General features: G+C 62.5%; 81 protein-coding genes, 1 tRNA gene and 1 riboswitch. Of the genes, 25 read left to right on the top strand and 57 right to left on the bottom strand.

The window, feature by feature from the left end; translation table 11 throughout:
- Positions 1-124: 124 nt before the first annotated feature.
- The 12 genes from CKO11_RS10435 to CKO11_RS10380 all read right to left on the bottom strand — a co-directional run bounded on the left by CKO11_RS10435 (position 125) and on the right by CKO11_RS10380 (position 24,724).
- Complete coding sequence (locus CKO11_RS10435; protein ID WP_223637918.1) at positions 125-340, bottom strand: hypothetical protein; 216 nt, start codon at positions 338-340, stop codon at positions 125-127.
- Positions 337-543 (bottom strand): hypothetical protein, encoded by a 207-nt coding sequence (locus CKO11_RS10430; protein WP_223637915.1) that lies wholly within the window; start codon positions 541-543, stop codon positions 337-339. Before CKO11_RS10430 ends, CKO11_RS10435 begins: the two co-directional genes overlap by 4 nt.
- A gap of 315 nt (positions 544-858) precedes the next feature.
- Entirely contained in the window at positions 859-1,386 is a 528-nt protein-coding gene (locus CKO11_RS10425; RefSeq protein WP_223637912.1) for a hypothetical protein, read from the bottom strand.
- 191 nt (positions 1,387-1,577) lie between these two features.
- A complete protein-coding gene (brxL, locus tag CKO11_RS10420) occupies positions 1,578-3,641 on the bottom strand; it encodes a BREX system Lon protease-like protein BrxL (RefSeq protein ID WP_223637909.1) in 2,064 nt (687 codons plus the stop codon).
- A 9-nt stretch (positions 3,642-3,650) separates the two neighbouring features.
- Positions 3,651-6,152, bottom strand: a complete 2,502-nt coding sequence (pglZ, locus tag CKO11_RS10415) for a BREX-1 system phosphatase PglZ type A (RefSeq protein ID WP_223637906.1) — start codon at positions 6,150-6,152, stop codon at positions 3,651-3,653.
- On the bottom strand, positions 6,145-9,612 hold the full coding sequence (gene pglX / locus CKO11_RS10410; RefSeq protein WP_223637903.1) for a BREX-1 system adenine-specific DNA-methyltransferase PglX: 3,468 nt from the start codon (positions 9,610-9,612) through the stop codon (positions 6,145-6,147). The genes pglZ and pglX overlap by 8 nt, the downstream gene beginning before the upstream one ends.
- On the bottom strand, positions 9,612-13,139 hold the full coding sequence (gene brxC / locus CKO11_RS10405) for a BREX system P-loop protein BrxC (protein WP_223637900.1): 3,528 nt from the start codon (positions 13,137-13,139) through the stop codon (positions 9,612-9,614). The genes pglX and brxC overlap by 1 nt, the downstream gene beginning before the upstream one ends.
- 4 nt (positions 13,140-13,143) lie before the next feature.
- A complete protein-coding gene (locus tag CKO11_RS10400) occupies positions 13,144-13,734 on the bottom strand; it encodes a DUF1788 domain-containing protein (RefSeq protein WP_411742010.1) in 591 nt (196 codons plus the stop codon).
- A gap of 13 nt (positions 13,735-13,747) precedes the next feature.
- Positions 13,748-14,356, bottom strand: a complete 609-nt coding sequence (locus CKO11_RS10395; protein ID WP_223637880.1) for a DUF1819 family protein — start codon at positions 14,354-14,356, stop codon at positions 13,748-13,750.
- A 63-nt stretch (positions 14,357-14,419) separates the two neighbouring features.
- Positions 14,420-20,458 carry a DEAD/DEAH box helicase gene (locus CKO11_RS10390; RefSeq protein ID WP_223637877.1) on the bottom strand — a complete coding sequence of 2,013 codons (6,039 nt, stop codon included), beginning with the start codon at positions 20,456-20,458 and terminating at the stop codon, positions 14,420-14,422.
- A complete protein-coding gene (locus CKO11_RS10385) occupies positions 20,455-23,226 on the bottom strand; it encodes a hypothetical protein (RefSeq protein ID WP_223637874.1) in 2,772 nt (923 codons plus the stop codon). The genes CKO11_RS10390 and CKO11_RS10385 overlap by 4 nt, the downstream gene beginning before the upstream one ends.
- 1,135 nt (positions 23,227-24,361) lie before the next feature.
- The gene (locus CKO11_RS10380) at positions 24,362-24,724 is read right to left on the bottom strand and encodes a hypothetical protein (RefSeq protein ID WP_223637871.1); all 363 of its coding nucleotides are present in this window, start codon (positions 24,722-24,724) and stop codon (positions 24,362-24,364) included.
- A 205-nt stretch (positions 24,725-24,929) separates the two neighbouring features.
- Between CKO11_RS10380 and tig the strand changes: the two genes are divergently transcribed.
- Complete coding sequence (gene tig, locus CKO11_RS10375; protein WP_223637936.1) at positions 24,930-26,264, top strand: trigger factor; 1,335 nt, start codon at positions 24,930-24,932, stop codon at positions 26,262-26,264.
- A gap of 101 nt (positions 26,265-26,365) precedes the next feature.
- Here tig and CKO11_RS10370 read toward each other — a convergent pair whose 3' ends face one another.
- The 7 genes from CKO11_RS10370 to CKO11_RS10340 form a co-directional block, all read right to left on the bottom strand.
- Positions 26,366-27,061 (bottom strand): SGNH/GDSL hydrolase family protein, encoded by a 696-nt coding sequence (locus CKO11_RS10370; protein ID WP_223637869.1) that lies wholly within the window; start codon positions 27,059-27,061, stop codon positions 26,366-26,368.
- A gap of 164 nt (positions 27,062-27,225) precedes the next feature.
- Positions 27,226-28,731: a ribosome biogenesis GTPase Der gene (der, locus tag CKO11_RS10365; RefSeq protein WP_223637867.1), complete on the bottom strand. Its 1,506-nt coding sequence runs from the start codon at positions 28,729-28,731 to the stop codon at positions 27,226-27,228.
- Positions 28,732-28,792: 61 nt separating this feature from the next.
- Entirely contained in the window at positions 28,793-30,112 is a 1,320-nt protein-coding gene (locus CKO11_RS10360) for a PQQ-binding-like beta-propeller repeat protein (protein ID WP_411742009.1), read from the bottom strand.
- Between the two features lie 46 nt (positions 30,113-30,158).
- Entirely contained in the window at positions 30,159-30,803 is a 645-nt protein-coding gene (locus tag CKO11_RS10355) for a hypothetical protein (RefSeq protein ID WP_223637865.1), read from the bottom strand.
- Positions 30,804-30,946: 143 nt separating this feature from the next.
- Entirely contained in the window at positions 30,947-31,630 is a 684-nt protein-coding gene (locus tag CKO11_RS10350; protein ID WP_223637863.1) for a GntR family transcriptional regulator, read from the bottom strand.
- On the bottom strand, positions 31,611-32,783 hold the full coding sequence (gene argE / locus CKO11_RS10345; RefSeq protein ID WP_223637861.1) for an acetylornithine deacetylase: 1,173 nt from the start codon (positions 32,781-32,783) through the stop codon (positions 31,611-31,613). The genes CKO11_RS10350 and argE overlap by 20 nt, the downstream gene beginning before the upstream one ends.
- Before the next feature lie 3 nt (positions 32,784-32,786).
- Positions 32,787-33,971, bottom strand: coding sequence for a M24 family metallopeptidase (locus tag CKO11_RS10340; RefSeq protein WP_223637859.1), 1,185 nt, complete (start codon positions 33,969-33,971; stop codon positions 32,787-32,789).
- A 244-nt stretch (positions 33,972-34,215) separates the two neighbouring features.
- On the opposite strand from CKO11_RS10340, the gene eutB reads away from it, so the two are divergent.
- The 5 genes from eutB (at position 34,216) to CKO11_RS10315 (ending at position 39,706) form a co-directional block, all read left to right on the top strand.
- A complete protein-coding gene (gene eutB / locus CKO11_RS10335) occupies positions 34,216-35,214 on the top strand; it encodes a hydroxyectoine utilization dehydratase EutB (RefSeq protein ID WP_223637857.1) in 999 nt (332 codons plus the stop codon).
- Entirely contained in the window at positions 35,207-36,196 is a 990-nt protein-coding gene (locus tag CKO11_RS10330) for a cyclodeaminase (RefSeq protein WP_223637854.1), read from the top strand. The genes eutB and CKO11_RS10330 overlap by 8 nt, the downstream gene beginning before the upstream one ends.
- Positions 36,197-36,208: 12 nt before the next feature.
- Positions 36,209-36,691: an Lrp/AsnC family transcriptional regulator gene (locus CKO11_RS10325; RefSeq protein WP_223637929.1), complete on the top strand. Its 483-nt coding sequence runs from the start codon at positions 36,209-36,211 to the stop codon at positions 36,689-36,691.
- A gap of 112 nt (positions 36,692-36,803) precedes the next feature.
- The gene (locus CKO11_RS10320; RefSeq protein WP_223637851.1) at positions 36,804-38,279 is read left to right on the top strand and encodes an NAD-dependent succinate-semialdehyde dehydrogenase; all 1,476 of its coding nucleotides are present in this window, start codon (positions 36,804-36,806) and stop codon (positions 38,277-38,279) included.
- A gap of 56 nt (positions 38,280-38,335) precedes the next feature.
- Entirely contained in the window at positions 38,336-39,706 is a 1,371-nt protein-coding gene (locus tag CKO11_RS10315; RefSeq protein ID WP_223637848.1) for an aspartate aminotransferase family protein, read from the top strand.
- A 93-nt stretch (positions 39,707-39,799) separates the two neighbouring features.
- On the opposite strand, the gene CKO11_RS10310 is transcribed toward CKO11_RS10315, so the two are convergent.
- The gene (locus CKO11_RS10310; protein ID WP_223637846.1) at positions 39,800-41,644 is read right to left on the bottom strand and encodes an ABCB family ABC transporter ATP-binding protein/permease; all 1,845 of its coding nucleotides are present in this window, start codon (positions 41,642-41,644) and stop codon (positions 39,800-39,802) included.
- A gap of 159 nt (positions 41,645-41,803) precedes the next feature.
- On the bottom strand, positions 41,804-43,297 hold the full coding sequence (locus tag CKO11_RS10305; protein WP_223637844.1) for a LysM peptidoglycan-binding domain-containing protein: 1,494 nt from the start codon (positions 43,295-43,297) through the stop codon (positions 41,804-41,806).
- A 117-nt stretch (positions 43,298-43,414) separates the two neighbouring features.
- On the opposite strand from CKO11_RS10305, the gene CKO11_RS10300 reads away from it, so the two are divergent.
- Positions 43,415-43,990 carry a TIGR00730 family Rossman fold protein gene (locus CKO11_RS10300; RefSeq protein WP_223637843.1) on the top strand — a complete coding sequence of 192 codons (576 nt, stop codon included), beginning with the start codon at positions 43,415-43,417 and terminating at the stop codon, positions 43,988-43,990.
- Positions 43,991-44,031: 41 nt separating this feature from the next.
- On the opposite strand, the gene rarD is transcribed toward CKO11_RS10300, so the two are convergent.
- Complete coding sequence (gene rarD, locus CKO11_RS10295; RefSeq protein ID WP_223637841.1) at positions 44,032-44,916, bottom strand: EamA family transporter RarD; 885 nt, start codon at positions 44,914-44,916, stop codon at positions 44,032-44,034.
- 209 nt (positions 44,917-45,125) lie between these two features.
- Here rarD and CKO11_RS10290 point away from each other — a divergent pair, with 209 nt between their 5' ends.
- Positions 45,126-46,490: a tryptophanase gene (locus CKO11_RS10290; protein WP_223637840.1), complete on the top strand. Its 1,365-nt coding sequence runs from the start codon at positions 45,126-45,128 to the stop codon at positions 46,488-46,490.
- Between the two features lie 94 nt (positions 46,491-46,584).
- Here the strand turns inward: CKO11_RS10290 and CKO11_RS10285 are convergent, their stop codons facing one another.
- The 6 genes from CKO11_RS10285 to CKO11_RS10260 all read right to left on the bottom strand — a co-directional run bounded on the left by CKO11_RS10285 (position 46,585) and on the right by CKO11_RS10260 (position 52,798).
- On the bottom strand, positions 46,585-47,184 hold the full coding sequence (locus CKO11_RS10285; RefSeq protein WP_223637838.1) for a superoxide dismutase: 600 nt from the start codon (positions 47,182-47,184) through the stop codon (positions 46,585-46,587).
- Positions 47,185-47,295: 111 nt separating this feature from the next.
- On the bottom strand, positions 47,296-47,475 hold the full coding sequence (locus CKO11_RS10280; protein ID WP_223637836.1) for a hypothetical protein: 180 nt from the start codon (positions 47,473-47,475) through the stop codon (positions 47,296-47,298).
- 181 nt (positions 47,476-47,656) lie between these two features.
- Complete coding sequence (locus tag CKO11_RS10275; protein WP_223637834.1) at positions 47,657-48,208, bottom strand: sarcosine oxidase subunit gamma; 552 nt, start codon at positions 48,206-48,208, stop codon at positions 47,657-47,659.
- Positions 48,201-51,155 (bottom strand): sarcosine oxidase subunit alpha family protein, encoded by a 2,955-nt coding sequence (locus tag CKO11_RS10270; protein WP_223637830.1) that lies wholly within the window; start codon positions 51,153-51,155, stop codon positions 48,201-48,203. The genes CKO11_RS10275 and CKO11_RS10270 overlap by 8 nt, the downstream gene beginning before the upstream one ends.
- Positions 51,152-51,475, bottom strand: a complete 324-nt coding sequence (locus CKO11_RS10265; protein WP_223637827.1) for a sarcosine oxidase subunit delta — start codon at positions 51,473-51,475, stop codon at positions 51,152-51,154. The genes CKO11_RS10270 and CKO11_RS10265 overlap by 4 nt, the downstream gene beginning before the upstream one ends.
- Before the next feature lie 78 nt (positions 51,476-51,553).
- Positions 51,554-52,798: a sarcosine oxidase subunit beta family protein gene (locus tag CKO11_RS10260; protein ID WP_223637824.1), complete on the bottom strand. Its 1,245-nt coding sequence runs from the start codon at positions 52,796-52,798 to the stop codon at positions 51,554-51,556.
- A 214-nt stretch (positions 52,799-53,012) separates the two neighbouring features.
- Here CKO11_RS10260 and ccmI point away from each other — a divergent pair, with 214 nt between their 5' ends.
- From ccmI to CKO11_RS10245, 3 genes are read left to right on the top strand one after another with little or no spacing between them, the layout of a single operon-like run.
- Positions 53,013-54,557, top strand: a complete 1,545-nt coding sequence (gene ccmI / locus CKO11_RS10255) for a c-type cytochrome biogenesis protein CcmI (RefSeq protein ID WP_223637821.1) — start codon at positions 53,013-53,015, stop codon at positions 54,555-54,557.
- A complete protein-coding gene (gene ruvX / locus CKO11_RS10250; protein ID WP_223637818.1) occupies positions 54,554-55,039 on the top strand; it encodes a Holliday junction resolvase RuvX in 486 nt (161 codons plus the stop codon). The genes ccmI and ruvX overlap by 4 nt, the downstream gene beginning before the upstream one ends.
- Complete coding sequence (locus CKO11_RS10245) at positions 55,029-55,259, top strand: DUF1289 domain-containing protein (RefSeq protein ID WP_223637815.1); 231 nt, start codon at positions 55,029-55,031, stop codon at positions 55,257-55,259. Before ruvX ends, CKO11_RS10245 begins: the two co-directional genes overlap by 11 nt.
- 6 nt (positions 55,260-55,265) lie before the next feature.
- Here CKO11_RS10245 and CKO11_RS10240 read toward each other — a convergent pair whose 3' ends face one another.
- Both CKO11_RS10240 and CKO11_RS10235 read right to left on the bottom strand, forming a co-directional pair.
- Positions 55,266-56,789, bottom strand: a complete 1,524-nt coding sequence (locus CKO11_RS10240; RefSeq protein WP_223637812.1) for a hypothetical protein — start codon at positions 56,787-56,789, stop codon at positions 55,266-55,268.
- A gap of 140 nt (positions 56,790-56,929) precedes the next feature.
- Entirely contained in the window at positions 56,930-57,709 is a 780-nt protein-coding gene (locus CKO11_RS10235) for an SDR family oxidoreductase (RefSeq protein WP_223637801.1), read from the bottom strand.
- Between the two features lie 161 nt (positions 57,710-57,870).
- On the opposite strand from CKO11_RS10235, the gene CKO11_RS10230 reads away from it, so the two are divergent.
- Positions 57,871-58,866, top strand: a complete 996-nt coding sequence (locus CKO11_RS10230; protein ID WP_223637798.1) for a Hint domain-containing protein — start codon at positions 57,871-57,873, stop codon at positions 58,864-58,866.
- A 304-nt stretch (positions 58,867-59,170) separates the two neighbouring features.
- On the opposite strand, the gene CKO11_RS10225 is transcribed toward CKO11_RS10230, so the two are convergent.
- Positions 59,171-60,481 (bottom strand): hypothetical protein, encoded by a 1,311-nt coding sequence (locus CKO11_RS10225; RefSeq protein ID WP_223637795.1) that lies wholly within the window; start codon positions 60,479-60,481, stop codon positions 59,171-59,173.
- A 63-nt stretch (positions 60,482-60,544) separates the two neighbouring features.
- On the bottom strand, positions 60,545-60,886 hold the full coding sequence (locus CKO11_RS10220) for a HesB/IscA family protein (protein WP_223637792.1): 342 nt from the start codon (positions 60,884-60,886) through the stop codon (positions 60,545-60,547).
- 72 nt (positions 60,887-60,958) lie between these two features.
- Between CKO11_RS10220 and CKO11_RS10215 the strand changes: the two genes are divergently transcribed.
- Complete coding sequence (locus tag CKO11_RS10215; RefSeq protein ID WP_223637789.1) at positions 60,959-62,119, top strand: deoxyguanosinetriphosphate triphosphohydrolase; 1,161 nt, start codon at positions 60,959-60,961, stop codon at positions 62,117-62,119.
- A 3-nt stretch (positions 62,120-62,122) separates the two neighbouring features.
- On the opposite strand, the gene CKO11_RS10210 is transcribed toward CKO11_RS10215, so the two are convergent.
- Both CKO11_RS10210 and CKO11_RS10205 read right to left on the bottom strand, forming a co-directional pair.
- Entirely contained in the window at positions 62,123-62,752 is a 630-nt protein-coding gene (locus CKO11_RS10210) for an NYN domain-containing protein (protein ID WP_223637786.1), read from the bottom strand.
- A 129-nt stretch (positions 62,753-62,881) separates the two neighbouring features.
- Complete coding sequence (locus CKO11_RS10205; protein WP_223637780.1) at positions 62,882-64,477, bottom strand: peptide chain release factor 3; 1,596 nt, start codon at positions 64,475-64,477, stop codon at positions 62,882-62,884.
- Positions 64,478-64,725: 248 nt separating this feature from the next.
- Here CKO11_RS10205 and CKO11_RS10200 point away from each other — a divergent pair, with 248 nt between their 5' ends.
- Complete coding sequence (locus tag CKO11_RS10200; protein WP_223637778.1) at positions 64,726-64,965, top strand: hypothetical protein; 240 nt, start codon at positions 64,726-64,728, stop codon at positions 64,963-64,965.
- A gap of 60 nt (positions 64,966-65,025) precedes the next feature.
- Entirely contained in the window at positions 65,026-65,805 is a 780-nt protein-coding gene (gene xth, locus CKO11_RS10195) for an exodeoxyribonuclease III (RefSeq protein WP_223637776.1), read from the top strand.
- Here xth and CKO11_RS10190 read toward each other — a convergent pair whose 3' ends face one another.
- Genes CKO11_RS10190 through thiM form a run of 6 tightly spaced genes read right to left on the bottom strand, consistent with a single transcriptional unit; the run spans position 65,806 to position 70,344 of the window.
- Complete coding sequence (locus CKO11_RS10190) at positions 65,806-66,522, bottom strand: ABC transporter permease (RefSeq protein WP_223637775.1); 717 nt, start codon at positions 66,520-66,522, stop codon at positions 65,806-65,808.
- A complete protein-coding gene (locus CKO11_RS10185; protein ID WP_223637773.1) occupies positions 66,519-67,217 on the bottom strand; it encodes an ATP-binding cassette domain-containing protein in 699 nt (232 codons plus the stop codon). The genes CKO11_RS10190 and CKO11_RS10185 overlap by 4 nt, the downstream gene beginning before the upstream one ends.
- Positions 67,214-68,137 carry an ABC transporter substrate-binding protein gene (locus tag CKO11_RS10180; RefSeq protein WP_223637771.1) on the bottom strand — a complete coding sequence of 308 codons (924 nt, stop codon included), beginning with the start codon at positions 68,135-68,137 and terminating at the stop codon, positions 67,214-67,216. Before CKO11_RS10180 ends, CKO11_RS10185 begins: the two co-directional genes overlap by 4 nt.
- A 1-nt stretch (position 68,138) precedes the next feature.
- Positions 68,139-68,936, bottom strand: a complete 798-nt coding sequence (gene thiD / locus CKO11_RS10175) for a bifunctional hydroxymethylpyrimidine kinase/phosphomethylpyrimidine kinase (protein WP_223637769.1) — start codon at positions 68,934-68,936, stop codon at positions 68,139-68,141.
- The gene (gene thiE, locus CKO11_RS10170; protein ID WP_223637766.1) at positions 68,933-69,544 is read right to left on the bottom strand and encodes a thiamine phosphate synthase; all 612 of its coding nucleotides are present in this window, start codon (positions 69,542-69,544) and stop codon (positions 68,933-68,935) included. The genes thiD and thiE overlap by 4 nt, the downstream gene beginning before the upstream one ends.
- Complete coding sequence (thiM, locus tag CKO11_RS10165) at positions 69,541-70,344, bottom strand: hydroxyethylthiazole kinase (protein ID WP_223637762.1); 804 nt, start codon at positions 70,342-70,344, stop codon at positions 69,541-69,543. The genes thiE and thiM overlap by 4 nt, the downstream gene beginning before the upstream one ends.
- Before the next feature lie 54 nt (positions 70,345-70,398).
- Positions 70,399-70,493: riboswitch (TPP riboswitch) on the bottom strand.
- Positions 70,494-70,571: 78 nt separating this feature from the next.
- Between thiM and CKO11_RS10160 the strand changes: the two genes are divergently transcribed.
- Positions 70,572-71,807: an Hsp70 family protein gene (locus CKO11_RS10160; protein WP_223637759.1), complete on the top strand. Its 1,236-nt coding sequence runs from the start codon at positions 70,572-70,574 to the stop codon at positions 71,805-71,807.
- Between the two features lie 27 nt (positions 71,808-71,834).
- Here the strand turns inward: CKO11_RS10160 and CKO11_RS10155 are convergent, their stop codons facing one another.
- Positions 71,835-73,022 carry an FAD-dependent monooxygenase gene (locus CKO11_RS10155; protein ID WP_223637750.1) on the bottom strand — a complete coding sequence of 396 codons (1,188 nt, stop codon included), beginning with the start codon at positions 73,020-73,022 and terminating at the stop codon, positions 71,835-71,837.
- Between the two features lie 89 nt (positions 73,023-73,111).
- Complete coding sequence (dksA, locus tag CKO11_RS10150; RefSeq protein WP_223637926.1) at positions 73,112-73,534, bottom strand: RNA polymerase-binding protein DksA; 423 nt, start codon at positions 73,532-73,534, stop codon at positions 73,112-73,114.
- Positions 73,535-73,774: 240 nt separating this feature from the next.
- On the opposite strand from dksA, the gene CKO11_RS10145 reads away from it, so the two are divergent.
- The 5 genes from CKO11_RS10145 (at position 73,775) to CKO11_RS10125 (ending at position 78,785) form a co-directional block, all read left to right on the top strand.
- Entirely contained in the window at positions 73,775-74,617 is an 843-nt protein-coding gene (locus tag CKO11_RS10145; protein ID WP_223637923.1) for an AAA family ATPase, read from the top strand.
- Between the two features lie 170 nt (positions 74,618-74,787).
- A complete protein-coding gene (locus CKO11_RS10140) occupies positions 74,788-76,812 on the top strand; it encodes an ASKHA domain-containing protein (RefSeq protein ID WP_223637748.1) in 2,025 nt (674 codons plus the stop codon).
- A gap of 51 nt (positions 76,813-76,863) precedes the next feature.
- Positions 76,864-76,937: transfer RNA gene (locus CKO11_RS10135), tRNA-Gly, on the top strand.
- A gap of 764 nt (positions 76,938-77,701) precedes the next feature.
- Positions 77,702-78,220, top strand: a complete 519-nt coding sequence (locus tag CKO11_RS10130; RefSeq protein WP_223637745.1) for a hypothetical protein — start codon at positions 77,702-77,704, stop codon at positions 78,218-78,220.
- Between the two features lie 157 nt (positions 78,221-78,377).
- Positions 78,378-78,785 carry a hypothetical protein gene (locus tag CKO11_RS10125; protein ID WP_223637737.1) on the top strand — a complete coding sequence of 136 codons (408 nt, stop codon included), beginning with the start codon at positions 78,378-78,380 and terminating at the stop codon, positions 78,783-78,785.
- Here CKO11_RS10125 and CKO11_RS10120 read toward each other — a convergent pair.
- The 4 genes from CKO11_RS10120 to pepN all read right to left on the bottom strand — a co-directional run bounded on the left by CKO11_RS10120 (position 78,769) and on the right by pepN (position 84,543).
- On the bottom strand, positions 78,769-79,278 hold the full coding sequence (locus CKO11_RS10120; RefSeq protein WP_223637734.1) for a YdcF family protein: 510 nt from the start codon (positions 79,276-79,278) through the stop codon (positions 78,769-78,771). The genes CKO11_RS10125 and CKO11_RS10120 overlap by 17 nt on opposite strands.
- Positions 79,275-80,258, bottom strand: coding sequence for a DUF808 domain-containing protein (locus CKO11_RS10115; RefSeq protein WP_223637731.1), 984 nt, complete (start codon positions 80,256-80,258; stop codon positions 79,275-79,277). The genes CKO11_RS10120 and CKO11_RS10115 overlap by 4 nt, the downstream gene beginning before the upstream one ends.
- A 114-nt stretch (positions 80,259-80,372) precedes the next feature.
- On the bottom strand, positions 80,373-81,890 hold the full coding sequence (gatB, locus tag CKO11_RS10110) for an Asp-tRNA(Asn)/Glu-tRNA(Gln) amidotransferase subunit GatB (protein ID WP_223637728.1): 1,518 nt from the start codon (positions 81,888-81,890) through the stop codon (positions 80,373-80,375).
- A gap of 106 nt (positions 81,891-81,996) precedes the next feature.
- Positions 81,997-84,543, bottom strand: coding sequence for an aminopeptidase N (pepN, locus tag CKO11_RS10105; protein WP_223637724.1), 2,547 nt, complete (start codon positions 84,541-84,543; stop codon positions 81,997-81,999).
- 160 nt (positions 84,544-84,703) lie between these two features.
- Between pepN and CKO11_RS10100 the strand changes: the two genes are divergently transcribed.
- Complete coding sequence (locus tag CKO11_RS10100) at positions 84,704-86,875, top strand: malate synthase G (RefSeq protein WP_223637721.1); 2,172 nt, start codon at positions 84,704-84,706, stop codon at positions 86,873-86,875.
- Between the two features lie 143 nt (positions 86,876-87,018).
- On the opposite strand, the gene CKO11_RS10095 is transcribed toward CKO11_RS10100, so the two are convergent.
- The 6 genes from CKO11_RS10095 to CKO11_RS10070 all read right to left on the bottom strand — a co-directional run bounded on the left by CKO11_RS10095 (position 87,019) and on the right by CKO11_RS10070 (position 93,132).
- Positions 87,019-87,639: a J domain-containing protein gene (locus tag CKO11_RS10095; protein WP_223637718.1), complete on the bottom strand. Its 621-nt coding sequence runs from the start codon at positions 87,637-87,639 to the stop codon at positions 87,019-87,021.
- A gap of 357 nt (positions 87,640-87,996) precedes the next feature.
- Complete coding sequence (locus CKO11_RS10090) at positions 87,997-88,506, bottom strand: CarD family transcriptional regulator (RefSeq protein ID WP_223637716.1); 510 nt, start codon at positions 88,504-88,506, stop codon at positions 87,997-87,999.
- A gap of 362 nt (positions 88,507-88,868) precedes the next feature.
- Positions 88,869-89,207, bottom strand: coding sequence for a ferredoxin FdxA (gene fdxA / locus CKO11_RS10085; protein ID WP_223637713.1), 339 nt, complete (start codon positions 89,205-89,207; stop codon positions 88,869-88,871).
- 136 nt (positions 89,208-89,343) lie between these two features.
- Positions 89,344-89,640 (bottom strand): RNA-binding S4 domain-containing protein, encoded by a 297-nt coding sequence (locus tag CKO11_RS10080; protein ID WP_223637702.1) that lies wholly within the window; start codon positions 89,638-89,640, stop codon positions 89,344-89,346.
- A 4-nt stretch (positions 89,641-89,644) separates the two neighbouring features.
- A complete protein-coding gene (locus CKO11_RS10075; RefSeq protein WP_223637699.1) occupies positions 89,645-92,497 on the bottom strand; it encodes a helicase-related protein in 2,853 nt (950 codons plus the stop codon).
- Positions 92,498-92,529: 32 nt separating this feature from the next.
- Positions 92,530-93,132 (bottom strand): tetratricopeptide repeat protein, encoded by a 603-nt coding sequence (locus CKO11_RS10070; protein ID WP_223637696.1) that lies wholly within the window; start codon positions 93,130-93,132, stop codon positions 92,530-92,532.
- A gap of 20 nt (positions 93,133-93,152) precedes the next feature.
- Between CKO11_RS10070 and CKO11_RS10065 the strand changes: the two genes are divergently transcribed.
- Both CKO11_RS10065 and CKO11_RS10060 read left to right on the top strand, forming a co-directional pair.
- A complete protein-coding gene (locus CKO11_RS10065) occupies positions 93,153-93,440 on the top strand; it encodes an SCP2 sterol-binding domain-containing protein (protein WP_223637692.1) in 288 nt (95 codons plus the stop codon).
- A complete protein-coding gene (locus tag CKO11_RS10060) occupies positions 93,437-94,396 on the top strand; it encodes an alpha/beta fold hydrolase (RefSeq protein WP_223637690.1) in 960 nt (319 codons plus the stop codon). Before CKO11_RS10065 ends, CKO11_RS10060 begins: the two co-directional genes overlap by 4 nt.
- A 117-nt stretch (positions 94,397-94,513) precedes the next feature.
- Here the strand turns inward: CKO11_RS10060 and CKO11_RS10055 are convergent, their stop codons facing one another.
- The 5 genes from CKO11_RS10055 to CKO11_RS10035 all read right to left on the bottom strand — a co-directional run bounded on the left by CKO11_RS10055 (position 94,514) and on the right by CKO11_RS10035 (position 99,092).
- Positions 94,514-95,239, bottom strand: coding sequence for a peptidase (locus tag CKO11_RS10055; protein WP_223637686.1), 726 nt, complete (start codon positions 95,237-95,239; stop codon positions 94,514-94,516).
- A 39-nt stretch (positions 95,240-95,278) separates the two neighbouring features.
- Positions 95,279-96,091 carry a transglutaminase domain-containing protein gene (locus CKO11_RS10050; protein WP_223637683.1) on the bottom strand — a complete coding sequence of 271 codons (813 nt, stop codon included), beginning with the start codon at positions 96,089-96,091 and terminating at the stop codon, positions 95,279-95,281.
- Positions 96,088-97,041, bottom strand: coding sequence for an alpha-E domain-containing protein (locus CKO11_RS10045; protein WP_223637680.1), 954 nt, complete (start codon positions 97,039-97,041; stop codon positions 96,088-96,090). The genes CKO11_RS10050 and CKO11_RS10045 overlap by 4 nt, the downstream gene beginning before the upstream one ends.
- A gap of 4 nt (positions 97,042-97,045) precedes the next feature.
- On the bottom strand, positions 97,046-98,458 hold the full coding sequence (locus CKO11_RS10040) for a circularly permuted type 2 ATP-grasp protein (RefSeq protein ID WP_223637677.1): 1,413 nt from the start codon (positions 98,456-98,458) through the stop codon (positions 97,046-97,048).
- 133 nt (positions 98,459-98,591) lie between these two features.
- Positions 98,592-99,092, bottom strand: coding sequence for a MarR family winged helix-turn-helix transcriptional regulator (locus CKO11_RS10035; RefSeq protein ID WP_317851805.1), 501 nt, complete (start codon positions 99,090-99,092; stop codon positions 98,592-98,594).
- Between the two features lie 27 nt (positions 99,093-99,119).
- Here CKO11_RS10035 and CKO11_RS10030 point away from each other — a divergent pair, with 27 nt between their 5' ends.
- Positions 99,120-99,575: a hypothetical protein gene (locus CKO11_RS10030; RefSeq protein WP_223637674.1), complete on the top strand. Its 456-nt coding sequence runs from the start codon at positions 99,120-99,122 to the stop codon at positions 99,573-99,575.
- Positions 99,576-99,618 lie beyond the last annotated feature (43 nt).

The raw sequence follows: 99,618 nt of genomic DNA, 5'->3' as shown, positions 1-99,618 counted from the left end.
CAGAAGCGCGCCGAGCGCTTGAGCAATCTGAGGGCTCCGCGCTCGGCGCGCTTGCCCAACCTGAACCCGACCACTATCAACCCCAAGGACTCTCGTTATGACTGAGGGACGACCGGGGGGCAGGTCACGAACTCTGATAGTAACTGGCAATCAGACCATCCCAAGTCGTCTTCGAGACGGCAGAAGGCTGCCCACGGCGCAAATGCCAGTATTCTTTCAGAAAGGCTTCACTACCGGGTGCCGCCTTGAGACGCACCCTAGTCTTCCCCTTACGGAAGTAGTGGTAGGTACGCCCCTTCACGGTGATGGTGTCTAGGTACGGCAATTCAAGCTTCTTCATGTTTCGAAGCCTTCCTCAGGAACGGCGCCGGTCAGAATGGCTTCTAGGTCAGATACCCGCCACCGCAGCACCTGCCCAGCGAGTTCGATCGGCTGCGGCAGAGCGCCGAGCTGGACAAGGCGCCTGAACTCGTTCGTGCGCATATCCAGCATCCGCGCCGCGGTCGCTTCTTTGACGGCGAGGAAGGGTGTGCGTCTGGACATGTGTTCCCTCCCTTTCCGGCGGTTGTACTGCGTGAAATCGTCTTGGAAATTTAGCGGGAAGAAGGGTCTAGCGGGATAGGTCAGGCCCGGAGAATGTCTGGAAACATGTGGATTACGCTTTGGAATTACGGAGAATTCCTTCGCTACAGCGGTAAGTGGTAGATCCTGGGTCGACCTTTGCTGGCCGCTGACGTCTGGCAAAGATTTTCCTATGGAGAGTATTCCGTGAATACGTGGACCTTCGCTATGATTGGTGCATGCGGGCGCCCAAGATCTCGCCAACCTAGGCTGTCATACCGTATCCTCCAGCGGATACTACGCGAGGTCGGACGGCGTTCTGCCAAGCCATCGCGAAAGGACTTTGGCGTTCATTTCGCGCCGCTGCATCAGATCGTTCGACACATTCAGAAGAATGCCCTTATTGGATCCAAGAAGCGCGTAAGCCCTACGTTCGGCCTGCTCCAATTTTGCACGCACCCTCTGCTTCTCCTCTTCTGTCAGCCTGTGCATGTCGGTCGGCCCAAGCCAGGCATCGCCATTGCGGCCGAGACCGAGTTCGCGGTCCATCCGCAAGATCAAGCCGGTTGCCAAGGCAAGATCGCTCTCCCTATCTCCACCGGCGCCGCCAGAGATATTGCCCAGCGCCAGCCTCTCGGCGGCACGACCGCTCATGAGGATCAGCAGTTCGGTCTCGATTTCTTCGACCGTAAGTTCGGCGAACGCCGAACGGCGCTCGGTTAAGCCGTTGCTATCGGAGAGGCTGAGCTTGACGACAGATCCCGGCACCAGCAGCTCGGCGGCAAGCGCGTGACCGGCTTCGTGAACGGCGATACGGTGGAGCACCGCTTACCGCTTAGCCGGTGAACAAATCACCCTCCGGTAAACCTGGGGCGGTTCACTTGTCGTCTGTGATGCGCAAGTATCCGTTTATCCGTGATCCGCAGCGACCGCTTGCTAACCACTGGGACGGGCTGCAAACCTTCATGAACGACGGTCGCGTCGAGATCGGCTCTATCCCTGCAATCTTCCGTCGCTCACAGTCTGACGTAGGTAACGTAGAAGCCCTTCGCCATTCGGTGCTCTTGCAATCTATCGCCGAGGTTAAATCCCTCGCGCCGCATGGGTGGCTGGAAGATGTCGAGGCCGCGATCGAGCACGATTTTCCAGCCGGTATCGGTAACGATATCGCGGGCATGGGCGGAGCCTGAGGTGTCGAAGGCCCAGGTGAACTCGACCCCGGTGCCGATGATCGCGCCAGAGATGCTTTCCAGTAGTTCTCTCTGCAACTGGACCTCGCCCTCGTTGGGAGCGGTTACCAGATGCACTGCAACTTGATCCTCCGGCGCCTTGCGCTGGATGACCATTTCGACCAACTCCATCATGTTACGGATCTGATAGGGTTTCCGGATATAAGGATCGGTGACGATGATCCGGCGCGCGCCATCAAGGTAAGGGCCGAAGAGCTTGTTGTAGCTCACGCCCTTGCGGTTTTCGGCAAAGACATGGTGGCCTTCTTCCAATGCGAGTTTCTCGGGCGTTGCTTGAGGGGCGGGCACAGCGGCTGCTTCGCGCTCTAAGACATCGCCATCATCAGCCGGTGCTTCCTGATCCTTGGGGTCTTGCGCTGGCCTGCGGTGATAGAATTGCGGGAATTCTTGCTCCTCTACCGTCTGCACGCGCCGCTTTTGACCATCGCTGCCGAGGTAATGGAAATCGACCTCAGGATAGGTCGCATCGATGCGGAACAACTGATCCTTGACCCGTTTGCGGCTTTCCAGTGCCAGTTGAAGAAGTTCTTCGACATCCGCGGCGCTTTCGCCGCTCGCAGGGAAGATGATCTTGAGCAGGCCCGACATGGTCTTGTAGATCGCGTCGCGGTCGCGGGTGGAGATCTTCTCGCTGATCTTGAAGTGCTGGTCGGGTCTGTTCGAAAAATCCTCCTGACGCAAATGGCGCAGGATCTCGGCCAGATAGTCGACGATGAAGCCATAGCCGCGGGTGAACATCTCACCGCGGATCACATCGACTTCCCAACCAGGTAGATAGGCGTGCAGGCGGTCGATGAAGGCGCTGTCGTGGAATTGCGGGGGGAGGGCCTCGAAGAGGTCCGAATTCTTCAGCATGTAGGGCACGTTGTGGTCGGTATTCCCGACGAAGGCAAAGCTCGCCTCGGCGCCCATCGGATTGACCCCACGCGAGAAGGTCTTGTTAGCCATGTAGTTCTTCATGATGTCGACGAGCGCCTTGTTGGCGGTCTTCTCGCGCCCGGCGAATTCATCAAAGGCCACCACATCCCAGTATCCGACCAAACCGATACGGCCGTTGGAGTTGTTCACGAAGAGCTTCGGGATCGTGACCTCGCCGCCTGAGATCAACTGGCCATGGGGCGAAAACTCCGAATAGATATGCGATTTGCCAGTGCCTTTGGGGCCCAGCTCGATGATGTTGTAATTGCGTTCGACAAAGGGGATCAGGCGCATTAACTGCAACAGCTTGCTGCGGCGACCGAAAGCCTCCGGGTTGAAGCCGATCGACTGCATCAGCAGGTCGATCCACTCATCCTTGGTGAATTGCCCGCGCGCCTCTTTGTAGCCTTCGTAATCGACCCGCGCGATCTGGATTGGCTTGATCGTCTCCAGCATCCAAGGCGAGGTGCGGACATCCTCCGAGAATTCGTATTGAACATCCGCGATACACCAGACGCCTGTGACCAACAGCTTGGGATGGGCCTTGATCGTGCCGCTATCGACCGCGACTTTCTTGATCCCGAGGTTGTCGAAGGTCGCCTCGTAGCTGTCGGTCTTTTCGTTCAGCGAAACCGAGATCTGGTCAATGACCTTGTAGCGACCCTTTTCCTTGATCGTGGATTGGATCAGGCCCGCCTCGCTCCGGTGGACATAGTGCTTGCGCAGGATTTCCTTGACCGTCTCAATGCCAGTTTGGATCGAAGCCTCGTCATCGGTCGCGCAATACTGTCCGAGCAAGTATTCCAGCACATAGGTCGGCACGATGGCATTGCCTTTGACCGCCTTTACCAGATCCTTTCGGACGACGAAGCCTGCGAAGTGTTCGTTGATCTTGTCATCGAGGGTGGTCATGGCCTGTCCTTAAAAGTCGAAATCCGTCGCGATCCCGCGGCGAAGCTGGAAGCGATGGCTGGTGTAATCATCGAAATGGCTGGTCTTTCCGCGCTGCTCTTGCAGCTTGAGAAAGACATCCTGATTGTTGAAGTTATCTGCCGCTCGGGACAACAGGAACTTTATCGGCATCTCGCGTTCGCGGGGGTTTTCTGAAGTGTAGTCAAAGGTTAGCATATGCTCGTCGGAGATCAGCGTGCCGTCTTCCGCGTATATGCCCGCTCTTAGCACACGCTGCTGCTGCTTTTCCGAAACCGGTTGAGCTTGATAGAGCGTGACCGCCGTCTGACCGGATGAGATCAGGCTGCGACCGGAGACAACAATCTGCACCTCGACCTTACCGACATCTTCCTCTCGTCGCTTGCCGACGCGCAAGACCGGGATCACCACCTCCTGCAAGGTCGCGCCGCCATGCACAAAGCGGCTGCCGGCACCCTTCACGCGAAGGCGGTTGATCGAATTCGGGATAAGGATGTCGAGATGGCCCGAAAGACCAAGCGCTTCGGGGGCAAACTTCTTCATCCCGGCAGTTTCGTTCAGGCCGCGCCCGATCACGAAACGGCGATTACGGAACAGGATCTCGTCGCCGGTTGGGTCAGCCACCGAAAAATCAGTCTCGTGCAACTCGCGGTGTTGATAAAGGAAGCCGTGATCTGCGGTGATCAGGATGTTTGAGAAATTCGCGCTGGTCAGCTTGCGTACCAGCTTGGTCAGATCCTCGATGGCATCCTCGGCAGCCTCGAAAACCCGCTCCTCGGTGGCCAGCTTGTCGCCCACGACATCGATGCGGTTGTGATAGAGGTAGAGAACATCGTGGTCGCGGAACAGCGCTTTGCCTTCATCGGCGCGCAGATCCATGAACTCACTGGCCTTCATCGCCTTCACGCGATCGCCGGGGCGCCCCAGTCCCAGCACCTTTTCGCGGTTCACGGTGCCTTGGGTCGGCATGCCGAAGGACGTTACGCTGCCGTCGCCCGCAATGGTCAGATCCTTGTTCGGCAGCAGTGCCGCCATCCCGAGTTGGGTATAGCTCGGCAGGGCAGAAATCATCGGCGTCAGCTCGGCGTCGAAACGGTTGAGCTTGCGAATTTCACGCAGGCATTCCTCGGCCACCTCGTAGCGCAGTGCGTCCGATACGATCACGACGACTTTCTGCGGGGTCTTCAGGCGCCGGAACTCGGCGGCCTGATCGAGGTAGAAGTCGCGTTGCTGCGCATGGCCGAGAATATTCCAACTATCGAGCTTGGCGATCTGATCCTGCCAAGCATCGTTCACGGCCAGCAGGAAGCTGGTCGTATAGCGGTTCTCGATGCTCTCAAACAGCGCCCCCAGCAGCGAGGCCTGACCGCTGCGCTGCATGTGGTGGATGAACTTGCGGTACGCTTGGTCGATCTTGAACCACGTCGTCACATAGCGTTTCACCCCGTCGACGGGTGAGGACATCGTCAGATTGGCTTCGGCCAGCGATTGCTGGAACTCGGCGGCATGGGCGATGGCGAGGTAGATATCCTTGTAAGTCGCGTACCAATGGCTCTGGCGCCGTTCGCGAGTGATCTTGACCACCTCCGAGGCCGACACCGTCTGGCTGGCCATCGCATCGACCAGCAGGCGGATGATCTGGCGGTCGGTGGCCTCGAAATGATCGACCGGGCGCAAGGACTTCAGACTGCGGCCCTTCACATCGGCCTCGATCTTCAGCAGGTCCTGATATTCCGCGCTCAACGCGCCAAAGGCTTCGGCGCCAAGGCGGTTGTTCTTCCAACGCTGGAATATCAGCCGCGCTTCGCCGTTCAGTGCGCCGTCTTCGCCCATTGCCATCAGATAACTGGACTGGAACAGCGTGATCGCGAAGTCCTCGAAGTCCGGCGTGTCCGAGGTATAACCATAGGCGTTCTTGATCTGGGTCCAGAAGAACTCGCTCAGGTTCGCCCGTTCGATCAGCTTCAGCCCGTCTTCGCGCCCCGCAGCCAGTTGTCCCAGTAGCTCCTCAACCACCGTATCCAGTTCGCCCTCGGCCCCCACGCACACGGCCAACATCCGGCGCAGCACGTCGGATTTCTGGTCAGCGGGGCGGATCAGGCGCTTCAGGGCCTCGATGCGGGCCGAAGAGCGGTAGAACTCCATATGGTCGCGCACCACGGTTTCGAACTGCGCGGGCAGCCCCAACTCCGCCAGCCAGATCGCCGCTTGGTCGGCCTTAAATACGGCTGTCGCTAGCTGCACGTCCAAAAGCCAGTTGTCCGCCATCGCAGGTTCGGGGCCGTCTTTGAACAGCAAAAACTTCTGCTTCGGTTCCTGCCGCAGCATCCGGTATTTCAGGCCGAACTCGTTATTCGCAATTTCGACCTTCGCGACGCCCGCCAGATCTACGGTCTCGAATTCAGTCCGCATGTCGCCCGCCGCGTCATACCAGAAGACGATCCGGTGCTCCTCGAACAGCCGCTCCAGCCCGGCGTGGATGCGTTCACTCATCCTTGGCCTCCAGCCCCGGGATCTTCTTCAGCGCGGTGCCGAACTTCGGATAATTTGCCTTCACCCCGTCATCGAGGTCGATCTCGATTTTCTGCTGCGCCAATGGGAAGATCACCTCGCGCTCCCAGTCGTTCAGCTCGTCGATCTGTTTCGCCACCGTGGCCGCATCTTTTAGCGCCTTCGTCCGTTGGCCTTGTGTCGCCGTTGGATCGTCGGCGAGCTTTTCGAGCCGCGTACGCTCCCCTTCCAGCTTGGAGATGAACTCGCGCAGGTAGTCGTTGAGCAGCACCGACACCGTGTCGGCGCGGTAGCGGTGCATGTAGATCAGGGCGTTGAACGTCCCCTTGGGGCTGGAGAACATCCAGTAGATCGGGCGCTTCTTGTACCGCTTCACGTGGTCGGCGTAGAAATCCTTGGTGAAATACTTGCGGATGTCCTTGCCGAGGGCGTCTTCGACGTAGCGCAGGTTCTCGCGGAAATGCGCCTCGCCGAAGGTCACGCGCAGGAACAGGCGGAAGCGTTCGGTGATGTCATCGGCGAACCAGTCGCCGTCGAGCACGGGGATCACGTTGTCCGCATCCGGCATGAAGGTCGGTTCCGGGATGCGAGCGAGGTAATCCTCCAGCCGCTCGCCCTGGTTGGCGAGGATCAGGCCCGGCGCGTCGAGGCTGTAGCGCCCGAACATGCAGCCCACGGCATAGCTGAGGAACTCGGCCATGGTGTCGGCGCGCAGGCGGGTTTCGCGGTCCTCCTCGGAGTTCTTCACGCCATAGCGATAGGCGGGGTTGCAGGTGAGGGTGATCTCTTCCAGCGGCACCTCGGGGGTCAGCTCGTCTTGCAGACCATAGGCGTCGATGAAGATGCGGTTGTTCTCTTCCTCGAGGGCCTTCATCTCGTCCGTCATGGACTGCCAATGGGCGCGCAGCGCGGCATAGCTCTCCGCCAGCGTCTCGCCACGATGACCCTCTGAGAGCAGCGGGAGCGTGGTGAAATCCCAGGAGGTTTCGTAGGCGTCCCAGTCGGAGCGGGTAATCGCGATTGCTCTACTTGCCGAAGTGGTTATTGCACCCGCTTCTGGGAGAAAAGGAAGCTTTTTGACGTCGCCACATTTGTAGTCGAGTGTCGGCATGATCGTCTTGGCCAAACTCTGAAAAAGCTTGGTGTTGAACTGGCCAATAATTGGTAGGAATTTCTCTCCCACTGCCACCTGGCCTTTGCTGTCGAACAGATGTCCAGTCGGATAGTATCGAATTCCAAAATAGCCGCTGGTTAGTGCGCTCCAGGTTCCACCCTCTTTGAAATACAAGCCTTTACTCGGTCGGACGTGACCTGACAGTTTTTCCATTGCGTGACGGCTAAAGGAGTCCCAAGCTATAACAAGGTCGTTGTTACCATACCATTTTCTATAGGAACCACCCTTGTTGTAAGGGACCCATTTCCCACGCTCGTCAACGTCTTGATCTGAAGTTGCTCCCAAAACGAATTTTTCGGCGCTGGACTCAAACCAAATTCGCAAGAAACGGTCATTATCACCGGTATGGATACCTTCACGCAAATCTACGACATCATCGGAGGACTGGCCTTTGAATAGTTCAGCGATTTTGTCAGACACCCAATATGCGATGGGTTCGCCCGGCAAGCGTTTGAAGGTTGCGGAGTTGGCCAAGTAGTGTTCGTTGGCAGCCAATTTTTCTCGGAAGACTCTGTGCTTGTCCGCAGACTGAGGCGCGTCATTGAGGTTTACAAATTCGCCGGTTCTATCGTCGCGAGCTGCGCCAAGCACAAACGCCGAGGCCTGAACGACTTTTGAGTTTAGCTCAGGGAAGCTGTTATACCCAATCTGGACCAAATTTCCGAAATAGCACTCGTCCAATATCGCAGAGCGCAATGCCTCAAAAGACGACAGGAACATCCAGTTCTGGATGGTTACCATTCCGATGAAAGACCTGCGAGATGCAAGAGGAATACACCGTTGCATAAACGCTGCGAAGAGATCGTGCTTCCCGGTGACGTGGTTCTTTTCCACCCACGATTTTAGTCCCTTATTCATATTCGAGCGGGTCATATACGGCGGGTTGGTCACCACCACGTGATACTTCGGTGACAGCGCCTCGGCCATGCGCAGCACGGCCACGACGCGCGCCTGCACGTCCTTCAGCAGCAGGTCAGCGCCGAAATCCCGCGCCTCGACCACGCGCAGGGTCTCTGCCGGATCGCGCAGTTTCGGCACGATCAGCGAGCCGAAGTTCTTGGCTTGCTCGAACTGGCCCAGGGTTTCGCGCAACTCATCGGTGAACAGATCCTTGCCCACCACGGCGGCCACGTCCTGCATCTCGGCAGGGGTAAAGCTCACATCCTGCAAGACGCAAATGTCGGGTTTCGCTTCCATGCGCAAGAACCGCCGCCGCCCGAGCTTTGCCGCTGCCTTCATCATCAGCGCAAAGGCCGCCAGGGCGCCTGCGCGGTCGTCGATCTCCACCCCGGTCAGGTTGTGCGTCAGGATCAGCGCGGGGATCTCGGTCGCGTCATAGCCCTCTTCCTCGTAGATGGCGTGGAGCAGGTCGAAGGCATAGGTCAGCATGTGCCCCGAGCCCGCCGCCGGATCGCAGATGCGGATCTCTTCGGGGCGGGTGATCTTCAGGAAATCCGTCTCGGGCTCTTCGGGCGCGATGTAATAGTCCATCCGTTCGGCCAGACGGCTGTCCGGGCGGTTCAGCAGCCAGAGCCGCCCCAGCGAGTTCTCCACCAGGTAGCGGACGATCCAGTGCGGAGTGAAGAGCTGCGTCGCGGCGGGGATGTTCTCGGCGGTGATCTTGACGTTCTTCTTGAGGCCCGCGAAGACCTGGTCCTTCTTCTCCGAGATATAGAACTGGTAGAGCCAGCCGATGATCTCGACATCGCGGCAGGCGTCCTCGGTCATGACCTCGCGCAGGCGGGCGAGGATGGAGGTCTGCGACAGCAGATCCTCGGGCATCAGCAGTTCGGTGTAGTCGTCCAGCTCCTCGAAGAGGAAGGGCATGGGTTTGTGCCAGGTGTTGCAGGCATGGACGAGCAGCAGGCGATAGGCCTCGGATTGTGGATCATGGCTGGGCGTGCGGCCATCGAGAAGGGCGGCGATCTCGGTGGGCGCACCGTCGGGCAGGTTGCCAGCGACGGCCTCGGACAGGATCTCGGGCCGCGTCGCACCCTCAGCAGGCGAGACCACGCGCACTTGGGTGTAGCCGTTCGCATCCATGAAGCGCAGCGCGGTGAAGCGGTTGAACCAGGTGTAGGCGACCTGTTCGATGACCTGTTTGCGGCTGTCGCGCGCAATGGCGTTTTCGAGGTCCTTGACCGCTTTGGGGTGTTCACGCCGCGCAGATGCGCCCTCGGCCAAGACGAGGTCAAGCTTGGCGCTGACCTGATCAATCAGCAGCGTGCGCGCGGATGCTGCGAATTTCTTGAGCGCGTTGGTATCCATCAGACGATCACTTTCTTGCCTGCCTGGATCTCGGCCAGCAGGGTCTTCTTCAATTCGGTTAGGTACTGGTCGACATCGGCCTCATCCGACAGGATCGGCTTGGGTTTATTGACCTTGAGGGTTGACGCTACGACGGTCGCGGGCGGCTGGATGGGCGGCGCGGCCGGTTCATCGAAATCGCCACGCGGTATCGCGGAAGCCGGTTGCGGTTTGGGCTGGGCCAGACGGCTGACCTCGGTCACCAGTTCCGGCAAAAGCTGCGCGCGGGCAGTATGGGCCTTGTCCCGCAGCGATGGGATCAGGGTGACGGTGTCGAGCCCCGCCCGATGCCGGTCGATCCGCGCGCTGATTTGCGCCTTTTGGTCTGCTTCCAGCCCTTGGAATTCCGGCAACTGCGCGATGGTTTCTGTGACGCTGTCGAGTTCGGCCAACACGGCCTTGCGCTCGGCGATGACCTTGAGATCGACCTTGTCCTTGAGCTGATAGAGGCTCGTTTTAAGATCCTGGATCGCCGTGCCCTTGAAACAGTCGGGGTCATCGAGCACCCCGCGCAGACGGCGCAGGGCATCGGGGTCGACATAGTCGATATTGGCACCGTCGCGCATAAGAGTGTCGCGTGCCTCGTCATAGATGCCGCGCTGTGTGCCCCCCATAAAGCTGCGGATCTTGTCGAGCAGATCTTCCTTCGCGTCGAGCAGGTCATCCTCATGCGCGGGGACATCGGAGATATACCAGTTGGCCGGCTTGCCTTTCATCGACCGCAGAAGGGTCTGGAAGGACGCAAGTCGTGCGACGAAGGGATAGGCATGGGCTTGCCGGGTGAGGCTGTCTACCTCGGCTTCCAATGCGTCGATGCTCGCCGCCCATTCGGTGCCAAGGCTACGGGCATCGGTGCCCGCAGCGGGCTGCGAAAACAGTTCTTGATAAAGATCCTTGGCCTTGCGGATCTGACTTGCGGTAAATTCCAGCTGAGGCGTCAACAGGATATTGGCGATAGCTTGGCTGTTGTTCAGCGCCTTGGCGAGCGGCAGGCCTTCAAGCAGCGCGCTGTCCATCCGCGCCTCGATCTTGCCTTTTGCCACAAGCGCACCGGTAATGCAGAGTGCTGCCGTGGCGGGCCAGCCATAGGGCTTTGAGGTCAAGCGTTCGGTCAAATACTTGACCGTCACCTTCATGCCGTTTCGGGCCTGAGCATTGATAATGTTGAGAACCTCGAGTTCGGCCTCTCCAAGGCCTGCGCCCTCCGTGCCGAACAGACCGCTGTCGCCCTGCACCGCTTTCGGAATGTCGGCCTCAGAATAACTTACCCCGCGCAGCATAGATAGGTTCTTGTAAACGCGATCGACAAGAGGCTGGAAGGCCTTGATGATGCGCTCCTGTGGGTCTTCGCCGCCGATTTCCAACTCATCACCTTGCACGAACAGCCGCGCCTCGCTGATCAGCTTGCGCAGGCGCATTTCAAGATCCTTGAGACGCCGGGAATTTTGCTCACCCTTTTCGGATAAAATTCGATCACGGCCCGGCTGTGGCGATCCGGTACGTGATTGCTGCAAGAATTTTTTGGTTTGCTTGTAGAGGAGCAGATCCCGGTAGAAGGCAGTGTTGCCACCGGTGGCAATCGCCAGTTCTTCGCGTGCCATGGTTGCCATACGCACGGCACTGAACTCATCTGCATCGACGTTGAGGGGAGAAATCAGGTTGATCGCCAGTTCATATTCGCGGCCATGCGCGTGGTCATCAAGCTTAGCTGTGAAGGGATACTCGCAGCTGGTGCCTAGATGTTTGACCTTACGCTGTCGCAGGATGGCGCCGAAGGCGAGTGAGCTCAGCTCGTCTGACAGTTCGGCAGGATCAATTTTTAAGCTCTTGATCTCGTCCTCGACATCCTTTTCCTCGTTGGTGAGGAACTCGTAGATCTCGCCGTTGCGCTGAATCAACGTATTGCGTTCCAGCGTCGATAGCGCTTCCTCAATCTGGCGACGCTGCTTCGTCTGGTCGGCGTCAAAATGCGACAGCAGCAGGATACTGATATTACGCACGGATGGCTTGAATTCCTTCACATATTTGACAAGGAACAGCGCCTTCAAGACCCGCACGGCGAAGGGATCGTCGAGGTTTTTCTCTGCGATCTGGATGCTCTGCTGGACTGCGGATTTCAGCGCGGTGCGGATGCCTTCAAACATCAGATCGAAGGTGGCAAGACCGCCGACCTCCTGATCCTTCAGCTTCTTCGAGACTTCCTGAAACACCCCAAGCATCGAACGTTCGCCCACAGAGCTATGCTTGCCCTCAAACGCGTTGTGCTGCGACAGCGACGTGATCGCCATCTGGAACAGGTCATACTGGTAGGGCGGGAAGGGGTAACTAGCGATAAACTGGTCGCGGTCACGATAGTTTTTCAACTTGATCGAGCCATCTGCGAAATCGAACAGGGTCTTAAGGTTGTTCTCCTCCCGATCATGCAAATTGCCAAGCATCGCGCGGCCTTCTTCCGTTTTCGCCAGCAGACGTCGCTGGATGACTTCGGCTACGTCCGCCGAATTCAGCGGCATCCGGTTTGCGAAACGCGCCTGAATCTTGGAAAAGTCATTCTCCTGCTGCTGGGTCATGTCACCGATTACCGATGCCATGTCCTGCTGCGCGGTAACGATGATCCATGCCTGGCCTTTGCATTTGGTGTTCAGGCTCTCAGCGATGGTTTGCAGGTTGGTCATCAGCTTGACGTTGTCGGCGATATATTGGCCGACCTCGTCAACGAAGAAATTCAGCCGGAAGCCTTTCGGCTGCCCTTCGAGCCAGGTCTTCACCGTGGTCGCGAAGTCCTCGATCGAGACTCGGGTGTCCTTGCGATACTGGCTCAGAATGTCCTTGGCAGCTGCTGCATCGCCACCCGTCGCCGCAGCAAAGGCAGCCGCGATGGCCTTGCCCTCAAGCAGCGCCTGTTCGCGACCACGCTCCCAATCCTTGCCAGAGGCTGCCTTGAAGACGTCCTTGAACTCCTCCAGTTGACCGCGTCCTTGCAGGTCGCGCTCGAATTGCGCGATATGGGCCTGCTTGCCGTAGAAGCCGCAGGCTTCGTCGAAGACCTTCTGAAAGACCGACAGAAGCGCGTCGACATCCGTCTTCGAGATGACATCGGCCTTCTGATCGATATTGAACAGGATCGATTTTGAGGGGATCGAGACAGCCTTGTTCAGCGCACCGGCCAGCATCGGTTCGCCCTTGAGTTTCTCGGCAAAGATCTCGTACGCCGTGCGTCCGTCAACATCGCGGTTCTCCAGCAGCAGCGCGAGCATCTTCAACAGGTGCGACTTGCCCGAGCCGAAGAATCCCGAAATCCAGACCCCGTTCGAAGTATCGTAGTTGTTGTAGGCGTCGAGGAACTGTTCCAGCCGCTGGCCGATTTCGCCGGTGATGACATATTCGTCCAGTTCGACCCGAAGGCTGGCCTCGTCATCGGCCTTGATCACCCCGTCGATCGCGCGGTCGATCGGCTTTTCGAAAATATCCTTTAGCAGCAGGGCCATCAGGTCAGACCTCGTAATTCAGAATGTTGAAGGCGCGATAATATTTGTCGTCATGCAGCTCGCCGAACAGGTCGAGCGACGCACCTGTTGCCAAAGCGTGGGTATAGTTGCCGGGAAAAAATAACACGGTCGGCGCATCCTTCGCGGTGCTCTGAAGATTGTTCAAGACATTGTGCGACCGGATATATGGGTAGACCTCGCCGACGCCGGACAGGAAGATCACATCATGATCGGTCGCGACAATGGCCTCGCCGATCTTCGGGATCAGATGCGCCTCCGGATCGAGAACACCTTGCAGCAATTCCTTGATCTCAGCCTTCTCGCTGTCGGCTTCGACCTCGAGGATCTGTTGGAGAATGTCCCGTTCCTTTAGGATCGCGAGTGACAGATCGTAGAGGCTTAGGTCCAGGACCTTGACGCCAGCGTGCGAAATCCTCTCGATCAGATCGCGGCGATCATCGTGCATGCTTAACCCGTCGCGGGCCGGATAGGGGCAGATGAAGAAAGGTACCTCGTTACCTAGACCCTGTTTCGTCAGGAAACGGTCACTGGTGACGACCTTGTACAGGTGATCGGCCCGCTCCCTGCGGTTCATGTCAGGTTTCACATCAACCTCCATTGAACGGGATGCCCGGGAACAGTGCGAGTTCGGACGGGTTCTGGTCTGTTATCATTGCCTTCAGGCGGCCCGAGAGGATCGCGGTCTGGATGCGGTTCGTATCGGAAAGAATACCAGCCTCGCGCATGATCCTGAATGCGACCTGCTGCAATTTCGCGCGCGTGCTTACCTTGATCGCGGCCAGATCTTCGTGCCATTCAGCCTTGGCCTCGAAAAGCTGATCGAAGCTCTCTCGGGGAAGGTCCAACTGGTACGACAGATAGCGCTCCCGCAAGACCTCAAGCGCGAATTCGCGCATGAAACGGTAGGCGCGGCAGGTTGCGAGCCAAAGCAGCGCCTGTTGATCGGCCCGATTTGCGGTCTCGATCAGGAAGTCACGCTCATCCTCTGAAAGCATTCGCAATCTGTTAGTGATTTCGCGGACTGTGCGTTGGTTTGATGCAGCCTTCGGCAAGGTGGTCGCGCCTTCCCTCCGCGCGCGCAGAATGGCCTCGTCCCAACTCCCGCTTTCTGCGTAAAGCCGCGTGATTTCGAGGCTTTCGTTGAGGAACAGCCCGCCCGTCGAGAAGGACATCTTGTAATCTTTGCCCTTGCTCATCTCATGCTGCCTTACCACTCATCTGATGCATCGAAGCGATCCACTCTATCTCCAACCTTACCGTCAACCGACGTTCTCAAGGATCACCGGCTCGTCACCACCAAAAACCTTGATATCCAACTTTTGCAACCTAGCCGCCTGCAACTCCGGCGGAGCACGGAAATCGTGGCGCAGGTCACGGCCCTCGGCGCGCATGCCCCCAAAGCCTTGATCGAAGAGCAACCGATAGCGCCGTCCATCGCCAAGCGCAAATGCCAGTTCCCGGCGATGCGGCAGATCGCTCTTGCGCGCAGCCATCCGCAACCTTGCCTTGGGCAACAGCGCCGCCAAAGTCTGCTGCCGGGTCAGATCATCGTCGTAACTCTCGAAGATCTTGGGGAAATCCCGCAAGCTTCGGCGATCGCCATTCGGGGCAAGATCGATGTGAACCGTCGTGGTTCCCAAACCGGGCATCGCCTTGATCGTCTCGGCCAAAAGGCTGAGCGTGATCGGTGTCAACAGATAGCGATCGGAATAACTGACCTCGGTCACCCCGACGGTTTTCATCGCGCTCACTTCCAGCAGCGCCGTCTTGCCGATCCAGTTCCAGAACCTGCGCCCGAAGCCTGCGACCGGGCCGTCAAGATCGCCCTCGGGGGTGAGCACCCGACCATTGCCGGTGCCGAATTCGAAGAGTTTTTCGATCGAGAGCGAGGACAGCAGCGCCGGCGGCTCCATTGGCCCGATCAGGACTGTTCCCTGCCCGCCCATCGCCCAGCACTCATTCGTCTGCGCCTCTTCGGCGGCCTGAACCGCGACGCCGCGCCAGCCCCCGGCAGCATCGGCCAGCATCGAAACGACCGGCAGCCCCCCGAGATGCGGTGCGGTCTCGACCGCAGATATCCGCACATGTTGCGCGATCCGGTGCAGCGCCAGCTTGATCGAAAGATCGAACCCCGCATGGGTCAATGCGCCGCTCGGCAACCGCAACTCGACAGCAATTCCGGCCGAGGCCAGCATTGCCAGCGATGCCCGCATCGGCCAGCCCTGAAAATCCCATGTGTCGGGCATCCCATGCAGGCAGAAAACGACCTTTGCCAGAGTGCCGCCACGACGAAGTCGATCGATCGCGGGAACCAGCGCACCGCCAAGCGATCGGGTCTGCGGGCCGAACACCCGCAACGCCTCGGGTATCTGCAGCCGCAAGACGAGCGCCTCAGCAAGCCTGCGCGCGCCGCGCCGGTCCAGCCGGATGTCGCGCAGGCTCAGATCGGGTTGCAAGATGCACGAGGGGCAGCCATGCGCACACTCCTCGGGGCAAGCCAGACGTTGCTCCGCCTCCGCCAGCACCGATGAGAACAGATCCACCTCCTGCAGACGCGCCACGAGACCAGCACCACCGGCCGCGCGATCGATGAGCCAGGCCGAGACCTGTCGCGTCGCATCGGCTCCGACCGAGGGACCGCTGGTCAGACCGATCTCGGGGATCTCGACCCCCAGCCGCGCGCAAAGCACCTCGCGCAGCGCAGCCGCAAGCGCCAGCGCCTGCGCCTCGGTCGCGGGGGGCGGAAGTTGCAATTCGAACACATCGGTATGGCTGGTCTGCGCCAGATGCACGTGCTTTTGTAGCCGGTTCGGCAGGGTATATCCGCCGGGGCAATGACCATCAGAGGTCAATCTGGTCGACCGGCTGCGCGCCAACGGGAAATGCCGCCCAATACTCTCGGGCAAAGGGGCAGCAACCCCTTGCACATCTTCCTCCATCGGCGCCGCACGACCGCACTCAAGGCAGATCGCGAAGCCTCCGCCCAGACGACCGCTCGAGCGCGTCACCACCAGCCCGGCGGCGTCATGCCGATAGCGCCCTGCTGCCGGATCGGGCAGAGCGACCCAATCGCCGCCCTGCGCCGAAACACGTGGCGCGACATAGGGGCTGAAGACGAGGGTTTCATATCCGGTGTGGGGCGCCTTTGCAGTGAGGAAGCCGGCAGGGCGCAGGATCTTGCGCGCGGTGATCGCGATCGAACCGCAATCGGGGCAGGTCTCGGGCCGCCCCAGCGCCGAAACGCCGAAAGCATGGCAGGTGCCGCAGTCCCACATCTCCTGAAAATCTTCGAGTTTCGAGCTGTCCTGCTCGCCCCCCCACGCGGGTCTCACCCCCTCGCTTTGATAGACGAGACCATCGATCACCACCTCTGACCCCGGGGCATATTCGCGGATCGCCTGATGCAATTCGCGCGAGGCACCGCCGCGGGCATTGAAACTGATCTCGGTATCGACATCGGAGCGACCAGAAACCAGCGGATCGAAACTGACGACATCGGTGGCAAAGCCATAGGCCGGAGTGAAACCACGCCGCGCAAGATCGCCCAGCAGGAATTCACCGGCCATGCGCCGCGCACGGAATTCGAAAGCTTTGGCGGTGTCTTCATCGGCACCAAGGCTGCGATCGAGAAGAGCGGCATATTCCTGGCGCCAACTCACCGTCAGGCGCTCCATCGCGGCGGCGGTCTGTGCCACCAGCGTGGCGGGCGTCACCGCTTCGAGCGCGGTTCCTCGCACCAGATCGCGCAGAGCCGCTGCAAGCGCCGCTCCCCTGCCCCACTCTCCGGCAAGAGCGCGCAAGAACTGATCGACGGGTGCCTCTGTGGGCGTCGCGTTCTCGATGGAGCCCGGCAGGCCGAGGAACGACCCGGTGTTGGCCTTGATCTTCATCCCGCCATCTTCGGCCAGCCACCGCCCGATCAGCGCGGCATTGACATGGCGCTGCACGAGCGGCGCGCTGTCAAACCAGACCTTCGGCGCTGCGATCTTGCGGGTCAGGAAGGCGGCCGGCTTCAGAAAGGCCTGGCGATCGAGCGGCAGATCGCGACAGAAGGTCAATCCAAAGGCCCAAGGCTCGCGCCGCCGGCCAGCGCGCCCGACGCGCTGGCGATAGTTCGAGAGCGCGGGCGGCACGTTGGCATTGACCACCAGCTGCACCGCTGCCAGATCGACGCCCATTTCCATCGTCGTCGAGCAATTCAGCAGGTTGATTTCACCGGCATTGAACCGGTCTTCATAGGTTTTCAGAACAGGTCGTTCAATCTGCGCCGAATGCTCCTGCGCGCGCAGAAACGCCGGATAGGCGGCAACGCGGTCGGTCATATCGCTCCAAAGCCCGCGGCGACGCAATTCAGCCACCTCCGGGTCGGTCTCGCACCAATGCGACAGGGCTAGCCGCTCGTCGGTCGTCACCCCGACCGCCCGGGCCACAGGCAGACGCGGAAAGATCACCTTGTCCATCTTGCGCTTGCAGTCGAACGGGCTTCGCCCGGCCACCGAATAGCCGAAGGGGCGCCGCGTCACCGGGCAAAGCCAGGCCGCGTCGAGGCGCGTGACGGCGGCTTTCGCAAAATCAAGCTGGTAGACCCCGGGCCCGGCACTTACCAGAACCGTGCGCTTGAGCAAGTTCCACAGTTTTTCAAGCACCTCTCCCGCGAGATCTTGATGTTGCGGATTGGCGGGGTCACCAGCGATCAGGTTATAGACCATCGATTGCAGCCGCATCGGACGGCTCTTCCAGACCGGGCCAGGCCAGCCACGGGTGTTGTTCGGGCGGTCCTCGAAGCGCAACTCGGGCGCGGCGATCATGTTGAGCTTGCCAAAGCGCGGCGAGACGATAGGCACCATCCATTCGGGAATATGCGAAGCGAGATTATCCCGAAACACGAAGTCGATCGCGGCGCGGGCAAGCCCTAGCCACCCCGCAGCGTCGACACCGGCGCACGCAAGTGCCCCCGGCACCGGATCATTCAGCGCCGCGGCATCGAGCTCGGGAAACACGAGTTGCACAAGGCCCATCGTCTCGGGGTTGTTTTGCACCTTCGGGCGGCGGAACAGTTCGCGCAGCAAGAACATCTGCGCCAGATCCGCAGAGTTATCGCCCATCCGCCCGCCAAGCTTGCGCCGACGCCAGACCTCTCCGGCGAAATTGCACAGCTCGTGATGCGCGGCAAAGCGGGCGACCAGATCGGCCCAACGCACCACCGCCCCGGCATCGCCCGTCATCTCGGCGCGCTTGCCTTCGGCATCGGCGATCTCGCGTGCGAACATCTCGGCATCGACAGCTTTCAGCTTGGCGATCTTCGCATCAAGTTCGGCCAGTTGGTGCGGATCGGCCGCGGCCCCACCCTCTTGCACCGCATGATAAAGGAAGGCGCGCGTCAGGCTGCGCTCGGCCTCCTGCTGCAGTTTCGCCGCCAACCGTGCCACACCCTGACGGCTGTCGGAAAAGCTGATCGCGCGCCGACCGCCCGAAGGCAGACCCGAACGATCCTCCGGCGCGGCCAGGTCCTCAAGTGCCTGCGGCAAGGCATTGCCCATGAAAAACGCCGGCCCGAAGCGCATTTCTTGCAGACGCGCTTCGTCAGCCTGATCGCAACATGCGCGTGTTGCAGGTTCTTCGACCAGCGTCACCGGCCATGACATCGTGCCTTCAGGCGGCGCGTTGTCGAAGATGAGCCCGGTGGTCTTTTCCAGATGGACGCATCGCCCCTTGCCCTGCGGACCAGCCAGAAGCACCATAGATGACGCGCCCTCGGCCGCATCTTCTTCGGGTTCGGCATCAAGCGCGAAGTCATCTCCCTCGACCGGATCGGGGGTTTCGAGGCGGGCTTGAGCGCCAGAGATGAGCCGCGCCTGCAGATGCATCGCGCCGCAGCCACCACAAGCTACCACCTCGAAAACAGGCGCTCCGCAGCGACACAGCGGCCGCGGAGCGGTGTAAACCGCGCCGAAGCTCCAGCCGCTTTCGGGGGCGATCAGTTCTGCATCGCGATGCGGGCAGGCCGGATCGACACAGGCATAAACGCCGCCTTGCGCGCGATGGAACAGATGCGCCCGCCACGCCAAGAGCGCGCGACCGTTGCCCTCGGCCCGCGCCACGGCATCAAGCACCTGTTGTGCCGCTTCAGTGCGACCCGGATCGGCAAAGAGCACCCCCGCAATCTGTATCAAGCTGCACGGACCGGCGTTCAACGCCCGATGCAGCGCCTGAATCCGCGGATGCGGTGAAAGCGCGGACCAAAGCTCTGACGGCGTCATCGCGGCAAGGGCAGCGGGGTCAAGCGGCCCATCCGGACCCGGCATCGGCAATTGCGGGTCTTCTTCGACCCCCTCGATCACGGCGACCCGGTCGCGGCCAACCCCGGCCAGAGCCGCAGTGAAATCGGTCAGCTTTTCAAGCGCGTTCTCCTCACCCCCGATCGTCGCCGAGGTGGCCATCAACCGCACATCCTCTGGCGCGACGCCGAAAGCCGCCCGGACCCGGCGCAACAGCAGCGCCATCTCGGCGGCCTGCGAGCCGACATAGGAATGCGCCTCGTCCAGGACGATCCAGCGCAAGGCCCCCTGCGAGGCCTCGAGGATCGCCCGATCCTGCGCGCGCAACAGCAGGTATTCCAGCATCGTGATGTTGGTCACCAGAATGTCGGGCGGATTTTCCCGGATGTCCTTGCGGTTTTTCAGTTCGACGCGCGTCGAGGGGTGTCCTGCCTTGAAGGCCGTCTCGGGCGTGTCGCCATTGTAAAGGGCGAATTTAACCCGCCCGCCCAGACCCTCGGCCCAGTCCGAGAGTCGCTCGCGCTGACTCTCGATCAGCGCGTTGAGCGGATAGAGCAGGATCGCCTGCACCCCGGCCCCCACCCGAACGCGCTTGAGAATGTCGTTGAGCAAAGGGATCAGGAAGCATTCGGTTTTGCCCGAACCAGTCCCCGAAGTCACCAGAACGGATTTCTGCGCCTCGAGTGCCGCGCGCCAGGCTTCCAACTGATGGAAATAGGGCGGACGTTCCTTCGGCAGGAGATATTTCTGCCCTGCACTCAAAGCCTCGACCAACTGCGGCTCGAGCAAGGTGCCCGAAAGCTCGCCCAGGGTCTTGTCGCCCGGTTTCCAGGCTTTTGCCGCCTCGAATACCGGCGCCGCGAGAAGCGCCTCGGGGTGCCCGGGCGCCATTGCGAGGCGACGCAACAGCACCGAATTCAGCGCCGTATTCGACATGCGGGCCCTGGCGACGACGGCGGAGGCAGAGCGACGGGCCATGCGCGACAGGGCGTGGTCGAGATTGGAGTTGGTCAGGGTCATTTCCGCTGTCCCGGATTTGAGAGCGCAATCTGAATCGCCAACGGCAATGCGGTGTCGAACCAGTCCGGATCGACGAGGCGCAGCGCCAGAAGTTCGAGAATGTCGGCAGGCACCGGGTGCTTCGCAAGCCCGGCGGCCACCTCTGCGACGATCAGCGGCGCTTCGAGCGCCGGCGCCACGTCGGGGCAAAAACCCTCTGGTGCCACCAGGTGTTCTGGATGCAACCCGCCGCTGCCTTGCGGCATCATCGGAGAGCGGGCGACCAATTCCGCAGCACTCAGCTTCAAAAGCGCGGGCGTATTCATCACCCGAAGCGAAATCACGTTGCCATCAGGCCCGATCACCTCGGGCGCCAGTCCCAGCCCGCCAAGCGCCTGCGCCACGTGCCCGCTCAATTCCCGCCGCAGCGAGACGACGTGGCCCAGTTGCTGCCGCAGGCGGGTCAGAAACATTTCTTTCGCCTCGGCGGCCGAAAATCCTGCGGCCTCAAGCTTGGGCATGAGCAGATCGCGCAGATGCAACACCGCCCATCTCCAGGCAGAAACGGGTGTGAGGGGCCACCACAGCGGCGCTTCGGTTTCCAGATCGAGGATTTCTGCCGGGGTATTTGTGCGCAACAGCAGCGCAACGGCGCATTCGGGCACCGCTCCCAGCGCCTGGACCTGATCGAGCGCGCCACAATCTCCCCCCGCGCGGCCAAGCCGGATCAGCGCCTCGATCTCCCCCCAGCCCGGATCTGTCGGCCGGCGCATGAGACCCTGAATTTGCGCCACATAGGTTTCGATGCGGGCCTCGCGGGTCGATCGCGGCAAGGGATCGCTCGACCAGGGGAATGGCCGCATCACCCCGCGCGCGGATTGCCCCTGCACAAACCAGATCCCGGGCACATCCGACAACCAACCCGAGAGATCAAGCGGCCCCTCCACCTCTTTCACCCGCAATTCATGGGGCGGCGCAACCGTGAGCGCCGTAAGACGACACGGCTCGGCGCCAAGGTCCGGCGCATCGCCGCGCGGCAATTCCCAGTCATAGCGCCCGATTTCGAGCCGGTTGGTTTCCACCCCGGCAACAAGCCGCAAATTGACCTTGCCATCGGCCCCGGTCATCGCCAGGGCCTGACCCAGCAACGCGCCGTAGCTGGCCAGACGGATCTGCCCCGCTTCAGCGAAGCCGATCGCGTGCGCGGCCTTCGCGATACGCAGTTGCACCGCCGCCCCTTGCTCGGGCAGCACCCCACGCCAACCATGGATCGATCGCAGCGCCAAAACCCGGTTCGACCGCAACCGCTCCCCATCGGGCGAAATCAGCAGTGGCGCACGCGAGGGCCAGGCGCGAACCAGATCGAGCGAAAGGCCGGAGGCGGGGTCATGCAGGGTCAGCACGATATCACCGGGATCGCGCGCGCCGACGTCAAGCCGAGCCTCGGCTCCGAACGGCGTTTGCACGCCCGCTGCGGCAAGGCTCATCCGCCACCCGACCGGCAACCCCTTGGCCCGCGCCTCAACCACCCCAGGGGCAACTTCCCGAGCCTCAATGTGCAGATCGGACGGAAGAACGACACAGCGCAATGCAGCGCACAAGTCTCCCCCGAGATGCCATTGCACGATCCGCCCGCCAAGCACGCGCCGCATCGGGGTTTCGCGGATCTGCCCCTGAAGATCGCGCAAAGGAAGCCCCAGATCCGCCCCAAGGTAACGCATCCGACCTTGATAGACCGGCAGTCTGTCTAAAGCCCGCCACCCCCGGAAAATCTCGCCAAAAGGCAGGATCTGCAACGACTGCGCATCGGTTTCGGCACCGGTTGCGATGCTCGTTCTGATATCCCCGAACCCGATCTGACCAACGCCTGAAAGCTCCCACAACCGCCCATCGGGCGCCACCGCAGACCCTAGGATCGTCACGCCGGCGTCCGGCTCGCACGTCACCCCCTCAGGCGCCAAGACCCAGATCCGATCCGAGCGTGTTCGCGGCTGTGCCGCGGGCTTCAGGCCGCCCTCCTCGCCCGAAACCCAATAGCTGAGGATCTCTTCGGGCTCGGGCAGACCAGACTCAAGCACGACATCGCACAGCGCCCTTCCGTCAAGGTTGACGGTGAAGATTGCCGGTTCGACAAGCGGCATCACTGTGAAGTTGCGACCGACCGGATCCAGTCGCCAGCCGCTAGGTTCGGGATGCGCGCGCAGGATCAACCCCTGTTCCGAGGTCAAGCGCAGGATCTGCCCCCGAGCCGCAGCGGGTATCAGCGCCTCTGGCAGGAAACCTCCGGTGGCCTTGATGATCCCGAGCCAGCCCGCACCATCGGCGCGGGGCCGCAGAGCCCTCAGCAGCGGCGGCCCAATGCTTTCGGAACGCGTGCTTTCGCACCGCAATGCCGGACGCAAGATCGCCGCCCGCGCGGCGTCCGACAATCGGATCGGGAAACGATCAGCCCAGCCTGGCACGGCGCGATCAAGCCAAGGCTCGATCGCGCCCTCGTCGATTTCGGACGGCAGGGCGCGGCGCAACTCGACGATTGCCAAGGCAAGTTCAGCCAGAAGCAAGCTCGAGTCAGTGTGACCGAAGACCTCCGGCAGCCGGTTCAAGGTGCGATCAGCGATGCGCCGAGCCGTTTCAAGATCGGCATCGCCGTGGCGTTCCAATTCCTCCACCGCCGCCAAAACCGCCTTTTGATAGCCGCTTTCGCGGCTCAGGAGCGCGTCGGGAAGCCCTCCCTCTGCCAAGAGCGATTGCAGGTAAAGCGCTGCATTGTCCGATAGACGGCGACGCAACGGCCTCCCCCAGGCTTTCAGGCCCAGCCGCGTGAGGTTGTGTGCCAGCTTCATGTCGACCGACACCCCAAGCCCTCCGAAAACGAGCTCCCAGGAAAGCACGCCTCTAGCGTAGGTTCGGTTGATGTGCTCGGCGGCCCAGAGCACAAACCATTTTGCCGTGCTTTCGAGAACCTGCCCGGAAGCGACCCGCACGAAGAGATTTCGCCTCAGTTCGGCCTTTTCTACGTCGGAGATCCGCCAACCGTGTAGCGGGCGGCCATCGGCTCCCTCCACTCCACGTGACGCAAAGAAACGTTCATCATATGTCATGTTCGCCCCGATGACCAAAGGGAAACAAAAGAAATTCTCAGGTATGGGACAAGTCTGCCCATTCTCTGGAAACAAGCTTTAAGCCCATAAGAAAAAAGGATTCTGCCGAGCAAAGTTTGTACATGCCGGGACGCAGGCGTCAAGGTCGCCGCCCGCACCGTCACCCCCTCCTGAAAGGTCTCGAGCACCGTACCCGATCCCTCTGGATGGACACCAAGATAAGTCGGAGGCATCGAACACGGCACCGCCGCATATGTCGCCGACTTTTCCACCGCCGGTGTCATTGAGTGCAGCAAATACGCGCCATTGCATTTACAGCGCGCGACGTATTGCCCGGTCAGAGGGCCAGTTCGTAGACCATCCGAAAACCGATGCGCATACCTTCGTGCGCCGCCCGTTCAACCTGCGTTTTCTTGAAAGAGGGCCGTGGAGATGTGGGACAACTCCGACGCTCCGGACCGGTTCTGAACCGTTCGGTAATCCCATTGATATGGAGCACCGCGATACTCGCTTTGAAGTAATATTCTCAAGGCGACTCCCCCACCTAATCCAGCCATTTATAGCGGCCCACTTGGGCGATCCCGAGCTGCCTACATGCCGGAGAAGCCAAGGGATGTTCCTAGAAACTAGGTTAGCAGTTTCACTATTCGTTTTTGATATGTTCTGCCAAACCTTTAGGGCATCAACATTGTTTTCATTGGATAATCACCAGATTTAGGTTCTGGCGCCTTTGGCGTGGGGGTTCGAGTCCCTTCACCCGCACCAGCCCCCAAGCGGCCCCAACCGGGGTGCAAAGGGGGGCTTGGCGCCGCGTAGGGCCGGGTCAGGCCCCGCCGCAGTTGCGCGCCAGATACTTCCGCACCCGTTCCAGCTTTTTAAGCTGCATATGCACCCCACCCAGGCCAAGCCCTGCGGCCTTGGATTCGGTGCCAAAGCCGGTATCGGCCGAAACGAACCGCGCTCGCGCGCTGGGCGCGGCTTTCTCGGCGGCCTGTGCCGCCAGATCGGTCACCCGCTTCATTTCGCGGTCAAAAGCAACCGCCACCTGCTTGCATTCGACCGGGTTCGGCTGTTTCGGCAAATCGGCGAAATCGACCTGTTTCGGGCGCCAATCCTGCCCGCCCAGCACCACCGTGGCGCCAATCAAAACCAAAGCGCCGGCAATCATCGAAATTCCTTTATACACACCCGTGCTCCAATAGATCCGCTCAATGTCGCGGATTGTGGCGCGAAGGATGGCAAGAGAATGGCCGTAAAGCGGAAAGAATCGCGCGACAGCGCCCGTTTTCCGCCCCGTTTCGCCTTGCCAGCCAAGCGCCGAATGCCTAGAAGGGCCCCTGAAATTTTTGCCACGCGCGCACATCCGGCGCGCCGGAACCAGAGGAATGTCCATGCAGGTCACCCAGACCCTCAACGAAGGCCTCAAGCGCGGCTACACCTTCACCCTGACGGGCGAGGAGCTCGAGGCGAAAGTCACCGCGAAATTGGCCGAGGCGCAGCCCGAAGTCGAGATCAAGGGCTTCCGCAAGGGCAAGGTGCCGATGCCGATCCTGCGCAAGCAATTCGGCGATCGTCTGCTGGGCGATGTGCTCAATGAAAGCGTCGATGCCGCGCTGAAAGAAATTCTGTCCAGCTCGGGCGACCGTCCGGCGATGGAGCCGAAAATCGAGATGGACAACGGCGAAGCGTGGAAACCGGGCACCGATGCCACGTTCAACGTGTCCTACGAAGCGCTGCCGGAAATTCCGAGCTTTGACCGGGGCGAACTGGAGCTGGAACGCCTTGTCGTGAAAGCCGAAGACGCCGCCGTGACCGAGGCGCTCGAAAACCTCGCCAAATCGGCGCAAAACTTTGAAGACCGCCGCAAAGGCTCGAAAGCGAAAGACGGCGACCAAGTCGTGATCGATTTCGAAGGCTTCTTGGGCGACGAACCGTTCGAAGGCGGCAAAGGCGAAGAATATCCGCTGGTGCTGGGCTCGAACTCCTTCATCCCGGGCTTCGAAGAACAACTCGTCGGCGCGAAAGCGGGCGAAGATGTCGAAGTCAAAGTGACCTTCCCGGCCGAGTATGGCGCGGAACATCTGGCGGGCAAAGAAGCCACCTTCAAATGCCACGTCCATGCGGTCAAAGCCCCGAAAGCGGCGGAAATCGATGACGAGCTGGCCAAGAAATTCGGCGCCGACGATCTGGAAGCGCTGAAAGCCCAAGTGCGCGAGCGTCTGGAATCGGAATATCAAGGCGCGGCGCGCGCGGTGCTCAAGCGTGGTCTGCTCGACGCGCTGGACGGCAAGATGGATTTCGAACTGCCGCCCTCGCTGGTGGAAGCCGAAGCCAACCAGATCGCGCACCAGCTTTGGCACGAAGAAAACCCCGATCACCACGGCCATGACCACGGCGAGATCGAGGCGACCGACGAGCATAAGGCGCTGGCCACCCGCCGCGTCCGGCTTGGCCTCGTGCTGGCCGAAATGGGCCGGGTCGAGAAAATCGAAGTGACCGATGCGGAAATGACCCAAGCGGTGATGAACGCGGCGCGTCAATACCCGGGCCAAGAGCGCGCCTTCTTCGAATTCGTGCAGAAAAACCCGCAGATGCAGCAGCAACTGCGCGCCCCGATCTTCGAAGACAAAGTGATCGACTTCATCGTTTCGGGTGCGAAAGTGACCGAAAAAGAAGTCACCAAAGAAGAGCTTGAAAAAGCGATCGAAGCGCTGGACGAACTCTGATCCAGCCGGTCACCGGACAGTGACGCGAAAGGCCGCCTTCGGGCGGCCTTTTTCATGGTTTGGGGGTCGCCGGTCCGCGCTTGATGCACGCATTGGCCCGCTTAATCGGCCCCGGACCCTGCTCCGGCGGCGGCAAGCACCCCGGCAATGCGCGCGGCAATGGCACGCGAGCCCTTGGGCGAAGGATGGATGCGGTCTTGGGCATAAAAGCTCGTGTCGCCCTTGGGCACCAGATCGGCCAGCGACACGAAGACCACGCCGACATCGGCCTTGGCCATGCGCGCCAGACGGCGGTCCATCTCGTCGCCGGTGCGGCCACATTTCTCGACCGGGCTGTTAAACCCGTTCGAGCGCAAATAACCGACAAACAGCACCCGCGCCCCGGTGGCGCGCAATTGCGCGACCTGATCCGCAATCGCGCCGCCGCGCCCGTCGCGGGTGATCAGCTTGTCCAGAAAACGCGCACAGCGGCCGCAGCCGCAATTCCACAGCACGTCATTGCCGCCGCCGTTGAGCACGACCCAATCCCAATCGCCCTGGCGGTATTGCTTCGGGATCGACATCCCCAACGCCCCGGTGACTGGCAAGGGATAAAGGTAGCTTGCCCCCATTTTGGAGCGGTCGCGCACCACCTCGCCGGGCAGCAGGCGGCGCAACTCCTTGGCGACCGAGCGGCCCTGCAAACCGTTCACCGCAAATAGGGAATCGCCCATCACCAAAATATCGGCGCACAACGCTCCGGGCGCCGCGACGGCGATCATGGTGCCCAAGATCAACGCCCCGAATTTGCGCTGCATGCGCCGCCCCACTCTTTACGCCGTCTGCCGTGCATACCACAGCCAAGGCCGCGCGAAAACGCCCGGTCCAAAACCGGGCCTGTCGGTGGCAAACGATCTGAGGGGGGCCGAGGGGCAACGCCCCCGGCGGATCGCTTCGGCCCCGCGGAAGCGAAAGACCCGGCCTAGCCCTTTGGCTTGGAGGGCAGGCCCTTATCCTTGCGCGCAGTGTGCTTTTTCTTTTCGACGTGTTTCGTCAGCCGCGACGGGATCGATTTCTTACGATCCTTATAGGGGTTCGCACTGCCCTGATCGCGGAAGTAAATCCGGATCGGCGTGCCGGGCATGTCAAAATCGGCGCGCAACCCATTGACCAGATACCGCCCATAGCTTTCGGGGATCTGGTCGGTATGGGTAGATTTGATCACGAACCCCGGCGGGCGGGTTTTGGCTTGGGTGATATAGCGCAGCTTGATGCGGCGCCCGCCCGGCGCGGGCGGCGGATGCGCCTCGGTCATCGCGGTGAGCCATTGGTTCAGCTTCGCGGTCGAAACGCGGCGGTTCCACACCTCATAGGCTTTCAAAATCGCATTGTGCAGCCGGTCCAGCCCCTTGCCGGTTTTCGCCGAAACGGTCACCAAAGGCGCGCCCTTGAGTTGCGGCAAAAGCCGCTCGAAACTGTCGCGCAGCTCTTTCAGCTTTTCGGGCTTGTCTTCCTCAAGATCCCATTTGTTCGCGGCCACCACCACCGCGCGGCCCTCGGTCTCGGCAAAATCCGCAATCCGCAGATCTTGCACCTCGAACGGGATGTTCACATCCAGCAACACCACGACCACCTCGGCAAAGCGCACGGCGCGCAAACCATCGGCCACAGACAGCTTTTCCAGCTTGCCAGAGACCTTGGCCTTTTTGCGCATGCCCGCGGTGTCCCAAATCCGCATCGGCGTGCCCATGAAATCGGCGGTGATCGAGATCGCATCGCGGGTGATGCCTGCCTCTGGCCCGGTCAGCAGCCGGTCTTCGCCCAGAATTTTGTTGATCAGCGTCGATTTACCGGCATTCGGGCGGCCAATCACCGCCAATTGCAGCGGGCGCGACGCCGTGGGCATCCGCAGCGCGCTCTCGTCTTCTGCGGCCTCTTCCTCAGACAGCGTCACATCCACTTCGGGCATTTGCGCGACGTTCTTTTCGGCAAAATCATCGGCCAAGGGGCGCAGCATGTCGTAAAGGTCATCCAGACCCTCGCCATGTTCGGCGGAAATGCGCACGGGCTCGCCAAGGCCAAGGCTCCAAGCCTCCAAAGCGCCGGCATCGCCCGCCGCGCCCTCGGCCTTGTTCGCGGCCAAGATCACATGGGCGTTTTTCTTGCGCAGGATATCGGCAAAAATCTCATCGGCGGGCGTCACGCCCGCCCGCGCGTCGATCAAAAACAGGCAGATATCGGCCTCTTCCACCGCGCGTTCGGTCAGCCGCCGCATGCGGCCTTGCAGGCTGTCATCCTCGGCCAGTTCCAGCCCCGCCGAATCGATCACCACAAACCGCAGATCACCCAGCCGCGCATCGCCTTCGCGCAGATCACGGGTGACGCCGGGCGTATCATCGACCAGCGCCAGCCGCTTGCCGACCAAGCGGTTGAACAGCGTCGATTTTCCCACATTGGGCCGGCCAACGATGGCGAGGGTAAAGCTCATGTCATGCTCCTGTCGCGGCCATAAGCCGCGCGTGAAGCCGCCCGCTTACACGGATTTTGCCTCAACGGAAAGCGTGCAATTGCCCGTTGCGCGAAACGACATAAAGGGTGGACCCGGCAACAATCGCATCGGTCGCCGCCCCACCGGGGATTTCGGCCTGCCCGATCAGGCTGCCAGTGGCGGGATCAAAGCTGCGCAACAGCCCGTCAGAGGAAACAACAAAAAGCTTGCCGCCCGCCAAGACCGGACCAAGGTTCACGTGAATCTCGTTTTGGCGCTTGATCTTGTCTTTGACGAAATAGGGCAGATCTTCGGCCCAGATCGTTTCGCCCGTGCCCGCGTCCAAACGCATCAGCTTGTTTTGATCCGAAATCAAAAAGACAGAGCCGCCCGCCACTTGCACCGGGCTGACCGCGCCCTCATCGGCGCCCCAAAGCCGCTGGCCCGTGGTCGCATCAAAGGCCCCCAGCTTGCCTGCGGACGAGCCCGCATAGACGGTCTTGCCGACCACGACCGGATCGCCGGTGAGGTCAGACACAATGGTATAGCCGCGCCCGGTGCGCCCGCCCACAACCCGCGCCCGCCAGACCGGGGTGCCGGTTGCCCGGTCAACCGCGACCATCTCGCCCGTGGCAAAGGGGAAGATCACCAGCTTGCCCGCAATCGCCGGGGCCGATACGCCCGACATGCCCGCCTTGCCCGGCACGCCGCCCATTTGCCATTGCACCTTGCCATCGGCTGCATCGATGGCCCAAGCCGAGCCATCGCGCGCCAGCACATAGACGGTGCCATCGGCCACCGTCGGCGCGCCGCCGATGCCGGTGTCGAAAGATTGCCGCCAGATGACCTTGCCCGTGGCGGCCTCAAGCGCGACCAGTTCGGCAAAGCCCGTGGTCGCATAGACCCGCCCGCCCGCAACCGCCAAACCGGAGCCCGTCGCGTCATCGGCACGGTCACCCGGCGCGGCGATATCGCTCGCCCAAAGCGTCGCCCCACCGGTCGAGGTGGCGGTCAGTTGGGCCCGGCTGTCGAGGGTGAAAATCTTGCCGCCTGCGGCCACCGGCGCGGCGGCGATCCGGTAGCGCCGCGATTGGCCCTGCCCGATCGGCGCGGACCAAACCGGTGTCAGCCCCTGCCCGATCGCTGCATTCACCAGCCCATGGCTTGCCCCGCCGCCGCGTTGCGGCCAATCGGCATTGGCCACCGCGGAGGGCAGCGTGATCGGACGCGCCGCGGTCAGCGCGGTGGCCGGGTCCGCCCCGCCGCCATCGCCCAAAACCGCGCGCGGATCAAGCCGCTCGCCTTCCAGACGCACCTCACGCTCGCAAGCCGAAAGCGCCATGGCCGCGCCCAGAATGGCAATTCCTGCAATCCGCTTCACGGCACTCTCCCCGCTTTTGTTCTTGCCCGGTCTGCGGCGCATCGGCTCAGGCCGCCGCCGGGTCACCGCCCAGCGCCACAATCAACTCTGTCGCGCGCTGTTGCAAGCCCGAGGTGGCGCCCTCGGCCGCAAGGATTTCGCGCGCCTTGGCAATGGCCGCCGCCGTATCGCCCGCCGCAACCGCCGCCAAAGCCTGTTGCTCCATCGCCAAAAGCCGGAACGGCGCGCCCGGATTGGCCAATTCATCCAACTCGGCGGTGCGTTCCTCGGGGCTCATCAGATCGCCCGCAACCAAAACCGCCTTGAGCCGGGCCAATTGGCGCAGGCTGTCGGGCAGGCTGGCATCCGCCCCCACGGCGCGCAGATCGGCCAGCGCAGCCGCGCGCTTGCCATCTTCGGCGGCCTGCGCGGCGGTCAGCAGCTTCACCAAAGCCTCTTGCGGGCCTGCGGCGGGGATCGCTTGCAGCGCTTCGGCGGGGTTTTCGGTCTGCAGCGCGGCCAAAACGGCATCGCCAAAGGCTTCGGCCTCGGCCTTGGCAGAGGCCTTTTGCCATTCGACATAGGCCGAGCCGCCGACCAGCGCCAAGATCGCGACAACGCCGATCCAGCCATATTTGCGAAACAGCCCCCACAGCCGGTCGCGCCGCACTTCTTCGGTGACTTCGTCGATGAAACTGTCGCTGTCGTGCACGCTTAAGGCTCCCTGATCTTTGCCCTATCTATACGCAAGGGCACGCCATTGCCAAGGGCGGCGGTGGGCTTTGACGCGGGTCGATTTGGGCGGCGCCAGACGGCCCCTGCCCCATCGAACATCCGACCATCATCCGGGCCGGATCATTTTTCCAGCCGCGCGAAGCTGAGCGAAATATGCCCGCGCCGCAGATGCCCGACCGCATCCAGATCGCCCAGCCGTAGCGCCGCCAAAATATCGGCCACCTCGCGGACATAAATTTCGATTTCCTGCATCAGATCGATGCGCGAGGCGGTGACCTGTTGCAGCCAGATCCGCGCGGTGCGGAAATAAAGCCGTTCCGACATTTGCTGCAGCGGTGCATTCGCGGTGGTGTCCAGAAGCGTTAAAAACATATCGCGATCAAGCAACATGAATTCGCGTGCAGAGGGGGCGGATTTCAGCGCCTGCGCGCGCAGGCCCAAGGCCGTGACGCGGGCGACCAACTCGGATGTCGGCGCGACCGGATCAAGGGCGACCTGCAACAGCGCCAAGTCCTTGCGCAGCCGGTAAACCTGCGCCAGTTCCGCCAGATCAAGATCGGTCACCAGCGTGCCAACGCCTTGGACCGCGCGCACCAGCCCCTCATCCTCCAGCCGCGCAAGCACCCGGCGCAACGGCGTGCGCGACACCCCGAATTCGGCGGCGAGCGCGGTTTCCGACAGCTTCAGGCCGGGCGGATAATCCAACAGGCAAATTCGGCTGCGCAGCGTGTCATGCAACCGCGCAAGCCGCTGGCGCGCAGCCGGCACCGCCTCGGCGGGGGGATCACTCAGCGTTGCGGGCACCGTAAATCTCTCCCAGCCGGTCCAGCATCGCCATCGACTGGCGCAACTGGTCCAGCTCGATATATTCATCGGGCTTATGCGCCATCTCGATCGAGCCGGGGCCGCAAATCACCGCCTGCATGCCGATCCCCTGAAACAGCCCCGCTTCGGTGCCAAAGGGCACCAGATCGGCGCGATTGGCCCCGGTCAGCCGAAACACCAGATCACGCGCGGCATTTTCCGCCATCGGCTCCAGCCCCGCCACTTCGCCGATCACCTCGGTCGAGATATCGGCCTGCGCCGCCACCTGCCGCATCTCGGGCAAAAGCACATCGCCCACATAGGCGGCGATCTCGTCTTTGACGAAGGCCAGATCTTCGGCGACCACGGGGCGCATTTCCCATTCCAGCACCGCCTTGCCCGCGATCACGTTATGCGCATGCCCGCCGGTCAGCCCCCCGATATTGAGCGTGGTATAGGGCGGATCGAAGCGCGACCCTGCGGGGCAGCGCGCGATCAGCGCCTGACGCAATTCCAAAAGCCGCCCGATGTAGCGCGCGGCATATTCCACCGCATTCACGCCCTTTTCGGGGGCCGATCCATGCCCCTCGGCCCCGGTGAAGGTCACGGTATATTCGCAGCAGCCCTTGTGCCCTTCGATCACCTGCATCTGCGTGGGCTCTCCAATCAGCGCCATGGCGGGGCGGCACGCGCGATCGCGCAGCACCTCGACCAAAGCGCGCGCGCCCAGACAGCCCACCTCTTCGTCATGGGTGAAGGCGAAATGGATCGGGCGATGGCGCGCCGCAGCCTTGAGCCCGTCGAGTTTGACCAGACAGGTGGCGATGAAACCTTTCATGTCGCAACTGCCACGTCCGTAAAGCCGCCCGTCGCGTTCGACCATGGTGAACGGGTCGCTGCTCCAGGGTTGATCGGCCACCGGCACCACATCGGTATGGCCCGACAACACCAGCCCGCCCGCGCGTTCGGGCCCCAATGTCGCGAAAAGATTGGCCTTTTGCCCGCCCGGATCAGTCATCACCTCGACCCGCGCCCCGGCCGTTTCAAGCCGCTCTGCGATATAGGCGATGGCCGACAGGTTGCTGTAGGCCGAAATCGTCGGAAAGGCGATCAGATCGCCCAGCACATCGCGGCACTGCGCCAGATCGGACATGGATCAGTCTTTCACGAACAGCTTGCGCGGCACATTGCACAGCGGTTCGGCCGGGCCATCTTCGCGGATCAAGATCGTCTCGGTCGTTTCCATGCCCCAGCCATCCATCCACAGCCCCGGCATGAAATGGAAGGTCATGCCCGGTTCCAGCACCGTTTCATCGAAGGCGCGCAGCGATACGGTATGTTCGCCCCAATCGGGCGGATAGGACAGCCCCACCGCATAGCCGCAGCGGTTTTGCCGCTCGATCCCGACCTTGAGCATTTCAGCATCCAACGCGCGGGCAATATCGCAAGCCCGGTTGCCGGGCCGCGCCACCTCGATCCCGGCATTCAGCCCCTCGGTCAGCGCCTCGGCGGCGTCGATCATGAAGCCCGGCGGTTTGCCCAAAAAGATCGTGCGGCACAGCGGCGCGTGATAGCGCCGATAACAGCCCGATTGTTCGACAAAGGTCGCCTCGCCCTTTTTCAGCGCCTCGCCATTCCATGTCAGATGCGGCGCAGAGGCATCTTCGCCCGAGGGCAACAGCGGCACGATGGCCGGGTAATCGCCCCAACTGTCATCTTCGCCCTGCACCGAGGTCTTGAACAATTCCCCCACCAGATCGTGCTTGCGCATCCCCGGCTCGGCCAATTCCATCGCGCGTTCGATCACCAATTCGGAAATTCGCGCCGCGCGACGCATGAAGGCCAATTCTTCCGAAGATTTAATCAACCGGTTCCAGTTCACCAGCGTGCTGGCATCGACCAGTTCCGCCTCGGGCAGCCCCTCGGCCAGCTTCGCATAGGCGCGCGCGGTGAAATAATAGGTTTCCATCTCGACGCCGATGCGCTTGTGCCCATAGCCCATGATGCGCAGATGCGAGGCCAGATCCTCCATCGGGTGAATATCGGGGGCCTGAATGTAGCGATCCGCGTAATAGATGATCTGCTCATGCTCCATCCAAACGGTGCGCTTGGCGCCATTGGCGTCTTGCATCCGCCCCCACCAGATCGGATCGCCCTCCATCGTCAAGATCACGCCTTGGTGCACGTAAAAGGACCAGCCGTCATAGCCGGTCAGCCAATTCTGGTTCGACGGATTGGTGACAAACAGCACATCGATCCCGGCCTCGGCCATCGCGTCACGGGTCAAACGAATGCGCCGATCATATTCGGCATGGGTGAAGGGGGCGTTTTCGATCGGCATGGTCTCTCTCGCGTCTTGTGCACAACCTGCGCTGCTACCAGCGGAACACTGTCCAATAACGCCTTTAAAGGGGGAGTTAATTTCGGTGACCGCCTTGACACCGAAGTGAGTCACTTGGTGTTGTATACATCAGTTGGGCGTCGCGCGCACAACGTCAACCGAAATCAACCGGAGGCCCCGTGCAAGCCGATCTGCCCCCCCGCGCTGCTGCGAACTTCATCACCGCGCCGTGCAAGGCGCGCAGATGAGTGTCGCGCTGACCGATATTTTCGCGGCGGCACAGGTGCTGCGCGGGCAGGCCGATGCGACGCCGCTGATCCCCTCGGCGCTGGCGCCTCGCCTGGGCGGGGCGCTGTGGCTCAAGCTGGAAACCTGCCAGCCAATCGGCGCCTTCAAGCTGCGCGGGGCGATGAGTGCGCTTGCCACTCTGCCCAAAACCACGCCCGGCGTCGTTTGTTGTTCCACCGGCAATCACGGGCGCGGGGTCGCCTATGCGGCAGCCGCGCGCGGGCTGCGGGCGGTGATCTGCATGTCGGAGCTTGTGCCGCAGGCGAAAGTCGATGGCATTCGCGCGCTTGGGGCCGAGGTGCGGATCGCGGGCCGCTCGCAAGATGCGGCGCAGCGCGCCGCGCAGGCCCTTGCCGCGACCGAGGGCTTGGTGGAAATTTCGCCCTTCGACGATCCGCAGGTGATCGCCGGGCAAGGCACCATCGCGCTGGAAATGCTGGCCGCGCGGCCCGCTCTGGACACGCTGTTGATCCCGCTTTCGGGCGGCGGGTTGGCGGCGGGCATGGCGGTGGCCGCGCGCGCGATTTCCCCCAACATTCGGCTGATTGGTGTCAGCATGGATCGCGGCGCGGCGATGCAGGCCTCTTTGCAGGCGGGCCACCCGGTCGAGGTGACCGAAGTGGAAAGCCTTGCCGATAGTCTGGGCGGCGGCATCGGGCTGCAAAACCGGCTGTCCTTTCCGCTGTGCCGCGATTTGCTGGATGCGGTGGTTCTGGTCACCGAGGCCGAAATTTATGCCGCGATGCAGGCCCTTTATCACGAAGACCGGCTGATTGCCGAGGGCGCCTCGGTCGTGGGGATCGCGGCGCTTATGGCGGGCAAGGTCGCGCCCAGCGCGCAGATGGGCACCGTCATCACCGGGCGCAATATGGATATGGCGCAATTCACCAAGGTGATTTCGGGCCAAGACATCGCCTTGGGCGAGATCACCGTGAAAGGGCAGCGCTATGGCTGATATCCGCATCCTGACAGAGGCCGAGTTGCGCCGCCTGATCGCGCTGGACCCTGACACCGTCGATGTGATCGAGGCCGGCTTTCGCGCGCTGGCCGAGGGCGGCGTGGTGATGCCGCCGGTCTTGTCGATGGCGATAGAAGCCCATCACGGCGAGGTGGATGTGAAAACCGCCTATGTGCCGGGGTTCGCGGGCTTCGCGCTAAAGGTTTCGCCCGGTTTTTTCGACAATCCCAAGATCGGGCTGCCCTCGCTGAATGGGTTGATGATCTTGCTCTCGGCGCAAACCGGGCTGGTGCAGGCGGTGTTCTTGGACAATGGCTATCTGACCGATCTGCGCACCGCTGCGGCGGGCGCGGTCGCGGCGCGCCATCTGGCCCCGGCCACGGTCGAAACGGCGGGGGTGATCGGCACCGGGGTGCAGGCGCGGCTGCAACTGCAAGCGGCGCATCTGGTGCGCCCGTTTCAACGCGCGTTGGTCTGGGGGCGCGATGCGCAAAAAGCCGCGGCCTGCGCAAAAGACATTGCCGCAGCGACCGGGGCCGATGTCACCGTGGCGCCGGATATTGCCACGCTGATGGCGCAAAGCCAGTTGGTCGTGACCACCACCCCCGCCACGACGCCATTGATCACCGCAGAGATGCTGCATCCGAGGCTGCATATCACCGCCATGGGCGCCGATCAGGCGGGCAAAACCGAAATCACCCCACACGCGCTTCAGGCCGCCGGGCTTTATGTTTGCGACCGGGTCAGCCAATGCGCGCTTATGGGCGAATTACGCGGCGCGCATGCGCTGGGGCTGATGGCAGACACGCCGCCCGAATTGGGCCAGATCATCGCCGGACAGCTGCCGGGGCGGCACGAGCCCGCCCAGATCACGATCTGCGATCTGACCGGGACCGGCGTGCAAGACACCGCGATCGCCTGCCATGTGGCGCAAAAGCTGGCCCAATCGGGGGATGCAGGCACGGTCATTTCCGCGTAAGCCTAGGGGATGATCAAACTCGATGCCCGCGATTTCGATATTTTGCGCGTTTTGGCGCAAGAGGGGCGGATTTCCAAATCCGCCTTGGCCGAGAAAATCGGCCTGTCGCCCACCCCGGCTTGGGAGCGGCTGAAAAAGCTGGAAGCCGCCGGGCTGATCGAGGGCTATCGCGCCGAGATCAACCTGCGCAAGCTGGGCCCCTCGGTCACCGTGTTCGTGGCGGCGGAACTGGCCGATCACACGCAAGCCTCGTTTCGCACCTTCGAAGCCTCGCTGCAGGCGCATGACGAAATCACCGGCTGCTGGGCCTTGGGGGGCGGCTTCGACTATCTGTTGCAGATCGTCACCCGCGATATCGACGCCTATCAACGGCTGATCGACACGCTTTTGGATGCGCGGATCGGGATCGCGCGGTATTTCACCTATATCGTGACGAAGCAGGTCAAGGGCGGCGGCCCGCCGCCGCTGGGCCTGTTTGCGGAGATGATCGACTAGTCCGATCGGACTGCGCAGGCGGAAATTATGGTCCGCTTTGCCGCCCTGCCCCGCTCCTTTGGTCTCTCTTTCTGCGCAGGCTTGGCATCCTGATGGGGAAAGGAGGCCCGTCATGCTTGATACTGCCATCTCTGCCCGCCCCGAGATCGAGGACAAGCGCCTGTTGCGCGGCTTTGCCTATATCAACGGCCGATGGACCTCTGGGGAAAATGGCGAAAGCTTCGCCGTCACCGATCCGGCAACCGGCGCGCATCTGGGCGATGTCGCCGCGCTAAGCGCCGCACAGGCGCAAAACAGCGTGACCGCGGCGCAGGCGGCCTTTCCCTCTTGGGCGGCGCTGTTGCCGCAAGACCGCGCTGCGCTGTTGCGCCGCTGGTGCACGCTGGTGATGGAGGCGAAAGAAGATCTGGCCCGGATCATGGTGCTGGAACAGGGCAAGCCGCTGTCTGAGGCGCGCGGGGAAATCGATTATGCCGCCTCGTTTCTGGATTTTTATGCCGAAGAGGCGAAACGCCCCAATATCGAGGGCGTCACCTCGCATCTGCCGGATGCGGAAATGGAATTGTGGTATGAGCCAATGGGGGTGGTCGCGCTGATCACGCCATGGAATTTCCCCGCCGCAATGCTGACACGCAAGGCAGCGGCGGCTTTGGCGGCGGGCTGCACGGTGGTGGCCCATCCGGCACAGGAAACGCCCTATTCGGCGCTGGCCTTGGCGGAATTGGCTGAACGCGCGGGCCTGCCGGCGGGGGTGTTCAATGTGGTAACGGGCCATGCGCCCACCATTGTCAAACCCTGGACCGAAGATGCCCGGGTGCGCGCACTGTCTTTCACCGGCTCAACCGAAATCGGGCGGCTGCTTTACGGCCAATGCGCGGGCACGGTGAAAAAGCTGGTGCTGGAACTGGGCGGCCATGCGCCGGTGATCGTCTTCAAGGGCGCCGATCTGGACCGCGCCGTGGCGGAAACGATGAAGGCGAAATTTGCCACCTCCGGGCAAGATTGTCTGGGCGCGAACCGGATTTACATTGAACGCCCGGTCTACAGTGCCTTTTGCGAGAAATTCATCGCCGCCACACAGGCGCTGACGCTGGGCGCGGGGATGAAAGACCCCGATATCGGTCCGCTGATGAATGCGGCCGCCATCGCCAAGCAAGAGGCCCATGTGGCCGACGCGCTGCACAAGGGGGCGACGCTGGCCTGTGGCGGCGCCGTGTCGCCGCTGGGGCCGCTCTTTTACCAGCCCACGGTGCTGACCGATGTGCCCGATAGCGCGCAAATCATGCACGAAGAAACTTTTGGCCCGGTCGCGCCGCTGACCCCCTTTGACACCGAAGACGAGGTCGTGGCGCGCGCGAATGCCTCTGAGTACGGCCTTGTCGCCTATGTCCATTCGCAAGATCCGCGCCGCATCTACCGGCTGTCGCGCGCGCTGCAATATGGGATGGTCGCGGTGAACCGTACCAAGGTCACCGGCGCGCCGATCCCCTTTGGCGGGGTCAAGCAATCGGGCCTTGGCCGCGAGGGCGCCCGGATGGGCATGCAGGAATTCATGGAGGTGAAATACATCTGCCGTGACTGGGCCTAAGGCCCGCCCGAACCGATACAAACGAAAATCCGACATAAGCCGCAAAGGAAAAGATGATGCTGACCAATGACCAGCTTTCGCAATGGGACCGCGAAAATTTCTTTCACCCCTCCACCCATCTGGCCCAGCATGCCCGGGGCGAGGCGCCCGGCCGGGTGATCAAGACCGCGCATCGGGTGCATATCGTGGACCGGGACGGCACCGAATTGCTGGATGCTTTTGCCGGGCTTTACTGTGTGAACGTGGGCTATGGGCGCCATGAAATTGCCGATGCGATTGCCGAACAGGCACGCGAATTGGCCTATTACCATGCCTATGTCGGGCATGGCAGCGAGGCTGCGATCACCTTGGCCAAAATGGTGCTGGACCGCGCGCCCGATCACATGTCCAAGGTCTATTTCGGCCTGTCGGGGTCTGATGCGAATGAAACCAACATCAAGCTGATCTGGTATTACAACAATATTCTGGGCCGCCCCGAGAAGAAGAAGATCATCTCGCGCTGGCGCGGCTATCACGGCTCGGGGTTGATGACGGGCTCGCTGACCGGGCTGGAACTGTTTCACAAGAAGTTCGACCTGCCGCTGGCGCAGGTGGTGCATACCGAAGCGCCCTATTATTTCCGCCGGCCCGATCTGGACATGTCCGAAGAAGCATTTGTCGACCATTGCGTCGCCAAGCTCGAAGAGCTGATCGAACGCGAAGGCGCCGACACGATCGCCGCCTTTATCGGCGAGCCGGTTCTGGGCACCGGCGGGCTGGTGCCGCCGCCTGCGGGCTATTGGGCGGCGATCCAGAAGGTTCTCGACAAGCACGATATCTTGCTGATCGCCGATGAGGTGGTGACCGGCTTTGGCCGTCTGGGCACGATGTTCGGCTCTGAACACTACGGGATGAAGCCCGATCTGATCACCATCGCCAAGGGGCTGACCTCGGCCTATGCCCCGCTTTCGGGCTCTATCGTGTCGGACAAGATGTGGAAGGTGCTGGAACAGGGCACCGATGAAAACGGCCCGATCGGGCATGGCTGGACCTATTCCGCCCATCCGATTGGCGCGGCGGCCGGTGTGGCGAACCTGAAACTGCTTGATGAACTGGCGCTGATCCAGAATGCGGGCACGGTCGGGGCCTATTTCAAATCCGCGATGCAGGCGGCCTTGGGCGATCACCCCCATGTCGGCGACATTCGCGGCGAGGGGATGCTATGCGCGGTGGAATTCGTCAAAGACCGCGACAGCCGCACCTTCTTCGACCCCAGTGACAAGATCGGCTATGGCCTCGCCGGGGCGCTTTTGTCCAATGGGGTGATCGGGCGGGCGATGCCGCAAGGCGATATCTTGGGCTTTGCGCCGCCCTTCTGCCTGACCCAACAGGATGCCGATGTGGTGGTGGACGCCACGGTAAAAGCGGTGAAAGCGGTGCTGGGCTAAGTCCCGCCGCGAAGCCCCCGCGCGAGGCCCCCTGAAACGACAACGGCGCGCCTTTTGGCGCGCCGCATCATTTGGGCCAAACGCGCCCGGATATTATTCGGCGGCTTCCGCCTCGGCCTCTTCTTCGGCCTTTTGCACCGCCCACATGCCCGCATAGCGCCCGCCGCGCGAAAGCAGCTCTTCATGCGTGCCCTCTTCGACGATCACGCCTTTTTCCAGCACCACAATCCGGTCGGCATCGACAATGGTGGAAAGCCGGTGCGCAATCACAATCACCGTGCGGCCCCGCTCCATCGCATCAAGGCTTTCTTGGATGTCGCGTTCGGTCTGGGTATCCAGCGCCGAGGTCGCCTCGTCCAGAAGCAAGATCGGCGGGTCTTTGAGCAGCGTCCGCGCAATGCCCACGCGCTGCTTTTCCCCGCCCGACAGCTTCAAGCCGCGCTCGCCCACTTGGGTGTCATAGCCCTCGGGCAGGCTCATCACAAAATCATGGATCTTGGCCTTTTTCGCGGCGGCCTCGATCTCGTCTTGCGTGGCCTCGGCCTTCCCATAGGCGATGTTGTAGCGGATCGTATCGTTGAACAGCACCGTGTCTTGCGGCACCACGCCAATCGCCTCATGCAGGCTTTCTTGGGTGACCGCGCGCAGATCCTGCCCGTCAATCGTGATCGCCCCGCCCGTCACCTCATAAAAGCGAAACATCAGCCGCCCGATGGTGGATTTGCCCGAGCCCGAGGGGCCAACCAGCGCCACCTTTTGCCCCGCGCCGACCGGCAGCGTCACCCCTTTGAGGATCGGACGATCCGGGTAATAGGCGAAATCAACATTGTCGAAACGGATTTCCCCGCCTGTCACCTGAAGCGGCTTCGCATCCGGCGCGTCTTGAATTTCGGCGGGTTGATGTAGCAGATCGAACATCTCGCCCATATCCACCAGAGCTTGGCGAATTTCACGATACACCGTGCCCAAGAACCCAAGCGGCATGGTGATCTGGATCATATAGGCCTGCACCATGACGAAATCGCCCACGGTGAGCGTGCCCGCCTGCACCTCCAGCCCCGCCATCACCATCACCGCCACAAGGCCCGTGGTGATGATCAGCGCTTGACCCGCGTTGAGCGCGGCAAGGCTTTGGCCGGTTTTCACCGCCGCCTGTTCGTAATGGTGCATCGAGGCGTCATAGCGCGCGGCCTCGCGCTTTTCGGCCCCGAAATACTTCACCGTTTCAAAGTTCAACAGGCTGTCGATCGCCTTTTGGTTGGCGTCGCTATCAGCCTCGTTCATCTTTTTGCGGATCGCCACGCGCCATTCGGTGATCCGGAACGTGTAGGTGACATAGGTCCAGATCGTGCCGACCACGACCAGCGCATAGCGCCAATCAAACAAGAAGGCGAAGATCAGCGTAACCAGCGTCAGTTCCAAAATCAGGGGCCCGACGGAAAACAGCATGAAGCGCAACAGAAAATCGACGCCCTTCACCCCGCGTTCGACAATGCGCGACAGCCCCCCGGTTTTGCGGGTGATGTGGTAGCGCAGCGACAGCGCATGGATGTGCTGAAAGGTTTCGAGCGCCAATTGCCGCAACGCACGCTGCGCCACGCGCACAAAGACCGCATCGCGCAATTCGCCAAAACCGACCGACATCAGCCGCGCCACGCCATAGGCAACCGTCAGCGCAATCGCGCCCAGCGGCAGCAGCCACGCGTCACTAGTGGCCTCGCCCGCCAGCACATCGACGGCAGCCTTGTAAAGAAACGGCGTGCCCACCGCGACCAGCTTGGCCAAGATCAAAAAGCCCATTGCAATCAGAACGCGCTTTTTCACCCAGTCATGTTCGGCGGGCCACAGATAGGGCGCGACAGAGCGGATCGTGCGCCAACCGCGCGCGCGCTCGGATTTGTCCATCTTGCCAGCCTGCGTGATTTGAGAGGGCGGCATCTGCCCCTCCTTCCGAAACAGCTTTAAGGGAGTCGGGGCATGCGGCCCCTTTGCCGGGCAACCTAAAAGCCGTGGCGGGATTGTCCAGTGCCAAGTAGGCGCGCGCAGCCCCGGCACGCTGTTTGCCGGGTGCCGCGTCGCGCGTGCCGCAAGGCGCGGTTAGCGCGGCAGGGCAAAGACCTGACCGGGGTAAATGCGGTCCGGGTCGCGGATCTGATCGCGGTTCGCCTCAAAGATGCGCACATAAAGGAAGGGGTCACCGTAAGTCTCGCGGGCAATTGCCCAAAGCGTGTTGCCCGGTGCAATCGTGACCGCACGGGTGCGCGGCACGGTCCCCGCGTTCGGGGGGGCCGCCCCCCCCGGCGCCGCCTGCGCTGCAACATCGGGCGCGACCGTTTCCGCCGCGGGGGCGGGTTGGTTCGGCCCCTGCGGCGCGGCGGTGTCCTGCTTGGCACGTTCCGCTTCGGCGGCGGCACGCGCGGCGGCCTGCAAATCCGGCGCGGCCACGCCTTCAAACCCCTGTTCGGCGCGCGCCAGCACCTTGCCCGCCGCATCCAGCGCATCGACCCGCAACAGATGGTGGCCCGGCCCCACGGCGGGCAGCCGCATCGACCAATCGCCATGATCGCCCGCCTGTATCAGCCCGGCCTCGGCCGTATCGAGATAGGCACGCAAAAGCGCCCCTTTGGGCGCGCCGCGCCCCGACAGCGTGATTGTGCCATCGGGCGCAAAGGCAAGCGTATCGATTACCAGCCTGCCCGCCTGCCCGGCCAAAACCCGTGCCGCGCCGGTGCCCGCCTCCATCACCAAGGGCTTTTCGGCCAGCACCTGCGCCGCCTCGACCGCATCGGCCACGGTTTCCGGGGCCGCCCCTTGCGCGGTGGCGGCTTGCGCCAGCGCCAACGGGCTGGGCGCCACGGTCAAGCTTTCCTTGGCCAAACGGGCCGTGCCATCGGCCCCGGTGACGCGCAATTGCAGCCCGCGCGGCGCGGCAGAGGGCGCAATATCGGCCAGCGCGGCAAAAGCCCCCTGCGCATTGGCCGTGACCTGCGCGATCACCGCGCCGTCCAGCAGCAGGTCCACCGTGGCCCCGGGCGCAACCTGCCCCGCCAAGGTCAGCGCCCCCTCGGGGGTGACGCGCAAGGCATCATAGCGCACGACGGGCGCGGTCGTTGCAGGCGCGCTTCTGTCCGGTGCCTTGGTTTCAGGCGCGGTTGTTTCGGGGGCGGGCGTTTCAGACACCGTGGGTTCGGCCGCCTTGGCTTCTTTTGCCGTGGTCTCTGGGGCGGTCGTTTCCGGCGCAGCGGCAACTGGTGCCTTGGGGTCGGGGCCCGTCATCGCCGGGGCGGTGCCTTCGGATGCCGAATTTTCTCGGCCAACCGCGCGCGGGGCGGGTTCGGGCGTCACGGCGGGGCGCGCCGCCTCGGGGCGATCCCCCTGTGACGCTGGCTTTGGCACCGCAACCGGGGCCGGCTCACCCTGTGGCACTGGTGCCGTCATGCCTTCAGCGGGGGCTTCCGGCTTCGGCGCCGCGTCCGGCACGGGGGCGGGCGGCGCTGACCACAGCGCCCACCACGCATAGCCCGCCACTGCCAGCGCCAAGGCGGCCCCGCCGCCCAGCACCACCGCGCCCCGATTTCCGCCTTCGGCCATCTTGTTTATCCTTGCCTTGCCCAGCCGGTCCGCGCCGCTTGAGTGCGCCCATCTGACCCGGTATCAAGGGCGAAAGCAACTCCCGCCAAACCCAATTTCCGCCAGAAGGACCGACCGATGAGCGCTTCGAGCCCCGCCGCCCCCCCTGCCCGTTCGGTCTGCGTTTTCTGCGGCTCGCGCCATGGTGCCCGGCCCGCCTATGCCGAGGATGCACGCGCCATCGGGCAGATGCTGGCGGCGCGCAACTGGCGGCTGGTTTACGGCGCGGGCGATGTGGGCCTGATGGGCGAGGTCGCGCGCGCCGCGCAAGAAGCGGGGGCTGAAACCTTTGGCGTGATCCCCGAACATCTGTTTCGCCTCGAAGTGGGCAAGCGCGATCTGAACACCTTTATCGTCACCGAAAACATGCATGAACGCAAAAAGGTCATGCATATGAATTCCGATGCGGTGGTGGTGATGCCGGGCGGCGCGGGCAGTCTGGATGAATTTTACGAGGTGCTGACCTGGCGCCAGATCGGGCTGCATGAAAAGCCGATCTTTTTGTTGAACACCGCAGGCTATTGGGACCCTCTGATCGCGCTGAATGCCCATGTGGTGACCGAGGGTTTTGCCAGCGCCAGCCTTTTGGACATGGTGCAGGTGATCGATACGGTCGCGGAACTGGAAACCGCGCTCGACACGGCCTTTAGCTAAGCGCGTCTTGCAAAGGGTGTGTGGGGCTGCGGCCCCGGCTCTTACCCTTTGCGGCGCAGGCTGGCGGCGGAATAAAGCGCCAAGGCCCCCCAGATCAGCGGGAAGGCAACCGCATGGGCGGCGGTGAACGGCTCGGCAAAAAGCGCCACCGCGACGACAAATTGCAGCGTCGGGTTGAGATATTGCACCAGCCCCAGCGTCGCCATCCGCACACGCCGCGCCGCATAGGAAAACAGCATCAAAGGCCCACCCGTCATTACCCCCGAAAAGGCCAGCATCGCGGAATGGGCCAGATCGCGGCCAAAGGCGCCCGAGCCGGGCATCTGCCCAAACCAGCCGTAATGTTTGGCGGCAAGCCAGGCAATCGCCAAGGGCGCCAAGATCACCACCTCGGCCAAAACCGACACGACCGGGGCTACATCGAGCCGCTTCTTGACCAACCCGTAAAGACCAAAGGTCGTGGCCAGCAAAAGCGCGATCCAAGGGGCCGCGCCCAAGGCCCATGTCAAATAGCCCACCGCCGCTGCGGCCAGCGCCACGGCAAAGCCCTGCGCGCGCCCCATCCGTTCGCCAAAGACCGCCATGCCCAAGGCCACCGCGACCAGCGGGAAGATGTAATAGCCAAGGCTCGCCTCGACCGCATGGCCGTTTTGCACCGACCAAATAAAGCCAAACCAGTTGATGGAAATGACCGTGGCGGAAAGCGCCAGAAAGTGCAGGTTGCGCCCGCGCAGCGCCGCCAACAGCACCGCGCCACGGCCCTGCACCGCGACCACCGCACCTAAAAAGAGGGCCGACCACAAGGTGCGATGCGCCAAAACCTCGGCGGGGGGCACTTCGGAAAGCGCCTTGTAATAGATGCCCGACAGCCCCCAGACCACGCAGGCCGCGACAATCGCCCAAAAGCCTTTCGTGGTCTCTTGCATCTTTTTCTCCTGCGTCCAACGCTTAAGACCTTGCCCGCGCGGCGCCGTCAAGCGCGACTTGACCAAAGCCGCGCCGGGTGGCATTTTCCGCCCCGCAACCCCTTTGGGCGCTGAGCGCGGTCCGGCTATATCCGGGCAACCGCGGCGCTTCGGCCCCATCGTGCGACGGTTGCCACGAATCTGACGGGGTCGATTTCAGGAGCCCCGTGATGAAAACGATCATCGAACCTTTCCGCATCAAATCGGTTGAGCCGATCCGCCTGACCTCGCGCCCCGAACGCGAACGCAAGCTTGCCGAGGTTGGCTATAACCTGTTTGGTCTGCCCTCTGACGATGTGCTGATTGACCTGCTGACCGATTCCGGCACGGGGGCCATGTCTTCGCATCAATGGGCGGCGGTGATGCGCGGCGATGAAAGCTATGCCGGCTCGCCCAGTTTTACCCGCTTTGAGGCGGCGGTTAAGAATCTGATGCCGTTCAAACATGTGATCCCCACCCACCAAGGCCGTGCGGCGGAAGCGATCTTGTTTTCGATCTTTGGGGGCGCGGGCAAATGCATCCCGTCGAACACCCATTTCGACACCACGCGCGGCAATATCGAGGCGTCGGGCGCGCAGGGCGATGACCTTGTGATTGCCGAGGGCAAAGACCCGCAAAGCCTGCACCCGTTCAAAGGCAATATGGATCTGGCAAAGCTCGAAGCTTACCTGCAAGAGCATGGCGATGCCGTGCCGGTGGTGATGCTGACGATCACCAATAATGCGGGGGGCGGCCAACCGGTCAGCCTTGAAAACATTCGCGGCGTGGCGGCGCTGGCGCATCGCTTTGGCAAGCCCTTCGTGATTGATGGCTGCCGTTTTGCCGAAAACGCGTGGTTCATCAAAGAGCGCGAAGAAGGCCAGCAAGAGCGCACCATCCCCGAGATCGTGCGCGATTGCTTTGCCGTGGCCGATGGCATGACGATGTCGGCCAAGAAAGACGCGTTTGGCAATATCGGCGGCTGGCTGGCGCTGAATGACGACGATTTGGCCGAGCAGGCGCGCGGGCATCTGATCCGCACCGAAGGGTTTCCGACCTATGGCGGTCTGGCCGGGCGCGATTTGGATGCACTGGCGCAGGGTCTGAGCGAGATCGTCGAAGAAGATTATCTGCGCTACCGCATCCGCACGAACGAATACATCGTGGAACGGCTCGATGCGATGGGCATTCCGGTGGTGAAACCGGCGGGCGGGCATGCGGTCTTTATCGATGCGCGCGCCTGGCTGAGCCATATCCCGCCGCTGGAATACCCCGGTCAGGCTTTGGCCGTGGCGCTTTATGAAATCGCGGGCATCCGGTCGTGCGAGATTGGCACCGCGATGTTTGGCCGCCAGCCCGACGGGTCGGAAAAGCCCGCCGCGATGGATTTGGTGCGCCTTGCCTTTCCGCGCCGCACCTATACGCAAAGCCATGCCGATTACATCGTCGAAGCCTTTGAAGAGGTGGCAGCCGCGAAAGACAGCCTGCGCGGCTATAAGATCGTGAAAGAGCCGAAGCTGATGCGCCACTTCACCTGCCGGTTCGCAAAGCTTTGAGCGCGGTAACCGGGCCAAGGTTAACATCGCTACACAAAATAAAACCGGCCCCGCTTGGGGCCGGTTTCGTCTTTCCGGAGGGTATTCAAAGGCCTCAGAGACGCGAGGCGACGTTTTCCCAGTTCACCAGCTTGTCGAGGAAGTTCGACAGATACGCCGGGCGCTTGTTGCGGAAGTCGATGTAGTAGCTGTGTTCCCACACATCGCAGCCAAGCAAAGCGGTTTGGCCAAAGCACAGCGGGTTCACGCCGTTTTCGGTTTTGGTGACTTTCAGTGCGCCATCGGTGTCTTTCACCAGCCACGCCCAGCCCGAGCCGAATTGCGCGGCACCGGCGGCGGCGAATTCTTCCTTGAATTTGTCAACCGAGCCGAAGCTTTCGACCAGCGCCTTTTCCAGCTCGCTCGGCATCACCTTGCCGCCCGGCCCCATCATTTCCCAAAACTGGGCGTGGTTCCAATGCTGCGAGGCGTTGTTGAAGATGCCCGATTGCGCCACGGCGCCCGAGACATAGGTGCCTTTGACGATCTCTTCGACCGATTTGCCTTCCCATTCGGTGCCCGCGATCAGCTTGTTGCCATTGTCGACATAGGCCTTGTGGTGCAGGTCGTGGTGGTATTCGAGCGTTTCCGCCGACATGCCAAGACCGGCCAGAGCATCATGGGCATAGGGAAGATCGGGAAGTTCAAAAGCCATTGGTTTCATCCTTTTTTCGTGTCTGTTGCGACTAAAAGAAGCACCAAAAGCGCCGAGGTCAAGGGTATGCGGCGGATAAATTGTGCACAGTCCTTTGACCTTAGGCGCACATCAACCGATCGTGTCGTCTGTGGTCTTGCGCGCGGCCGCGGCGGCCTTCATGCGGGCCAAAAGATCGGCCTTGTCCGCGCCCTTGCCAAAGGGGTTCTTGGCAGACCCTTTGGCATTATGCTCGGCGTGACGCGGCGCATTTTGGCCCGGCTTCACACCGCCCGATTTCGAATAATCCATGAAGCGGCCCTTTCCCGCAGGCGTGATCTTTGCCCTTTCTATCACAGAGGCGGCGGCAAAGAAAAAGGGGGATGGCCAGAATTAAAAAGGCGCCAAGGGGGCCCTTCTCGGTCCAACGCCCGCCCCCTGCTGGGGCCGGGCGTCCAACAAGCGGACGGGGGGCCCGCGCCCCCTGCCCGGGTTAGTAAATCTCGCCGCCTTTGCGCGAAGAGACTTCCAGCAAGCCCATCATATACCCGGCGACCGAACGGAAGCAGATCACGCTCAGTTCTTGCGGACCCGAGCGCCAGACGGCAGCCGCCACTTGCGCCGCGCGCGAGCGGCGCATCTCGCCCGCTTCAAGGGTTTCAAAGTCGATGGGGCAAAGCTTCATCAGCACTTCATCGCCTTTGGCGCCTGAAACGGTGAACATCGCGCGGGCATCCGACACATTGGTGACCAGCGCATGGTCCTTGGCCAGAGCTTTTTCCAGATCGGCGGTGACCTGTGCGGCCTCTTCATAGCCGCACAGAACCAACAGCTCGTCCGGGCTCATCCACGCCACCGAGCGGGCGCCTTCGGTCACGATGGCGCGTTGCGCGGGCACCGTCAGGCCAAGCGCCTTGAGTGCCTTGGCCAAGGCCTTGGAGCTCAGATCGGCGCGCAGCGAAACCATGCCCTTCAGCCCCGCCTCGGTGACAGTGGCAAAGCCGGTGTGGGATTGCCCGTTCAGTGCAGAAACGGCCTTAGACATCGGCTTTCTCCCCTGCTTTGTCGTAGAATACCGGATCGACGATCCGCGCTTGCAGCACCACGCCATTGTCGGCGGGGAAATCAAGCACCTCGCCCATCCGCTCCGGCCCGTGTTTCACCAGACCCATCGCAATGCCCTTTTTCAAGGTGGGCGAGTAATAGGTCGAGGTCACGCGGCCTTGCACGTTGCGCTGGTTGTTCTCGTTCACGCCTTCATCGACGGCATAGACCCCATCGGGCAGCACCGTGCCATCAAGCGTTTCCAGCCCCACCAGTTTCCAGCGATCCGGATCGGCCATATGGGTGCGCATTTGCGCGCGCTTGCCAAGGAAGTCTTCCTTCTTCTTGGAAATCGCCCAGCCAAGGTTGAGGTCTTGCGGGATCACCGTGCCATCGGTTTCGTCGCCGATCATGATGAAGCCCTTTTCGGCCCGCATCACGTGCAAAGCTTCGGTGCCATAGGGCATCACGCCGAATTCCGCGCCCGCTTCGTGCAGTTTTTCCCAAAGCGCCAGCCCCATATTCGCGGGGACCGCGATTTCATAGGACAACTCGCCCGAGAACGAGATGCGATAGACACGCACCGGGAAGCCCGCCAGCTCGCCGTCCTTGAAGGTCATGAAGGGCATGCCCTCTTTCGAGACATCCATGCCGCCCAGCTTTTCAAGCAGCTTGCGCGCCTTGGGGCCGACCACGGCGATTTGGGCATATTGCTCGGTCAGGTTGGCGGTATAGACCTTCCAATCCCACCATTCGCATTGCAGCCAATCTTCCATATGGCCGTGAATGTGATCGGCACCGCCCGAGGTGGTGTGGCACAGCCAAGTGTCTTCGGCCAAACGCACGACAACACCATCGTCGATCAGGAAGCCGTTGTCCGAGCACATCAGACCGTAGCGGCATTTGCCCACCGGCAGGGTCGACATCATGTTGGTATACATCATGTCGAGGAACTTGCCGGCATCGGGGCCCTTGACCACGATCTTACCCAGCGTCGAGGCATCAAGCAGACCCACATTGGTGCGGGTGTTGACGATCTCGCGGTTGACGCTGTCGCGGTGCCCTTCGCCCTTGCGGGGATAGGTATAGGGGCGACGCCACAGGCCGACCGGTTCCCAATGCACGCCATGGGCTTCGTGCCAGCCATGCATCGGCGTTTTGCGCAACGGCTGGAAGATGTCACCGCGCGCCTCGCCCGTCACCGCGCCGAAGGAAATCGGCGTATAGGGCGGGCGGAAGGTGGTGGTGCCGGTTTGCGGAATGGCTTGGCCCAACGCATCCGACAAGATCGCCAGACCGTTGATATTGCTTAGCTTACCTTGGTCGGTGGCCATGCCCAGCGTGGTGTAACGCTTGGTATGTTCGACCGAGGCATAGCCTTCGCGGGCCGCCAGTTGCACGTCCGAAACCTTCACGTCGTTTTGGTAATCAAGGAAGGCTTTGAACTTCAGATCATTGCCAGCCTTGGCGGGCATGATCCAAACCGGGGTGATCGGGTTTTCCTCTTCCGCGCCACCGGCCACGCCCGCCTCGGCGCAAAGCGCGCTTAGCGTCAGCGCGCCATTGGCTGCGCCCACCACTTCGGCAATCGGCTGGCCCTTGTCGCCCACCGGCGGACGGGCCGGGTCGGGGCGGAACATCGCGCCCGCCTCATCCCACATCACCTTGCCGCCAGAATGCGAATACAGGTGCACGACCGGCGACCAGCCGCCCGACATCGCCACACAATCGCAGCCCAGAACCTCCAGCACGCTGCCGGTGCTGTCTTGGTGGCAGATTTCCACCGCGACGACGCCCGACTTGCCGCGCACTTTCGACACGGCATGGCCTTCAAGAACGCGCACGCCGCGCGCCTTCACAGCTTCGACCAACGGGCCATGCGCCCATTCGCGCGCATCCAGCACGGCGACGACCTTCATCCCCGCATCCAGCGCGCACAGCGCAGTGCGATAGGCGTCGTCGTTGTTCGTCACAACGACGATTTCCTTGCCCGGGCTGACGGCCCAGTTGACGATGTAATCGCGCACCGCCGAGGCCAGCATCACGCCCGGCACATCGTTGCCCGCAAAGGCGAGCGGACGTTCGATCGCGCCCGAGGCCACTTTCGTCAGGCCCGCGCGGACCCGCCACAGACGATGCCGGGGGCGGCCTTCGTCGGGGACGTGATCGCCCACACGTTCGTAAAGGATGGCATAGCCATGGTCATGCAGCCCCGCCACCATGGTGCGGGTCATCAGACGAACATTGTCCATCTTGCCAAGGGCTTCGAGGGTTTTCTTCACCCAAGCCTCGGGCGCCATCCCCTCGATCTCGCCGCCATCGACGGGCGCACGCCCGCCCCAATGCGCGGTTTGTTCGGCCACCAGAACGCGCTTGCCCTCTGCCGCCGCTTTCAGCGCGGCCATCAGCCCCGCCACGCCACCGCCCGCGACCAAAACATCGCAATAGGCATAGGCTTGTTCGTAACGATCGGCATCGGCTTTGGTCGGCGCCGCGCCCAGACCGGCGGCTTGACGCACCACCGGTTCGAACACCTTATGCCACGCCCAGGTGGAGAGCATGAATGTCTTGTAATAAAAGCCCGCCGGCAGCATCCGATAGGCGTAATCGTTGATCGCGCCCACATCGAAGGCCAGCGTCGGCCAGTGGTTCTGGCTCGACGCCACCGCCCCGTCAAACAGCTCGGTCGTGGTGGCGCGCTGATCGGGTTCCAGCCGGTCGCCCTTGCCAAGGTTCACCAGCACGTTCGGCTCTTCCACGCCCGAGGCGACAAGCCCGCGCGCGCGGTGATATTTGAACGAGCGGCCCAACAGCGACTTGCCCGCCCCCAAAAGCGCCGAGGCCAGCGTGTCGCCCGCATAGCCCTTGTAACGGGTGTGGTTAAAGGTGAAGGTCACTTCTTTCGAGCGGTCAATCAGACGGCCGCCCGTTTGCAGACGTTGGCTCATTTGTAGCCCTCCCAACCGGGGCGTTTTTCTTTGATCTTGGCGATCAGCTCGGCGGGGGGTTCGGTCGTTTGCGCCGGATAGGAGCCAAAGACCTCAAGCGTGGCGGTGCAGCGCGCGGTCAAGAACCACTTGCCGCAGCCATAGGCATGGCGCCAACGTTCGAAATGCACGCCCTTGGGGTTTTTGCGGGCGAACATATAGGTTTCAAACTCTTCGTCGGTGGAGCCGGGGCCGAAGCGTTTCAGATGCGCCTCGCCGCCGGGGGCCAGTTCGGTCTCCTCGACGGTCACGCCGCAACAGGGGCAGGTGAGTGTCAGCATATCAGCGGGCCTTCTTGATGACGCGCGCCGGGGTTTGCGCCCCGACAAAAGGGAAGGAAATCAGCGTGTGGCGGGGCATCAATGCGCCACCCCGGCGGCCACGCTTTCGTCGATGAACCGGCCTTCTTTGAAGCGGTCGAGGCCGAAATCGGCCGCCAAGGGCGAATAGTCCTTAGCCACCAGTTCCGCCATCGCATAGCCCGAGCCGGGGATCGCCTTGAACCCGCCGGTGCCCCAGCCGCAGTTGACATAGATGCCGCCCACCGGGGTTTTCGACAGGATCGGCGAGCGGTCGCCGGTCATATCCACGATGCCGCCCCATTGGCGCAACATTTTCAGCCGCGAAATCACCGGGAAGGTTTCGACCAAGGCACGGGTCGTTTGTTCGACATGGTGCCACGAGCCGCGTTGCGTATAGTTGTTGAACCCGTCGGTGCCGCCGCCGATGACCAATTCGCCCTTGTCGGATTGCGACATGTAGCCGTGCACCAAGTTCGCCATCACGACGACGTCGATGGTCGGTTTGATCGGCTCCGACACCCAAGCTTGCAGCGCAGCGGATTCGATCGGCAGACGGAAGCCCGCCATCTCGGCCAGCACGCTCGAATGGCCCGCAACGACCATGGCAAGTTTCGAACAATCGATCTCGCCCTTGGTGGTGTTCACGCCCACGACCTTGCCGCGCGCGGTGCGCACGCCGGTCACTTCGCAGTTTTGGATGATATCCATGCCCATGGCCGAGCATTTACGCGCATAGCCCCAAGCCACCGCATCGTGGCGCGCGGTGCCGCCGCGTTCTTGGTAAAGCGCGCCCAAAACCGGATAGCGCGGCCCCTCGATGTTCAGGATCGGCACAAGGTCTTTCACTTCGCCCGGCGTGATCCAGCGGGTTTCCACGCCTTGCAGGTTGTTGGCATAGACGGTGCGTTTGTAGCCGCGCACCTCATGTTCGGATTGCGCCAGCATCAGCAGGCCGCGCGGGCTGAACATGACGTTGTAGTTGAGATCCGCGCTCAGCCCCTCGTAAAGCGAACGCGCCTTTTCATAGATCGCCGCCGAGGGATCTTGCAGATAGTTCGAGCGGATGATCGTGGTGTTGCGACCCGTGTTGCCGCCGCCCAGCCAGCCCTTTTCGATCACCGCCACATTGGTGATGCCATGCACTTTGCCAAGGTAATAGGCCGTGGCAAGACCATGCCCACCGGCGCCCACGACGATCACGTCATAGCGCTTCTTGGGCTCGGGCGAGGCCCAGGCCTTTTCCCATCCGGCATGGTAGCGCAGCGCCTCGCGCGCCACGGCGAAGATCGAATAACGTCTCATCGGCCCTCTCTGGGTTGGGAAGCGGTGCGAGTCTGCCGCCGCCTTTAGTCTAGATGACGCGAGGCGGTTTTCGATAGCCCCCCTCAAGCGGCATCCGAAGGAAAAAAGCGACATGGCCGCGAAAGCGGCGCACACGAGGCTGTGAGCAAGGCGCGCTAAGGCCTTTCTGGAACCGTTTTAACCGGCTAAGGGAAAGGCGGAGAGAGGAGACTTCATGCTGTTCTGGATCATCTGCGCCACGCTTGTGGCCGCCATCGCCTTTGCCCTTGCGATCACGCTGTTGCGTCCGCGCGGGGCCGAAGTGCCTGCCGCGGTGCAGGACATGCAAGTCTATCGCACGCAACTGGCCGAGGTTGAAAAAGATCTGGCCGCAGGCGTGCTGTCGCCCGAAGAGGCCAGCCGCGCAAAAATCGAAATTTCGCGCCGCCTGCTAGAGGCCGACCGCGCCGTGCAAACCGCGCAGGCCCAGGCCAGCGGGCAAGCCCCGCGCGGGCTGACCGTGGCGATGGCCGCCGGGGTGGTGGCGATGCTGGCCGGGGCGTTTTTCCTGTATGACCGGATCGGCGCGAATGGTCTGCCCGATGCGCCGATGGCCAAGCGGATCGCAGCGGCCAATGAAAGCTATACAAACCGCCCCAGCCAAGAAGAGGCCGAGAAAATGGCGCTGGCCGCGCGCGGCCCGGTGCCCGACATTCCACAAGAATACCAAGAGCTTATGGATCGTTTGCGGCAAGCGGTGCAAGCCCGGCCCAACGATATTCGCGGGCTCGATCTTTTGGCCGTGAATGAAATGAACATGGGCAATTATCGCGCCGGTTGGGAGGCACAGCGCCGGATCATCGCCCTGAAGGGCGCGGCGGCGACCGCCGAAGATTATGCACGGTTGGGCGAATTTCTGTTCGTCGCCGCCGGGCAGCAATTGGTCACCGCCGAAGCCGAGGCGGCCTTTGCCACCGCGCTGGAAAAAGACCGGACCAATCCGCAAGCGCTGTTTTATCTGGGGCTGATGATGGGGCAAAACCAACGCCCCGACCGTGCGTTCCGGCTGTGGGATGCGGCTTTGCGCGTTTCCGCCCCCGAAGACCCTTGGGTGCCGATCATCGTGCAAAATATCGATGCGCTTGCCTGGCTTGCGGGCGAAGATGACTATACCGCGCCAATGCCGGTGCCGCGCGGACCCAGTGCCGAAGATTTGGCCGCCGCCGCAGATATGAGCCCGGCGGATCGCGCGCAAATGGTGCGCGGGATGGTCGCGGCGCTGAATGCCCGGATGGCCAATGAGGGCGGCACGATTGACGATTGGGAAAAGCTGATTTCCTCGCTGCGTCTGCTTGGCGAAGCCGAACGGGCGGAGGCCATCGCAGGCGAAGCGCGCGAGAAATTCGCCAACCGTCCCGACGATCTGGAGCGGATCGAGGCTGCCGCCGCCACACCCTTGGGCGAGACCGTGGAACAAGCGGCCCCCGCCGCCCCGATGATGCCCGGCCCGAGCGCCGAACAAGTGCAAGCCGCAGGCGAGATGAGCGTCGCAGATCGCCAAGCGATGATCGAAGGCATGGTGGAACGTTTGGTGACGCGGCTTAAGGACGAGGGCGGCAGCGTGGACGAATGGACCCGCGCGATTGGCGCGCTGTCCACCATCGGCAAAATGGATGAAGCGCAAAAGATGCTGGAAAAGGCCCGCGCCACCTTTGCCGAAGATACGCAAGCGCTTGCCGCGCTTGACGCCGCCGCCAAAGCTGCCGGGGTGGCCCAATGATCTGCGCCAGCATCGAAGACTTCGCCACCGCCCTGCCTTGCATCGGGGCCGTGGCGGGGCTCGATCTGGGCACCAAGACTTTGGGGGTTTCGATCTCGGACGGGCTGCGCTCAATCTCTACGCCCTTGCGCACGATCCGGCGGCAGAAATTCACGCTTGATGCCGCGGAATTGCTCAAGATCGTGGCCGAGCGCGAGATTGTCGGGCTGGTGCTGGGCCTGCCGATGAATATGGACGGATCAGAGGGGCCGCGCGCGCAATCCACCCGCGCCTTTGCCCGCAATCTGGAAAAGCTCACGCCCCTGCCGATTGGCTTTTGGGATGAGCGTTTGTCGACCGTCGCCGCCGAACGCGCGATGTTGGAGGCGGATTTATCGCGCAAACGGCGCGCCGAATTGGTGGACCATGTGGCGGCGGGCTTTATCTTGCAAGGGGCGCTTGACCGGCTTGGGCACCTTCGGAGGCAGGATAATGACGGATGAGGTCTGGAAACGCGACGAGATCGAAAGCCCCTGTGTGAAGCTGTGCCAGATCCACCGCGAGGAACGGATCTGCATCGGCTGCTACCGCAGCTTGGACGAAATCGGCCAATGGTCGGTGCTGTCGCCCGAAGACCGCCGCAAGATCATGGCAGAGCTGCCCGCGCGCGCCACACGGCTGAAAAAACGCCGGGGCGGACGCGCGGCGCGCCAGGCCGAATAAGGCCGCTCAACCGCCCGGCACGATCTGATAAAGATCGAAACTGTGGCCCAAACGGCCCGAATGCACCTTATCGCCAAGCTGTGCTTTGGGCGCGGGGCCCTGATAGGTTTCAAGCATCAAGGCGTTGAAATCCCAATCGGCAAAATGGCTTGCCCCGATCTGGGCCAGATAGTCGCCCAGCCGATCGGCCCCAATTGCCTCTTTCGCCGCGTGGTTCACCACCCCGTCAAGGTTCACGACACGAATCTGCTTTTGTGCATAAGGGGCACTGCCAGCCCACCACCCCAAGGCGCCCGATTGCATCGCCACCAAAACGGCCTGTGCGGGAAGCGCTTGCAGAACCGGCTGCACCTGTCGGCTATAGCCGCGATCTGCGCGCAGGGGCATCGGGTCAGACAGCGCGCGCAAGTGGGTCAGGGCCGTGGCCGTCAGCAGCACCGCCGCCAGCGCAAGCGCCGCCACGGCCCGCGGCGGCTTGCCCCTCACTTGGGCGGCAAAGCCCAAGACCAGCAAGATCGCCGCAAACAGCAAGACCGGATTCAGGTACCGATCAAAGAACCAAAAGGCCGGCAGATACAGCAGGTAAAAGCCGATATAGAGCAGACCTGAAAGGGCCAGCACACCACAAAGCGTAATCTTGCGGGCCCGCCACATCTGCACCAATCCCATCAGCAAGCTGCCAAGCACCAGCAAGATACCAATGAGCATTGCACCGTGCGACAGCAGCGCCCCCAGCGCGAGACCGAGCGGGGGCAGCACATCGCGCAGACCCAGATTTTCAATATCTGCATGAAAGGCCACGATCTGGCGCACAGCCGCCCCGCTTTCGGGAACGGGGGCGCCAAAGCGCAGGCAATAAAGCACCCAAGGCAGCACAACCACTGCGGCCACCAGCGCCACCAAGGCCGTGCGCAACACCCCCAGCCGCGACAGGCCCCAAAGCCCGGCAGGCAGCAACAAAAGCACGCTGTCAATCCGCGCCAACAGCGCCGCCCCCGCAACGCCGCCAATGACGGCGGCACGCATAAATGACCCGCGCCCATCCGTGCCCTGCACCAGCCAAAGCACCCAAAGCATCAACGCCGCCGCAAGAGAGGTTTCAAGCCCGTTGAGCGCATTGCCAGACAGGCCGGGCGAAAGCGCGACACAGGCCGCCGTCACAAGGCCCGGCCCAAGGGCCCGACTTTCCCGCGCGACAAGCATCCCCGCCAAGGCCGCACTCAGCGCGCCAAAAATAGCCGAAACGGACACCGCCCCAAGCACCAGCGCCTTCGGGTCCGAAAACAGCAAAAACAGCGGCAGTTCAAACAGCACGATCAGCGGCTGCAGACCAGAGGTTTGAATGATGCCATCCGTGCTAAGCCCCCGGCCTTCGAACAGGTTGCGCGCGATCGACAGCGTGTAATAGGTATCATCGGGCAGAAAGCGCCCATCGATCTGCGCAAAGCCAAGCCGCAGATAGGCGATGCTCAGCGCAAGCGACAAAAGCGCGCCAAAAGCCCCAACGAAAACAATCTGAGCAGGTTTCATACCGAAATCGCCTGTAAAAACCGGGTTTTCTTCGGTTTGACGGGCGATCGTGGAGTTTTCAAGACAAAGACGCGGCCCGTTCAAGACCGCGTCCAACATCTGTGCAAAGCGCGCCGCGCGGCCAGGCCGCGATCTGGGGCTTACAGCGTCTGGTTCGCCGCGCCGCCATCGACCAAGATATTTTGCCCCACGATATAGCCCGCCTGCGCCGAGCATAAAAACGCGCAGATCGCGCCGAAATCGGCGGGCGATCCATAGCGCCCCGCCGGGATCGTGGCGGCGCGTTTGGCGGCAGCCGCTTCAAGGCTGATGCCTTCGGCTTTCGCCACCGGGCCATCAAGCGTCACCATCCGGTCGGTCGCGTGAATGCCGGGCAACAGGTTGTTCACCGTCACGCCCGAGCCGGCCACCTGCCGGGCCATCCCCGCGACAAAGCCCGTCAGCCCGGTGCGCGCGGTATTCGACAGCCCCAGTTGGGCGATTGGTGCCTTGACCGCCGCCGAGGTGATATTGACCACCCGGCCCCAGCCGCGGTCCTGCATGCCGGGCACCAGCGCCTGCATCAGTGCGATGGGGGCCAGCATATTCGCCTCGATCGCGGCCAGAAAATCGGCATGATGCCACTCGGTCCAAACGCCCGCAGGCGGGCCACCCGCGTTATTGACCAAGATATCCACCGCCGCCGCGACCTCCAACACCTTGGTGCGGCCCTCCACGGTGGTGATATCTGCCGCCACCGGCGTGACCGGGACGCCATGCGCCGCGGCAAGCTCGGCAGCGGTCTGTTCCAGCGCCTCGGCCCCGCGCGCATTCAGCACAATCTCTGCCCCTGCGGCCGCCAAAGCCTCGGCGCAGCCGCGCCCAAGCCCCTTGGACCCCGCGCAGACCAGCGCCCGTTTGCCACTCAATCCCAGATCCATCATCGCCTCCTTGCTTACGCCCAAGCTAACCTGCCCCGCGCCGCCGTCCAGCCCCAAAGCCTTGCGGGGCGCGGGTTTGTCTTGACCTATGGGCACCCGCCCCTTAACCGACACAGGATAGATCCCGCGATTAACGCACCGCCTGATGTGCTGGAGCCCCGATGACGTCCACGCCCCACCTGCCGCCGCAGGTCGTCCATGTCTATGAGGCAGACCTGATCTGGGTCACCTCGGGGGCCAATCATGGCGATGGGCTGGATGTGGCCGCGCTCAGCCAGCCGGGCGATGTGTATCAACTGGACCGCGAGGCCAAACCGCTGCGGCTTTTGCTGTCGGCGGACCCGGAGGCGGGGCAGATCATCTGCCCGGGCTCAGAGGTGGGCCAAGCGGGCGATCACATTCGCTTGGCCGCGCGGCATGTGATGATCACGCCCGAGGGCGATACGGTCGATATCTTGCTGATCCACCTAGAGGAAGCGCAGCAGTTTTTCGCCCTGCCGCTGTCCCCGATCATCCCGCGGGTGGATTATACCCTGCTTGAGGCGACCGATGATCCGGGCAATGTGCGGCTGTCTGACCTTGTCTGCATTGCCTTTACCACCGGCACGCTGATCACCATGGCGGGCGGCGCGCAGCGCCCGATTGAAACGCTCACCCCGGGCGAGCGGGTGCTGACCCGCGACAACGGCCCGCAACCGGTGCGGCTTGTGGCCAAAACCACGCTTCGCGCTTTGGGCAGCTTTGCGCCGGTGGTGATTTCGGCGGGCACGTTGGGCAATGAAAGCGATCTGGTCGTCGCCCCGCATCACCGGGTGTTTCTGTATCGGCGCGGCGAGCGGCGGCTGGGCGATACCGCCGAAATTTTGGTGCAGGCAAAACACCTTGTCGATGGCGAGCATGTCTGGCGGCGCGAGGGCGGCTATGTCGATTACTATGCGCTGGTCTTTGACCATCACGAGATCGTCTATGCCGAGGGTGTGCCGGTGGAAAGCCTGCAGGTGAGCGAGGCGACGCTGAGCCTGATGCCCGAAGAGCTGACCGCCGAAATCCGCGCCCGCCTGCCCGATCTGACCCACACGCCCCATTTTGGCACCGAGGCAGGCAAAGACCTGCTGGATATGGTGGGCCGCGAGGCGCTGTTTCGCAAAAAAGACTAGGGGCGGGCGTTAGAGCCAAGAGCCGCGCCTGACCCGGGGCGGGCGCTTTGCAGCAGGTGTTTTGGGCACTTTATGGGGCCAACAACTGGGCCGTCAGTTCTGTTTGAAACGGAGAGATGCGCCCGTCTCGACCCAGCGTCTTGACGCAACCGAGGGCCGCGACCGACCCGGGGTGGGCGCTTTGGAACAGGTTTGCTGGGCACTTTATGGCGCCAACACTTTGAGCGCTGGTTCTGTGTCTGACGGCGCAATGCGCCCGCCCATGGGGCGGGTCGGGCGCGGCCCGGGCTGGTCGCCCGCGCCATTATCCCCCAGCGTAGCGCGCAAGCGCTTCGGCAAAAGTGCGGACTGCATCATCAAGGCCGAGCATTTTCGTTGCGAATGAGCCGGCTCCGATCCGAACCGCCCATTTCACACTGGAGGAGCCAACTTCCTCTGCCGCCTTCTGCAAAGCCTTGTCGCCAAGCTGGCCACAATACCTCGCAATCTCAATGCTCGCATCCAGTAGAACCTTGGCCAATTGCTGCAAACGAGGCTTGCTCGGCCGACGTGTTTCAAGTTCCCTCTCAGTCTCGTCTAGCGTTTCCCAGATGATCAAGACGGGCTTCGCGGGAACGGCCTCTTCCAAGGCCTCAGGCGGATTATTGTGTCCGATCTGTGCTGGTGAAATTTCAGCCACAACCGGGGCAAGTTCGCCCTTCAAACGCCGAGTCTCGGCGAGCAACCGATAGCGTTCCTCAATCTCAGCAATCAGCGCCGCGACATGCTCCGCGCCCTGTTTCCAATCCTCATCAGGGATCAGCGCAATATCGCTCAAAAGCTGCGCATGGCTTTCCCAATCCCCCGTCAGCGGGCGGCCAGCAAGCGCGGCTTCATACCAGCGGAGCCAAAACTCATAACCGGGATGTGTGCGAAACCAACCCGCCGCAGCACGCCACTCACGGAAAAACCAACCCGGCAATTTCTCGGTAAACTGTGCCCGGTTCAGAGGATTCGAATTTACACCTAGTGCCCTTTCCCAAAGTGGGGAACGTAGTGGTGCGCGTCGCTCCTCGATTGATATCAGATCGTTTCGAATGCTGTCCCAAAACTCCGAAAGGGAAACACTAATACCGACGTCCCACTGCGCCGCGGCGGTTCCAATCGCGGCAACAGAAGCGGAAATACCTGTAGCTAAATGTTTTTCGATCTCGTGAGGAAAGTGAGTTATTACCGAAGAAAATGCACAATTTGCACTACGAACTGCATTCTGCGCAGCTACGTCACCGAAAGTTTCAAGATTGATTTGTTTACGCGGATTTGCGCTCCAGTGACGCGGCATGGTCAGAGCCGCTCCGTTCCTATCTACGACCATTTTACCGTAAATAGTCAGAGCGGCCTGTGCCTCAGTCACCTCCGGAATACCTGACACCAACAGTCCTTGGAGAATGCTAAGACCCGCAACGGCATTCGACCCAGGCCAATCAACTCTCTGCCTTGAAATCCATATTGGCAAAACCCGCATCGCCGCGCGATGGGCAAGCGTTACAGCCTCGCGCTGCCGCGTGTCTTCTGGCCGCGCGTCCAGCCACGCCTGCAGCGTTTCTTCGTTTTTAATCTCACTCGCTTGCACCATGCGCCCGCCCCTTGCCGCTTGGGTCAAGTTTGGCGGGGCTTGGGCTTTGGGGCAAGCGGGGCATTACATCGAGAACGAAATGCCACAGCCGCAAGAACTTGTCGCATTCGGGTTTTGCACCACGAAGCGCGCGCCGATCAGTTCTTGCGTGTAATCAATCACCGCATCTTGCAAAAACGGCAGGCTGACCGGGTCGATCAGCACTTTTTGCGCGGCGAAATCGCCCTCGCCCGCAATCACCAGATCTTCCTCGGCCGCTGTGGCCTCTAGTTTCAGATCATATTGAAAGCCAGAGCAGCCGCCGCCCTCCACCGCCACGCGCAAAGCTTTGGGCGCGGGCTCTTTGGCATTGATGGCGGCAAGGCGTTCAAAGGCGCGGGGGGTCACTTTGGGGGGCAAAAGCATGGGCTGGAACCTGTCGTTGGGCTGATGATAAGTATAGGAAGGACATGGGCCCACGACAAGGCGAGGTGAAGGATGCTGCAACCCTATGCGTGCCAACCGGAAGCAAGCCGGGGGCGGCTGCATGATGAAAGCTATTCGACCTTTCGCACCCCGTTTCAGCGCGACCGGGACCGGATCATCCATTCCTCGGCATTTCGTCGGCTCAAGCATAAAACCCAAGTCTTTGTGGAACATGAGGGCGATTATTACCGCACCCGGCTGACCCATACGATTGAGGTCGCGCAGGTGGCGCGCACGATTGCGGGGGCGTTGGGGCTGAACACCGATTTGGCCGAGGCGGTGGCTTTGGCGCATGATTTGGGCCATCCGCCCTTTGGCCATACCGGCGAAGATGCTTTGGCGCTTTTGATGGAGCCCTATGGCGGTTTTGATCACAATGCCCAAGCTTTACGCATTGTGACAAAGCTGGAGCGCCATTACGCCGATTTCGACGGGCTGAACCTGACATGGGAAACGCTGGAGGGCATCGCCAAACACAATGGCCCTGTGGAGCCGCCGTGGAACTATGCGTTGGCGGGCGTGAACGGGATGTGGGATCTGGAGCTTGGCACCAATGCTTCGGCCGAGGCGCAGGTGGCGGCGGTGGCCGATGATTGCGCCTACAACCACCACGACCTGCATGATGGCCTGCGCGCGGGGCTTTTTACCGAAGCCGATCTGTGCGAACTGCCGGTGCTGGGCGAATGCTTCGCCACGGTCGATAAGCTTTACCCCGGTCTTGACCCGATGCGGCGGCGGCACGAGGCCCTGCGGCGCGTTTTTGGCGTGATGGTGGAAGATGTGATCGCGGTGGCGCGCAACCGGCTGGAGGCACTGCAGCCGCAATCGGTCGAGGACATCCGCAACATGCAAGGGCCGATCATCCGGTTTTCCAAACCGCTTTATCAAAACATCAAAGCGATCAAGAGCTTCCTTTTCACCCGCATGTATCGCGCGCCCACCGTGGTGGTGGAACGCAAACGGGTTACGGGGATGGTCAATGCGCTCTTCCCGCTGTTTCTAGACCGCCCCGAACTGCTGCCCGACGACTGGCAAGACGATGTGGCAAAGGCGCTTGCCAAAGGCAACGAAGAAGGCCGGACCGAGATTGCCCGCGTGGTGCTGGATTACGTCGCGGGCATGACAGACCGCTTTGCCATTCAGGAATATAATCGGCTGGTGGGAAACTCTTGAAAGCTAATTCTTCGCTATCTGACGATAGGTTTCCCGAAGTGCACCAAGGTCGAGTAGCCCCCAACACTTCCGCGAAAGTTCATTTCCCTTCGGAGGGAAACAACCATGGATTACCTTGATGCCTTTAGTTTGCAGGAATTCTGCAACCGGGACAAAGTCTCGATCGGCTGAGACGAGCAGTGCAATGTCGTAAGCATCAATCCACGCAAGACTGATCATGTCAGTTACGATCTTGGTGTCTACACCCTTTTCTTCTGTACCACGCATGTCTCCTTCACATGAAGGGCATTTCATAACTTCTTCTTGGCAGTGTGGGCACTTGGGATAGCCGCGTTTCTTCTGGCGCTCAGCAAGCGTCACGTGCACTCCCGGCATCCTATCAAGAGTATTCAGGAACCAGTTTTTTAGCTTAACATCACTCGTTTTATGCGGATCATAAGAACCATAAACATGCATCGCCTCGTATACATATGGCTGTCCAGGAACAACAAGAGCAGCAACCTCCGCGCTGAAACTGGGGCCTACATTAGACCAATCCATCATGAAACCGGGCTCAATATCTCTCGCAGACAAAGAGAAATTCCAGAAATCAACGAAAATCCGGATTCGGACACGCCCATCAGCCAACGACATATCAATGTCCCCAAGCAAACGTACAAATGAATACGGGGACGCAAGCGTCCCCGGGGTCATTAATGCTAGCGCTTTATGCGCTAGCGGGTCTTTTCCAACCGATACATCCTAAACCCGACCTTGTCAAGTTTACTGCATCATTTCCTTCGTCGCGCTCAGCGTCACGCCTTCATAATCGCGCACGACGCGATCGATGTCCCATTGCAGGCGGGTCAAAAAGACGGTGTCGCCATCATGGTCATGGGCGATGTGCTGCTTGTTCACGTTCACCAGCTTGTCGACCAAATCCTTCGGCCCCTGCACCCAGCGCGCCGAGGTGAATTGGCTCGGCTCAAACCGCACCGGGATGCCGTATTCCAGCTCGATCCGGCTGGCGAGCACGTCAAATTGCAAAGCGCCGACCACGCCGACAATAAAGCCCGAGCCGATGGCGGGTTTGAACACTTTCGCCGCGCCCTCTTCGGCGAATTGCATCAGTGCTTTTTCCAGATGCTTGCCCTTCATCGGGTCGGTCGAGCGGACCGATTGCAAGAGTTCGGGCGCAAAGGACGGGATGCCGGTGAAGCGCAGCTTCTCCCCTTCGGTCAGGGCGTCGCCAATGCGCAATTGCCCGTGGTTCGGAATGCCGATGATATCGCCCGCCCATGCCTCTTCGGCCAATTCGCGGTCTGCGGCCAGAAACAGCACCGGGTTCGACACTGCCATCGGCTTGCCTGAACGCACATGCAAAAGCTTCATACCGCGGTTGAAATGCCCCGAGGCAAGGCGCACAAAGGCGACCCGGTCGCGGTGCTTGGGGTCCATGTTCGCCTGAACCTTGAACACAAAACCCGCGACCTTCTTTTCATCGGCGGAAATCTGGCGCTCGGCGGCGCGTTGCGGCTGCGGCTCGGGGCCATATTCGCCCATGCCATCCATCAACTCTTTCACGCCAAAGCTGTTGATGGCCGAGCCAAACCAGATCGGCGTCAAATGCCCCTCAAGGAAGCTTTGCCGGTCGAATTTGGGTAGCAGTTCTCGCGCCATTTCCAATTCTTCGCGCAACTGCTCCAATTGTTCGGCGGGCACATGCTCGGCCAATTTGGGGTCATCCAGCCCCTCGATCTTGATGCTTTCAGCGACCTTGTTGCGGTCGGCCCGGTCCATCAATTCCAGACGGTCGTGCAAAATGTCATAGCAGCCCAAGAAATCGCGCCCCTGCCCAATCGGCCAGCTTGCGGGCGCCACATCGATGGCAAGGTTTTCTTGGATCTCGTCGATGATCTCGAACGTGTCGCGGCTTTCGCGGTCCATCTTGTTACAGAAGGTCAAGATCGGCAGATCGCGCAGACGGCAGACCTCAAAGAGCTTGCGCGTCTGGCTTTCCACCCCCTTCGCCCCGTCAATCACCATGATCGCTGCATCCACCGCGGTCAGCGTGCGATAGGTATCTTCGGAAAAGTCGCTGTGGCCGGGGGTGTCCACAAGGTTGAAGCGATAGTTGCGGAATTCAAAGCTCATCGCCGAGGCCGAAACCGAGATGCCCCGGTCTTGTTCCAGCTTCATAAAGTCCGAGCGCGTGCGCCGCGCCTCGCCCTTGGCTCGCACCTGACCCGCCATTTGGATCGCGCCCCCGAAAAGCAGGAACTTTTCGGTCAGCGTGGTCTTGCCTGCGTCGGGGTGCGAGATGATCGCGAAGGTCCGACGACGGGCGATTTCGGGCGGGAGGACGGGTGCGTTGCTCATGGCGCGCCTTTACCGCAAGGCCGCGCGCGGGGCAATGGGGCCAATGTCCACCGCGCCGCGACCGGCACCGGGCGCAAGACGGCAGCGCGCGGCCGTGACACCTGCGAAAAGGGCACATTGATCCGGATCATGGATTTATTAATAATATTGTTCCAGAATGAAACGTATTGGCCCGGCGCGCTTGGAGGAACGCGTTGTGGCGAAGGGACGCGGGCCGCAAGGTTGCGCCTCCGAAACAGGAGTGTGCCATGGGAAGGGCCGAGACTGCCGCGAAGACCACTGCCGCCACAAAAGGCGAAACCGTTCTTTGCCCCTATTGCGGGGTGCCTCTGTTTACCGCGCGCGACCGCGCCAAACATCTCGACATAAAGGATTGTTGCGCCGAAGGCGCGAATGGCTGGGATTGCGCCGATCTGACCGATCCGCATGACCGCTGCTGCCGCCGCGCGGCGACCCGCAGCCGCGCGCTGCCCCGCCGCGCCTCCTGATCGCGCGCTCTCTTTTCTTCTGCCGCCCCGCCTTCTATCAAGGCGGAAAGGGAGACGCGCATGAAAATCGCCAGTTTCAACATCAATGGAATCAAGGCGCGCGCGCAGGCGCTGCCCGCATGGTTGAAGGCAGCCGAGCCCGATGTGGTGGCGCTGCAAGAGATCAAATCGACCGATGACGCCTTCCCGCATGAGGTGCTGGATGGTCTGGGCTATCAGGTCGTCACCCATGGGCAGAAAAGCTTTAACGGGGTGGCGCTGTTGAGCCGCTTTCTGCTGGAAGATGTGACCTGTGGCCTGCCCGGCGATGACAGCGACGCACAGGCCCGCTGGATCGAGGCGACGGTGGTGGGCAGTCGCGCGGTGCGGATTTGCGGGCTTTACCTGCCCAATGGCAACCCCGCGCCGGGGCCGAAATATGACTACAAACTGGCATGGATGGCGCGGATGCACGCGCGGGTGCAAGCGCTGCTCGCCACCGAAGAGCCGCTGGTGTTCTTGGGCGATTACAATGTGATCCCGCAAGATGAAGATGCCGCCAAGCCCGAAGCCTGGCGCGACGATGCGCTGGCTTTGCCCGAAACCCGCGCGGCGTTTCGGCGGCTGTTGCATCTGGGGCTGACCGATGCGTTCCGCGCCCGCGTCGCCGGGCCGGGGCATTATACGTTTTGGGATTACCAAGCTGGCGCGTGGCAACGCAATAACGGCATTCGCATCGATCATCTGTTGCTGAGCCCGCAAGCGGCGGATTTGCTGCGCGAGGTTGGCATCGACAAGGATGTGCGCGGGGGCGAGAAACCCTCGGACCATGTGCCGATCTGGATCGATCTGGACGCGTAATCACATCCCGAACCGGCGCAGGGCCCGGCTGGTGGCCAAGTTGAGCACCAGCGTCATGGCCACGATCACGATCAGCGCGGCAAACATCAGTTCGGTGCGCATCCGGGCATTGGCCATCAACATCAGATAGCCCAACCCCTTCGACGCGCCGACCCATTCGCCGATCACCGCGCCGGTGGGCGCATAGGTCACCGCGATGCGCAGCCCCGCCCCCAAATGCGGCAAGGCATGGGGCAGCCGCAGCCAAATGAGCGCGCGCAACGGATGGGCGCGGGTGATGCGTGCCAAATCGCGCACCGGCTCGGGCGTGGCGCACAGCCCATCATAAAGGCCCGAGGCGACCGGGAAGACCACCAGCAAAACCACCATCGCCACCTTGGGCCCGAGGCCATAGCCCAGCCACAGCGTCAGCACCGGCGCCAACACAAAGACCGGCAGCGCTTGGCTGGCGCTGAGAAGCGGCCCCAAAAGCCGCGACAGAAACGATGACAGCGCCATGGCCACGGCAAGGCTGACGCCCAAGGCCAGCCCAAGCGCCAGCCCCGTCAGCACCTCGCGCAGCGTCACCCCCGCATGCGGAACAATCACCGCCGCCTCGGTCCAAAGCACGCGCGCCACATCAACCGGCGCGGGCAAGATGAAGGGGGCGACCAGCCCCAGCCCCGTCAGCGCCTGCCACAGGGCCAGCGGCAGCAAAAAGGCCAAAATCCGGCTCATGCCGCCGCCCCCCGCATCTGCGCCACCAGCGCCGCCGCCGCACGCGCCAGCGCCGGATCGGCCAAATCCACGGGGTGCGGACCGGGCAGCGCGGGCAGATGGACCACCTCGCCCCCGCGTAAAGCCAAAATCTGCGCGCCCAGCCGCAACGCTTCTTGCGGGTCATGGGTCACCATCACCACCGCCCGGCCCGCCAGCCGCGCATGGGCAAGCTCGTGCATCATCGCGCGGGTGGGGACATCCAGCGCGGAAAAGGGTTCATCCAAGGCCACAAGCGGCGCCTCTTCGGAAAGCGTGCGGGCAAGCGCAAGCCGCTGCCGCTCGCCGCCCGATAAATCCGCCGGGGACGCCGCACCCCGCCCCGCCAGCCCGACCTCGGCCAAAAGCGCCTCGGCGCGGGGGGCGGACAGGGTTTCCCCGCGCAGCCGCGCCATCAGCCGCAAATTGCCCAAGACCGAAAGCCTTGGCTGCAACAGATCGCTTTGCGCCATCCAGCCGATGCGGTCGGGCGCAACGCGCGCGCCCTCTAGCCGCGCCGCCGTGGGCAGCCCGGCCAAAAGCCGCAACAGCGTGGATTTCCCCGCGCCCGAGGCCCCCAGCAAACAGGTCCACCCCGGCGCAAGGCGCAGATCGAGCCCCGACACCAAAACCCGATCCGCCAAGATCACCCGGCCTTGCAGGCGCGCCACGCTCATTGTGCGATGGCATCCACCGCAGGCGCCGCCGCGATCAGCCCGCTTTCGGCCAGAAACGCGCCAAAGGCAGCATAGCGGTCGCGGTCCAGCGCCGCCGGATCAAGCGCGAAATGCGGCCAGCTATCCACCCAGGCCTTGGCATTGAGCGGGTCTTCCAATTCGGCGGCATAGCCTTTGAAATCCGCCCAGCCCTGCGCCGGATCGGCGGCAATCTCGGTTGCTGCGCGCGCCGTGGCGGCCAGAAATCGGGCGATCCGGTCATCGCCCGCCGCATCGGCGCGCGCGACATAGATCAGCTCGTCATAAGGCGGCACACCGTTTTCTTCGGGCAAGAAGCAGTGCCCTTCATGACCTGCCGCCGCCATCTGATGCAGTTCGAAATTGCGAAATGCGCCCGAAACAGCTTCGACCTGCCCCGCCACCAAGGCCGGGGTCAGCGCGAAATTGACATTGATCTGCGTGGTCTGACTCGGTTCGACCCCGTTGAAGCGCAGCATCCGGTGCAGCAAAGCCTCTTCGATGCCCGCCAGCGAAAAGCCGATGGTGCGCCCCTTCAGATCCGCCATTGTCTGCACCGGCCCGGCGGCATCGACCATCACGCAATAAAGCGGGCTGTCGATCAGCGTGCCCACGCGTTTGAGATCAAGCCCCGCGTCATGGGCCAAGTAAAGCTGCGGCTGGTAGCTGACGGCAATATCCACCTGACCGGCAGCGGCCATCTTCGGCGGATCGGCGGGATCTGCGGGCGAGATGATCGTCACATCCAGCCCGGCATCGGTGAAATAGCCCCGCTCTTGCGCGACGATGATCGGGCCATGATCGGGGTTCACGAACCAATCCAACATCACCGACAGCGGTGCCTCGGCCCGCGCGGGCATGGCCACAGTGGCCAAAAGCGAAAAAAGAAGAAAGGTTTTCATATCAGCCTCTTGCAGCAAAGAAATGATCCAGCGGGCCATGACCATGGCCGACCGACAGCCCATCGGCTGCGGCAATCGCGCGGTGGGTATAGGCGCGCGCGGCTTGCGCGGCGGTGCGCAAGTTGGGGGTGCGGGCCAATTGGGTGGCCAGCGCCGAAGACAGGGTGCAGCCCGTGCCATGGGTGTTCGCCGTGGCATGGCGCGCGCCTTCAAACCATGTCTCGCCATCGCCATCGAGCAGCAGATCGGGGCTGTCTGTGCCGCCCAGATGCCCGCCTTTCAGATAGACCGCCCGCGCCCCCATCACCCGCAGCCCGCGCGCCTGATCGCGCATCTCAGACCGGCTTTGCGCCACCGCGCAGCCCAGCAGATCGGCGGCTTCCGGCAGGTTGGGGGTGATCACGGCGGCGCGCGGCACCATCCCCTTGCGCAAGGCAGTCACCGCCTCTGCTGCCAAAAGCCGGTCGCCGCCCTTGGCCACCATCACCGGATCGAGCACCACCGGCACCGAAAGGCCCGCCAGCGCCGCAACCACGGCGGCAATCAGATCGGCACTGCCCAGCATGCCGATTTTGACTGCATCGATGCGGATATCTTCCCGGATCGCGGCGATTTGCGCCGTGACCATTTCGGGCCGGATCAGATCGACCGCGCGCACGCCTTTTGTATTTTGCGCAGTGAGCGCTGTCAGCGCCGCCATCGCATAGCCGCCATTGGCCGAAATCGCCTTCAGATCGGCCTGAATACCGGCGCCGCCCGAAGGGTCCGACCCGGCGATGGACAAGATATTGGGGATCATCTCTGGCTCCAGTCTTGCACAAGCGCTTGGGTGGCGGCGGTGGGATCGGGCGCGCGGGTAATGGCCGAAACCACCGCCATCCCGGCCGCGCCAGCCGATTTCAGCGCCGCGATATCGCCGCGCCCCAACCCGCCAATGGCGTAACAGGGCACTGGCACGGCACGCGCGATTTCGGCCAAGCCGTCAAAGCCGATAGGGGCGGCGGCGTCGGGTTTGGTCGCCGTGGCGCGCACGGGCCCCGCGCCGATGTAATCGACCCCTTTGGGCAAAGCGCGCGCCTGCGCCAGCGTTTCGATGGACAGCCCCAAGATCCGATCGGGGCCGATCCGGGCACGGATCGCCTGCGGATCACCGTCGCCCTGCCCGATATGCAGCCCGTCCGCCCCGGCGGCAATCGCAACGGCGATCCGGTCATTGATGACAAGCTTCGCGCCCAGTGCGCGCATTTCGGGCAACAAGAGGCGCGCCAAATCCAGCAGATCGGCATCGCTCGCCGTCTTGTCTCGCAATTGCACCCACCCCGCGCCGCCGCGCGCCGCCGCGCGGGCTTGGCCGGCCACATCCAAGGGCGCGCCCGGATCGGTGATCATATAGATCGGCCCGCTCATGCCAGATCGACCTTGGCGCCTGCGGTGACCGCCTCGGGCGTGAGCGCGGCCAAAGCATCCAAAAAGGCGGGCTGAAAACTGCCCGGCCCCTGTGCCACGGCACCCGCTTGTTCGCCCGCCAGCCCGTAATAGGCCAGCGCCGCCACCGTGGCCTCGAACACCGGCTGGCCCACAAGAAAGGCCCCGATCACCCCGTTCAGCGAACAGCCCAGCACCGTGACGCGTGGCATCAGCGCATGGCCATTGGCGATATGCGCCGCGCGCGTGCCATCGGTGACGAAATCAACCGGGCCGGACACGGCGACCACGCCGCCCGTGCGCCCTGCCAGCACGCGCGCCGCCGCCTCGGCTGCGGCCACCGCATCGCCCGCATCCACGCCGCGCGCCTGCCCGCCCTGCCCGGCCAGCGCCAGAATTTCCGACGCATTGCCCCGGATCACACTGGGATTAAGCGCCACCAGCCCGGCGCATAGCTCTTTGCGATAGGCCGTTGCGCCGACGCCCACGGGGTCCAGCACCCAAGGCCGCTTGCGCCGCACCATCACCTGCGCCGCGCGCATCATCCCCGCCGCCCAAGCGCCATCGGCGGTGCCGATATTGACCGTCAGCGCGGGCGCAAGCTCTGCGAATTCCTCTACCTCTTCAAGGGCATGCACCATCGCTGGCGACGCCCCCGCCGCCAGTTGCACATTCGCCATCACATTCATCGCCACGAAATTGGTGATGTTGTGCACAAGCGGCGCCGTCGCGCGCATCTGGGCAAGATAGTGCCCCCAGTCTTTCGGGTCGCTTTGGGTCATCCGGTCCTCTCGTGACGTGAGAGGCCGCACCGGCAGCGCGACACGACAGGGCCGCGGGCCGGTGGACGGACTCCCTACGCCAGCATGATCTGGTTCAGGTTCAAAGGGTGCTTCTCAGCCCGGTTGCCCGGACGCCCCTGTCGCAACGCCACACTATGCACGCCGCGCGGGGCTTGTCCAGCGCGCGCAAACACGATAGGCGCCGGGGCTTTGGTTCGGAGGGATGCATGCAACAGACATTGGCCGTGGATTTCGGCACCTCGAACTCCGCCGTCGCGGTGTGGGACGCGGGGGCCGTGCGCCGCATACCGCTTGAAGACGGGGGCGATGTGCTGCCGACGGCGGTGTTTTTTCCCGCCGACAAGGGGCCAATGCTGATCGGCAGCGCCGCCGCAACCGCGCTGACCGAGGGCGAAGAGGGCCGCTATATGCGGGCGCTGAAATCGGTTCTGGGAACGCGGCTGTTTCATGACGCGCGGCTTGTGGGCGGCAAACGCCGCACGCTGGCCCAAGTTGTCACCGAATTCCTACGCACGGTAAAAACCCGCGCCGAAACTGCAACCGGGCAGCACTTCACCCGCGCGCTTTCGGGGCGGCCCGTGCATTTTCACGCCGATCCCGCCCGCGATGCGCAGGCCGAGGCGGATTTGCGCGCCTGCTACCTTGGGGCCGGATTTGACGCGGTGGATTTTCTGTTTGAGCCAGAGGCCGCCGCGCGCGCCAACCCCGCCCTGCCGGCGGGGGCGCTGGGGCTGATTGTCGATATTGGCGGCGGCACCTCGGATTTTTCGTTGTTTCGCAGCACGCAAACCGGGGTGGAGATCGTCGCGAGCCACGGCATCCGGCTGGGCGGGACCGATTTCGACCGCGCCATTGCGCTCGATCATGCGATGCCGCTTTTGGGCCAAGGCGGGCAGTTGCGCCGCGAATTCGGCCCCGAATTGCTGCCCGTTCCCGCCGATCTTTACGTCGATCTGGCAAGTTGGGCGAAGATCCCCTTTCTTTACACCCGCGAAACGCGCACCGCCGTGGCCAAAATGGTGAAGCTGGCCGTCGATCCGCGCGCGGTGGGGCGGCTGGCAACGGTGTTAGAGCATGAGTTGGGGCACGATCTGGCCTTCGCGGTGGAGCGCGGCAAGATCGAGGCGAACCGGGGCAAAGCCGGTGCGATGATCCGCATGGGCAAGATCGAGCGCGGGCTTTATGCCGATATCGATGCCAGCTCGATGGCGGCGTCTTTGGCGCGCGCGCGGGCCCAACTGACCGAGGCGGTGCAGGACACCTTGCACAAGGGCGGCGTGGCGCCCGACCAAGTGGGCACGGTGGTGCTGGTGGGGGGCTCCAGCCTGATGGGGCTGGTGGCCGAGGCGGCCCATGCCATATGCCCCGCGGCGCAGCATGAAACCGGCGCGGCCTTCACCGCGGTGATCGACGGGCTGGCAAAAGCGATCGGCGAAGGCTGAGCGCCAGCCGGTCCTCAGGTCGCGCCCCTAAATTTCCGTGGTCACATCGTGACCATGCACCCAGTCATAGCGGTTGAGCACCTGCCCCGGCGCCACCAGCGAGGCCACCCGCAAGGCGGCATGGCCCAAGGTGCGCTGGAACCCCGACAGGTGGTAATTGCGGGCGTTTTCATTCGCGGCCTCGACAATCGCCTTGCAGCGGCGCGCGCGCATCGATTGATAGACGCCCAGCGCCACCTCGTCATTGTCGTGTTTGGCCAGCGCCTGAGCCAAAACCCAAGCATCTTCCAGCGCCATCACCGCGCCCTGCGCCAAAAACGGCAAGGTGGGATGCGCCGCATCGCCCATGATCACCGCGCCCCGGCCTTGCCAGACGCGCGCGACCGGATGGCGGAAAAGCCCCCAAAGCCAGGGTTCCTTCACCGCCTCCAGCCAGTCTTGCACCTTCGGGCAGAATTCTTCGAACGCGGCCAGAAGGGTCAGCGGATCATCGCGCAGGTTCCAGCTTTCTTCGACCCAGCGCCAGCGCTCCTCGACCGCCACGATATTGCGCAGCCCCCGGCCCAGCGGATAGGTGACAAGGTGCTTACCCGCACCGAGGAACACCTGCGCCACCTTCGGCTCATTATCGTCGCACGGCACCAGCGCGCGCCACGCCACCTGATGGGTAAAGAACGGGCGCGACTCGCCATTGAGCGCGCGGCGCACCCGCGAATGCAGCCCATCGGCGCCGATCAAAAGGCCAGGTTCAAGCGTTTCCCCCCGCGCGGTCAGCAGCTTGGGCTTGCCCGAGGACAAGTCGACATCCTCGACCTTGCACCCAAGGGTAATCTCGACCCCCGCCTCGCGCGCGCCCTGCGCCAAAATCTCGATCAGCCTTGCGCGATGCACCAGACGGTATTCCGCCCCGGGGCGCAGCTTGCCCAGATCCAGCCGGATCACCCGGCTGCCGGTCTCGCCATCCAGCATTTCAATCGCTTCGGTGCGCGGCCCGGTGGTTTCCAGCGCATCGCCCAGCCCCAGCGCGCGCAACACCCGCGCCCCATTGGGCGAGACCTGAATGCCAGCGCCCACTTCGCGGATCGCATCGGCTTGTTCCAAAACGGTGACCTGCGCACCGCGCAGCGCCAAGGCCCGCGCCACCGCAAGCCCAGCAATCCCCGCCCCCATCACTGTTACGCGTCGTCCGATCAGCACCGCCCGCGTCCTTTCCATATGAATTCACCGGCGCCTTGCGGTCACCGGTGAAGCCTATGTCTGCGCAGTTTGCTGATCAGGCCTCACCCGGGCCCGTCGGTCCGGCTTCAGTCGTCGCGATGCACACGTTCGCGGCGCTCGTGCTTTTCTTGCGCTTCGAGCGTCATCGTGGCGATCGGGCGCGCATCAAGACGTTTCAGAGAGATAGGTTCTCCGGTCATTTCGCAATAGCCATATTCGCCATTTTCGATGCGACGGAGTGCCGCGTCGATCTTGGTGACCAGTTTGCGCTGCCGGTCGCGGGTGCGCAATTCCAGCGCCCGGTCGGTCTCTTCGGAGGCGCGATCCGCCAAATCCGGCACGTTGCGCGCCGATTCGGCGAGCCCGTCGAGCGTCTCTTGCGATTGCTCCAGCAACTCGGCCTTCCACGCTTGCAATTTGCGGCGGAAATATTCGAGCTGACGATCGTTCATGAACGGCTCGTCTTCGGCGGGCCGGTAATCGTCGGGAAGGAAGGTCTCGGCTTTCATCGCTTCACTCAATTTAATGCCCTCGGTCGTAAAAGGGGGCGTCACCCCCCCGGCGCCGCTTGGGCGCTCCATTAACGCAGTCGGGACGAGTTGTCACGCCCCTTTGCCCCCCGTTTTGCACCTGCGGCATATTTCCTGCGCGGCGCGCAGCGTCACAACCGGGCTGGCGCTTGCGGGGCTTTCAGCGCGCCGCTACGGTGCGGTTTCGCGATGATGGAGGCGCCCGTGCAGACCGGATCAGTGCAATTCACCTCGACCGACAGCTATGTGGCCCCGCCCGACCTTGTGGTGGCGGTGAATGCCGCCGTGGCGCTGGAACGCCCGCTTTTGGTCAAGGGCGAACCGGGCACCGGCAAGACCGAACTGGCCCGGCAAGTCGCGCAAGCATTGGGGTTGCCGATGTTGGAGTGGGCGATCAAATCCACCACCAAGGCGCAACAGGGGCTTTACGAATACGATGCCGTCTCGCGCCTGCGCGACAGCCAATTGGGCGATGCGCGGGTCAATGACGTGCGCAATTACATCCGCAAGGGCAAGCTGTGGCAGGCGTTCGAAGCCCCGGGCAAGGTGGTGCTGCTGATCGACGAGATCGACAAGGCGGATATCGAATTTCCGAACGATCTGTTGCAAGAGCTCGATAAGATGGCGTTTCACGTTTACGAGACCGGCGAGACGATCCAGGCCGCGCATCGCCCGATTGTCATCATCACCTCGAACAACGAAAAAGAACTGCCCGATGCTTTCTTGCGCCGGTGTTTCTTTCATTACATCCGCTTTCCCGATGCCGAGACGCTCAAACAGATCGTCGCGGTGCATTTCCCGCAGATCAAAGAACAGCTTTTGTCGGCGGCGCTGACCCGGTTTTACGAGATCCGCGAAACTCCGGGGCTGAAGAAGAAACCCTCCACCTCGGAGGTACTGGACTGGCTGAAGCTGCTCTTGGCCGAGGATCTGCGGCCCGAGGATTTGCAAGCCGAGCCGGGGCAAATGCTGCCGAAACTGCATGGTGCGCTGCTGAAGAACGAGCAAGATGTGCATTTGTTCGAACGGCTGGCCTTCATGGCCCGCCGGCAAGGGCGTTAGCCCCGCGCGAAAGCTTTTGCGGGTGGGCGCAGGCGATTTGGGGGCTTTGGCGGCCCCTGCCCGGCAGATCGCCGCGCGAGATGGCGAAAAGCTGCGGCGCGCGGTCGCAGCCGGGCTTTGCCTTCGCCCAGCCCTGCCCTAGAACGAAAGGCGCAACAAGGAGCGCGACGATGTCGGACGATGCATTGGTGATTTTCACGCCTTCGGGCAAGCGTGGCCGGGTGGCCAAGGGCACGCCGGTTCTGACCGCGGCGCGGGCCTTGGGGGTGGATCTTGATTCCGTTTGCGGCGGGCGGGGCATCTGTTCGAAATGCCAAGTCGCGCCGGGCTATGGCGATTTTCCCAAACACGGGCTGCATGTCGGCCCCGAGGCGCTCAGCCCCGTCAACGCGGTCGAGGAACGCTATGACCGCATCCGGGGGCTGAAACCGGGGCGGCGGCTGGGCTGTCAGGCGCGGATCGAAGGCGATGTGGTGATTGATGTGCCCGCCGAAAGCCAAGTGCACCGGCAGGTGATCCGCAAAAGCGCCTCGGAACGGGTGATGGTGATGGACCCGGCCACCCGCCCGCTCTACGTCGAAGTGGCCGAACCCGATATGCACGAACCGTCGGGCGATTTTGAACGGCTTGCCGCTGCGCTAGAAAAATCATTCGGCATCAAGGGGCTGCACGCCGATCTTGCAGTGCTGTCGGGACTGCAAACCACGTTACGCAAGGGCGGCTGGCGCGTCACCGCCGCCGTGCATGAGGCGGGCGACGGCAGCGCCCCGCGTTTGGTTGCGCTTTATCCCGGTTTGCGTGAGGCGCCGCTCTACGGGCTGGCCATCGATCTGGGATCGACCACCATCGCGGGGCATCTGGTGGCGTTGGACGACGGGCGGGTGCTGGCCTCGTCCGGCCTGATGAACCCGCAAATCCGCTTTGGCGAAGACCTGATGAGCCGGGTGTCCTATGCGATGATGAACCCCGGCGGTGCGCAGGAAATGACCGAGGCCGTGCGCGGCGCAATGGCCGGGCTCGCCGCCGCTTTGGCCGAAGAAGCGGGGGTGGACGCCGCCGCCGTGGTCGAGGCGGTGGTGGTGTGCAACCCGGTGATGCACCACCTTCTGCTGGGCCTTGATCCGGTCGAGCTGGGTCAGGCCCCCTTTGCGCTGGCCAGTGGCGACGCGCTGCATCTGCAGGCCGCCGAGATCGGCCTTGCCCCGCTCGCCCCCGGGGCGCGCGCCTATATCCTGCCGCTGATCGCGGGTCATGTGGGCGCCGATTGCGCCGCGGTCGCGCTGTCTGAGGCACCCGAGACGCGCGAAGATCTTTCGCTCATCGTCGATGTGGGCACCAATGCCGAGATTCTTTTGGGCAATAAGACCCGGGTGCTGGCCTGTTCCTCCCCCACCGGTCCCGCCTTTGAAGGCGCCCAAATCTCCTCTGGGCAGCGTGCGGCCCCGGGCGCGATTGAACGTATCGAGATCGATCCGGTCACGAAAGAACCGCGCTTTCGCATCATCGGCAATGACCATTGGTCGGATGATCCCGCCTTTGGCACGCCCACGATCACTGGCATCTGCGGGTCGGGCATCATCGAGGCGGTGGCCGAAATGCGCATCGCGGGCATTATGGACCCGTCCGGGCTGATTGGCTCGGCCGAACAGGTGGGCACGCCGCGCTGTGTGGCCACCGGACGCACGCATGAATATGTGATCCATGACGCCAGCCCCGACGGGCCGCGCGTGACCGTGACCCAAGGCGATATCCGCGCGATCCAGCTTGCGAAATCGGCACTTTATGCCGGGGCGCGGCTCTTGATGGATGAAATGGGTGTCGATCAGGTGGACCGGGTGGTTCTGGCCGGGGCCTTTGGCGCGCATATCAGCCCCAAACATGCGATGGTGCTGGGGATGATCCCCGATGTGGCGCTTGAAGCGGTGACCTCGGCGGGCAATGCGGCGGGCACCGGCGCACGTATGGCCTTGTGCGCGCGTAGCGCACGCCGTGCGATCGAGGCGCAGGTAAAACGGATCGTGAAGATCGAAACCGCGATCGAGCCGCGCTTTCAGGAACATTTCGTCGCCGCCAATGCGATCCCGCATGCGACCGCCGCTTTTGCCGAACTGGCCAAAGTCGTCACCCTGCCGCCGGTCAGTTTTAACGCGGGCGGCGCGCCCGAGGGCGGTGGGCGGCGCAGACGGCGCGGATAGCGTGCAAGAGCGCTTGACGCGCCCGGATGCATCGCATATCTGGGCGCTCATGCGGGTGTAGCTCAATGGTAGAGCCGCAGCTTCCCAAGCTGAAGACGAGGGTTCGATTCCCTTCACCCGCTCCAATCTTCCTGACATTTCCGGATATTGCGGGCCGCGCGTCTTGTTGCGGCGGATTTTGCCCCTATATCTTTGGGCACAGCGCTGCGGCGATACGAAGGCCCGCCCTTATCGCAAAGACGCGTGCCCCCACAGGTTTTGCAAAATGCTACAGCCTGGCCCAAATTTCGGCGGGCCGTGCCTCTGCGATCCGCAGTCCGCTCATCTCAAAAAAACTGAACACAGAAAGGCGCACGGGGGTTGGCGCGGGCAGAAATTTATTGTATTGAATACAATGTCCGGTTGATGAATTTCCCACCGGATTCGCTTTTTGCAAGATGTGTTGAAACTGCCGCTTCTAGATGTCCTTTTCCTCGCCCCCCTTGGGGCGTCCGTTCGCAGCTTGGGGCTTTGCCCTTGATGCGAAGCGCCTATCGGGCATTTACCTGCGCGCAGCTTCAACCAGACGAATAGGCTGTGCCGACCCGGACCAAGGCCCGGGGCGGCGGCTCTCGAGGCGTGTGGGTTACCAGTGCCTTGTTCGTCCCGTTCCCCGCAAGGGGGCGGCCATACGGCCCCGCGCCGTTATGGGGTGGTGAGCCTCGCACCACTGACGGGCAAGGGCGTTTGGGCCTTCCACTGCCCCCAAAGGCCGCCCGACAAGGGCGGTGCCTGCGCGCCTTTTTAGTGTCTTCCCGAGCGTCTTGCCCCCGGCACCCCGCGCTGGCTAAGGTGCGCTGGCGTGACTCCGCTCTCGGACAAGAGCCTCCCGATCAGAAAAGGAAAAACAATGCCTTCCAAAGCGTTCAACAGGCTGGCTGCGGGCTTTGTGGGTTTTGCGCTGGGGGCACCCGCCGCCTGGGCCAACCCGGCAGCCGAGGCGGCCTTTGCCACGGGCGTCGATCTGTGCCTGCGCTTTGGACAATCCGCTTGGTTTGCGACCGACCGCTTTGAAAAAGTGGGCTGGCGGTCACACTATGATGCTGATTATGGGCGCGCGGTGATGATCAGCCCCGATGGTGCGGTGATCGCGCTTTTGCCCACCAGCGATCGTTACCCCTTGCGGTGCAGCATTGTCAGCGGACAGGTGCCCTATACGGTCGCGCAGCGTAGCGTGGCAACGGCGCTCGAAGGTCTGGGCGGTGCGCCCTGGAAAGCGGTCGAGGTCGATGGCTGTCCGGCCTATGAAGGCGGCACCGCCGATGTGCTGGTACACATACGCAATGACGGCAATGACGATCTGTGCAATGCGCCCGACAGTGCACGCGTGGAGGTGATCGCGCGGCGCAATCCGCTGGCCGGGCCATAGCGTCTCATTCCCCAACCGCAGATCCGGCACCGTGCTCGCGCGCGTCAGGGCAGCCGAGCAAGGCACGATAACCCTGCGGCATAATTCACCTTGGGTTCCCGCAAAGCCGGGCCTAAGCTTGCCCTATTGGGATTTTCACCAATAGGAGGTTGGCACGATGTTCAAACATCTCCGCTCCGCCGTCCTCGGCAGCGTTTTGGCCGGGCTCGTCGCAGCTCCCGCCGCCACACCCGTGGCCGCGCAGGAAATCGTGGGCGCCTATGTCGCCTATATCGGCACCGATGACCTGTTTAATTCGCGCGGCCAACGGCTGAGCGCACCGTGGCAAGTTCTGCGCCAAGATCGGGCGAATTTCCACAAATTCGGCATTTCGCAACCCGGCGACGAATGGGACCCGTTCTTTGGTGATTTTAACAACCGCGCCACGATGGAGCGCATGGTGATGAATGGCTCGATCGAGCCAGCCGCCGCGCGCAAGATCATGGCGGGCGGGGCCACCGTTTTCGTGCGCATTTTTGGTTATGGCAAGCGCGGCGATTATGTCCGCGTTACCGTGACCCGCTAAAGCGCCCCAACAGCCCCCAGGATAGCCCATAGCGCAAGGCATACCACAGGCTGGCCACCGCTTCGCGCGCGGCCAGCTTGAGATATTGGTGCCACGCCAGATCCGGCGCAGGCGGGCAAGACAGGCGCAGCGACAACCCCAAGCCACCTGCGGCCAGCCGCGCGCGCCGCGCATGATAGCGATCTGTCACCACGACCAGCGCGGTCTCTGCCCCCAGCAAAGGCCGGGCGCAGGTGAAATTCTCGCGCGTGTTGCGCGCTTTGGGCTCTTGGATCAAGGCGGCCGCGGGCAGCCCGGCGGCGCGGCACAGATCGGCCATCACCGTGGCTTCCGCAGGCGCGCCATCAAACGCCCCACCGCTAAGGATCAGCCGCCCCACCTGCCCCGCCTGATACAAGCTTATCGCATGCGCCACCCGGCGCCGCAGCGCCGCCGAGGGTGTGCCATCGGGCGCCACACGCGCGCCCAGAACAAGCGCGATGCGCGGGGTCATTTGCGCTTCAAGCGGCCTGCCAGCGCGATCACCGGGTCCACCACATACATCGCCAGCGGAATCAGCGCAAAGCCGTAAAGCAGGCCCAAAATGCCATCAAAGGTGGCGCCAATGGTCCACCCGACCGCGCTGGCGAACGCCTCGGGCCCCAGATGCGCGCCCGCCTCGGCCAGATGGTGGATGGCGTCATAGGGCGCGGCAAAGCCAAGTTCGGCCAGCCCATGCAGCACGATAGAGCCGCCCACCCACAGCATCGCCGCCGTGCCGACGATCATCAACAGCTTCATGAAGCCGGGCATCACCGCAACGACCGCCCGCCCAAAGGCGCGCGTGAGCCACAACCGCCCCGCCCGCGCAAGATAAAGCCCCATATCGTCGGCCTTCACGATCAGCGCGACCCCGCCATAGACCAAGGCGGTGATCCCCAGCGCCACCAGCACCAGCGCCATGGCCTGCATCCAGATCGGGTTGTCGGTGGGCAGCGACGCCAGCGCGATGGTCATGATCTCGGCCGACAAGATGAAATCGGTCTTCACCGCGCCCGAGACCTTTTCCTCTTCCAGCGTCATCGGATCACCCGCGGGATTGCCGCCGGGATCTTGATGCCCATCGGCATGCGGGGCGTGGGGCACCAGCAGGTGAAACACCTTTTCCGCCCCCTCAAAACACAGATAGCTGCCCCCCAGCATCAAAAGCGGCGTGATCGCGCCGGGCCAGAAGCTCGACAGCAAAAGCGCCAGCGGCAAAAGCACCACCAGCTTGTTGCGAATGGACCCCAGCGCGATCTTGCCCACAATCGGCAATTCGCGCTCGGCACCGAAGCCGTGTAGATATTTGGGGGTGACAGCCGCATCGTCGATCAGGGCGGCTGCGGTTTTAGACCCCGCCTGCGCCGCCTGCCCCGCCACATCATCCACCGAGGCGGCCGCAACCTTGGCCAGGCCCGCCACGTCATCCAAAAGCGCAAGAAGGCCGCTCATAGGGTTCTCCGAATGGGTTTTGGAAAAGGTAGGCGCGGAAAGACGCCGGGGCAAGGCCCGCCCTCTGGGCCAGCCCCCCCAAATCAAAAGGCGCCCCGCGGGGCGCCTTTCGTTTTAAAAACCAAGCTTCTTGGCGACGATTTCGTTTACCGCTTTGGGGTTGGCCTTGCCGCCCGAGGCTTTGATCACCTGCCCCACGAACCAGCCCGCCAATTTGGGGTTGGCTTTCGCCTTCTCCACCTGTGCGGGGTTGGCCGCGATCACCTCATCCACCGCCGCTTCAATCGCGCCGGTATCGGTGACTTGGATCATGCCGCGTTCTTCGACGATCTTTTCCGGATCGCCGCCTTCGGTATAGACGATCTCGAACAGGTCCTTGCCGATCTTGCCCGAGATTTTGTCGGATTTGATCAGCCGGATGATCGCGCCAAGCTGTGCCGGGCTGACCGGGCTTGCGCCGATCTCATGGCCTTCTTTCTTCAAGCGGCCAAACAGCTCGTTGATGACCCAATTCGCGGCCAGCTTGCCATCTTCGGCCACGGCCACCACGGCCTCAAAATAATCGGCGTTTTCGACCTCGGCGGTCAGAACCGATGCGTCATATTCGCTCAAGCCAAGGTCTTTGACGAAGCGGGCTTTCTTCTCATCGGGCAGTTCGGGCATGGCCGCGCCGATGTCATCGACCCAATCTTGCTCGATCTCCAGCGGCAGCAGGTCCGGGCACGGGAAGTAGCGGTAATCATGCGCCTCTTCCTTCGAACGCATGCTGCGCGTCTCGCCCTTATCTGGGTCATAAAGCCGGGTTTCTTGCACGATCTCGCCACCATCTTCCAAAATGGCGATCTGGCGGCGGGCTTCGTAATCAATCGCCGCTTGGATGAAACGCATCGAGTTCATGTTCTTGATTTCGCAGCGCGTGCCAAGATGGCTGAAATCTTGCGTTTCTTGGTATTTCTCATATTGGCCCGGACGACAGACCGACACGTTCACATCGGCGCGCAGGTTGCCGTTTTGCATATTGCCATCGCAGGTGCCGATGTAGCGCAGGATCTGGCGCAGCTTGGCGATATAGGCCGCCGCTTCCTCGGGCCCGCGAATGTCGGGGCGGCTTACGATTTCCATCAGCGCAACGCCGGTGCGGTTCAGGTCCACGAAAGACATATTCGGGTCCATGTCGTGGATCGACTTACCCGCATCTTGCTCAAGGTGGATGCGTTCCACCCGCACCTTGCGCGCCACCCCCGGCCCCATATCGACGATGATTTCGCCCTCGCCCACGATCGGGTGGTAAAGCTGCGAAATCTGGTAGCCCTGCGGCAGGTCCGGGTAGAAATAGTTCTTGCGGTCAAAGGCCGAACGCAGATTGATCCCGGCTTTGAGCGCAAGGCCGGTGCGCACCGCTTGGGCCACGCAAAATTCGTTGATTACCGGCAGCATACCGGGCATCGCGGCATCAACAAAGGCGACGTTCGAATTGGGCTCTGCCCCGAAGGTGGTGGACGCGCCCGAGAACAGCTTGGCCTTCGAGGCCACCTGCGCATGCACCTCCATGCCGATGACAAGTTCCCAGTCGCTTTGCGCGCCGGCAATGACTTTCGGCTCGGGGGCGGTGAAGGCAAGGTGATCGAGCATCGCATGTTCCCTTTTTGGCTTGCGCTCTTCTAAGACAGGCGCGCGCGGGGGGCAAGATGGGGGCGCAGGCAAAGGGGGCGCGGTCGGCGCCCCCTTGGAAGGCCGGTCACTCCAAAAGTCGGCCCACCATTTCCGAAAGATCACGGCTAAGCCCCGGCGCCCCGGCAATGCGTTTTAGCGCCGCTTGCGCATGGGTTTGGCGGGTTGCGTCATAGCGCCGCCATGTCTCAAAGGCCGTGGACATCCGCGCCGCGGTTTGCGGGTTGAGCGGATCAAGCTTGATCAGCCAATCGGCATAAAGCGCATAGCCCGCCCCATCGGCGCGGTGAAAACCCGCGTGGTTGGCGGCAAACCCACCCAGAAGCGAGCGGAACCGGTTCGGGTTTTTCCACTCGAACGCGCCGCTCTCGGCAATGGCCGTGACCACCTCCACCGCCGCTTCGGGCGGGCTGAGCATCGCTTGCACAGAGCGCCATTTGTCCATCACCAGAGGCTCACTTGCCCAACGCGCGGCAAAGGCGTCCAATTCCGCTTGCCCCGTGCCTTGCGCCACCAAAAGCCCCAGCGCGCCGATGCTTTCGGTCATATTCGTCGCGTCCGAAAACAGTGCCTTGGCACGCGCGCCCGCATCAAGCGTGCTAAGCAACGCCAGCGTGGCCAGCCGCAGCGCCCGCTGTCCGGCGGGGCCCGCATCCGGGCTATAGGGGCCGGGGACGGCATGGGCCTCATAGGCGGCGACAAGGGCCGCTTCATGGGTTTGCGCCAAGGCTTTCATCAGATCGCGCCGCGCAGCGCGGATCGCATCGGGGTCGGGCACCACGCCATTGGCCGCAAGCGCCGAGGCGATTTCATCTTCACCGGGCAGGCGCAGGCACGCGGCGCGGAACGCTGGCATCGCGGTCGCATCGCCCAACATCTGCCCCACCGCCGCAATATAATCGGGTGCGGGCGCGCCGCCTTGCGCCATGGCGATCAGCGTATCGCGGGCCAGATTGCGCCCCGCTTCCCAGCGGTTGAACGGATCGGTGTCATGGGCCAGCAAAAAGGCTTGCTCGGCGGGCGTCGTATCGCGTTCCAGCACCACCGGCGCGGAAAAGCCCCGCAGGATCGAGGGGACAGGCTTGGCCGCCAGCCCCGAAAAACTGAAACTTTGCCGCCCTTGGGTCATTTCCAACACTTGGGTCGGCACCACCTCGTCGCCGTTTGGCCCCAACAGCCCCACCGCAATCGGAATATGGCGCGGCGGCTTTTCCGGCTCGCCCGGCGTCGGCGCGGTCACCTGCTCAAAGTCGAGCGTATAGGTGCCGTTTTCGAACCGCTCCGACACGCTTAGATGCGGCGTGCCCGCTTGGGTATACCAAAGCTTGAACTGGCTCAGATCGCGGCCCGAGGCATCTTCGAACACCTTGATCCAATCCTCGATCGTGCAGGCTTGCCCGTCGTGGCGGTCAAAATAAAGATCAAGCGCCTTGCGATAGCCCTCGCCCCCCAAAAGCGTGGCCAGCATGCCCACCACCTCAGCGCCTTTTTCGTAGACGGTGGCGGTGTAGAAGTTGTTGATCTCGCGATAGCTGGACGGACGCGGCGGATGCGCGAGCGGCCCCGCATCCTCGCGGAACTGGCGCGCGCGCAGGCTGGCCACATCGTCGATGCGCTTAAGCGCACCGAGCCGCACATCGCGGGTAAAGCTTTGGTCGCGGTAGACCGTCAGCCCCTCTTTCAGACACAGTTGGAACCAGTCGCGGCAGGTGATCCGGTTGCCGGTCCAATTGTGAAAATACTCATGCGCGATCACCGCCTCGATCCGTTCGTAATCAAGATCGGTCGCGGTTTCGGGCGAGGCAAGCACCAGCTTGGAGTTGAAGATATTCAGCCCCTTGTTCTCCATCGCGCCCATGTTGAAATCATCGACCGCCACGATGTTGAACAGATCGAGGTCATATTCGCGCCCGTAAGCCTGTTCATCCCATTTCATCGACCGTTGCAGCGCGCCAAGCGCAAAATCGCAACGCGCCTCATCGCCCGGGCGCACCCAGATATTAAGATCGACCTTGCGCCCCGAAGCAGTGGTGAAAGTCCCCGAGGTGGCGCGCAAATCGCCCGCCACCAGCGCGAACAGATAGGCAGGCTTCGGCCAAGGGTCATCCCATTCGGCAAAGCCCGCCCCCTGCGCCGCCGGATTGCCGTTCGACAACAGCACCGGCAGATCGCTTTCGATCCGCACATGGAACCGCGCCATCACATCGGGGCGGTCGGGGTAAAAGGTGATCTTGCGGAACCCCTCGGCCTCGCATTGCGTGCAATACATGCCGTTGGACATGTAAAGCCCTTCAAGTGCTGTGTTTTTGGCGGGCGCGATCTCTACCTCGGTTTGCAGTTCAAACGGCCCTGCGGGCAGGGCACCCGCCGCGATGGTCAGCCCGGTTTCCGTCACGCGATAGGCCTCGGGCGCAAGCGGGGCCCCGTCGATGGCAATCGAGACAAGGCGCAACTCTTCCCCGTCCAGATGCACATCCGCCGCCCCGGCCCGCGGGGTCAGCGCCAGCGTGCTGCGCACCCGCGTCGCGTCTGGTGCGAGGTGGAACACCATGGAAACTTTTTCGATTTCAAAAGGATAAGGTTGATAGTCTGAAAGAAGGGTCACGCCGTCCATTGGGTCCTCGTGCTGCGGTTCCTTCATAGCTAGGCGTCCAAGTGCGCACCGGCAAGACCTTGCGACAGGCGCGCGCGTCGCGGCGCGGCAATGCGGTTTTCGCTGGACAGAGGCGGCTTGAAGCACAAGATACCGCCCAAGAACGATCAGGGAGGGCAGAATGACAGAACGCGTTGAGCGCGAAGGTTTGCAAGTCGCCACGACATTGGCCGACTTCATCGAAACCGAGGCGCTGCCCGGCTCTGGCGTGACCCCTGCGCGGTTTTGGGCGGGTCTGTCCGAACTGATCCACGATTTCGGCCCCAAAAACCGCGCGCTTTTGGAAAAGCGCGAGGCGATGCAGGCGCGCATCGACGATTGGCATTTGCACCATCGCGGCAAGGGCCATGACGCCCGCGCCTATCGCGCCTTTTTGCAAGAGATCGGCTATCTGGTCCCCGAAGGCCCCGATTTCACCATCGAGACGCCCGAGACCGACCCCGAGATTGCCACCGTTTGCGGCCCGCAACTGGTCGTGCCGATCACCAATGCGCGCTATGCGCTCAATGCCGCCAATGCGCGTTGGGGCAGCCTTTATGATGCGCTTTATGGCACCGATGCGTTGGGCGAGGCGCCGCAGTCGAAAGGCTATAACCCCTCGCGCGGGGCGAAGGTGATCGCTTGGGCGAAGAAATTTCTGGATGACGCCTGCCCGCTGGTGGCGGGTTCTTGGGCGGGCGCGTCGAAACTGCGCCTGCACGATGGCGGGCTCTTTGCAGAAGTGGCCGGCGAGGAAACCGGGCTTGCCAATCCGGCGCAGCTTGCAGGCTATACCGGCACGCCCGAGGCACCGGCGGAAATTTTGCTCAAGCACAATGGCCTGCATATCATTCTGGTGATCGATGCCGCCCATCCGATTGGCGCGGCGGACCCGGCGGGCATTGCCGATATGAAGCTGGAATCGGCCGTGTCCTCGATCATGGATTGCGAGGATTCGGTGGCCACCGTCGATGCGCCTGACAAGGTCCATGCCTATCGCAACTGGTTGGGGCTGATGCAGGGCACGCTGAGCGAAACCGTGACCAAGGGCGATCAGACCTTCACCCGCGCGCTGGCCCCGGATCTGACCTTTACCGCCCCCGATGGCGGCACGCTTACGCTGAAGGGGCGCGCGCTGATGCTGGTGCGCAATGTGGGCCATCTGATGCCGAACCCGGCGATCCGCTGCCGCAACGGGCGCGAGGTCTGCGAAGGGCTGCTGGATGCGATGGTCACCACGCTGTGCGCCTTGCACGACCTGCGCAAAGAAACGGGGCTGCGCAATTCCACCACCGGCTCGGTCTATGTGGTGAAACCGAAGATGCATGGTCCCGAAGAGGTCGCCTTTACCGATGCGGTCTTTTCCCATGTGGAAGAGGTGCTGGGCCTGCCCGCCTATACCGTCAAGATCGGCATCATGGATGAAGAACGGCGCACCTCGGTCAATCTCAAGGAATGCATCCGCGCCGCCAAACACCGCATCGCCTTCATCAACACCGGCTTCCTTGATCGCACCGGCGACGAGATTTACACCTCGATGGAAGCGGGCGCGATGCTGCGCAAGGGCGAGATGAAATCCCAGCCGTGGATTTCGGCCTACGAAGATCGCAACGTCGATATCGGGCTGAAATGCGGGCTTGCCGGGCGCGCGCAGATCGGCAAAGGCATGTGGGCCGCGCCCGACAATATGGCCGAGATGCTGGCGCAGAAAATCGCCCATCCGATGGCGGGGGCGAATTGCGCTTGGGTGCCCTCCCCCACCGCCGCGACACTGCATGCCACGCATTACCACCGCATCGATGTGAAGGCGCGCCAGCGCGAGATTGCCGCGCTTGCCCGCCCCGAGCGGCTGGATGATCTGCTGACAATCCCGCTGGCCGCCGGGCGGAACTATTCCGAAGACGAGATCACCGCCGAGATCGAAAACAACGCCCAAGGCATTCTGGGCTATGTGGTGCGCTGGGTCGATCAGGGGATCGGCTGTTCCAAAGTGCCCGATATCCATGACGTGGGGCTAATGGAAGACCGCGCGACCTTGCGCATCAGTGCGCAGGCGCTTGCCAATTGGCTGCATCACGGCGTGGTCACCGAAGGCCGGGTGATGGAGGCTTTGCGCAAGATGGCCAAGGTGGTGGATCGGCAAAACGCGCAGGATCCCGCCTACAGGCCGATGGCGCCCAATTACGACGGGCTGGCCTTTCAGGCGGCCTGCGATCTGGTCTTCCTCGCACGCATCCAGTCCTCGGGCTATACCGAGCCGGTGCTGCACCAGCGCCGCGCGCAGGTGAAGAAAGAGACCAAGGCGCAGGGCTAGACCGCCCCCAGAAACACACACCCGAACAGACAAGGGCGCCCACGGGCGCCCTTTGCTTTTGCGTCTTCAACTGTGCGCAAATATCTCCACGGATAAAGCCGCTCAGCCGTGGGGGCAGACAGCCCCGGCCCGACCCGCCGCCCTTATTTGAAGTTGCGGCTGTCCTTGACCTGATCCCACGCCCAGACGACCTGCTGCAGCAATTCTTCCTGAGACCGGTCGCCGCCATTCATATCCGGGTGCAGCACCTTGATCAGCGCCTTGTAGCACTTGCGGATCTCGGTCTTGGTCATCGTATCCTTGGCGTCCAGAATTTCCAGCGCGCGCCGCTCGGTCGGCGGCAACTTGCGCCCCACCACCGCACGGCCCGGGTTTTGCGTGGCGTTCTGGCCCAAAAGCTCCATCGGGTCGGAAATGCCATGCCGCGCCCAGCCCATCTCCTCTTTCGAGCGGCCAAAGGGCTTGGTCGGGCGTTCCCAGACATTCCCCTCAAGGAATTGCTGGAATTCCTCTTCGCTTTGGCCCTGGAAATAGTTCCACTTCAGATTGTATTCGCGCACATGTTCCTTGCAGAACCAGAAATAGTCATCCAGCACCTTGGGGCTTTTGGGCGCGCGATATTTGCCCGGCTCGTTGCAGTCGGGATGGTCGCATTTGCGCGTCGAGGTTTCGAACGCGCCCGACATGCCACGCTTGCCCTTGGTGCGGCGCTGCTTGTCGGCGGCGGCAGAGATGTTGAAGCCGAAGGGATCGGTTTTGCTCATGGGGCCTCGCAAATTCACTTCCTCGGCGCGGCTCTTGTGGCGGCTGACCGACTCGGGGGGAGCAGGATAGAGCATTTCCCCCGAAGGCCAAGGGGCAAAGCGCTGCCAACATGCCACAGGGGTCGATATGGCAGCAGGAAGCCCCGCCCGAAAGCCCGCACAGGCCGCTTCGCGCCCCGGCCCCCTTCGACTTTGTGCAAATATCCCGGGGGTTAATTGGCCAAAGGCCAAGAGGGGGCAGTGCCCCCGGCGGGTCGCCTCGGCCGCGCCGAGGTGAAAAGGATCAAAGCTTGCGCCGCATAAGAAAACGGGCCCCGAAGGGCCCGCTTATAAGGGGAATTTAGGCGCGGAGGGCGCTTAGGCGGCGCGGCCCAGCAGCACCTCATCGACCTTTTTGGCGGCGCCCGCCTCGTCGGTGCCCGAAACGGCGGCCACTTCACGGGTCAGGCGCTCCAGCGCGGCTTCGTAAAGCTGACGCTCGGAATAGGATTGTTCGCGCTGATCGTCGGCGCGGTGCAGATCGCGCACCACCTCGGCAATCGACAAAAGATCGCCCGAATTGATCTTTTGCTCATATTCCTGCGCGCGGCGCGACCACATCGCCCGCTTGACCTTGGCCTTACCCTTCAGCGTTTCCAGCGCCTTGGTCACCACATCGGGGGTGGACAGGCCACGCATCCCGACATCGGCGGCCTTGTGCGTGGGCACGCGCAGGGTCATCTTGTCTTTTTCAAAGGAAATCACGAACAACTCGAGCCGCAGCCCGGCGATTTCCTGTTCCTCGATCGACATGATCTTGCCGACGCCATGGGCGGGATAGACAACGAAATCATCGGGGCGGAACTCGGTTTTTTTCATCTTGGTCATTCAGTCGCTTCCTTGCAGCCGGGCTGCCCCCGATTCAGCGCATAAAGCACCCCCGGCACCGTTAAGCGCCGTGATGGGTGGTCTTGCATTGTATAGTCCCGCAGACGAGCAGTTCTGCCGGGGGCGTGCTCCTTTGTAACGGGAGTGTAGCATAAAAACGGCCCGAATCATAGCATCGCCGCGCAGCACAAGCCCGTGAAAGCAGCGATTCTGACAGTAACCTTGCCGAATCATGACGGCCATTTTGTCGCAGCGGACGGTTTGGCCTTGATGGCAAACGGGGGCCGCTTGGGCCCCCGTTGCAGATTCGCACGCCTGTCAGGCGCAAAGGCGCATTACGCCGCGCCCGATCGCTTCGCCGCTCAATCCCCGGCGCCGGGGTTCGGCGAGAAGTATTTCTCGCGCTTGCCGGTTTCGCCGTCGTGTTTCTCGGCGTCGGGCAGCGCGTCCTTCTTGATCGTGATCACCGGCCAGATTTCCGCATACTGGCGGTTGAACTCCACCCAGTCTTCCATCCCCGGTTCGGTATCCGGGCGGATCGCATCGGCGGGGCATTCCGGCTCACACACACCGCAATCGATGCATTCATCCGGATGGATCACCAGCGTATTCTCGCCCTCGTAGAAGCAATCCACCGGGCAAACCTCGACACAGTCGGTGTATTTGCAGGCGATGCAGTTGTCGGTGACGACATAGGTCATTTCGTTACCCCAATCTTCGACGCTGGATTTACCTAGCCGCCGAAACAGCCGCAATCAAGGGAAAGAGATACATAAAAAACAAACTGCGGCGATCTGGCAGAGGCGGCACAGGCGCGTCGGCCCAAAGCTTGCTGGATCACACGGTTTCCTGGTCCGGCCGGTCACCTTCCAGCAATTCGTAAAGCGTGGCGGCCTCGGTCGCGGGGCCGCGCCGGGTGCCGCAGGCAAGGATGCGCAGCACCCTGACCTGACCATGCGCGGCAAAGGTCAGCACATCGCCCGGGCCGACCGCGCGGCCCGGTTTGGTGACCTTTTGCCCATTCACCCGCAGATGCCCGCCGCTGACCAGCGCAACCGCGACCGGGCGGCTTTTGCAGAATCGCGCCTGCCAAAGCCACTTGTCGATGCGAAGCCGGTCGCGGGTATCGACCACGGGATCAGAGCTTGCCCTTGAGCCCCATCAGCGCGGCGGCGAAGGGGTTATCAGGGTCGATCTTTTTCTCTTTCTTCGGCGGATGCGCCTCGAAGCCACGGCCACCGGGCTTGCCCTCGCCCGGCTTACCACCGTGCTTGCCGCCGGGCTTGCCACCATGTTTGCCGCCGGGTTTGCCCCCGCCCTCGTGACGGCGCGGCTTGCCCCCGCCCTCGCCACGCTTCTCGCCGCGATGCCCGCCACCCGGTTTGCCCTCGCCGCCGCGGCGCGGGCCACGGTCGCCGCGCGGACGCGGGGCCCAAGCAAAGGTGTAGAAGGTTTCCAGCTCGGCCTCCGCCTCGGCTTTGGCCGCGGCTTCCGCCTCTGCCTCGGCCACCGGAGAGCTTTCCTCGGGGATCGGGTTTTCCGGCACAGCCGGAGCCTCGGCCGCGGGCGCGCCCTCGGTCGGCGTCTCGGACGCCTCGGCCTTTTTGTCCTCGGCGGCGGGGCGCGCTTTCGGACGCTCGCCCTTTTCCGCCTTATAGCCCAGCCCCGCCATCAGATCGGCGAATTGTTCGAGCGTCATGCCGGTGATCGACAGCATGTCGGGCGTGGCTTCAAAGCCGCCCTTGCTGTCTTGCGTGCGCAAAATATCGGCCAGACGTTCCAGCATATCGATACGGATCGCACGCGAGCCCGCGGGCCGATAGCCCGACAGCGTATAGGCCGAAGCCGGCACTTCTGAGATATTCGGGATCGTCACCAGACCCGGCGGCGGGCTTTCAGGAAATTCCGACAGGCCTTCCCACAGCGACATCAGCACCAGCCGCAGCCGCGTCGGCGCGGGTTTCAGCAGCGCTTGCTGGAAGATCGTGTATTGGCCAAAGCGCACGCCATGTTTGCGCAGGCTGCCGCGCGCCTCTTGGTCCAGTTCCTTGACCTCGGCGGCCACGCCTTCGCGCGGGACAATCCCCATGCCTTCGACCAAACGGAAGGCAAAGCCGCGCGCCAGCCCGGTCAGCGCCTCGTCACGGCTCATGCCCAGCAGCGGCTCGAACAAAGCCGCAACCTTGCGGTCGATGAAATGCTGCAACCGGCGGCGGACTTTTTCCACCACCTCGGGCCCGGCTTCCTCGTCGACAAAGGCCTCGACCGTGGGTTTGAGCGGTTCGCTCCCTTTGACAAGCTTGCCCACGGCAATCTCGCCCCACATCAAGCCACCTTGCTCGGTGAAATCCATCTCGGTGTCCGGCGCATTATAGAACCGGTCCGAGCGCAGGCTGAATTCGGGCTTGAGCGCCTCGTATGCCGCGCGCGCCAACATCTTCGCCTCGTCGGGCGAGGACGTGCCGTCCTGCCGGAAACGGAACCCCTCAAGTCTGCCGGCGAATTCGCCTTCGACCGTCACTTCGCCCTTGTCGTTCACCTCGGCCACGAGGGTCTCCTTCTGCTTGAGCCGGCGCAAAAGCACAGATGTGCGCCGGTCCACAAATCGTTGGGTCAGCGCGCCATGCAACGCATCTGACAGACGGTCTTCTACAGCGCGTGTTTCCCCGCGCCAATGGGTTTCATCATCCACCCAGCCTTTGCGCTGCGCAACATAGGTCCATGTGCGGATGAAGGCGAGACGTTTCGACAATGTGTCGATATCTCCGGTGGTGCGGTCGATCCGCGCAATCTGCCCAGCCAACCAATCAGAGGGCACCCCCTTGCCGGTTTGCAAAAAGCCAAAGATGCGCGCCAAAAGCGTGGCATGTTCGGTTTCAGAAATCGAGCGAAAGTCGGGGATGCGGCACACATCCCACAACAGCCGCACATCGGCGGGGGCGCGCACCTTGTCGCGGATCTCGGGAAATTCCGAGAGCGTCTTGAGCGCCAAAAGGTCATCGGCCTCGCGCCCTTTGGTCAACCATGGGTTTTGTGGGTTTTCTTCCAGCGCGCGGATCAGCCGCGCCACGGTGCCAAATTCGAGCCGTGGATTGCGCCATTGCAGCCGCTGAATCGGCGCAAAGCGATGTTCTTCAATGGCTTCGATCATATCTTCGGGCAGGGCCTGCGCCTCGCCAGTCACGCCAAAGGTGCCATCTTGCGTGTGCCGCCCGGCCCGCCCCGCGATCTGCCCCAGTTCATGCGGGAACAGATGCCGCATCCGGCGGCCATCGAATTTTGCCGTGGCGGAAAAGGCGACATGCTCGATATCGAGGTTGAGCCCCATCCCGATGGCATCTGTGGCGACAAGGTAATCCACATCGCCGTTTTGATACATATCGACCTGTGCATTGCGGGTGCGGGGCGACAGCGCCCCCATCACCACCGCCGCACCGCCCTTTTGGCGGCGCAGAAGTTCGGCAATCGCATAGACATTATCGACCGAGAACCCGACAATCGCCGCGCGCGGCTTCATGCGCGAAATTTTCTTCGACCCTGCCCAAGACAATTTGGAGAATCGCTCGCGGCGGGTGAATTGCACCTTGGGCACCAGCGCCGCAATCGCGCCTTTCATGCTTTCAGAGCCTAAAAACAGCGTTTCATGCAGCCCGCGCATATACAACAACCGGTCGGTGAAAACATGGCCCCGCTCGGGGTCGGCGCAAAGCTGGATTTCGTCAATCGCCACGAAATCGGCACCCAGTGCGGGCATCGCCTCGGTGGTGCAAACCCAATATTGCGCGCGTTCGGGCACGATACGTTCTTCGCCTGTGACCAGCGCCACGACCGAGGGGCCGCGCGCCGCGACGATCCGGTCATAAACCTCGCGCGCCAAAAGCCTCAAAGGCAGCCCAATGACCCCGGTGCGATGCGCCAGCATCCGCTCGATGGCGTAATGGGTCTTGCCGGTGTTGGTCGGCCCAAGGACCGCGGTGATCCGCCCTGTCATTTTTTGGCCGTCATCGCATTCTCAAGCGGCCATCAGAGACTGACGCCCGCAAGCTCCTTTTCCAAGCGCGCAATCGCGTCTTTCACATCCTGCTGGTGCGGGTTCAAGGCAAAAGAGGCACGCAAGACCTTTAGCGCCCGCTCTTGATCGCCAATATCGGCATAGATCATCCCCAACCCCGCCAGCGCGCCCCAATGGCGCGGCTCCAACCGCAGCACCTGCGCAATATCGGCAATCGCGGGGCCATAAAGGCCCGCCAGAAAATAAGCCGTGGCGCGCGCGTTCCAGCCTTCGGCAAAATCGGGGGCATGATCGGTCAGCGCGGTTAGATGTTCGATGGCGGCGGGAATATCGCCCACATCCAGCGCCTCTTCCCCCCGCTTAAGCAACAAATCCATCGCCGGGGAGCCCGAGCGCGACCAAGACCGGCGAATATCCGATTCGGCGCGTTCCCAGCCCGCGTAATCCGGATCGGCCAATTCTTCAAATGCACGCTCTAAACCTGTGGTCTCGGCACGTGCGACACCACAGAAGTTGACGAAGACGGCAACTGCCGCGACGATACATTTGTTTCGGAGCGCAAGGACCTTCATATAAAGAAATGTAAGCCATTCGTCGCGAAATGCGAGAGGCACAAACCACATTCGGAGGGAACATGAGCATCGTCATCGAAAAGGCAGTGGAACAACTGTCGGAAAAGCTGCCCAACGGCTTTTCGTCCACGGCGAAATTCATTATCGAAGGCGAAGGCTCTATCATCGCCGACCCTGACGGCGTGCGCGAAGGCGATGACGACGCCGAAGTGACGCTGACCGCCGACACCGACACGTTTCGCGGCATGCTTTCGGGCGATGTGAACCCGACCATGGCTTTCATGCAAGGCAAGCTGAAGATCGACGGCTCGATGGGGCTGGCGATGCAGCTTGGCGCGGCGCTTTCGTGATCGAAGAGGCCCCGCTTCATAATGATCTGGCGCGCGGCCCCGAGGGCGGCACCGCATGGTGGCTTAATACTGCCGATGGGGTGCGCATCCGGTTGGGCGTCTGGTCCAAAGCGGGGTCAAAGGGCACGGTCTTTTTGCTGCCCGGGCGCACCGAATATATCGAGAAATACGGCCCCGCCGCGCAGGAATTCCTGAGCCGGGGCTATGCGATGCTGGCGGTGGACTGGCGCGGCCAGGGGCTGGCCGACCGGCTTTGCGCCGATCCGGTGAAGGGCCATGTCGCGGCATTTGGTGATTACCAGCGCGATTTTGACGTGGTGCTGGATGCGGCGGCGCGGTTTTGCCTGCCGCGCCCATGGTTCGTGCTGGGCCATTCGATGGGCGGCGCGATTGGCCTGCGCCGCCTGATGGGCACGCATCCTTTCACCGCGGCGGCCTTTTCCGCGCCGATGTGGTCGATTGGTCTGCCCACGCTTTTGCAACCCAGTGGCCCGGCGCTGGCGCAGATGCTCAAAGGATCGTTGCTGTCGATGCGCTATGCGCCCGGCTTCAGCGACCAGACCTATGTGTTTCGCGCCCCGTTTCACGACAACAAGCTGACCACCGATGCGGGAATGTGGGCCTTTATGGTCCATCACCTGCATGCATTGCCTGCGGTGACTTTGGCCGGGCCCAGCCTGCAATGGGTGGCCGAAGGGATTTTGGAATGCGAAGATCTGGACGAACATCCCTCGCCGGATCTGCCGTGTTACTGCGCGCTTGGCTCAAATGAACGGATCATCGAGACCAAGGCGGTTTTCGACCGAATGCAGCGCTGGCCGAAGGGGCGGCTTGAGGTTTTCGAAGGCGCCGAGCATGAATTGATGATGGAAAGCGAAGAACGCCGCCGCCGGTTTTACGATGGCTGCGTGGCTTGTTTTTCCGGCGCGACCGAGCATTTCCACGCCACCGGATAGTGCCGCATCATAGTGACGTGTCGCAAAACGCAACGCCACCCGCGTGCCCGTCCACAAAGGCGCGGGCCATGCCGGGACGCGTGTCACGGCACGGCAGCGATCTATGCGCCGGTTCGCTTAAAGCTTGATCTTGGAAAACCCTTGGCACAGGGTCTCGGACCAATCTTGCGACATCTGCGCGAATTGCGGATCGTCTTTTTCGATCCGGCGCTTCATCGTCACCCGGCAATCGTCGCGGGCGATCACCGCCAGATCAAGCGGCATCCCCACCGACAGGTTGGAGCGCAGCGTCGAATCCATCGACAAAAGCACCGCCTTTTGCGCCTCTTCCAGCGTGGTCGCCACACGCACCACGCGGTCCAAAATCGGCTTACCGTATTTATGTTCACCGATCTGCAAGAACGGCGTGTCCTCGGTCGCCTCGATAAAATTGCCCTCGGGATAGACCAGGAACAAGCGCATTGTGCCGCCCCTGCGCTGCCCCGCCACGATCATCGAGGCCGAGACGGACACTTTTGAGGCATTCATCTTATGCTCGATATCCTCGCGCACCCCGGCCAGCGTGTTGCCGATGATTTCGGCCACCTTCAGCATGGTGGGCGCGCGCATGATCGAGGTGTCTTCGCCCGCCTCGGGGTGATCAATCGCCTCGCGCAGCCGCGCCAGCGTGGTTTGTGTCACCGACAATGATCCGGCGGTCAGAATGGTGATCACCCGCTCGCCCGGGTCTTCGAAGATGAACATCTTGCGATAGGTCGCAATATTATCGAGCCCGGCATTGGTGCGGGTGTCGCTCAGCAGCACCATGCCCTCGTCCAGCAGAAGGCCTACGCAATAAGTCATGTGTTGTTCCCTGCCCCCCGGCACAGCGCCGCTGGCACCCTATTGCTGGACCTGTTCCAAGGCAACCGTTACCTCTAGCCGCTCGGTGCCCTCGCCTTGGGCTACGCCCTTGATCGGCGCCGCCTCGCGCGCATCCAAGCCAGAGCCCAGCCGAATGAACCGCGCATCCGGGCAGCAGCGGTTTGCCGGGTCAAAACCGATCCAGCCGATGCTTTCGATCCAGATTTCCGCCCAAGCATGTGCGGCCTCATGCGGGGCGCCCTCTTCACTGGCCAACAGATAGCCCGACACATAGCGCGCGGGCATGCCCAGCGCGCGGGCGCAAGCAATCAGCGCATGAGCGTGGTCCTGGCAGACGCCTTCGCCCTGCGCCAAAGCCTCGGCCGCCGTGGTATGGGCATGGGTGACACCCGGGCGATAGGCGATCGCCTCGGCCACCGCGGTCGAAAGCCGGTGCGCGCGATCCAGTGCATCTTCGGTCTCGCCCACCGCATCGCGCGCCAAATCGCGGATTTCGGCGCTTTGCCATGTGGCCGTGGTTTCGCGCATATAAGCGAGCGGCGAAACGGTTTCACGATGGCCGCGCAGCACGCCGGCCGTGTCGGTGGTTTCAACCTGCCCCACGACCGAAATCGTGACTTCGCTCACCGGACCGCGCAGCGACCAGCCCTCGACCTTGTCGCCCGCCCCGTCGCGGAAGCTGCCGCCGCGCGTGCCGCCTTGCACCTCGACATCCCAGCGGATCGTGCGCTGCCCATCGAACCGCGACGGAAACAGCCGCAGCGATTGCACCGCCCCGCGCATCGGCGCGTCATAATCATAGGTGGTGACATGATTGACCGTCAGGATCATCGCGCTTCTCCGCTCAGATAGGCCCCTTGCACCATTTCCGTCAGTTCACCGACATCGCGGATGAACCGGGTCAGGAATTCGTGCAGCCCTTCGTCGAAAATCTCTTCGACCCGGGTTTCGGCGATCTCGCCGACCAAGGCGCGGGCGCGCATCTGCGCGGGGCCGGATTTGTTATACCCCCGCGACAGCGCGTCCAGATGTTCCATCGCCATCGTCACCGCCGTGATCAGCGAACGCGGTGATTGCGGGTTCAAGATCAGGAAATGCGCGATCTTGGCGGCTGTAATTTCACCGCCATAGGCCCAGTGAAAGGCGCGATGCGCCGACAGCGCGCGCAAAAGCGTTTGCCACTGGTAGTTATCAAGCCCAGAGCCCACAAAATCGACCGAGGGCAGCAGCACGAAATATTTCACATCAAGCAGCCGCGCGGTGTTGTCGGCGCGTTCGAGTGCAAAGCCAAGGTTCAGGAAACTGTAACCGTCATTGCGCAATAGCGTGGCATCCATCGCCCCGCGCACCAAAGCCGCCTGCCGGTTCACCCATTCGGCCAGTTCGGTCACTTCCAGTTCCGAACGCGGCATCCGCTCTAACCGCCGCATCTCTTGAAACGCGCCATTGAGCGCATCCCACACCTGAGAGGTCAGCGCGGTGCGCACGATGCGCGCATTTTCCCGCGCCCGTTCAAAGCAACTGACCACCGAAGAGGGGTTATCGCGGTCAAAGAACAGATAGCTTTCGATGTTGCGCTGCACCGGGTCGCCATATTTGGCCGAGAACCCTTCGGCCGTGCCCGAGGCTTGCAGAATGCTTTCCCATTCGCTGCGGTAGCCATGCCCGGCCGAAGGCATCAGCGCGATCCGCGCGCCCACTTCCAAAAGGCGCGCCATGGTTTCTGCCCGCTCGATATAGCGCGCAATCCAAAACAGGTTTTCAGCGGTCCGGCTCAACATGATCTTACTCCGCCAAAACCCAAGTGTCTTTCACGCCGCCCCCTTGCGAGGAGTTCACGACAAGCGAGCCCTCCTTGAGCGCGACACGGGTCAGCCCGCCGGGCACAAGCTCGATCTTTTCGCCAACCAAGCAATAGGGGCGCAAATCGACATGGCGCGGGGCGATCCCCTCTTGCACGAAAGTCGGTGTGGCCGACAGCGCCAGCGTTGGCTGGGCGATGTAGTTTTCGGGATGCGCCTCGACCTTTTGGCGAAACGCCTCGATCTGCTCTGTGGTCGATTTCGGGCCCACCAACATCCCGTAGCCGCCCGAGCCATGCACTTCCTTCACCACCAGATCGGCCATGTTTTCCAGCACATATTTGTAATCATCGGGCTTGGCGCATTGCCATGTGGGCACGTTGTTCAAAAGCGGCTCTTCGCCAAGGTAAAAGCGCACCATTTCGGGCACAAAGGTATAGACCGCCTTATCATCGGCCACGCCCGCACCGGGGGCCGAACAAATGCTGACCCCACCGGAACGATAGACATCCATCAAGCCCGGAATACCCAGCATGGAATCGGGGCGGAAGCACAACGGATCAAGGAAGGCGTCATCGATGCGCCGATAGATCACATCAAGCTTTTTCGGCCCTTCGGTGGTGCGCATCCAACAAAAGCCACCTTCGACGAACAGATCCTGCCCCTCGACCAGCTCCACCCCCATCAGATCGGCCAAGAAGCTGTGTTCGTAATAGGCCGAATTGTAATGGCCCGGCGTCAAGATGCCGATATTGGGTTCGCGGTCGCATTTCGCGGGCGCCACGCTGGCCAGCGTGCGGCGCAGCGCATCGGAATAGCCATCCACCGGTTCGATCCGGTTTTCACGGAACAGTTGCGGGAACATCCGCATCATGATCTCGCGGTTTTCCAGCATGTAGGACACGCCCGAGGGGGTGCGGCAATTGTCTTCCAGCACAAAGAATTCGTCTGGCCCGGTGCGGACAATGTCGATGCCCACAATATGGCTGTAAATCCCGCGCGGCGGGGTGAAGCCCGTCACCGCGCGTTCAAACGCCTCGTTTTGAAACACCAAGCGGCCCGGAATTTTGCCCGCCCGCACAATCTCGGCGCGGCCATAGACATCAAGCAAAAACGCATTAAGCGCACGGGCGCGTTGTTTGATCCCGCGTTCCAGCTTGCGCCATTCGTTTTGCGTGAAAACGCGGGGGAACATGTCAAACGGGATCAAGCGGTCCGGGTCGCCGCCCTCGCCGTAAACAGCAAACGTGATGCCGATGCGGCGAAACAGGGCCTCGGCCTCGGCCTGTTTCATCGCGCGCAGCTCAGTTGGCATGGCATTTGTCCAGTCTTCCAGCCGCTTATAGGGCTCCCGGACTTTGCCGCCGTCATACATTTCGTTGAAATTATCCACCATGCGCGTGATTCCTCCGGCCTTGACCAAGTCTTAGGCAGAGGTGCAGGCCAGTGAAAGGGCATAGCCCGGCAGTTTCCGCCCAAACCCCTACGAACTGCCCATTTTGCCGTCTTACGCTGAAAAATCAGGCAATTCAGCTTTTCTGAAGCCGCCCGATCACCCCGCGCATCAGATCGAGGAAATGCGCCTGTTCGGCCGGATCAAGCCCGGCCAGCGCGCGCGCATTCACCGCCTGCGCCGCTTCGGTGGCGGGCCCCTGCAACGCCCGGGCCCGTTCGGTCAAATGCAGCGTCTGGGCGCGCCGGTCGTTCGGATGCGGGCGCCGCTCGATCAAGCCGTCCCGCTCCATACGCGCCAAGGTGCCCGCCATCGTGGCCTGTTCCACCGCCAGCCGCGCCACCAATTCGGCCTGTGTCAGACCCTCTTCCGCCCAAAGCTCCAACAGCGTCATAAACTGCGCCGGCGCAAGGCCCAACGGGCGGATGGCGGCGGCCAAGCGGTTTTCAAACAAGCGCGCCATCAGGTTGGCCAAAAAGCCAGCCGAGACGGATTTATCGAAAGGCGGGGGGGAAGCGGGCGTCTGCATGCGCTTCGATAGCAGTTGCATAGCATCCAATTCAATCGCATATTCCATAGCATCCTATCCATAAGGAGCGATTCGATGCCTCCCCTTCCCAAGATCCACGCCGCCGCAGGCGCGGTGGCGATGCTGTTGATTGCCGGGCTGCAACTGACCCTCTTGCGCCATGAGCTTGCGGGCTTGCCCACCGAAACCGCGCCGCTGCGCGCTGGTATCCTTTGGGTCGTCATCCTTGGGCTTTTGCCCGCCATGGCTGTGGCGGGTGGCTCGGGTGCGAAACTCGCCCGCGGGGCCCTAAGCCCATGGGTCGCGCGCAAAATGGCCCGGATGAAACGCATCGCCGCGCTTGGCCTTGGCCTTTTGGTGCCGCTTGCGGTTCTTCTTGCGTGGCTTGCCGCCCAAGGGCGCATCGGCGCGGGCTTCGTGGCGCTGACGCAACTGGAGCGGCTCGCCGCGCTGACAAACCTCGTGCTTTTGGGGCTGAACATGCGCGACGGGCTTGGGCGCGCGCGCAGCCGCGCGGCGGCAAGCCGCTGACGGGCCCACCCTTGCACCTGCCCCCCCCCAACCCCTATCTGTG

Source organism: Rhodobacter sp. TJ_12 (assembly GCF_020023995.1).
Lineage (GTDB): Bacteria > Pseudomonadota > Alphaproteobacteria > Rhodobacterales > Rhodobacteraceae > Rhodobacter.
Note: the sequence above shows the minus strand (reverse complement) of the source record. Positions and strands in the feature narration are given on the sequence as shown.

Bases quoted from the DNA above. Each gene is read 5' to 3' on its own strand.
- ruvX (WP_223637818.1), top strand. From the start codon at position 54,554: ATGATCTGCGCCAGCATCGAAGACTTCGCCACCGCCCTGCCTTGCATC.
- pglZ (WP_223637906.1), bottom strand. From the start codon at position 6,152: ATGAGTGAACGCATCCACGCCGGGCTGGAGCGGCTGTTCGAGGAGCAC.
- CKO11_RS10235 (WP_223637801.1), bottom strand. From the start codon at position 57,709: ATGGATCTGGGATTGAGTGGCAAACGGGCGCTGGTCTGCGCGGGGTCC.
- CKO11_RS10220 (WP_223637792.1), bottom strand. From the start codon at position 60,886: ATGCTTTTGCCCCCCAAAGTGACCCCCCGCGCCTTTGAACGCCTTGCC.
- CKO11_RS10055 (WP_223637686.1), bottom strand. From the start codon at position 95,239: ATGACTTATTGCGTAGGCCTTCTGCTGGACGAGGGCATGGTGCTGCTG.
- CKO11_RS10035 (WP_317851805.1), bottom strand. From the start codon at position 99,092: ATGGAATATGCGATTGAATTGGATGCTATGCAACTGCTATCGAAGCGC.
- CKO11_RS10190 (WP_223637775.1), bottom strand. From the start codon at position 66,522: ATGAGCCGGATTTTGGCCTTTTTGCTGCCGCTGGCCCTGTGGCAGGCG.
- CKO11_RS10230 (WP_223637798.1), top strand. From the start codon at position 57,871: ATGACGTCCACGCCCCACCTGCCGCCGCAGGTCGTCCATGTCTATGAG.
- CKO11_RS10270 (WP_223637830.1), bottom strand. From the start codon at position 51,155: ATGAGCCAACGTCTGCAAACGGGCGGCCGTCTGATTGACCGCTCGAAA.
- CKO11_RS10155 (WP_223637750.1), bottom strand. From the start codon at position 73,022: ATGGAAAGGACGCGGGCGGTGCTGATCGGACGACGCGTAACAGTGATG.
- CKO11_RS10435 (WP_223637918.1), bottom strand. From the start codon at position 340: ATGAAGAAGCTTGAATTGCCGTACCTAGACACCATCACCGTGAAGGGG.
- der (WP_223637867.1), bottom strand. From the start codon at position 28,731: ATGAGCTTTACCCTCGCCATCGTTGGCCGGCCCAATGTGGGAAAATCG.
- CKO11_RS10280 (WP_223637836.1), bottom strand. From the start codon at position 47,475: ATGGATTATTCGAAATCGGGCGGTGTGAAGCCGGGCCAAAATGCGCCG.
- CKO11_RS10125 (WP_223637737.1), top strand. From the start codon at position 78,378: ATGTTCAAACATCTCCGCTCCGCCGTCCTCGGCAGCGTTTTGGCCGGG.
- CKO11_RS10185 (WP_223637773.1), bottom strand. From the start codon at position 67,217: ATGAGCGTGGCGCGCCTGCAAGGCCGGGTGATCTTGGCGGATCGGGTT.
- tig (WP_223637936.1), top strand. From the start codon at position 24,930: ATGCAGGTCACCCAGACCCTCAACGAAGGCCTCAAGCGCGGCTACACC.
- CKO11_RS10090 (WP_223637716.1), bottom strand. From the start codon at position 88,506: ATGACCAAGATGAAAAAAACCGAGTTCCGCCCCGATGATTTCGTTGTC.
- CKO11_RS10275 (WP_223637834.1), bottom strand. From the start codon at position 48,208: ATGTCTAAGGCCGTTTCTGCACTGAACGGGCAATCCCACACCGGCTTT.
- CKO11_RS10180 (WP_223637771.1), bottom strand. From the start codon at position 68,137: ATGAAAACCTTTCTTCTTTTTTCGCTTTTGGCCACTGTGGCCATGCCC.
- brxC (WP_223637900.1), bottom strand. From the start codon at position 13,139: ATGGCCCTGCTGCTAAAGGATATTTTCGAAAAGCCGATCGACCGCGCG.
- CKO11_RS10045 (WP_223637680.1), bottom strand. From the start codon at position 97,041: ATGTTGAGCCGGACCGCTGAAAACCTGTTTTGGATTGCGCGCTATATC.
- CKO11_RS10075 (WP_223637699.1), bottom strand. From the start codon at position 92,497: ATGACAGGGCGGATCACCGCGGTCCTTGGGCCGACCAACACCGGCAAG.
- CKO11_RS10200 (WP_223637778.1), top strand. From the start codon at position 64,726: ATGGGAAGGGCCGAGACTGCCGCGAAGACCACTGCCGCCACAAAAGGC.
- pepN (WP_223637724.1), bottom strand. From the start codon at position 84,543: ATGGACGGCGTGACCCTTCTTTCAGACTATCAACCTTATCCTTTTGAA.
- CKO11_RS10430 (WP_223637915.1), bottom strand. From the start codon at position 543: ATGTCCAGACGCACACCCTTCCTCGCCGTCAAAGAAGCGACCGCGGCG.
- CKO11_RS10160 (WP_223637759.1), top strand. From the start codon at position 70,572: ATGCAACAGACATTGGCCGTGGATTTCGGCACCTCGAACTCCGCCGTC.
- CKO11_RS10210 (WP_223637786.1), bottom strand. From the start codon at position 62,752: ATGTCGTTGGCTGATGGGCGTGTCCGAATCCGGATTTTCGTTGATTTC.
- CKO11_RS10390 (WP_223637877.1), bottom strand. From the start codon at position 20,458: ATGACCCTGACCAACTCCAATCTCGACCACGCCCTGTCGCGCATGGCC.
- xth (WP_223637776.1), top strand. From the start codon at position 65,026: ATGAAAATCGCCAGTTTCAACATCAATGGAATCAAGGCGCGCGCGCAG.
- CKO11_RS10290 (WP_223637840.1), top strand. From the start codon at position 45,126: ATGAAAACGATCATCGAACCTTTCCGCATCAAATCGGTTGAGCCGATC.
- CKO11_RS10330 (WP_223637854.1), top strand. From the start codon at position 35,207: ATGGCTGATATCCGCATCCTGACAGAGGCCGAGTTGCGCCGCCTGATC.
- CKO11_RS10395 (WP_223637880.1), bottom strand. From the start codon at position 14,356: ATGAGCAAGGGCAAAGATTACAAGATGTCCTTCTCGACGGGCGGGCTG.
- argE (WP_223637861.1), bottom strand. From the start codon at position 32,783: ATGTCCGATCTGGCGCAGTGCCGCGATGTGCTGGGCGATCTGATCGCC.
- CKO11_RS10040 (WP_223637677.1), bottom strand. From the start codon at position 98,458: ATGGTGGATAATTTCAACGAAATGTATGACGGCGGCAAAGTCCGGGAG.
- CKO11_RS10065 (WP_223637692.1), top strand. From the start codon at position 93,153: ATGAGCATCGTCATCGAAAAGGCAGTGGAACAACTGTCGGAAAAGCTG.
- CKO11_RS10240 (WP_223637812.1), bottom strand. From the start codon at position 56,789: ATGAAACCTGCTCAGATTGTTTTCGTTGGGGCTTTTGGCGCGCTTTTG.
- dksA (WP_223637926.1), bottom strand. From the start codon at position 73,534: ATGAAAGCCGAGACCTTCCTTCCCGACGATTACCGGCCCGCCGAAGAC.
- rarD (WP_223637841.1), bottom strand. From the start codon at position 44,916: ATGCAAGAGACCACGAAAGGCTTTTGGGCGATTGTCGCGGCCTGCGTG.
- CKO11_RS10265 (WP_223637827.1), bottom strand. From the start codon at position 51,475: ATGCTGACACTCACCTGCCCCTGTTGCGGCGTGACCGTCGAGGAGACC.
- pglX (WP_223637903.1), bottom strand. From the start codon at position 9,612: ATGGATACCAACGCGCTCAAGAAATTCGCAGCATCCGCGCGCACGCTG.
- CKO11_RS10205 (WP_223637780.1), bottom strand. From the start codon at position 64,477: ATGAGCAACGCACCCGTCCTCCCGCCCGAAATCGCCCGTCGTCGGACC.
- CKO11_RS10370 (WP_223637869.1), bottom strand. From the start codon at position 27,061: ATGCAGCGCAAATTCGGGGCGTTGATCTTGGGCACCATGATCGCCGTC.
- ccmI (WP_223637821.1), top strand. From the start codon at position 53,013: ATGCTGTTCTGGATCATCTGCGCCACGCTTGTGGCCGCCATCGCCTTT.
- CKO11_RS10215 (WP_223637789.1), top strand. From the start codon at position 60,959: ATGCTGCAACCCTATGCGTGCCAACCGGAAGCAAGCCGGGGGCGGCTG.
- CKO11_RS10315 (WP_223637848.1), top strand. From the start codon at position 38,336: ATGCTGACCAATGACCAGCTTTCGCAATGGGACCGCGAAAATTTCTTT.
- CKO11_RS10095 (WP_223637718.1), bottom strand. From the start codon at position 87,639: ATGAGCAAAACCGATCCCTTCGGCTTCAACATCTCTGCCGCCGCCGAC.
- thiM (WP_223637762.1), bottom strand. From the start codon at position 70,344: ATGACCCAAAGCGACCCGAAAGACTGGGGGCACTATCTTGCCCAGATG.
- CKO11_RS10140 (WP_223637748.1), top strand. From the start codon at position 74,788: ATGTCGGACGATGCATTGGTGATTTTCACGCCTTCGGGCAAGCGTGGC.
- CKO11_RS10305 (WP_223637844.1), bottom strand. From the start codon at position 43,297: ATGGCCGAAGGCGGAAATCGGGGCGCGGTGGTGCTGGGCGGCGGGGCC.
- CKO11_RS10260 (WP_223637824.1), bottom strand. From the start codon at position 52,798: ATGAGACGTTATTCGATCTTCGCCGTGGCGCGCGAGGCGCTGCGCTAC.
- CKO11_RS10130 (WP_223637745.1), top strand. From the start codon at position 77,702: ATGCCTTCCAAAGCGTTCAACAGGCTGGCTGCGGGCTTTGTGGGTTTT.
- CKO11_RS10050 (WP_223637683.1), bottom strand. From the start codon at position 96,091: ATGATCCTGACGGTCAATCATGTCACCACCTATGATTATGACGCGCCG.
- thiD (WP_223637769.1), bottom strand. From the start codon at position 68,936: ATGATCCCCAATATCTTGTCCATCGCCGGGTCGGACCCTTCGGGCGGC.
- CKO11_RS10310 (WP_223637846.1), bottom strand. From the start codon at position 41,644: ATGCCGCCCTCTCAAATCACGCAGGCTGGCAAGATGGACAAATCCGAG.
- CKO11_RS10320 (WP_223637851.1), top strand. From the start codon at position 36,804: ATGCTTGATACTGCCATCTCTGCCCGCCCCGAGATCGAGGACAAGCGC.
- CKO11_RS10100 (WP_223637721.1), top strand. From the start codon at position 84,704: ATGACAGAACGCGTTGAGCGCGAAGGTTTGCAAGTCGCCACGACATTG.
- brxL (WP_223637909.1), bottom strand. From the start codon at position 3,641: ATGACCACCCTCGATGACAAGATCAACGAACACTTCGCAGGCTTCGTC.
- CKO11_RS10400 (WP_411742010.1), bottom strand. From the start codon at position 13,734: ATGAACCGCAGGGAGCGGGCCGATCACCTGTACAAGGTCGTCACCAGT.
- CKO11_RS10120 (WP_223637734.1), bottom strand. From the start codon at position 79,278: ATGACCCCGCGCATCGCGCTTGTTCTGGGCGCGCGTGTGGCGCCCGAT.
- gatB (WP_223637728.1), bottom strand. From the start codon at position 81,890: ATGCTCGATCACCTTGCCTTCACCGCCCCCGAGCCGAAAGTCATTGCC.
- fdxA (WP_223637713.1), bottom strand. From the start codon at position 89,207: ATGACCTATGTCGTCACCGACAACTGCATCGCCTGCAAATACACCGAC.
- CKO11_RS10245 (WP_223637815.1), top strand. From the start codon at position 55,029: ATGACGGATGAGGTCTGGAAACGCGACGAGATCGAAAGCCCCTGTGTG.
- CKO11_RS10225 (WP_223637795.1), bottom strand. From the start codon at position 60,481: ATGGTGCAAGCGAGTGAGATTAAAAACGAAGAAACGCTGCAGGCGTGG.
- CKO11_RS10285 (WP_223637838.1), bottom strand. From the start codon at position 47,184: ATGGCTTTTGAACTTCCCGATCTTCCCTATGCCCATGATGCTCTGGCC.
- eutB (WP_223637857.1), top strand. From the start codon at position 34,216: ATGAGTGTCGCGCTGACCGATATTTTCGCGGCGGCACAGGTGCTGCGC.
- CKO11_RS10300 (WP_223637843.1), top strand. From the start codon at position 43,415: ATGAGCGCTTCGAGCCCCGCCGCCCCCCCTGCCCGTTCGGTCTGCGTT.
- CKO11_RS10030 (WP_223637674.1), top strand. From the start codon at position 99,120: ATGCCTCCCCTTCCCAAGATCCACGCCGCCGCAGGCGCGGTGGCGATG.
- CKO11_RS10340 (WP_223637859.1), bottom strand. From the start codon at position 33,971: ATGCCGATCGAAAACGCCCCCTTCACCCATGCCGAATATGATCGGCGC.
- CKO11_RS10115 (WP_223637731.1), bottom strand. From the start codon at position 80,258: ATGAGCGGCCTTCTTGCGCTTTTGGATGACGTGGCGGGCCTGGCCAAG.
- thiE (WP_223637766.1), bottom strand. From the start codon at position 69,544: ATGAGCGGGCCGATCTATATGATCACCGATCCGGGCGCGCCCTTGGAT.